Source organism: Agrobacterium sp. CNPSo 2736 (genome assembly GCF_004005385.1).
Classification (GTDB): Bacteria; Pseudomonadota; Alphaproteobacteria; order Rhizobiales; family Rhizobiaceae; genus Agrobacterium; species Agrobacterium leguminum.
In genome coordinates this window covers 283405-397601 of sequence record NZ_RZTX01000002.1, presented here as the reverse complement: position 1 = coordinate 397601, position 114197 = coordinate 283405, and the positions used below count along the sequence as shown (strand labels likewise).

Genomic DNA, 114197 nt, shown 5'->3' with positions numbered 1-114197 from the left:
GTGGATACGACCAACATCCTGTTCATCTGCGGCGGCGCCTTTGCCGGCCTCGACAAGATCATCTCGGCCCGTGGTGAAAAGACCTCGATCGGCTTCGGTGCGACGGTCAAGGCGGAAGACGATCGCCGCGTCGGCGAGGTTCTGCGCGAGCTGGAGCCCGAAGATCTGGTGAAGTTCGGTCTCATTCCGGAGTTCATCGGCCGTCTGCCGGTTCTTGCCACGCTGGAAGACCTCGACGAGGATGCGCTGATCCAGATTCTGTCCGAGCCGAAGAACGCTCTGGTCAAGCAGTATCAGCGCCTGTTCGAGATGGAAGATGTGGAACTGACCTTCCACGAGGACGCCCTTCGTGAGATCGCCCGCAAGGCGATCACCCGCAAGACCGGCGCCCGCGGCCTGCGCTCGATCATGGAAAAGATCCTTCTGGACACCATGTTCGAACTGCCGACGCTGGAAGGCGTGCGCGAAGTGGTCATTTCCGACGAGGTCGTCAGCGGCCTTGCACGTCCGCTCTACATCTATGCGGACCGTCAGGAAGAAAAGACCAACGTTTCGGCCTGATCGGCCGGTCCGGTGCTATGATGAAGTCAGAAGGCCCGCCTCCGTGCGGGCCTTTTCTGTTGTCGCCGGGTGTGAAACTTGCGCCTAACTTGGCGAAGCCCGATTTTGCGTTTGGAGCGGATTGCGCTTTGCTGATAAAGTCTTACAACTGATTTGCAGCGCGATATGACGGAAATGTGAATTCCCGTCGTCGACCCGGTTCCCATGTCCTTCGGGATAACCGGAAATGTCGGGAGTACTAGCCGGCGCTGGGTTTTGTTGAATTTCACGGTCTTGCCGCTTAGCGGGACCGTCTGTTCCGGCGACTTGAAATCGGTGTTTCGAAACTCCACTTTCAGTCTCGAGAAATGAATGTGCCGGATGCCCCAAGCTGTCCGGCAAAGTGTCCCGAAAGGGACCATGGAAAGGAAATGATATGACGAACATCACGTCTGCGGCATCTGGCGGTACCTATCCGGTACTTCCCCTGCGCGACATTGTCGTTTTCCCGCATATGATCGTTCCCCTGTTCGTCGGGCGGGAAAAATCCATCCGTGCGCTCGAGGAAGTCATGGGTTCGGACAAGCAGATCATGCTTGTCACCCAGATCAACGCCAGCGATGACGATCCGGCCCCGGAGGCCATCCACAAGGTCGGCACGGTCGCCAATGTCCTGCAGCTTCTGAAGTTGCCCGACGGCACCGTGAAGGTGCTGGTGGAAGGCAAGGGCCGCGCCCAGATCGACAGCTATACCGGCCGCGAGGATTTCTATGAAGCCACTGCGACGCCGTTGCAGGAGCCTGCCGAAGATCCGGTCGAGATCGAGGCGCTGTCGCGTTCGGTCGTGTCTGAATTCGAGAGCTATGTGAAGCTCAATAAGAAGATTTCGCCCGAGGTTGTCGGCGCTGCCGGCCAGATCGACGATTATTCGAAGCTTGCCGATACGGTCGCTTCGCACCTGTCGATCAAGATTACCGAAAAGCAGGAAATGCTGGAAACCGTCAGCGTGAAGCAGCGGCTTGAAAAGGCGCTCGGCTTCATGGAAGGTGAAATTTCCGTGCTGCAGGTGGAAAAGCGCATCCGCTCGCGCGTCAAGCGCCAGATGGAAAAGACCCAGCGCGAATATTATCTGAACGAACAGATGAAGGCGATCCAGAAGGAACTCGGCGACGGCGAAGATGGCCGTGACGAGATGGCCGAGCTGGAAGAGCGCATCGCCAAGACCAAGCTTTCCAAGGAGGCCAAGGAAAAGGCCGAGGCGGAAATGAAGAAGCTTCGCCAGATGAGCCCGATGTCCGCGGAAGCGACCGTGGTGCGCAACTATCTGGACTGGCTGCTTGGCCTGCCATGGGGCAAGAAGTCGAAGATCAAGACCGACCTCAACGCCGCCGAGACGATCCTCGATCAGGATCATTTCGGTCTGGACAAGGTCAAGGAACGCATCGTCGAGTATCTCGCCGTGCAGGCGCGCGCCTCGAAGATCCGTGGCCCGATCCTGTGCCTCGTCGGCCCTCCCGGCGTCGGCAAGACCTCACTCGCCAAGTCGATCGCCAAGGCGACCGGCCGCGAATATGTGCGCATGGCGCTTGGCGGCGTTCGTGACGAAGCGGAAATCCGCGGTCACCGCCGTACCTATATCGGCTCCATGCCGGGCAAGATCGTTCAGTCGATGAAGAAGGCCAAGAAGGCGAATCCGCTCTTCCTGCTCGACGAAATCGACAAGATGGGCATGGATTTCCGTGGCGACCCGTCATCCGCACTGCTCGAGGTGCTCGATCCGGAACAGAACTCCACCTTCATGGACCACTACCTTGAAGTGGAATACGACCTGTCCGATGTGATGTTCGTGACCACGGCCAACACGCTGAACATTCCCGGCCCGCTGATGGACCGCATGGAAGTGATCCGCATCGCCGGTTACACGGAAGACGAAAAGCGCGAAATCGCCAAGCGTCACCTGTTGCCGAAGGCGATCAAGGAACATGCCCTGCGTCCGGAAGAATTCTCGGTTACCGATGATGCCCTGATGGTCGTCATTCAGCAGTACACCCGCGAGGCGGGCGTGCGCAGCTTCGAACGCGAGCTGATGAAGCTGGCGCGCAAGGCTGTCACCGAGATCATCAAGGGCAAGGTCAAGTCCGTGGAAGTCACCGCTGCCAACGTTCCAGATTATCTGGGCGTTCCGCGGTTCCGCCATGGCGAGGCCGAGCGCGAGGATCAGGTCGGCGTCGTCACGGGTCTTGCCTGGACGGAAGTTGGCGGTGAGCTGCTCACCATCGAAGGCGTGATGATGCCGGGCAAGGGCCGCATGACGGTTACCGGCAACCTCAAGGAAGTGATGAAGGAATCCATTTCCGCGGCGGCATCCTATGTCCGCTCGCGCGCCGTGGACTTCGGCATCGAGCCGCCGCGCTTCGACAAGAGCGACATCCACGTGCACGTTCCGGAAGGTGCGACCCCGAAGGACGGACCGTCCGCCGGTGTTGCCATGGCCACCGCCATCGTCTCCATCATGACCGGCATCCCGGTCTCGAAGGATGTGGCGATGACGGGTGAGATCACGCTTCGCGGTCGCGTGTTGCCGATCGGCGGCCTGAAGGAAAAGCTGCTTGCAGCGCTTCGCGGCGGCATCAAGAAGGTGCTGATCCCGGAAGAAAACGCCAAGGACCTGGCGGAGATTCCGGACAATGTGAAGAACGAGATGGAAATCATCCCGGTATCGCGCATGGGCGAGGTCATCAAGCACGCCCTTATCCGCCAGCCGGAGCCCATCGAGTGGGACGGCAGCATCGAGACGCCGGTGATCGCAACCGTCGAAGGCGTCGACGACGGCAGTCAGACCATCGCGCATTGATGCATGCATCGTCGCGAGGGGCGGGAATCGCCTTTCGCGACGGGTGCTGCATAGATTCAATGTGTTAGGTGTCTGAAGGCGCATGTGGCGTAAAGCTGCGCACAAGTGATGCGAATTTGGCACGAATATGTGGAAGGCCGGCAGAAATGTCGGCCTTTTTTGTGAAAAAAAACGCAGACCCCTTGTTTTTCAGGCGATTCCAGCGCTTTTGGGTTGCTGCGCGCGGATGCGAACGTATTCTGCGCCGGCTTAATTTGAGTCGTTTCAAACCATTGAAAGGGGTGGAAACATGAACAAGAACGAGCTCGTCTCTGCTGTTGCCGAAAAGGCTGGTCTCACGAAGGCAGATGCTGCTTCCGCTGTTGATGCCGTATTCGAAACCGTACAGAGCGAACTGAAGAACGGTGGCGACATTCGCCTGGCCGGCTTCGGCAGCTTCTCCGTTAGCCGTCGTGAAGCCTCCAAGGGCCGTAACCCTTCCACGGGTGCTGAAGTCGATATCCCGGCTCGCAACGTACCGAAGTTTTCCGCAGGCAAGGGCCTGAAGGACGCCGTCAACTCGTAAGGTTTCCGGAAAGCCGTAACGCCCGGCGGCGGGCGGGCGGCTTTTCAGGTTCACGAGGAAACATGTTTTGACGCCCTGACGCCGTCACATCGCCGCCAAAAGCGGGTGGTGTTTCGAAAAGCTCTTTTCGGACAGGCCGGGTCTTCCCGGTTAAGATGTGAATGAAAGCAGGGAAGCGCCTGTGTAGCTTCCATCCGGACACACGGCGTTTTTCTACGCGGAATGTGGGCATAAACACGAAAGCCCGGCCTTTCAGGCCGGGCTTTTTGATTCAGCGGTCAGGAAGTGTCATGCCACTGTCATGTCTGTAACGCAGAAGCCTTGGGGTATTTCTGGACCCAAGGGGGATTAAAATGGCGTTCCGATTTTCTCAAATGGCTTTGACTGCTGCGCTGCTCACGTCCGCAGCCATCCCGGCCGCTGCCGAGCCGGTTTTCAACCGCATCGCATCTTTCCCGGTGGCGAAAAACCTTCCCGCGGACAAGGACGCCAAATCCGTCACCTCGGCTGAAATCATCACCGCCAGCGAAGACGGCAAGACGCTGATCTATTCGGACAGCCCGCTTGGCGGCATCGGTTTCATCGACATCACCGACGCCAAGGCTCCCAAGGCCGGCGGCGCGCTGTTGCTCGAAGGTGAGCCGACCTCGGTTGCCGTTGCCGGCCTCAAGGTTCTGGCCGGCGTCAACACGTCGGAAAACCGCGCCAAGCCCTCCGGCAAGCTGGTGACGGTCGATATTGCTACCAAGAAGATCGAAGCAAGCTGTGATCTCGGCGGCCAGCCCGATTCCGTCGCCGTTTCCCCGGACAAGACCTTCGCCGCCATCGCCATCGAAAACGAGCGCGATGAAGAGGTGAACGAAGGCGCCCTGCCGCAGATGCCCGCCGGTTATCTGGTAACGGTCGGTCTGAAGGACGGCGTTGCCGATTGCGCGACGCTGAAGAAGATCGAGCTCACCGGCCTTGCCGAAATTTCCCCTGAGGACCCGGAGCCGGAATTCGTGTCGATCAACGCCAATGGCGAGATCGCGCTGACGCTTCAGGAAAACAATCATATCGTCATTCTCGACGGCAAGACCGGCACGGTGAAGACGCATTTCTCTGCCGGCAAGGTTGATCTTGAAGGCATCGATACGAAGACCGACGGCCAGCTGAAGTTCACCGACAAGCAGGAAGGCCGCAAGCGCGAGCCGGACGCCGTGAAGTGGCTGGACAATGACCGCATCGTCATCGCCAATGAGGGCGACTGGCAGGGCGGTTCGCGTGGCTTCACCATCTTCGACAAGACCGGCAAGCTCGTCTACGAATCCGGCTCTTCGCTCGAACACGCGGTTGCGGCCATCGGCCACTATCCGGAAAAGCGCTCCAAGGCAAAGGGCATCGAGCCTGAAGGTCTGGAAGCGGCGACCTTCGGCGACCAGAAATATTTCTTCGTGCTGTCCGAGCGCGCCTCTGTCGTCGCTGTCTACAAGGACACCGGCAAGGAGCCGGAACTGACGCAGCTCCTGCCTTCGGGCGTGTCGCCGGAAGGCGCTGTCGCCATCCCGTCGCGCAACCTCCTTGCCACGGCCAATGAGGTCGATCTGATCGAGGACGGCGGCGTGCGCTCGCACGTCATGCTCTATGAACGCGGCGAAGGTGAAGCAGCCTATCCGCAGCTCGTTTCCGCCACCGTCGATGGCGCACCGATCGGCTGGGGCGCTCTTTCGGGCCTGGTTGGCGATGCCGAAAAGCCTGGCATTCTCTATGCCGTCTCCGACTCGGTCTATGGCAACCAGCCGTCGATCTTCACCATCGATGCGACGAAAAAGCCCGCCACCATCACCAGCGTTCTGCGCGTCAAGCGTGACGGCATCGCCGCTCAGAAGCTCGACATCGAAGGCATCACGCTGGACGGCAAGGGCGGTTTCTGGCTGGCTTCTGAAGGCGACAGCGCCAAGCTCGTTCCCCACGCGCTCTATAACGTCAACGCCAAGGGCGAGATCAAGGCGGAGATCGCATTGCCGAAGGAACTTCTCGCCGGCGACACCCGCTTCGGTTTCGAAGGCGTGACGATGATCGGCAAGGGCGACGACGCGACGCTGTGGATGGCCGTGCAGCGCGAATGGGGCGCGGACGAGAAGGGCTTCGTCAAGCTCGTCTCCTACAATCCGAAGTCCAAGGAATGGGGCGCCGTGCGTTACCCGCTCGACAAGACCGATGCAGGCTGGATCGGCCTCTCCGAAATCACCGCACAGGGCGACTATGTCTATATCGTCGAGCGCGACAATCAGATCGGCGACAAGGCCAAGATCAAGAAGCTCTACCGCGTTGCAATCGCCGACTTGAAGCCGGGCAAGATCGGCGGCGAACTGCCGCTGGTGGCCAAGCAGGAAGCCCATGACTTCCTGCCCGATCTCAAGGCCCAGACCAATGGTTATGTCGTCGACAAGCTGGAAGGATTCACCTTCGACAAGGCGGGAACGGCCTATGCCGTGACCGACAATGACGGCGTGGACGATTCTTCCGGCGAAACGCTGTTCTTCACCGTCAATATGAAGGCGATCAACTGATCGGGCCGATTGGCGCCGCAAATGAGAAAAGCCGGGCTATGCCCGGCTTTTTTGTAGGGCGATGGCCCCTTGGCCGGGTTCCCCGATCTTGCACGATGCCTGACGACGCAAGCCGTTAAAATCGGCATTGCTACTTCGATATCGGATTGTGGAGGATTTCGTCCGGAGGCCATCCGGGAAAATGCTGCGGATCGATCGTAACGGATCACCGCCCCAGGGAATTCTTGCTTTTGGGAGTATCTTGTTTTTCCGAGTCCTGCTGGACCCAGCGGAAAAAAATATAAACAGGCAGCGCAATAAGCGCGAGTGTTACAAACGCGTCGATCGACATGGTTTCATCCATCAGTTCAACCGTTCATCATGAAACGGTGCGCAAATAATGCCTGAAATCTCTTTAGAAAGTCTGAATCTTCCTTATTTTCCGGTATGTTGCAGGGTGATACAGGGGGCGGCCAAGCTGTCGGAATATGGAACAGCAGTGCCGATTTGGCATGGCGCAACTGGCGAAAAGCGATTCCAGCGGTTGGGAATCACGACGACGCTTCATCGGCCGTAGTGAGGGCAGGGGCGATAGTTCCGAATACTCGAGAGCTCATCGCATGGCGAAAGCAAACACGAACAATCTCGGTATCACAGGTGATATTTAAATTTTCTGGGAAAATGGTGGGCGATGAGAGACTCGAACTCCCGACATCCTCGGTGTAAACGAGGCGCTCTACCAACTGAGCTAATCGCCCTTCGCGTGTCTCGGATCGTGTCCGCCGCGTCGGTGGCCGTGATGTATTCGGATCGGAAAAAAACCGCAAGGGCTTTTGTGAAGTTTTTTTGTTTTTTTTGCCGAGAGAATTTTCCGTCGCCGGGGTGCGGGGGCAAAAAGCCGGTAACTGCGGGCTTTTTGCCGGAAACAGGACCCGAAGACGCCTTGATGGCCGTGTGGAAATCCCGTTAGGGAAGCCTGCGGCTGTGGACAAGTTTTTTGTTTTCGTTGGGAAAAGCCCGCAAAACAGGGCGTTTGCCGCAATCGTGCTCCGAGGCCTTCCGGTTTTTCCCGATCAAAATGAAGAAGCTTATTCTTTTGTCGTGAAACCTGCTTGACACCCCCGCACGAACGCCGTAGTTAGCCGCTCATCGAACAGCCGAGGCTGGTTCGAGCGGCGGGACTGGCTCCTGTCGTCAGGAGATGCGGGTGTAGCTCAGTCGGTTAGAGTGCCGGCCTGTCACGCCGGAGGTCGCGGGTTCGAGCCCCGTCACTCGCGCCATCCTGTCCCTCGGAAAACGCAGATGAATGTCTGTGGTGCGCGGGTGTAGCTCAGTCGGTTAGAGTGCCGGCCTGTCACGCCGGAGGTCGCGGGTTCGAGCCCCGTCACTCGCGCCATTTCTTTTTCCTGAAATGTCTCCTCAAAAAACAGATCGACGCGCGATTTGCGCGCTCGTCTATTGACGATTCCGGGGCCTGATTCCGGGCTTTTTAAACGCGATTTTTCCTGCATTTTTTAGTCAAGTTTCGATTCCCGAATATCGTCACTTCACCGCCATCCGGACGTAAAATTCGTGTGACTTTTTTGCGGTTGCGTCGTTCAATCGATTATTATTGTATTTGAGGGGCTTAGGCCGGAATTGTGGCCCAAATTTGCGTCAATTCCGGCAATATTGTTGCCAATCAATGCGGCAGGTGTCTTGAAATGGTGCCTAAACTCTTGCAGAGAGAGCGCGGCTGCGCTAACGACTTTGGCGTTGCAACATATTTGTGCGCTCTTTGAGACTTCGGGTCACAAAGGCAGGTCCGGCACCCGGCCGGGCAGGGAAGAGACCATGACTGAACTCCTCAGTTCCTACATTCCGATCGCAATCTTCATCGGTATCGCTCTCGTCATCGGCCTGGCGCTTCTCATTGCGCCGTTTGCTGTCGCCTACAAGGCGCCGGACCCGGAAAAGCTCTCTGCTTTCGAGTGCGGTTTCAACGCCTTCGACGACGCCCGCATGAAGTTCGATATCCGCTTTTATCTGGTATCGATTCTGTTCATTATCTTCGATCTGGAAGTCGCCTTCCTGTTCCCATGGGCGGTGTCTTTCGGCGAGATGGGCTGGTTCGGTTTCTGGTCGATGATGGTGTTCCTCATCGTTCTCACCATCGGCTTTATCTATGAGTGGAAGAAGGGAGCGCTGGAATGGGCATGAGCCAGAACAACACCACGCTCGTTGCGCCGCAGCCGAAGGGGATCATCGATCCCTCGACTGGCAAGCCGGTTGGCAGCAACGACGCCTACTTCACGGAAATCAATGACGAGCTGGCCGACAAGGGTTTTCTCGTCACCTCGACCGACGAGCTGATCACCTGGGCGCGCACCGGCTCCCTGATGTGGATGCAGTTCGGTCTCGCCTGCTGCGCCGTCGAAGGCCTGATGCAGGCTTCCGGTCCGCGTTATGACATGGAGCGCTTCGGCGTTGCCCCACGCGCCTCACCACGCCAGTCGGACGTGATGATCGTCGCCGGGACGCTGACCAACAAGATGGCGCCCGCTCTGCGCAAGGTCTACGACCAGATGCCCGAGCCGCGTTACGTCATCTCCATGGGCTCCTGCGCCAATGGCGGCGGCTATTACCACTATTCCTACGCCGTGGTGCGCGGCTGCGACCGCGTCGTGCCGGTGGATATCTACGTCCCGGGCTGTCCCCCCACGGCGGAGGCGCTGCTTTACGGCGTGCTTCTGCTGCAGAAGAAGATTCGTCGTACCGGTACGATCGAGCGCTAAGGGCAAAGGACGGATTAAGAATGAGCGAAGCTCTCAACGATCTTGCTGCTTACGTTAAGGAAGCGCGCGGTTCCCTCGTGGTGTCGGCTGATATCGCCTATGGCGAGCTGACGCTGAACACGACGCCTGAAAGCGTGGTTGCGCTTTTGACCTTCCTGCGTGACGACGTGCAGTGCGGTTTCGTCAACATCATCGATATTTGCGGTGTCGACTGGCCGCAGCGCGAAAAGCGTTTCGATGTCGTCTATCACCTGCTGTCGCCGCGCCAGAACCTGCGCGTGCGCGTCAAGCTGCAGGTGGCGGAAGACGAGGGCGTGCCGTCTTCGACCTCCGTTTACATGGGCGCGGAATGGTTCGAGCGCGAAGCCTGGGACATGTATGGCATTCCGTTCGAAGGCCATAAGGATCTCCGCCGCATCCTCACGGATTACGGTTTCGAAGGCCATCCGCTGCGCAAGGATTTTCCGGTTACCGGCTTTGTGGAAGTGCGTTACGATGACGTGCTGAAACGGGTTCTTTATGAACCAGTCGAACTGAAGCAGGAATTCCGCAACTTCGATTTCCTCTCCCCGTGGGAAGGAACCGAATATGTTCTCCCGGGTGACGAAAAGGCCAAGCAATGAGCCAAGCCCCCGCGACAGAGCATGCGCAATGTCTTTGCGGCGCCGTCGGCCTCAATGCCGTCATCGGTGCCCGCGAATTCGGCGTTTGCCATTGCTCCATGTGCCGCCGCTGGTCCGGCGGTGCGTTTATGGCTGTCGAATGCGCGGATATCTCCGTTGAAAACGAAGATAGTCTCGGCGTCTATTCCTCGTCGGAATGGGGTGAGCGCTGCTTCTGCAAGAATTGCGGCAGCACGCTGATGTGGCGCTCGAAGGACGGCAAGCATGTCGCCGTTTCGCTGCAGGCTTTCGACAACCCTTCCAGTTTCACGTTCGCGTCGCAGATTTTCACGGATGAGAAGCCTTCGAGCTATTCCTTCGCGGAAACCACGCAGAACATGACCGGCCCCGAATTCATCGCCATGATCACCTCGGCGGAGCACTAGAATGACTGAGCATAACGTCCGCAATTTCACGATCAACTTCGGTCCGGAACACCCATCCGCGCACGGCGTGCTGCGTCTGGTTCTGGAACTGGACGGCGAAATCGTCGAGCGCGTCGATCCGCATATCGGTCTTCTGCATCGCGGCACCGAAAAGCTGATCGAGACCAAGACCTATCTGCAGGCCGTTCCCTATTTCGACCGTCTCGACTATGTCGCGCCGATGAACCAGGAACACGCTTTCGCGCTCGCCGTCGAAAAGTTGCTCGGCCTCGAAATCCCGATGCGCGGCCAGCTGATCCGCGTGCTTTATTCGGAAATCGGCCGCATCCTGTCGCACATCATGAACGTCACGACGCAGGCCATGGACGTTGGCGCGATGACGCCCCCGGTTTGGGGTTTCGAAGAGCGCGAAAAGCTGATGGTGTTCTATGAGCGCGCCTGTGGCGCTCGCATGCACTCGGCTTACGTTCGTCCGGGCGGCGTGCATCAGGACCTGCCGCCGGAGCTGGTGGACGATATCGGCAAGTGGTGCGATCCGTTCCTCACCGTTCTCGACAATATCGAAGGCCTGTTGACCGATAACCGCATCTACAAGCAGCGTAACGTCGATATCGGCGTCGTCTCGCTTGAAGACGCCTTTGCCTGGGGTTTCACGGGCGTGATGGTGCGTGGCTCGGGCGCTGCGTGGGATTTGCGTCGTTCGCAGCCTTACGAGTGCTATTCCGATCTGGAATTCGACATTCCCGTCGGCAAGAACGGCGACTGCTATGACCGTTATCTGATCCGCATGCAGGAAATGCGCGAATCGGTAAAGATCATGAAGCAGTGCGTTGATCTTCTCTCCGGCAAACATCGCATCGGCCCTGTCTCCTCGCTTGACGGCAAGGTAGTCCCGCCCAAGCGCGGCGAGATGAAGCGGTCGATGGAAGCTTTGATCCACCACTTCAAGCTTTACACCGAAGGTTACCACGTTCCCGCCGGCGAAGTTTACGCCGCCGTCGAAGCGCCGAAGGGCGAGTTCGGCGTCTATGTGGTCGCCGATGGATCCAACAAGCCTTACCGCTGCAAGATCCGCGCCCCGGGTTATGCGCATCTGCAGGCGATGGATTTCCTGTGCAAGGGCCATCAGCTTGCTGACGTTACAGCCGTGCTCGGCTCCCTCGACATCGTGTTCGGGGAGGTCGACCGCTGATGCGTCTGCCGCTGGCCATATTGGCTCTTCTTGCTGCGATGTCTGCCCCCGTTCTCGCCCAGACGGCGACGGATGAGGGCGGCGTGTCGCTGTCAAGCGGCGGCGGTTCAACCATCAAGCAGCTTCTGTCGTCGGGATACGAGATCAAGGCCTCGGTTCCCAATGGCAGCAAGTTCATTGTGTTCATGCAAAAAGACAAGGCGGCTTACGCCTGCGAATTCGTCACGGTGGCGAGATCGCGTTGTGAGACGTTAAACTGAAAAGGCGTGAGGAAGTATGTCCGTTCGTCGACTAGCCGAAGATCAGTTCCAGCCCGTGGCGTTTGCCTTTAACGCGGATAATACCGTATGGGCGGAAAAGACGATCAAGAAATATCCCGAGGGACGCCAGCAATCGGCTGTCATCCCGCTGCTCATGCGTGCGCAGGAGCAGGACGGCTGGGTTACCCGCGCCGCCATCGAAAAGATCGCCGACATGCTGGATATGGCCTATATCCGCGTCATGGAAGTGGCGACCTTCTATACCCAGTTCCAGCTGAAGCCGGTCGGCACGCGCGCCCACGTTCAGGTGTGCGGCACTACGCCCTGCATGCTGCGCGGTTCCGAAGCGCTGATGGATGTCTGCCGCAAGAAGATCCACCACGATCCGCTGCACACCAATGAGAGCGGCACGCTCTCCTGGGAAGAAGTGGAATGTCAGGGCGCCTGCGTCAACGCGCCGATGGTCATCATTTTCAAGGATGCCTATGAGGACCTGACGCCCGAGCGCCTGGAAGAAATCATCGACACGTTCGAGGCGGGCAAGGGCGACACGGTCAAGACCGGCCCGCAGATCGACCGTCACGAGTCGGTTCCAGTCGGCGGATTGACGACGCTGACGGAAGAGATCAAGCCTGACCGTTCCAATCTCGACAAGCCGGCCGAAGTGCCTGCGGATGCCGCACCGGTTCCGCCGTCCAATGCCGCCAAGCCGAAGACGGACGCGCCGGAAACCGATCCGAAGCTGAAGACGCCGGCCAATGAGCCGAAGGCTGCGGAAGCCAATGTAAAGACCGTCGAAAAGGAAGCTTCCGGAACGGCTGCGGCGGCAAAGCCGTCGCTCGATTCCAAGGATCGTCCGGCCGGCATCGAACGCCCGGCGACGCCTGACGACCTGAAGCTCATTTCCGGCGTTGGTCCGAAGATCGAAGGCACGCTGCACGAGCTCGGCATCTTCACCTTTGCGCAGGTCGCCGGCTGGAAAAAGGCCGAATGCGACTGGGTCGACGGTTATCTGAATTTCAAGGGCCGCATCGAACGCGACGAGTGGATCAAGCAGGCCGAGGCGCTCGCCAAGGGTGGCGAAGCCGAGTATATCAGGGTCTTCGGCAAGAAGCCGCGGTAAGAGGTGAAGCATGTTAAAAGATCAGGATCGCATCTTTACCAATCTCTACGGCCTCAAGGACAAGTCCCTGAAGGGCGTGAGAGCGCGCGGCCATTGGGACGGCACCAAGCAGATCATCGAAAAGGGCCGTGACTGGATCATCAACGAGATGAAGGCTTCCGGCCTTCGCGGTCGCGGTGGCGCTGGCTTCCCGACGGGTCTCAAATGGTCCTTCATGCCGAAGGAAAATGACGGCCGCCCGCATTATCTCGTCGTTAACGCCGACGAATCCGAGCCCGGCACCTGCAAGGACCGCGAAATCCTGCGCAATGATCCGCATACGCTGATCGAAGGCTGCGTGATCGCCGGTTTCGCCATGGGCGCGCATACCGCCTATATCTACGTGCGCGGCGAATATATGCGTGAGCGTGAAGCGCTTCAGGCGGCCATCGACGAGTGCTACGATGCCGGCCTGCTCGGCAAGAACAACAGGAACGGCTGGGATTTCGACATCTACGTCCATCACGGCGCGGGTGCCTATATCTGCGGCGAAGAGACGGCTCTGCTCGAAAGCCTTGAAGGCAAGAAGGGCCAGCCGCGCCTCAAGCCCCCGTTCCCGGCCAATATGGGTCTTTACGGCTGCCCGACGACGGTCAACAACGTCGAATCCATCGCCGTTGCGCCGACCATCCTGCGTCGCGGTGCGGCCTGGTTCTCGTCCATCGGCCGTCCGAACAATGTCGGCACCAAGCTGTTCATGGTCTCCGGCCATGTCGAGCGTCCGTGCACCTTCGAAGATGCGCTGGGTCTGTCCTTCCGCGAGCTGATCGAACACCATTGCGGTGGCATTCGCGGCGGCTGGGACAATCTGCTCGGCGTCATCCCCGGCGGCGCATCCTGCCCCATCGTTCGCGGTGAGGACATGAAGGACGCCATCATGGACTTTGACGGCATGCGCGAAGTGAAGTCTTCCTTCGGCACCGGCGGCATGATCGTCATGGACAAGTCCACCGACGTCATCAAGGCGATTGCCCGCATCGCGGCCTTCTTCAAGCATGAAAGCTGCGGCCAGTGCACGCCGTGCCGCGAAGGCACCGGCTGGATGTGGCGCGTGCTGGAGCGCATGGTCAAGGGTAACGCGCAGAAGCGCGAAATCGACATGCTGTTTGAAGTGACGAAGCAGATCGAAGGCCACACCATCTGTGCGCTCGGCGACGCCGCCGCATGGCCGGTACAGGCGCTGATCCGCAATTTCCGTCCGGAAATCGAAAAGCGCATCGACCAATATACCTACAGGGCCATGGATGATGGCGCTGTTCTGGAAGCCGCTGAATAAGCATTGAGGCTTCAGGCGGAGCCGGAATTTTCCGGCCTCGCGACACCATGAAGCGTCTGGCGGACTATATCAGTGCCGGGCGCGATTAAGGATTTGTTGCGGACCGTGTGAGACATGGGACGAACAGGCAACAGGACGTAAGTAGAACCATGGCAAAGCTCAAGGTTGACGGTAAAGAGATTGAGGTTCCGGATCATTTCACGCTGTTGCAGGCGTGCGAGGAGGCTGGTGCCGAAGTTCCGCGCTTTTGTTTTCATGAGCGCTTGTCGGTCGCGGGTAACTGCCGCATGTGTCTCATCGAGGTGAAGGGCGGACCGCCCAAGCCCGCCGCCTCCTGCGCCATGGGCGTTCGCGACGTTCGCGGCGGCCCGAACGGCGAATTGCCCGAGGTTTTCACCAACACGCCGATGGTCAAGAAGGCACGCGAAGGCGTGATGGAATTCCTGCTCATCAACCATCCGCTGGATTGCCCGATCTGCGACCAGGGCGGCGAATGCGACCTGCAGGACCAGGCCATGGCCTTCGGTATCGCCGGTTCGCGTTACGCTGAAAACAAGCGTGCGGTTGAAGACAAATATATCGGACCGCTCGTCAAGACGGTCATGAACCGCTGCATCCACTGCACGCGCTGCGTCCGTTTCACCACGGAAGTTGCCGGCATTGCCGAACTTGGTCTGATCGGCCGCGGCGAAGATGCCGAAATCACCACCTATCTCGAGCAGGCCATGACCTCGGAGCTGCAGGGCAACGTTGTTGACCTTTGCCCGGTCGGCGCGCTCACCTCCAAGCCTTTCGCCTTCACCGCCCGTCCGTGGGAACTGAACAAGACTGAAACCATCGACGTGATGGACGCTCTCGGTTCGGCCATCCGTGTCGATACCCGTGGCCGCGAAGTCATGCGCGTCATGCCGCGCGTCAACGAGGCGATCAACGAAGAGTGGATTTCCGACAAGAGCCGCTTCATCTGGGACGGCCTGAAGACGCAGCGCCTTGACCGGCCTTACGTTCGCAAGGACGGCCGTCTGCAGCCCGCCACCTGGGGTGAAGCCTTCGGTGCGATCAAGCAGGCTGTTGCCGCAACATCCGGCAACAAGATCGGCGCGATCGCCGGCGATCTGTCTTCCGTTGAAGAAATGTTCGCGCTGAAGTCGCTTCTCGCCTCGCTCGGTTCGGCCAATGTCGATTGCCGTCAGGATGGCGCTGCACTCGATCCGTCGCTCGGCCGCGCCAGCTACCTGTTCAACTCCACCATCGAAGGTATCGAACAGGCCGACGCCCTGCTGATCGTCGGTTCCAATCCGCGTTACGAAGCGGCTGTGCTCAACGCCCGCATCCGCAAGCGCTGGCGTCGCGGCGGTTTCCCGATCGGCGTGATCGGTGAAGCCGGTGAGCTTCGCTACAATTACGAATATCTCGGTTCCGGCGCTGAAACGCTCTCCGATCTGGCCAATGGCTCGCACAGCTTCGTTGACAAGCTGAAGTCCGCCAAGAACCCGCTGATCATCATCGGCCAGGGTGCGCTGGCGCGTGCCGATGGCGCTGCCGTTCTTGCGGCCGCTGCGAAGCTTGCGACGTCGGTTGGCGCTGTCACCGAAGAGTGGAACGGCTTCTCGGTTCTGCACACGGCCGCTGCCCGTGTCGGCGGTCTCGATATCGGCTTCGTGCCGGGCGAGGGCAGTGTTGCCGCAGCCGAAATGGTCGCCTCCATGGATGTTCTCTTCCTGCTCGGCGCCGATGAACTCGATCTGTCGAACAAGGGCGCCAAGTTCACCGTCTATATCGGCAGCCATGGCGATCAGGGCGCGATGAACGCCGACGTTATCCTTCCGGGTGCGGCCTATACCGAAAAATCCGGTATCTGGGTCAACACCGAAGGCCGCGTGCAGGTGGGCAACCGCGCCGGTTTCGCACCGGGCGAAGCCCGCGAAGATTGGGCGATCCTGCGTGCGCTTTCCGACGTGCTCGGCAAGAAGCTGCCGTTCGATTCGCTGTCGGCCCTGCGTGGCCAGCTCTTCGTCGCGCATCCGCATCTGGCGGAAACCGACGAGATCGTCGCCGGTAACGGCAAAGATATCGAAGCGTTGGCTGGCAAGACCGGCTCGCTCACCAAGTCGGCGTTTGCCTCGCCGGTAAAAGACTTTTATTTGACGAACCCGATTGCGCGCGCATCCGCCGTCATGGCCGAGTGCTCCGCATTGGCCCGCAACAATTTCCAGGCTGCGGCAGAGTAAGGGTAGGGGATTTATGGAACAGTTTTTCTGGAGCTACGTCTGGCCCGCGCTGATCATGGTCGGCCAGTCCCTGCTGCTTCTCGTTTGCCTTCTGGTGTCCATCGCGTTCCTGCTGCTTGCCGACCGCAAGGTCTGGGCGGCCGTGCAGCTGCGCCGTGGTCCGAACGTTGTTGGTCCCTTCGGTCTCTTCCAGTCCTTCGCCGACCTCTTGAAGTTCATTCTCAAGGAACCGGTCATTCCCGCCGGCGCCAACAAGGCGGTTTTCCTTCTGGCGCCGCTGGTTGCCGTGACGCTGGCGCTTGCCACCTATGCCGTCATTCCCTTCAATGAGGGCTGGGTCGTCGCCAATATCAATGTCGGCATCCTCTATATCTTCGCGATTTCCTCGCTTGAAGTTTACGGCATCATCATGGGCGGCTGGGCTTCGAACTCGAAGTACCCGTTCCTCGGCGCGCTCCGCTCCGCGGCACAGATGGTGTCCTACGAAGTGTCGATCGGTCTCGTCATCGTTACCGTTCTGCTCTGCGTCGGTTCGCTGAACCTGACGGACATCGTGCTTGCCCAGAAGACCGGCCTCGGCACCATGCTCGGCCTGCCGGCCTCGTTCCTCGACTGGCACTGGCTGTCGCTGTTCCCGATGTTCATCGTGTTCTTCATTTCGGGCCTTGCCGAAACCAACCGTCCGCCCTTCGACCTTCCGGAAGCGGAATCGGAACTGGTCGCCGGTCACATGGTCGAATACGGCTCCACGCCTTACATGATGTTCATGCTCGGCGAATATGCTGCGATCGTGCTGATCTGCTGCCTGACTACGATCCTGTTCATGGGCGGCTGGCTGCCGATCGTGGATGTGTGGTTCCTGAACTGGGTTCCTGGCATTGTCTGGTTCGCGTTGAAGGGCTGCATGGTGTTCTTCATGATCGCTCTGACCAAGGCTTTCGTTCCGCGTTACCGTTATGACCAGCTCATGCGTCTCGGCTGGAAGGTGTTCCTGCCGCTGTCGCTCGCCATGGTCGTTATTGTTGCATTCGTATTGAAGCTGACGGGGTGGGCCGGTTGATGCCTGAACTCCTCGCTCAAAGATCTGGAGACTGAGATGGCAAGCCTCTCCCAAGCCGTCAATTCACTGTTCCTCAAGGAGTTCGTCGGCGCGATCCTGCTGACGATGCGCCACTTCTTCAAGCAGAAGGCGACGGTGAACTATCCTTTCGAAAAGGGTCCGGTCTCTCCGCGTTTCCGTGGTGAGCACGCGCTGCGCCGTTATCCGAACGGTGAAGAGCGCTGCATCGCCTGCAAGCTGTGTGAAGCGATCTGTCCCGCTCAGGCGATCACCATCGAAGCCGGCCCGCGCCGCAATGACGGCACCCGCCGCACGGTGCGTTACGATATCGACATGGTGAAGTGCATCTATTGCGGTTTCTGCCAGGAAGCCTGCCCGGTGGATGCCATCGTCGAAGGCCCGAACTTCGAATTTGCGACGGAAACCCGCGAGGAGCTTTATTTCGACAAGCAGAAGCTTCTCGACAATGGCGACCGCTGGGAGCGTGAAATCGCACGCAACCTCGCACTGGATGCGCCTTACCGTTAAGGCGCAACCGTCTTTCCGGGGGAAACCCCGGAAAACGATGAAAAGTAAAATGCCTGCGCGGTTTTCGCCGGCGGGGACGAAACGGGTGAGGGGCCTTCGAGCCATCTTTGCCCGATGAGGACAAGAAGGCACCAACATGGGTCTGCACGCTGTATTCTTTTATATATTCGCTTTCGTCGCCGTGGCGTCTGCGTTCATGGTCATCGCATCGAAGAACCCTGTTCATTCGGTGCTGTTTCTGATTTTGACCTTCTTCAACGCAGCCGCGCTGTTCCTGCTGACGGGCGCCGAGTTCCTCGGCATGATCCTGCTGGTGGTTTATGTCGGCGCCGTGGCGGTGCTCTTCCTCTTCGTCGTCATGATGCTGGATGTGGATTTCGCGGAGCTGCGCTCCGGCGTGCTGCAATATGCCCCGGTCGGGGCGCTGATCGGTGTCATCCTGGCGGCGGAACTGATCGTCGTGGTCGGCGGCAGCATGCTGAACCCGATTGCGGCCAAGTCCATCACCATGCCGATCCCGCCTGTCACCGAACGCACCAATACGGCCGCACTCGGCGACGTGCTCTATACCAATTACGTCTACTTCTTCCAGCTCGCCGGCCTTGTGCTGCTGGTGGCCATGATCGGCGCCATCGTGCTGACGCTGCGTCATCGCACCGACATCAAGCGGCAGGATATCTCCACGCAGGTCGGCCGCGACCCGAAGACCGCCGTTACCACGGTCAAGGTCAAGCCGGGCCAGGGCATCTGAGGCGCGAACGGATCCAAGGAAACAGAACATGGAAATCGGTCTTTCCCACTACCTGACGGTCAGCGCGATCCTCTTCACGATCGGCGTCTTCGGCATCTTCCTCAACCGGAAGAACGTCATCGTCATCCTCATGTCGATCGAACTCATCCTGCTTGCGGTCAACATCAACATGGTGGCCTTCTCGGCCTTCCTGAACGATATCGTCGGCCAGGTCTTCGCTTTGTTCATTCTGACCGTCGCAGCCGCCGAAGCGGCCATCGGTCTTGCAATACTCGTTGTCTTCTACCGCAACCGCGGATCGATCGCCGTCGAAGACGTCAATATGATGAAGGGCTGATAAGGCTATGATCTACAAGGCTATCGTCTTTCTTCCACTGATCGGCTTCCTGATCGCCGGCCTGTTCGGCCGCTCCATCGGCGCCAAGGCTTCGGAATATGTCACCACCGGTCTGATGATCGTGGTCGCCATCCTGTCCTGGATCGTCTTCTTCACCGTCGCGCTCGCCCATGGCGAGCCGGGCGAGGTGATCAAGGTCACCGTTCTGCGCTGGATCCAGTCCGGCGGCATCGATGTCGAATGGGCGTTCCGCATCGACACGCTGACGGCCGTCATGTTCGTCGTCGTCAACACGGTTTCGACGCTGGTGCATCTCTATTCGATCGGATACATGCACCACGATCCGCATCGTCCGCGTTTCTTCGCCTATCTGTCGCTCTTCACCTTCGCCATGCTGATGCTGGTGACCTCCGACAACCTGCTGCAGATGTTCTTCGGCTGGGAAGGCGTGGGTCTGGCGTCCTATCTGCTGATCGGCTTCTGGTTCAAGAAGCCGTCCGCATCGGCTGCCGCCATGAAGGCCTTCATCGTCAACCGCGTCGGTGACTTCGGCTTCATTCTCGGCATTGGCGGCGTGTTCGTGCTGTTCGGCTCGATCAATTTCGAAACGATCTTCGCTGCCGCTGCGACCTATCTGCCGGCTGAAGGCGCTGCCTCCTCGGAAACCGTCATCAACCTGTTCGGCATGCAGCTGGACAAGGCCAATGCGATGACGGGCGTGTGCCTGCTGCTCTTCATGGGCGCGATGGGTAAATCGGCGCAGTTCCTGCTGCACACCTGGCTGCCGGACGCGATGGAAGGCCCGACCCCGGTGTCTGCCCTCATTCACGCCGCAACCATGGTCACCGCCGGCGTCTTCCTCGTCGCCCGCATGTCGCCGCTGTTCGAGCTGTCGCATGATGCGCTCACCGTCGTGACGCTGATCGGCGCGATCACCGCCTTCTTCGCGGCAACGGTCGGCCTCGTGCAGAACGACATCAAGCGCGTCATCGCCTATTCGACCTGCTCGCAGCTCGGTTACATGTTCGTGGCGCTCGGCGTCGGTGCTTATGGCGCTGCCGTGTTCCACCTCTTCACACACGCCTTCTTCAAGGCCCTGTTGTTCTTGTGCGCCGGCTCGGTCATCCATGCCGTCGATGGCGAGCAGGACATGCGTTACATGGGTGGCCTGCGCAAGCATATCCCCATTACCTTCTGGACCATGACCGTTGGCACGCTGGCGCTGACCGGCGTTGGTATTCCGGGCACGATGATCGGTTTTGCCGGCTTCTTCTCGAAGGATGTCATCATCGAATCCGCTTACGCGTCCCATTCGGTTCTCTCGGGCGTCGCCTTCACGCTGCTGGTCATCGCGGCCCTGTTCACCAGCTTCTACTCCTGGCGTCTGGCCTTCATGACCTTCTTCGGCAAGCCGCGCGCTTCCGCTGACGTCATGCACCATGTGCATGAATCGCCGATGGTCATGCTGATCCCGCTCTTCATCCTCACTGTCGGTGCGATCTTCGCCGGTGTGGCCTTCGAAGGTTATTTCTTCGGTCATGAATATGCCGAGTTCTGGAAGGGCGCCCTGTTTACGCTTCCGGAAAATGAAATCCTCGAAGAGTTCCATCATGTTCCGCTGTGGGTGAAGTGGAGCCCGTTCTTCGCCATGGCGCTTGGTTTCGTGACCGCCTGGTACATGTATATCAAGTCGCCCGAGACGCCGAAGCGTCTGGCCGAGACTCATCGCGGCCTCTACCAGTTCCTTCTCAACAAGTGGTACTTCGACGAACTCTACGACTTCCTCTTCGTACGTTCCGCAAAGGCGCTCGGCCGCTTTCTGTGGAAGAAGGGCGACGTCGCCGTCATCGACCACTATGGACCGAACGGCATTGCAGCGCGTGTGGTTGACGTGACCAACCGCATGGTCCGCCTGCAGTCCGGTTACCTCTATCACTATGCCTTTGCGATGCTGATCGGCATCGCGGCGCTTGTCACCTGGATGATGCTCGGGAGTGCCCTCTGATGACCGATTGGCCCATTCTTTCAACGGTCACCTTTCTGCCGCTCGTCGGCGTGGTGCTCCTGCTGCTGACGAATGAGAACGGCCCCTACGGTCGCCGCAACATTCTCAATGTCTCGCTGCTGACGACCGTTTTCACCTTCCTGGTGTCGCTCTTCGTCTGGATCGGTTTCGACAATTCGAACCCCGGTTTCCAGATGGTGGAAAAACACGCCTGGTTCGGCAACATCGCCGCCTATCATCTGGGCGTCGACGGCATCTCCATGCTGTTCGTCATCCTCACCACCTTCCTCATGCCCTTCTGCGTGCTGGCAAGCTGGGATTCGATCGAGAAGCGCGTCAAGGAATACATGATCGCCTTCCTGCTCTTGGAAGTCGTCATGGTCGGCGTCTTCGTGGCGCTGGATACGGTTCTTTTCTACGTATTCTTCGAAGCGACGCTGATCCCGATGTTCATCATCATCGGTGTCTGGGGCGGCAAGGATCGCGTCTACGCATCTTACAAGTTCTTCCTCTACACGCTGCTCGGCTCGGTTCTGACCATGCTCGCCATCATGGCCATGTACTGGCAGGCCGGCACGACCGACATGACGGAACTTCTGAAATACGGCTTCCCGGCCGGCATGCAGACATGGCTGTGGCTTGCCTGTTTCGCCGCCTTCTCGGTCAAGATGCCGATGTGGCCGGTGCACACCTGGCTGCCGGATGCCCACGTTCAGGCTCCGACCGCCGGTTCCGTCATCCTTGCCGGCGTCATGCTGAAGCTCGGCGGTTACGGTTTCGTCCGCTTCTCGCTGTCGATGTTCCCCTTGGCGTCTGATTATTTCGCCCCCTTCGTCTTCACGCTGTCGGTTCTTGCCATCATCTACACCTCGCTGGTCGCGATGATGCAGGACGACATCAAGAAGCTGATCGCCTATTCCTCCGTCGCCCACATGGGTTACGTGACCATGGGCATCTTTGCCGCCAACGTTCAGGGCGTGCAGGGTGCGATCTTCCAGATGCTGTCGCACGGCATCGTCTCGGGCGCGCTCTTCCTCTGCGTCGGTGTTGTCTACGACCGCCTGCATACCCGCGAGATCGCGGCCTATGGTGGCCTCGTCAACAACATGCCGAAATATGCCGTCGCCTTCATGATCTTCACCATGGCCAATGTCGGTCTGCCCGGCACGTCAGGCTTCGTTGGTGAATTCCTGACGCTGATCGGCGTATTCCGCGCGAACACGCTGGTCGCGCTGTTTGCGGCAACCGGCGTCATCCTCTCGGCCGCTTATGCGCTGTGGCTTTACCGCCGCGTGATCTTCGGTGCGCTGGAGAAGGAAAGCCTGAAGTCGATGCTCGATCTGTCGACCCGCGAAAAGGTCATCCTTTATCCGCTGGTTGTGCTGACGATCTTCTTCGGCGTCTATCCGGCGCCGGTGTTCGATGCGACAGCCGCATCGGTCGATCTTCTGGTAAACAACTATTCGGCTGCATTGCAGGCGGCGCAAAATGTTGCGCTCTCTATGAATTGACGACAGGACCCGTTGGACATGACCGCTGAAATCCTTTTTGCCAGTCTGCACATTGCGACGCCCGAGCTGATCCTTGCGGTCGGCGCGCTGGCGCTGCTCATGATTGGCGTCTTCTCGGGCGACAAGTCGACAACGACGGTCACCGGCCTTGCCGTTGCCCTCCTGCTCGTCGTCGGTCTCTGGATCATCTTCGCCCCCGCATCGGGCGTGGCTTTCGGCGGTGTCTACATCGCCGATGCCTTCGGCAACTTCATGAAGGTACTGGCGCTGATCGGCTCCATCACCGCCATGATCCTCGCCGTCGGTCAGGGCCGTTTCGAACCCATTGGCCGTTTCGAATATCCGGTGCTGCTGGTTCTCGCGACGCTGGGCATCCTGCTGATGATCTCGGCCAACAACCTGATCTCGCTCTACATGGCGCTGGAACTGCAGTCGCTGGCGCTCTATGTCGTCTGCGCCATCAACCGTGAAAGCCTGCGCTCCACGGAAGCGGGCCTGAAGTATTTCGTGCTCGGCGCGCTGTCTTCCGGCATGCTGCTCTATGGCATGTCGCTGGTCTACGGCTTCACCGGCAATACCGGCTTCACCGAAATCGCGCAGGTTCTGGCCTCGGAAACCCGTTCGCTCGGTCTGGTCTTCGGCCTGGTCTTTGTTCTCGCCGGCCTTGCATTCAAGATTTCGGCCGTTCCGTTCCACATGTGGACGCCGGACGTTTATGAAGGCGCGCCGACCCCGGTAACGGCGTTCCTGTCGGCTGCGCCGAAGATCGGCGCCATGGCGATCCTCGTTCGCATCGTCATCGAGGCGTTCCAGCCGGTCTTTGCCGACTGGCAGCAGATCGTCGTGTTCATTTCCATCGCCTCCATGCTGCTCGGCTCCTTTGCCGCAATCGGCCAGAAGAACATCAAGCGCCTGATGGCTTATTCCTCCATCGGCCACATGGGTTATGCGCTGGTCGGTCTCGCTGCGGGCACCGAAGCCGGTGTTGCCGGCGTCATCCTCTACATGACCGTTTATATGGTCATGACGCTCGGCACCTTCGCCTGCATTCTCTCCATGCGCCGCAAGGAAATCGGCAATGTCGAGACTGTCGAGGATCTGGCCGGTCTTTCGTCCTCCAACCCCTTCATGGCGGTTGTGCTGACGATCCTGATGTTCTCGCTTGCCGGTATCCCGCCGCTCGCCGGCTTCTTCGGCAAGTATTACGTCTTCCTCGCAGCCATCGAGGCGAAGCTCTATCCGCTCGCCATTATCGGTGTCATCGGCTCGGTTGTCGGCGCCTATTATTATATCCGCGTCGTCAAGGTTATGTGGTTCGATGAAGCCAAGGACAAATTCGAGCGTCCCGCCGGCGAACTCAAGGTCGTTTACGCGCTTTCCGGCCTCTTCGTTGTCGCCTTCATCGTCTTCGGCGGTGCACTCGGCAACGCGGTGACAGTTGCGGCGAAGACCTTCTTTTGAGCAGCACGCGCAAGCATACGGGCCGGATGTCAATCGATGACTTCCGGCACGAGGCGATGGCGGAAACGCCATCGACCAATCTGGAATGTTTCGCCCAGGCAAGGGCGGGCGATGGCGGCAATCTGTGGATCACCGCCATCCGCCAGACTGGCGGACGCGGCCGTCGCGGCCGTCCATGGGTCTCCGAACCGGGCAATCTCTACGCCTCGCTTCTTCTGATCGATCCCGCTCCGATGGACCGCATAGGGTCTCTGCCGCTTGCCTTCGCGCTGGCTGTTTACCGCGCCATCCGCGCGGTGCTGCCAACGGGTGGTGAGCCGCTCGAAATCAAATGGCCGAACGACGTTCTGATCGGCCGCCGCAAGACCTGCGGCATTCTGATGGAGGCGGAGCTGCTGCCGGATGGCCGACGCGCCATCGTCATCGGCATCGGCATCAATATCGCCCATAAGCCGGAAAATCCGCTTTACCCGGTCACCATGCTCTCCGAACATGGTGCGTCCTGCTCGCCCGACGAATTGTTCGCCCATCTTTTCCGCGAGACGGCGGAGGTGCTGGGGGCTTGGGACGAGGGCAGGGGCGTTGCCGGCATCATGGCAGGCTGGCGTGCCGCCGCCTGCGGTATCGGCGAACATATCACTGTCAACTTTCCGGACCGTTCGATTGGCGGGCGTTTCGTCGGGATTGATGATAATGGTTATCTGCTGCTGGATGAGGATGAGGGCGCAAGGCGCTCGATTGCCGCCGGCGACGTGTTTTTCGGATGAGGTGAACGGCGCGGCCCGAAAGCCCGCGCCGAACCGCTTTCGACGGGTTGGAGCTTTCCTGCGGCTCATGAAAAGCAGGGTGACGAACCGGTTCCGCATCGGCCCGGTCGATCAGATGGTTCAACAGGTCCGATGCTTAAGAGCGCGGCGGGCGCGGCAGATTGCCGTCGCCTGCGTGCTTTCGTGAATGGATAAGAAAAACAATGGCTAAACAGGACGAACTGGTCTTTGTGCCGCTTGGCGGCGTGGGTGAAATCGGCATGAATCTGGCGCTTTACGGCTACGGGCCGGAAAGCAAGCGCCAATGGATCATGGTGGATTGCGGCGTGACCTTCGCCGGCCCGGACCTGCCGGGCGTCGATCTGGTGCTGCCGGACATCAGCTATATCGCCGAGCAGAAAAAGAACCTCAAGGGCATCATCATCACCCACGCCCATGAGGATCATTACGGCGCGCTGAACGATCTCTGGCCCGGCCTCAACGTGCCGGTCTATGCCTCGCCTTTCACGGCCGGCATGCTGGAAGCCAAGCGCGCCTATGAGGGCACGCGCGCCGAAATTCCGGTGACGATCTTCAAGGCGGGCGACCGCATCAATGTCGGCCCGTTCGAAATCGAGGCGGTCGGCGTCAACCACTCCATTCCGGAGCCGATGTCGCTGGTCATTCGCACGCCGCTCGGCAATGTCATCCACACCGGCGACTGGAAAATCGACGAAGCGCCGTCGCTCGGTCCGTTGACGGATGAAGCCCGTTTCCGTGCCATCGGCGAAGAGGGCGTGCTGGCGCTGATGTGCGACAGCACCAATTCGGTGCGCGATGGTGTGTCGCCCTCCGAACACGAGGTTTCCGAAGGCCTGCGGCAGATCATCGAAAACGCCGAGGGTCGTGTGGCCGTCACCACCTTCTCCTCCAATGTCGGGCGCATCCGCTCGATTGCGCAGGCCGCGGAAGCAGCCGGCCGCGAGGTGCTGCTGCTCGGCTCGTCGCTGAAGCGCGTCGTCAACGTCTCGCAGGACCTCGGCATCATGGAAGGCATCAAGCCGTTCCTCGCCGAAGACGAATATGGCTATATTCCGCGCGACCGGGTGGTGTTGATCCTGACCGGTTCGCAGGGCGAGCCGCGCGCCGCACTCGCCAAGCTCTCGCGTGACGAGATGCGCAATGTGGCGCTGGCTTCCGGCGATACGGTAGTGTTTTCCTCGCGCGCCATTCCCGGCAATGAGAAGGCGATCATCGACATCAAGAACGGCCTCATCGAGCAGGGCGTCCATATCGTCACCGACAATGAGGCGCTGGTACACGTCTCGGGCCATCCGCGCCGCAATGAACTTCTGAAGATGTACGAATGGACGAAGCCGCAGATCGTCGTGCCCGTCCACGGCGAGGCGGCGCATCTGGTGGCGCAGAAGGAACTGGCCGAGCAGGCCGGCATCTCGCAGGTGCCGAAGGTGCGCAACGGCAATGTTCTGCGCCTTGCGCCGGGTCCGGCCGAAGTGGTCGACGACGTGCCGCATGGCCGCGTCTTCAAGGATGGCAATCTCGTCGGCGATATGGACGAGATGGGCATCAGCAACCGCCGCAAGCTGTCCTTCGCCGGCCATGTGGCCGTCAATGTCGTGCTGGATAGCCGCTACGATTTCCTCGGCGATCCCGATGTTGTGCCCTTCGGCCTGCCGGAATTCGATGACGAGGACGAGGCGATGGAAGACACGCTTTATGACGCCGTGCTCGGCGCCGTCGAAAGCATTCCGCGTGCCCGCCGCAAGGATCTGGATCTGCTGCGTGAAGCGGTGCGTCGCGCCGTGCGCGCCGCCGCCAACCAGAGCTGGGGCAAGAAGCCGATCGTGACGGTTTTCGTGACCAAGGTCTGAACCGGGACCTTCCCGGCAATCGGCCGGGGCGTCTGCCTCTTTCCCGTTGATTCCAGGGCCGTGCCGCAAAGCGCGGCACTTCTGTTTTTTCTTTTAGGGTTTCTTGCGGAGAAGTGATTCCGATCTGCGGATGAATGCGTTACAAGAAGCCCATTGTGCAGGAGGATCACATGCCGCTTCTTTCGGCCTTCGCCGTTTATTTCATCGTCTGGTGGACGGTGCTTTTCATCGTGCTGCCGATTGGCCTGCGCACTCAGGATGAGGAGGGCGATGTGGCGCTGGGCACGGTCGCCAGTGCGCCATCAAGGTTCAGGGGCGGGCGGATCGTTTTGTGGACAACCCTGATCTCGGCCCTGATCTGCGGCCTGTGGTACGGCGGAACCTGGTGGTTCGGCGTCAGCCTCGATGACCTGCCGAGAATTATTCCTGTTTTCGATTGAAAAGCTGCGCGGGCGATCGCCGTTCGCGCGCATCTGCCCACTCAGACTGGCGGCGAGCCCATGGTCGCGGTAGTTTCCGGCGGATATGACCGGGATTCTGTCATATGGATGTCATATCTCTCGTGCACACAGCAGGAACGTACTGGGTGCCTGATTCACCGCCATAATTTTACCGGAATATAGCGGCGGGGCGGGGTTCTTTGCGTAGAAGCAAAAAAAAACAAGGCCTTTCAGCCTTGTTTTCCAGGTTTCGCGTGATCTGTAACCGTTGCCGGGGCTGCGACGAGCGCGCCTAAGATCTGATCCTCCCAAGACTGACCGCGAAAATGACAAGAATTTAAACTTCCTGCCTCTTTTGTAAGCTAAAGCTAGCCCAAAGCCCCATGCTTGTCATCTCATTTTTTGCATATTTGTTACAGTCGGCAAAAAATTCTCCGTGGTGCAATTTGTCGCACCGGATCAAGAATAATATTCCGATCAAAGCGTTTTGACGCGAATTAGCTATCGCGAAAATACCGTAAAATCGCGTTTAACGCTCTTTTCATGGCGGGTTTTCATCTCGGCCGGAAACGGCTATATCCGGCGCCAATATCCCTCTATTCGGGGCGATTCCCGCGCCTTTGCGCGCCGTCGTCCGCATCAATGGAAGCCGTCATGCGTCTCAGCCGTTATTTCATGCCCATCCTGAAGGAAAACCCCAAGGAAGCGGAGATCGTCTCCCACCGCCTCATGCTGCGCGCCGGCATGATCCGGCAGCAATCGGCTGGCATCTATTCCTGGCTGCCGCTCGGCAAGCGCGTGCTGGACAAGGTCAACAGGATCATCCGCCAGGAGCAGGATCGCTCGGGCGCCATCGAGCTTCTGATGCCGACGCTGCAATCGGCCGAGCTCTGGCAGGAGAGCGGCCGTTACGATGACTACGGCAAGGAAATGCTGCGCATCAAGGACCGTCAGGACCGCCAGATGCTCTATGGCCCCACCAATGAGGAGATGATCACCGACATCTTCCGTTCCTATGTGAAGTCCTACAAGAACCTGCCGTTGAACCTCTACCATATCCAGCTGAAGTTTCGCGACGAGGTGCGTCCGCGTTTCGGCACCATGCGTTCGCGTGAGTTTCTGATGAAGGACGCCTATTCCTTCGATTTGACGAAGGAAGACGCGATCCATTCCTATAACAAGATGTTCGTGGCCTATCTGCGCACCTTCGAGCGCCTTGGCCTGCGCGCCATTCCGATGCGCGCCGATACCGGCCCGATCGGCGGCAATCACAGCCATGAATTCATCATTCTGGCCGATACCGGCGAATCCGAAGTCTTCTGCCACAAGAGCTTCCTCGACCGCGCCATTCCCGCCGAAAACACCGATTTCGACGATGTCGCAGCCCTGCAGGGCGTGTTCGACGAGTGGACGGCCGATTATGCCGCCACGTCCGAAATGCATGACGAAGCCGCCTATAACGCCATTCCCGATGGCGAGCGCCTTTCCGCGCGCGGTATCGAAGTCGGCCACATCTTCTATTTCGGCACCAAATATTCAGAGCCGATGGGCGCGAAAGTGCAGGGCAAGGATGGCAAGGAACACCCTGTCCACATGGGATCCTATGGTATCGGGCCCACACGCCTTGTTCCCGCCATCATTGAAGCATCGCATGATGAGAACGGAATCATCTGGCCGGCCTCGGTCGCTCCCTTCGATGTCGTGATCATCAACATGAAGGCTGGCGATGCTGCCTGTGATGCGGCTTGCGAAAAGCTGTATTACTCGCTCTCCAACGCCGGCAAGGATGTTCTTTACGACGACACGGACGACCGTGCAGGCCAGAAATTCGCCACCGCCGACCTGATCGGCGTGCCGCTGCAGATCATCGTCGGCCCGCGTTCGGTCGCGAATGGCGAAGTCGAAGTGAAGGATCGCAAGACCGGCGAGCGGGAGACCGTGACGATCGAGGCGGCGATGAACAGGGTGCTCGGCTAAGCACGAGTGGAAGACGGAGCGGCTTCACCCGAAGTCCGCTCCGGTTTCGTAACGCAGATGCCGCAGAAATATGGGCCGGTTTTCGGAAAAGACCGGCCTTGCAGTTTGAGATCAGGGAGACGACATGGCACAAGCCGAGGCTGACAAGGGTGCGGCTGTTTCCGCCGGGGCAAAGACTGCCCGGCCGTTTTCCGCTTTTGAACGCATGGTGGCCTGGCGTTATCTGCGGTCGCGGCGCAAGGAAGCGTTCATTTCCGTCATTGCCGGGTTTTCCTTTGTCGGCATCATGCTGGGCGTGGCGACGCTCATCATCGTCATGGCGGTGATGAACGGGTTCCGCACCGAGCTCATTTCGCGCATTCTCGGCATTAACGGCCATATGATCGTGCAGCCGATCGACCAGCCCTTCAATAATTATGATGAGCTGGCGAAGAAGTTCGCCGCCGTTCCCGGGGTCACCATGGCCCTGCCGCTGGTGGAAGGCCAGACGCTCGCCTCCGGCCGCGGCGGCGCGGGCTCCGGCGCTCTGGTGCGCGGCGTGCGCCAGGAGGATATCGACAAGGTCAAGGAAGTCGCTACCAACATCAAGACCGGCGATCTGGTCGGCTTCATGGCCGGAGATGGCGTTCTCGTCGGCTCAAGGCTCGCCGCCCAGCTCGGCGTAACGGCCGGTGACGACATTACCCTCATTTCCCCGGAAGGCGACGTGACGCCGATGGGCGTCAATCCGCGCGTCAAATCCTACAAGATATCCGGCGTCTTCGAGATCGGCATGTCGGAATATGACGCCTCGATGATCTATATGCCGCTGTCCGAAGCCCAGCTTTATTTCAACGCCGAAGGCCTCGTGCAGTCCATCGAGCTTTATGTCAGCCGCCCCGACGACGTTGACGGCATCCGCCCGCTGGTGGAACAGGCCGCCGAACGGCAGATTTATATCACCGACTGGAGACAGCGGAACCAAACCTTCTTCTCCGCCCTGCAGGTGGAAAGAAACGTGATGTTCATGATCCTCACCCTCATCGTTCTGGTGGCGGCGCTGAACATCATTTCCGGCCTCATCATGCTGGTGAAGGACAAGGGCAGCGACATCGCCATTCTGCGCACCATGGGCGCAAGCTCCGGCTCCGTGATGCGCATCTTCTTCATGACCGGGGCGGCCATCGGTATGGTCGGCACCTTTGCCGGCGTGGCGCTCGGCGTCATCGTCTGCCTCAACGTGGAATCCATCCGGCAGTTCTTCTCCTGGATATCCGGCACGGTGCTGTTTGATCCGCAGCTTTATTTCCTGAGCCAGCTTCCGGCCGAAATGGATATCAGCGAGACCATTTCCGTTGTCATCATGGCGCTGACGCTCTCTTTCCTGGCAACGATCTTTCCAGCATGGCGGGCTTCCAAGCTCGATCCGGTGCAGGCCCTGCGTTACGAATAAGGACCGCTTCGCAATATGGCAAAAAAAACAGTGCTGCGGCTTACTGGCGTCGAGAGAACCTATGGTCAGGGCGAGACGTCGCTTTCCATTCTGCGCAAGGCTGATTTCGAATTGAAGAGCGGCGAGATGGTGGCGCTGGTCGCCCCTTCGGGAACCGGTAAATCCACGCTGCTGCATCTGGCGGGACTTCTCGAACACCCAGATGCCGGCGAGGTCTATATTAACGGTGCACCCTGCAATGACCTGCCGGATGAAACGCGAACCGCGATCCGCCGCAGCGATATCGGTTTTGTCTACCAGTTCCATCATCTCCTGCCGGAATTCTCGGCGGTGGAAAATGTGATGATGCCGCAGCTCATCGCCGGTCTGACACAGGCCGAAGCCCACAAGCGCGCCAGTGCGCTGCTCGATTATATGCGGGTGGGGCATCGCGGTGAGCACCGCCCGGCGGAACTCTCCGGCGGTGAACAGCAGCGTGTCGCCATCGCCCGCGCCGTCGCCAACGCACCGCTGCTGCTGCTGGCTGACGAGCCGACCGGCAATCTCGATCCGGAAACAGCGCATTATGTTTTCGACGCGCTGGAGGCGCTGGTACGCCAATCCGGCCTCGCGGCGCTGATCGCCACCCACAATCATGAACTCGCCGCCCGCATGGACCGGCGCGTGACGCTGGCCGACGGCAAGATCGTCGATTTCTGAGCTGGTAAGTCGATCCGTCCGGTGCTCTCCAGAGAACGCCGGTTCTTCTCATTTGAATTTTTTCCGAACCCAGCGGTGCTTTTACCTCCGGGTTTTTTCGTTTTGGAGTCAGTGGCTTGCCGTTCCCATGCGGGAACCGAAGGCGATTCTGCGGCATTAGCAAGGGGAATATCAGCAAAACCCTGTTGACAATCGAACAAAATGAGAACAAAGTTGGAACATAACGAGTAAGGAGAGACCAATGACTGATTTCATCCGTGACGTTGCCGCTTTCGCCTCCATCGCTGTCTTCGTAGCCAGCTTTTCGGTGATCCTCACCGCCCTGTGAAGGGCACGCCGGCGCAGAAACCTGTATGGACGCCGCAAAGCGGTGGACTTTGAGCGCCGGAAATCGGAAAATCGCCCCCTCGATTCAGAATGACAGGATGATGATATGGGCGATGCGGTTGTGCGTGGAGAGACCTCTGGCGAAACGCTGAAAACTCCCGGTTTTGTCCATTTGCGGGTTCATTCCGCCTATTCCCTGCTTGAGGGGGCCTTGCCCCTCAAGAAAATCATGTCCAAGGCCGTCGCCGACGGCCAGCCGGCCATTGCCATTACCGATACCAACAACCTCTTTGTCGCGCTGGAATTTTCCGAAAAGGCGCGCGATGAAGGTTTGCAGCCCATCATCGGCTGCCAGCTGTCGATCGACATGCAGGATGCGGCGGAGGACCGCCGCAACCATAACAGCCACCTTCAGAAACTTCCCGCCATCGTTCTGCTGGCCGCCAATGCCGAAGGTTACGAGCGGCTGGTGGATATCGTCAGTCGCGCCTATCTGGAAGGCGAGGGCAGCGGCCATTCCGTGCATATTACCCGTGCATGGCTGGAGGAAGCTTCCAACGCCGGCCTGATCGCGCTGACAGGCGCTTCCGGCGGTCCGGTGGATATGGCCTTGAAGGAGGGCCACACCGCCCAGGCGAAGGAACGGCTGCTGACACTGAAGTCACTCTTCGGTGACCGGCTTTATATCGAATTGCAGCGCCAGTCCGGTTATGACCGTTCCCATGAGCGTCGCATGATTGGCCTTGCTTATGACCATGATATTCCGCTGGTTGCTACCAACGAAGCTTTTTTCCCTTCCAAGGCCGACTATGAGGCGCATGATGCGCTGATGGCGGTGGCGCATAACGCCATCGTCTCCGATGACAGCCGGTTCCGGCTCACGCCCGATCATTACCTCAAAAGTCGACAGGAAATGAGGACGCTATTTGCCGATCTTCCCGAGGCGCTGGAAAACACCGTCGAGATCGCGCTGCGCTGTTCCTATGTGCTGAAGAAGCGCGGGCCGATCCTGCCGCGTTTCACCGGCGCCAGCGACGATCCGGAAGCAGCCGAGCGCGCCGAAACGGAGGAACTGCGCCGCCAGGCGGTGGAGGGGCTGGACCAGCGGCTCGCCGCGCTCGGTATGGCGCCCGGTTATACGGAGCAGGAGTATCGCGACAGGCTGGATTTCGAACTCGGCGTCATCTCGCGCATGAAATTCCCCGGTTACTTCCTGATCGTTGCCGACTTCATCAAATGGGCCAAGCAGCACGATATTCCTGTCGGGCCGGGCCGCGGTTCGGGTGCGGGTTCGCTTGTCGCTTATGCGCTCACGATTACCGATGTCGATCCTCTGCGCTTCTCGCTGCTGTTCGAGCGCTTCCTCAATCCCGAACGCGTTTCGATGCCCGACTTCGATATCGACTTCTGCCAGGACCGTCGCGAAGAGGTGATCCGTTACGTGCAGGCCAAATATGGCCGCGAGCAGGTGGCGCAGATCATCACCTTCGGTTCGCTACAGGCGCGCGCCGCCTTGCGCGACGTCGGCCGCGTGCTGGAAATGCCCTATGGGCAGGTGGACAAGATCTGCAAGCTGGTGCCCAACAACCCGGCCAACCCGACACCGCTGTCAAAAGCGATCGAGGAAGAACCGCGCCTGCAGGAAGAGGCGGACAAGGAGCCGGTGGTCGCTCGCCTCCTGGATATCGCCCAGAAGATCGAGGGGCTTTACCGCCACGCCTCCACCCACGCCGCCGGTATCGTCATCGGTGACCGCCCGCTGTCGAAGCTGGTGCCGATGTATCGCGATCCGCGCTCGGATATGCCGGTCACCCAGTTCAACATGAAATGGGTGGAAAGCGCCGGCCTCGTCAAATTCGACTTCCTCGGCCTGAAGACGCTGACGGTGCTGAAGGTCGCCGTCGATTTCGTTGCCAAGCGCGGCATCAAGGTCGATCTCGCGGCGATCCCGCTGGATGACGCGAAAACCTACGAGATGCTCTCGCGCGGCGAAACCATCGGCGTGTTCCAGGTGGAAAGTGCCGGCATGCGCAAGGCGCTGATCGGCATGCGGCCGGACTGCATCGAGGATATCATCGCGCTGGTGGCGCTTTATCGCCCAGGCCCGATGGAAAACATCCCGGTCTATAATGCCCGCAAACATGGCGAGGAGGAGCTGGAATCGATCCATCCGACCATCGACCATCTGCTCAAGGAAACGCAGGGCGTTATCGTTTATCAGGAACAGGTGATGCAGATCGCCCAGGTCCTGTCCGGTTATTCGCTCGGCGAAGCCGATCTTCTGCGCCGCGCCATGGGCAAGAAGATCAAGGAGGAGATGGACAAGCAGCGCGAGCGTTTCGTCGACGGCGCCATCGAGAACGGCGTCTCGAAGCCGCAGGCCAACACCATCTTCGACCTTCTGGCGAAATTCGCCAATTACGGCTTCAACAAGAGCCACGCCGCTGCCTACGCCATCGTGTCCTACCAGACTGCCTATATGAAGGCGCACTATCCGGTGGAGTTCCTGGCGGCCTCCATGACGCTCGATATGGCGAACACGGAAAAGCTCAACGATTTCCGTCAGGATGCCGGCCGCCTTGGCATCGAGGTCGTCGCACCTTCGGTGCAGACTTCGTTCCGGCAATTCGAGACGGGCGAGAACCGCATCTATTATTCGCTCGCCGCCATCAAGGGCGTGGGCGAGGGCGCGGTAGAGCACATCGTTCAGGTACGCGACGGAAAGCCGTTCACGAGCCTTGAGGATTTCTGCCTGCGCATCGATCCCAAGCAGATCAACCGGCGTGTGCTGGAAAGCCTGATCAATGCGGGCGCTTTCGATTGTTTCGGCCGCGATCGCGCCGAACTGATCGGCGGGCTGGACCGCATCATCGGTTATGCACAGATGGCGCAGAACAACCGCACCATTGGACAATCGGACATGTTCGGCTCCGGTGGTGGAAGCGGCCCGGAAAAGCTCATCCTTCCCGCCTTCCAGCCGTGGCTTGCCTCCGAAAAGCTGCTGCGCGAATATCAGGTGCTCGGTTTTTACCTCACCGCCCATCCGCTCGATACCTATCGCCCCGTGCTGGAAAAGCTGCGGGTGCAGAATTTCGCCGATTTTTCAGCCGCGGTGAAACAGGGCGCGACTGCCGGGCGTCTGGCTGGCACCGTGACCGGCAAGCAGGAACGCAAGACCCGCACCGGCAACAAGATGGGCATCGTCACCTTCTCGGACGCATCGGGCCAATATGAGGCGGTGCTGTTTTCCGAAGGGCTCGGCCAGTTCCGCGATCTGCTCGAGGTCGGCAAATCGCTGGTCATCACCGTGCAGGCGGAAGAGCGTCCGGAAGGTATCGGCCTGCGTATCCAGACGGCGCAGTCGCTGGAAGAGAAATCCGTGCAGATGCAGAAGGCGTTGCGTGTTTATGTGCGCGATTCCGGCCCGCTGAAAACGGTGGCCCGCCACCTCAATACGAAAGGCGATGGCTCGGTCTATTTCATCGTCATCAAGGATGAGGGCAGCCGCGAGATCGAGGTGGAGCTGACGGAGAAATACCGCATCTCGCCGGAAATCGCCGCTGCGCTGCGGTCCGCACCCGGTGTCGTCGATGTGGAACTGGTGTGAGGCTTGAGGCCTCACCCGTCGCTCATACCGGCCCTTCTTTGGTCACGGTGATGAAGTCCGTTCCGGTGCCTGTCTCCAGCTGGTGACTGATATCGGAAACGGTGATCGAGCTGCCGCTTGAAAGCTCCTGCTCGATCCGCGTGCGTATTTCCGTCGGAATTTCGAGGCGGCCGAGCACGGCGCTCAATTGATCGAAGCCGCCCGGCGCTTCGGTAACGGAGACGCCGAACCGCTTGCGGGCCGCCGCCGGCAGATGGTTTTCAAGCGTCACGCCGTTCCATTCGGCGGTTCCGGCGGCGCGATCCACGGACACGGCTTCGAAGAAATGGGTTCCGAGCGCCACTTGCGGGTCCTTGATGTCGATGGCGGCCTCGAACAGCGGCTTGAAATCCTGTCGCACCATGATTTGGCCGGTCGGTGGGTGGTCTTCACCGGCGGAGGCATAAAGCGCCGTCACGAAGGCGTCGGTCAAAAGCGGGCCGGTGGTTTTCAGCCCCTTCCAGCGCTTGAAACCATTGATGGCGCTGATCGTCATCTCCCCGGCATAACCATCGGCTGAACCGGCATCGAAGCCGAGGCGGGTCAGCACGGTCTGAATATCCATCACCTTCTCCCGCTCGCCACGCCGGGTGACGAGAATGCGCAGGGGCGAGGGCTCCCTGGTCTTTGCCGCCGGCTTGAGGGCCTGGGTCTTTTCATTGACGGCAACTTCGACCGTGCCCAAGGCCGCATCGAAAGTCGCCGGGCGCAATTCCACATCCGAAAGAAGCAGCTTGCCGTCATCGGCATCGTCGCGCGGCTGAAACAGCGCCGGATGCTGCACAAAGCGCAACGAGACCGGCCGGTCGGTGATGATGACATGCACACCGGTCCGGGTGTCACCGAAAAGGGACTTGGCGAATTTGGAAGGCAGGCGCACGCAGCCATGCGAGGCCGGATAGTTCGGCACCTTGCCTTCGTGCAGCGCGATGCCGGACCATGTCAGCCGCTGCATGAAGGGCATGGGCGCAGCCGAGTAGATATTCGACTCGTGGTATTTGCGCTTTTCCAGAATCGAGAAGATGCCACTCGGTGTCTCATGTCCGGCCTTGCCGGTGGAAACTTTCGAGGTGGCGACGATTTCGCCGTTCTCATAGAGCGCGAGCGACTGGTCGCTTTTCGATACCAGTATCTGCAGGGACCTGCTGTCAGCGGCAAGCGCCGGAAAGGCAAGAATGCTGGCCGACAGCATGCCAACCATAAGACGGAGGCGGAGGGACATGACGCAATACACCACATGTACAAAACTTGCCTCACTCAATCATGCGAAGTTTAATGAAGTTTAAGGACCTCTCATTCGCAACATCACTAATTTGTGTAAAATCTAAAATATATCCGGCGCGAGGCGGTCAGGACAGGATCGCGCGACCTGTCGCACAATCCCGCAACTGTTATTTGCGCGTTCCGAACGTATAGCCCGTCTCGACGCTGCCCTTGCCGAACTTGTCGCGCAGCTTGTCCATCGCCGCTTCCGCCGCCGCCCGGCGCCCCGCCTGTTTGTCGACGAGATCGGGCGGATCGGCGAGGCCAGCATCGCGCAGATCGCTGACGCCGATGCCGATGAGGCGGAATTTGGTGCCGTCCGTTTCCTTTTCCAGCAGCGAGAGGCCGGTGCGGAAAATTCGGTCGGCAAGCTGGGTGGGGTCGTCCAGCCTGCGGTTGCGGGTGCGGCTCTTGAAGTCCGCCGTCTTCATCTTCAGCACCACCGTCTGGCCGGCAATGCCGCTCTTCTTCAGTCGCCAGGCAACCTTTTCGGAAAGCGAGCGCAGGATCGGCACCAGATCCTCATGGCGGGAAATATCGTTGAAGAAGGTGGTTTCGGAAGAGACGCTTTTGACGGGGTCGTTATTGTGCACATGCCGCTCGTCAATGCCGCGCGAGAGCCGGAAGAGGCGTTGTCCCATCACGCCATAACGGCGCATCAGCTCGCTTTCCTCCATCTCCTGCAGCTGCGCGATCATGCGGATACCGTCCGCCTCCAGCGTCGCCGCAAAGGCCTTGCCCACGCCCCAGATGGTGGTAACCGGCCGTGTCGCCAGAAAGGACAGCGCCTCCGTTTCGCCGATCACCGAAAAGCCGCGCGGCTTTTGCAGGTCGGACGCGACCTTGGCGAGAAATTTGCAATAGGAAAGCCCGGCTGAAACGGTCACGCCCACTTCCTTTTCCACGCGGCGGGCGAATTTCGCCAGCACACGGGCCGGTGGATCGTGATGCAGCTTCTCGGTGCCGGAAAGATCGAGAAACGCCTCGTCTATGGAAAGCGGCTGCACCAGTGGCGTCAATTCCTGCATCATCGCCCGGATTTCACGCCCGACACGGCTATATTTTTCCATATCCGGCTTGATGACGATTGCGTCGGGACAGGCTTCCAGCGCCTTGAACATGGGCATGGCGGAACGCACGCCGTGAATGCGGGCGATATAACAGGCGGTGGAAACCACCCCACGCTTGCCGCCGCCAACGATCACAGGCTTGTCGGCAAGCTCGGGATTGTCCCGTTTTTCAACGGAGGCATAAAAAGCGTCACAGTCGATATGGGCGATGCTCAGATCGTAGAGTTCGGCATGATAAACAAGGCGCGGGCTGCCACAGGCGCGGCAACGCCTCAGCCCCTCTGGCTGGCCGGCCAGACAGTCGCGGCAAAAACCGGGATCATAGGGTTGCGACGTGAACATGGGCCGAAAACAAAACCAGAACGTTGCCGACCATACTCCGGCCGTGACAACGGCTCAAGGGGCGTTCGCGACAAAGCCCGGATTTGAAAACCCCGGCACATGGGAAAACTTGCATATCGTAGAGAAATATTTGATCTTCACCCATATTTGTAGTTACAATTGTAGATGATTTTTTACGCATGTTCGAATGGGATGAAGAGAAAAACCGGTCAAATATCCGAAAGCATGGCGTCGGATTTCGGACGGCGATTCGAATCTTCGAGGGTGCGGTTCTTTCATGGGTCGATGAGCGCGCGGCCTATGGAGAGACGCGCTATCACAGCATAGGGCAGATCGAAGGAATAGTATTTCTGGCGGTCATCCATACCGATCGTGCCGGTCGAACCCGCATCATCTCCGCCCGGCCGGCAAACCGCCGCGAAAGGAAACGTTATGACGAAGAAATACGAAAAAGAACTGAGCCTTGAAGAACTGGCAGCCTTGCCTGACGGGAAGATAGACTACAGCGATATTCCCGAACTGGATGAACGCTTCTGGGCGAACGCAAAACTCGTGGAACCGGAAGGGACGCAGCAGATCACGCTGAGGGTCAAGAAGTCCGTCGTCGAGGCTTATAAATCCACCGGCAAGGGATACCAGACGCGTATGAATGCGGTGCTGGAATCCTATGCCCGCACATTGCTGAAACGCTGACCGCCTCCGGCTGGCGACCCGTCAATAGACGCCTGAATCCAGCCCCGGCCCGGAAAAGTGATGCCAGGCGGCCGCCACTGTTTCGGGGGAAGTATTGGTCGCGGCGCAAAACGCCATGAGATCCGGTTCATGGCTCATCAGAAAATCGGTGAGGCCCGCAAGAAAGCCGGGATCGTTGATGGCCTGGCGCAGCATATTGGCCTGCAATCCGCTCAGCGCCAGAAAACGCGCCAGCATGTCCGGCTCGTTTGCCAGCCAGCCAAGTATGGCGGCCGCCGTTTCTTGCGGATCTTTGCCGGCATTGCCTTTGTTTTTCGTATCGCGCAGCATTTCTTCCCCGAAGTTACCTATTTTGAAACCAAATCCCTCTAGCCTTGCGCAACAAATGGACGATGGAATCGGTTCTCTGGCAACTTATATGTCTGGATGAAGGTTTCAAAGCGAAACGGGGACTGCTCACCATGCCCAAGCAGGTCATGATCGTCGAAGACAACGAGCTGAACATGAAGCTCTTTCGCGACCTGATCGAGGCGTCCGGTTATACGACGATCCAGACGCGCAACGGCATGGAAGCGCTCGATCTCGCCCGCAAGCACCGCCCGGACCTCATCCTCATGGATATCCAGCTTCCGGAAGTTTCGGGGCTGGAGGTGACGAAGTGGCTGAAGGAAGATGACGAGCTGCATGTCATTCCGGTCATCGCAGTCACGGCTTTCGCCATGAAGGGCGACGAGGAACGCATTCGTCAGGGCGGATGCGAGGCCTATGTGTCGAAGCCGATTTCCGTTCCGAAGTTCATCGAAGTCATCAAGACTTATCTGGGCGATGCGTGAGGCGACTGGGGAACGGTTATGACGGCGAGAGTTCTGGTTGTTGACGATATTCCGGCCAATGTGAAGCTTCTCGAAGCCCGCCTTCTGGCGGAATATTTCGATGTCGTCACCGCCGAGGATGGTTTCAAGGCGCTGGCGATCTGCGACGAAGAGCAGGTCGATATCATCCTGCTCGATATCATGATGCCGGGCATGGATGGCTTCGAGGTCTGCGAAAGGCTGAAGGCCAATCCGAATACCGCACATATTCCGGTGGTGATGGTCACGGCACTCGACCAGCCGTCAGACCGCGTGCGCGGCCTCAAGGCCGGCGCTGACGATTTTCTTACCAAGCCGGTCAACGACCTTCAACTCATCGCCCGTGTCAAAAGCCTGGTGCGCCTCAAGGCCGTCAGCGACGAATTGCGACTGCGTGCCGAAACCGCACGGCAGATCGGCATCGAGGAAATGCTGCGCAGCGATGGCCTGATGCAGACGCCCGGCCGCGTGCTGGTTGCAGATGGCCGCGCCAGCTCGCAGGAACGTATCGTGCGGGCGCTGAAGCCCGTTGCCGAGGTCGATGCCGTCACCGAGCCGCAGGCGGCCTTGCTCAAGGCCGCGGGCAATCCTTTCGAGCTCGTCATCGTCAATTCCAATTTCGAGAATTACGATCCGCTGCGGCTCTGCTCGCAGCTTCGCTCGCTGGAACGCACCCGTTTCCTGCCGCTGCTTCTGGTGGCGGAGCAGGGGGCGGACGATATGGTGGCGCGGGCGCTCGATCTCGGCGTGAATGATTACATTCTCCGCCCGATCGATCCGAACGAACTCGTCGCGCGCTCGCTGACGCAGATCAGGCGCAAGCGCTACAACGAGCATCTGCGGCTCAATCTCCAGCACACGATGGAACTCGCCATTGTCGACGGGCTGACCGGCCTCAACAATCGCCGTTACCTCGACAACCACCTGAAGATACTCTTCGACCGTGCTGCCGTTCGCGGCCGACCGATCTCCATCTGCATGACCGATATAGACCGCTTCAAGCTGGTCAACGATACCTATGGCCACGATGTTGGCGATGAGGTGCTGCGGGAATTTGCAGCGCGCATTCGCAGCACGGTGCGCGGCGCGGATCTCGCCTGCCGTTATGGCGGGGAGGAGTTCGTTGTCGTCATGCCCGATACGCCGATGGAGCTCGCGGCAAGCGTCGCCGAGCGCCTGCGGGCGATCGTGGAGGACAAGCCTTTTTATGTTCGTTCCATCGACCGGGAATTGAGCATTACCGCCTCCCTCGGCATTGCCACCAGCAGCGGCGCCTTCGGCGCACCGGACGAAATCCTGAAGCAGGCGGACAAGGCGCTCTACGAGGCGAAACACGCCGGTCGCAACCGCGTCGTTGCTGCCGCTGCCTGAAGCGTCAGTGGCGGATTAACTAAAAATATTGCGCAATCTCTCCCTCATATCCCGACGAAATAGTTATTCGGGAATACGGGGCGGGCGTCGCGAGACTGCAAGCCATTGACCTTGGATGTATTTTATCCCTTTGCAATGAAAAGATGCAGATTGGCGATATAAATAGAGTTCAAGTTGAAAAATACGTTGAATTCAATCTCTCCGGCAACTATAGTGTGCCAGCTTTGTATACTTAACCATGTTTCCCAGGTGATGTATCTCTGGCTTAAGAATTTGTTGATTTTTATTTTACTTCTGCGCACACTCCCTATTGAGAGTAACAGTTCTTCCGGCGGTTTATCCGTCTTGTGATGATGAATGATAGCGGCTTTAGCCGTCGCGATTTCGCTCGTCAGGGGCTGGTATTGCGTAGTTTGAATGCCCCATGATGCTCAGGTCCGCCGCATCTCCTGAATCGTGGGGTCGGTCGGCTGACGATGTCCGAATCGGTTCCTCGTGCCGTAATCGCATCGTTGGCCGACCGCCTTCTTCCCGAAAATTGCCTGTTCGTGGTGCGCGTGTCGCAGCGTAGCGGCTTGTGCGGTCGTCTTCGTTCACGTCATGTGCGAGGTTGTGATACGAGGCAGGGGCGGATGCGTAGCCCTTGGGATACTTCTTCCAAGCATCTGAATGATTGCGGCGGCGGATGGGGCGTCAGGCCATATGGGCGGCTTACCAATGGCTGCTTGCGCGCTTGCCAGTAAGGGCGGCAATTTCCGAGCCAGCGGGGAGGCGGGGCCTTATTGGCCGCCTGCACAGCCTCTGGGCGCGACAAGGCTGGTGGCAGCCTCTTCCTTCGGCACAAACAAAAAACGCGCCCGTTGGGCGCGCTTTTGCCGGAGACCGATCAAGAAATTACTTGATCTTGGTTTCCTTGAATTCAACGTGCTTGCGTACAACCGGGTCGTACTTCGTCTTCGTCATCTTGTCCGTGAACGTACGGCTGTTCTTGGTGGTGACGTAGAAGGTACCGGTGTCGGCTGTCGACAGCAGCTTGATCTTGATTGTTGTAGCTTTCGCCATGGTCGTCCTGCCTTTAAACAAAAGAGAAGCCGCAGGCGCTTCTCACCTCGGCTAAATCTGGCGCGAAACTACGTATCGCGCCTGAAAAGTCAAGCCTGTTTTGCCCGGAAAACAAAACGGACGATATAAAGCACCACGTAAAGCCCGAAAAATACCGCCAGCGACCAGGCAAAGCCGTCGGTTCCGGCAAGGTCCATGGAAATGCCCACGGCCTGGGGCCCCGCAATCGTGCCCATGGCGTAACAGAAGATGAAGGCGGCATTGGCGGCGACCAGATCGGCGCCCTTCAAGCGCGATCCGAGATGGGTAAGGCCGACAGTATACATGCCCGAGACCAGCCCGCCCCAGAACAGCAGCAGGGCCGCCACCAGAAGCCAGCTCTCCACCAGGAAAGGCAGCGCCAGCGTGCCGCAGACGCCGGCAAAGGCCATCAGCCCCAGCATCGTCCGCCGGTCCTTCATCCGGTCAGAAAGCAGGCCGATCGGTATCTGGAAGACCATGTTGCCGATGCCCATCACGGTGAGGAGAAGTGCCGCCTGCGATTCGTTGAAGCCTTCCCGCGTCGCATAGATCGGAAACAGCGAAAGGCCGCCGGCCTGCACCGAACCGAAGACGAAGGCCGCCGCGGACGCCATGGGCACCAGCCAGACATAACGGACGAAATGGTGGTTGGGCCGCTCGTCCAGTTCCGGGCTTTCGCCGCGCGCCATGAAGATCGGGATCGCGGCGAGCAGGATGATCGCCGCGCCGACCAGAAACGGCAATATGCCTTCGCTTCCGACCACGGAAAACAGCAGCGGACCGACCGCGAAGCCGACCGCAAGGCCGGTGGCGTAGATGCCGAGAACCATGCCGCGCTTCCTGGGCGGCGCGGTCATGTTGATCCAGTATTCGGAAAGAATGAAAAGCGTGGTGGTGGCGCCGTGGAAAACGATTCGCAGCGGAAACCACATCCAGAAGGCCTCGGCGAAATAAAAACCGAGCGCGCTCAGCGCCGAAACGACGACTGCGAACAGCATGGTTCGCGCCACGCCGAAATCATGGGCGATCTTGGTGGTCACGGGGGCCGCCATCATCGCCGCGACGCCGGCCATGGCCGAATTCACCCCGATCATGGTGGAAGATATGCCGCGCTTCTCAAGGATGATCGACAGGAGCGGAAGGCCAAGGCCGATGGCGACACCGACCGCACTGATGGCGGAAATGGCGGCGATCAGTGAGGGCCAGTGAATGGCGTCCGCTTCTTCGCATTTCATTTGTGACATGACGGCCTTTATACAAAGTCTCGAATGAACCGGCCGTGGCGCGTGACATAGAGCCGCGCGGGGCTTTCAAAGGGCAATGAGGGATCACCTATCATGAGTTTTGTGACATCTTCGAGAACCGTGCGCGTGATTTTCGGCATGTTCAGACCGGAAAGGTCTGTCATGTCAAGCCATTGCACATTGTGCAACTCCTCGGAATCACGGGTTAGCCGGGTATCCAGCCGCAATTCGTCGGCATAACAGCAGAAGAATCGCGTGTCGTAGCGCCGCACATTGCCGGGTGGGGTGATGGCGCGCGCCACATATCGGAAGCGGGAAAGATCGGGACCCCTGGTGCTCAAGCCGAGATCCACCCCGGTTTCCTCGAAAAGCTCGCGCGCGGCGGCGAGCGCCAGTGCCCTTGCGCCGGCAGCGCTGAGCCGCCGCGCTGCGGAAGCGGTGAGGCTGTGGAGGACGGCGGGATGCAGATCGCCCGAAAAGGGCAGCGCGTGGTCGCGCGGATCGCGTTTGCCGCCGGGAAACACATAGGCGCCCGGCATGAAGACATGGGCGCTGCTGCGCTGGCCCATCAGCACCCTGAGCTGCGAGCCGGAACGGTCGAACAGAATGATGGAGGCGGCGTCCCGCGGCCGCATGGGCGCGCTCGCCGTTTCGGCACGCCGGGGAAGCTGAGGCATGTGCAAAGTCCCGCCCGCCGTCAGTGAGACGAGCCGTCGATCTGCGCTTTTTGCTGTTTTCGGTCGAAGCCGTGCATCTTCAGCGCCCATTGCAGGCCGATAACACCGCCCTTGATGGGTTGCAGCGTCAAAAGTGCGGCGAGAATGGTGATCGGTACCCAGATGGCGAAATGCACCCACATGGGAACGGAAAACACCATATCGGTCATCATGAAACCGCCGACGGCGATATGGCCGATGATGACGATGGAAATATAGGGCGGCAGGTCATCCGACCGGTGGTGGTGCATTTCTTCGCCGCAGGCGGCACAGGCGTCCACCGGCTTCAGAAAGGCCCGGAACAGGCGTCCGCTGCCGCACGCGGGACAGCGATTGGCCATTCCCCGCATGATCGAGCGGCCAAGCGGCCGTTCCGCGCTATCGTCTCCGAAGGTGACTGTTTCCGAGCCCTGATGTGCACTCATCCTTAAGTCCTTCTCCCGTTTTTCAACCGCCTGAAGCGGCCTTGTTATCGTCGCCTTCTGGGCGGCCGCGTTCCGGGCTTTGCGGCAGGACGCGATGTCCGCCGGCCTGCCTTGTGGAACGAGCGCGTGCCGACCGGCATCTTGCGCCCCGGGCTCAGCATATCGAAACGAAGCGCGCCTGCCAAAGGCACTGCTTCCGCAAGCCGCACCTGAACCGTGTCGCCAAGCTGGTATCCGAGGCCCGTCTTTTCTCCTGTCAGGGCCTGATGGGCCTCATCGTAAAGGAAATAGTCGGTTCCGAGTGTAGATATAGGAACAAAACCGTCGGCGCCAAATTGCGGAAGCGCGACAAAAAGTCCCGCCTTGGTGACACCGGAGACGCGGCCCTCGAATTCTTCACCCACCCGCTCGGAGAGATGATGCGCGATCAGCCGGTTGATGGTGTCGCGTTCGGCAGCCATGGCGCGGCGCTCGAAGGTCGAGATTTCGGCGGCGATATCGTCCAGCGTCGCCTCTTCCTGCGGTGTGATGCCGCCCTCGCCGAGGCCAAGCGACCCCACCAGCGCGCGATGCACGATGAGGTCGGCATAACGGCGGATCGGCGAGGTGAAATGCGCGTATTTCATCAGGTTGAGGCCGAAATGGCCGATGTTTTCCGGGCTGTAGATCGCCTGACTCTGGCTGCGCAGCACCATTTCGTTGACCATGATCTGGTGCGGCGTATCGAGCGCGCGGGCGAGAATGCCGTTGAAGGAATTGGCGCGCATCGCCGCACCCTTGGCCATGGAAATGCCGATGGTACCGAGGAATTCGCGCAGCACTTCCTGCTTGGAAAGCGTGGGCGCATCATGGACGCGATAGACCAGCGGCTGCTTCTTCTTCTCCAGCGTCTCTGCGGCGGCGACATTCGCCTGGATCATCATTTCCTCGATCAGCTTATGCGCGTCGAGGCGTTCGGGAATGACGACCTTGTCCACCGTACCGTCGGGCCTGAGCTGAATCTTACGCTCCGGCATGTCGAGTTCCAGCGGCTGGCGGCGGTCGCGGCCGCGCTTCATTACCGCATAGGCGTGCCATAGCGGCTTCAGGATGGGTTCCAGCAGCGGGCCGGTCTTGTCGTCCGGCCGTCCATCGATGGCGGCCTGTGCCTGTTGATAGGAGAGCTTGGCAGCACTCTTCATCATGATGCGGTGAAAGGTGTGGCCGGCCTTGCGGCCTTCCTTCGAAAAGATCATCCGCACCGCAAGGGCAGGGCGGTCGACGCCTTCCTTCAGCGAGCAGAGATCGTTGGAAATGCGCTCCGGCAGCATCGGCACGACGCGGTCGGGGAAATAGACGGAGTTGCCGCGCTTCAGCGCTTCGCGGTCCAGCGGCGAACCGGAACGCACATACCAGGAGACATCGGCAATGGCGACGGTGACGATGACACCGTCAGGATTGTCGGGCGACGTGTCGGGCTCGGCATAGACCGCGTCGTCATGGTCCTTGGCGTCGGCCGGATCGATGGTGATGAGCGGCAGGTCGCGCCAGTCCTCGCGGTGCGACATGCTGGCCGCCCTGGCGGCATCCGCCTCGGCCAGAACGTTCGAGGGGAAGATGTGCGGAATGCCGTGGGAATGGATCGCGATCATCGAGATCGCCTTTTCCGAGGCCACCGAGCCGATGACCGATAGCACCTTGGCGCGCGTCAGCCCGTAACGGCCGCTGTTGCGCGAGGTTTCCACCTCGATCAGATCTCCGTCTTTTGCATCGCCGACGCCGTCGGGGTCGATGACCATTTCCTCGCCGCGCCGGTCGATCGGCATCAGGCGTCCACCGCCGCCCGCCGTCTCCTTGAACACGCCGAGCAGCGCGTTCTGGCGGCGGTCGATCAGCTTGACGACGCGGGCCGTATAGGCCGGGCCGGAGCTTTCCTTGGAGGGGAAGATTTTCGCCAGAATGCGGTCGCCGAGACCAGCGGCCGGTGCCTTCTTGCCGCGATCCTGCGATGACTGGCGGATGAGCACGGCCGGCGCCGCACCCATATCCTCCGGCCATTCGGCCGGGCGACCGATCAATTCGCCGTCCTTGTCGCGGGTGGTGATATCGAGAACCGTGACCGGCGGCAGGCCGCCCGGCCGCGTCAGCGACTTGCGGCTCTTCTGCACCATGCCGTCGGTTTCAAGCTCTTTCAGCAGCGCTTTGAGAACGACGCGGTTTTCACCCTTCAGCCCGAAAGCCTTGGCGATTTCCCGCTTGGAGGCCTGTTGCGGATGGTCGGCGATGAATTTCAGCAGCACCTCGCGGGAAGGCACCTCGCCATGGATGATGCCTTCACCTTCACTGACCCGCTTGCCGCGCCCGGTGCGTCCGAAACCGTCGCTGGCTGAACCCTGTCTCTGACGCGGCGCTTTGCTCACTCTGCTGCCTTCTTGGGTTTGGCCGCTGCCTTCGGCTTGGCGGCCGTCTTGCTCTTCGTTGCCGCCTTGGCCTTTGTCGCCTTCGGCTTTGCTGCGGCGTCACCATCGGCCTTCTTGGCAGCCGTCTTCCTGCCCTTGGCAGGCTTGCCGCCGGTGCCGGTCTTGGCGATGCGCTCGGCGATCAGCACCAGCGCCTCGTCCAGCGTCACCGAAGCCGGGTCCTGACCCTTCGGAATGGTGGCATTGACCTTGCCCCAGTTGACGTAAGCGCCATAACGCCCGTCGCGAACGGTGATCGCGCCGCCATCTGGATGGTCGCCAAGTTCCTTCAGCGCAGCCGGCGTGCCGCTGCGGCCGCGGCCCGGTCCCTTGCTCTGCTTTTCGGCAATCACGGTCACGGCGCGGTTGAGGCCGATAGAGAACACGTCCTCGATGCTTTCGAGGTTCGCATAGGAACCGTCATGCAGCAGGAACGGCCCGTAGCGGCCGAGGCCGGCGGAAATCATCTTGCCGGTTTCCGGGTGCTTGCCGATATCGCGCGGCAGGTTGATGAGCGCCAACGCCTTTTCGTGGTCGATATCCTCAGGCTTCCAGCCCTTGGGCAGCGAGGAGCGCTTGGCCTCCTTGCCGTCACCGCGCTGGATATAGGGCCCGAAACGGCCCGAGCGCAGCGTCAGCTCCTCGCCGGTCATGGGATCGGCGCCCAGCGCCTTCGGCTCGTTCGAAGCCGCAGCTTCGGCTTCCGAACCGTCCGAGGTCAGCTGGCGGGTGTAGTTGCATTCCGGATAGTTGGAGCAACCGACGAAAGCGCCGTATTTGCCAAGCTTCAGCGAAAGATTGCCGGTGCCGCAAACCTGACAGATACGCGGATCGGAACCGTCCTCGCGCTTGGGGAAGACCAGCGGCGCCAGAACCTCGTTCAGCGCATCCAGAACGTTGGTGACACGCAGTTCCTTGGTGTCTTCGATCTGGGCGAAGAAATCCTTCCAGAAATCGCGCAGAACCTGCTTCCAGTCAAGTTCGCCGGCGGAAATCCGGTCGAGCTTTTCTTCAAGCGCGGCGGTGAAATCATATTCGACGTACTTGGTAAAGAAGCTTTCGAGGAAAGCCGTCACCAGCCGGCCGCGCGAATGCGGCACCAGCTTGCGCTTGTCGACGACGATATATTCACGGTCGCTCAGCGTCTTAAGCGTTGCCGCATAGGTGGAAGGACGGCCGATGCCGAGTTCTTCCATCTTCTTGATCAGCGAAGCTTCTGAATAACGCGGCGGCGGTTCGGTGAAGTGCTGGCTGGCGTTGATCTTCTGCTTGGCGAGGTTCTCGCGCTCGTTGATCGGCGGCAGACGACCTTCGTCGTCACCGTCATCGCTCTGTTCGCCATCTTCCTTCTGGTCGGTATAGGCGGCGATGAAACCGTCGAAGCGGATGACAGAGCCGACGGCACGCAGGCCAGCCTTTTCGCCACCATTGCTGGCGAGGATTTCCACCGTGGTCCGCTCGATTTCCGCCGACGCCATCTGGCTCGCTATGCCGCGCTTCCAGATCAGGTCATAAAGACGCAGCTGATCGGGATCGAGGTAACGCTTCACCTGATCCGGCGTGCGGTTGAAATCGGTCGGGCGGATCGCTTCGTGCGCTTCCTGGGCGTTTTTGGCCTTGGTGGAATAGAAACGCGCCTTTTCCGGCACGTAACGGCCACCGAACTGCTCGCCAATGGCGCGGCGGGCGGCATCGATCGCTTCCGGGGCCATCTGCACGCCGTCGGTACGCATATAGGTGATCAGACCGACGGTCTCGCCGCCGATGTCGATGCCTTCGTAAAGCTTCTGCGCCACCTGCATGGTACGCGAGGCGGAAAAGCCCATGCGCGAGGAGGCCGCCTGCTGCAGCGTCGAAGTGGTGAAGGGCGGGCCGGGATTGCGCTTGACCGGTTTCGCCTCGACGCTTTCGACCACATAGCTCGCGCCTTCCAGCAGCGCCTTCAGCCGGTTCGCATCGTCTCCGGTCTTGATCGAGCGGCTTTGCAGGCGCTTGCCATCGGCCGAAACCAGCTTGGCTTCGAATTCGTCACCGCGCGGTGTCTTCAGAAGTGCGCTGATGTTCCAGTATTCTTCGGAGACGAAACGCTCGATCTCGGATTCGCGGTCGCAGACGAGGCGCAGCGCCACCGACTGAACGCGGCCGGCGGAACGCGCGCCGGGCAGCTTGCGCCACAACACGGGCGACAGGTTGAACCCGACCAGATAATCCAGCGCGCGGCGGGCGAGATAAGCGTCGACCAGCGGCACATCGATGTCGCGCGGGTTCGCCATGGCGTCCAGCACGGCCTTTTTGGTGATGGCGTTGAAGACCACGCGTTTTACCGGCTTGTCGCCGAGGACGCGCTTCTTCTTCAAAAGATCGAGAACGTGCCAGGAAATGGCCTCGCCTTCGCGATCCGGGTCGGTTGCGAGAATGAGGCCGTCGGAGGATTTTACCGCATCGGCAATATCCTTCATGCGCTTGGCGGATGCGCTGTCGACCTCCCAGGACATTTCGAAATCCTGGTCGGGCAGCACCGATCCGTCCTTGGCAGGAAGGTCTCTGACGTGGCCAAAGGATGCAAGAACCTTGTAGCCCGAGCCAAGATACTTGTTGATCGTCTTGGCTTTGGCAGGAGATTCTACGACGACGACATTCATATTGTTTTTCTCTGGAACTGGTCCGTTAACGTGGCCGGGTCACGGCGCAATGCCGCAATTCGCCTTCTTTATATTTCGACATGGACAGGTAATGCGCGCGGGTCAAGAGGCAAGGCCGATTTTATCGCTTCAAGGTGATTGCAACCTATGGATAATCTATTGTTGTATTGCAATCTTTGGTAAATTGGTTATGATGGGCAACATCATTTGAATCGACTTATTGCTCTTCGTTTCAGGCAAATTTTGCAGGATAGATATATGGTCCCCAACGCAACAAACAATAATGCCGATAATGAAGGGACCAGAGAGAACTTGGCTTACATTCGCCAGATGCTGGCGGAACTGCGGCAGGTCGCAAGCCGCGAGGGGGCCGACATGCTGTGTTATCTGATCGAGATGGCCTATGTCGAAGTCGGCGATATCCAGAGCGGACGGCGCAAGCTGTCAATCCGCGATGAAGAGCGACACACGCCCCCCGGCATGCCGGTTTAGACGTCCGGCAATATCAAGCTCCAGCAGCACCAGATGAACGGTTGCAGCGGAAAAACCTGTGTGACGGATGATATCGTCCGTTTCCACGGGCGAGGGACCGAGAGCGGCGGCGATGATGCTGCGCTCGTCGTCCCCTGGTGGTGACATCTCGGTGTCGGATCTCGGTTCCTCGATCTTGCGTTCATAGGGCAATTGCGGCTCCATCAGCGGCCGCAGCGCTTCCAGAATATCGACCGCGCCCGTGGTCAGCATCGCGCCTTCCTTGATCAGCCGGTTGGTGCCCTCGCAGCGTGCATCGAGCGGGGAGCCGGGTACGGCGAAAACGAGCCGCCCCGCTTCTCCGGCAAGCCTTGCCGTTATCAGCGAACCGGAGCGTTCCGCTGCCTCGACGATGACGACACCGAGGGAGACACCGGCGATCAATCGGTTGCGGCGAGGAAAATCGCGGGCGCGCGGTTCCCATCCAAAGGGCATTTCGCTAATCGTCGCGCCGCCTTGCTCATATATCTCCTGCAAGAGCCCGAAATTTTCCTGCGGATAAGGCCGGTCGAGGCCGCCGGCCAGCATGGCAACCGTGCCGGTTGCAAGGCTTGCCCGGTGTGCGGCCGCATCGATACCGCGCGCCAACCCCGAAGCGATCGTATAACCGGCGCGGCCGCAATCGCGCGCCAGCATGGCGGCGAATTTCGCGCCGTTGATGGAGGCGTTGCGGGAGCCGACGATGCCGATGCTTGATCTTGTCGCGGTCGCTGCCGATCCTTTCATGGCGATCAGCGGCGGCGCGCCATCCAGCTGCCGCAGGGCAGGCGGGTAATCCGGCTCGCCGATGCCGACGAAACGCGCGCCGAATTTTTCGGCCGTTTCGATCTCACCTTCCGCCTCCGCCTGCGTGGCGATGCGTGGGCTGCGCGACGAGCCGCCGCGCCTTGAAAGCTCGGGCAGGGCATCGAGCGCCTTTTCGGCGCTGCCGAAATGATTGATGAGTTCGCGGAAGGTGACGGGACCGATATTGTCGCTGCGGATGAGCCTCAGCCACGCGACCCGCTGCCGCGCGGAAAGCTCAATGCCCTGCCGTGTCGTTTCCTCATGCGGCATGGCATATCCTTAAATGGGTCTCAGCCCTTTTGCCCGATCCTGCTTTCAGTGCCCGCCAGCAGGCGCGCGATGTTTTCGCGGTGCTTCCACCATGAAATCGCACTCAGCAGCGTCACCAGCAGCGCCGTCTTTTCAGGTCCGAGCACCCAGAGAGCCACGGGAATGACCAGCATGGCCAAGAGCGCCGACAGCGACGAATAGCGGGTGATGAAGGCGGTTGCGAGCCAGATGAGCGCGAAGGCCAGCATCATCAGCGGTGCGGCCCCCAGGAGCACGCCGATATAGGTCGCCACACCCTTGCCGCCCTTGAAGCCGAGCCACACCGGAAACAGGTGGCCGAGGAAGGCGAAGAAACCGGCGACCAGCGACGCTTCGTAACCCCAGAGCGCATTGGCGACCAGAACCGCCGCCGTGCCCTTAAGCGCGTCCAGCAGCAGGGTTGCGGCGGCGAGCTTCTTGTTGCCGGTGCGCAGCACGTTGGTCGCGCCGATATTGCCGGAGCCGATCTTGCGCACGTCGCCCAGCCCCGCCATGCGGGTGAGAATGAGGCCGAAGGGAATGGAACCGAACAGATAGCCGATCAGCGCCGAAAGCGCGAGAAGGGCAGGCGCCGTCTGCCAGTCAGTCAAAGCACTCATTCAAACGTCCCCTCTGTCGCGCTGGCCGCGTGATCTCTGCTGGTGATCTTATGCCAAGGAATGAACGGCTTTGCCAGCCACATAAGTGGCAACCGCGCGGCCGCTGAAACGGGCATCCTCGAACGGGGTGTTCTTGGATTTCGAGACCAGCTGCTCCTTTGCCACGAGCCATGGCTCGTCGAGGTCGATCAGCGTGATATCGGCCTTCGCGCCCGCCTTCAGCGTTCCCGCATCCAGTCCGAAAATCTTCGCCGGGCGGGTGGAGAGCGCATCGATCAGCCGCATCAGCGGAACTTCGCCGCTATGGTGCAGGCGCAGCGCCGCCGCCAGCAGGGTTTCGAGCCCGACCGCGCCGCTCGCCGCATCCGAAAACGGCAGCCGCTTGGTGTCGACATCCTGCGGGTCGTGCGAGGAGACAATAATGTCGATGGTGCCGTCCTTCAGCGCTTCCACCATGGCCTTACGGTCGTCTTCGGCGCGCAGCGGCGGGGAGAGCTTGAAGAAGGTGCGGTATTCACCGATATCGTTCTCGTTGAGCGTCAGATGGTTGATCGAGATGCCGCAGGTGGCTTTGACGCCCCGCTGCCGCGCAACGCGGATCGCTTCTGCCGATTCGGGCACGGAAATCTTGGCGGCGTGGTAAATCGCCTGTGTCAGCCCGGCAATGCGCAGGTCGCGCTCCAGCGGAATGATCTCGGCTTCCTTCGGAACGCCCGACAGCCCGAGCCAGCTCGCGAAAAGCCCCTCATTCATGTCACCGCCGCCGATATATTTGTCGCGCGTCTCGAGCGCGATCACTGCGCCCAGTTCGCGCGCATAGGTCATGGCGCGGCGCAGCACCAGCGTATCGGAAAGCGCCTTGCGGCCATTGGTGAAGGCCACCGCGCCGGCTTCCTTCAACATGCCGAATTCGGTCATTTCCTCGCCGTTCAGACCCTTGGTGAGTGCTGCTGCGGGATGCACATTGACGAGCGCCTTGTCGCGCGCCGTCTTCTTCACATATTCGACCAGCGCGATGTCATCGATGACGGGGTCGGTATCGGGCATGACGATGATGCTGGTAACACCGCCGGCCGCTGCCGCGCGCGAGGCGGATTCGATGGTTTCGCGGTGTTCGGCACCCGGCTCACCCACGAAAACACGGGCGTCCACCAGACCGGGAACGGCCAGCAGACCCTTGCAGTCGCGAATGGTCGCCCCTTCGGGAGCGCCCTGATTATGTGCGTCCTTGCCGGCCGCCAGAATGGTGCCGTCGGCGCCGATGATCACACTGCCGGTCTCGTCGAGATTACGGGAAGGATCGACGATGCGAAGGTTCTTGAGAACGGTAACGGCACTCATACGCGCTCACCCTGATTTTGCGAGACAAGCAGGGTTTCCATGACCGCCATGCGCACGGCAACCCCCATTTCAACCTGACTTTCGATCACGCTCTGCGGACCGTCGGCCACGTCGGAGGCGATTTCCACGCCGCGGTTCATCGGGCCGGGATGCATGACCAGCGCATCTTCCTTCGCCGCCTTCAGCTTTTCTGCATCGAGGCCGTAATAATGGAAATATTCGCGCACCGAAGGCACGAAGGAGCCGGACATGCGCTCGCGCTGCAGGCGCAGCATCATCACCACATCGGCATTCTTCAGCCCTTCCTTCATGTCGTGGAAGACTTCCACACTCATGTCGCGGATACCGGAGGGCAGCAGCGTGGCGGGGGCCACGACGCGAACGCGCGCACCCATCTGGTTGAGCAGGATGATGTTGGAGCGGGCAACGCGCGAATGCAGCACGTCGCCGCAGATCGCCACCGTGATGCCGGACAGTTCGCCCTTGGCGCGGCGGATGGTCAGCGCGTCGAGCAGCGCCTGCGTCGGGTGCTCATGCTGGCCGTCGCCGGCATTGACGACGGAGCAGGCGACCTTTTGCGCGAGCAGCGCGGCCGCACCGGCGGAGGAGTGGCGAACCACCAGCACATCCGGGCGCATGGCGTTCAGCGTCATCGCCGTATCGATCAGCGTCTCGCCCTTCTTCACCGAGGAATTGCCGACCGACATGTTCATCACGTCTGCGCCGAGACGCTTTCCGGCAAGCTCGAAGGAGGACTGCGTGCGCGTCGAGGCTTCGAAGAACAGGTTGATTTGCGTCAGGCCCCGAAGCGTCGAGGTCTTTTTCTCGCGCTGGCGGCTGATTTTCACCGCCTCGTCGGCTTTGTCGAGAAGCAGGGTAATATCCTGATGGGAAAGCCCCTTGATGCCGAGGAGATGGCGATGGGGGAAGAAGACCATGCGGTTTGCCTCCTGACGGGCGCCGCATTTTCCCGTGAAAATGCCCGGAACGCCCGAATGCTGATCCGTGCGCTCCCATTCGCTGTGAACACGCCTCAGGAGTGCGGCGGAATTCGGTCCTGCGCTCTATAGAGACTGCATGGTCGCGGGGCAAGCGCCCGCAACTGCTGAAATGAAAACATGGCGATGTTTCCCCAACCCTCGAGGGCAAACGGCCTGACGATGGAAGGCGCAGGTATCAGACGATGCCATGCTCCTTCAAAAGCGCCTGTTCGTCGCCTGACGCCCAGCCGAAAACTTTCGGCGCTCCATCCAGCCTCTGGACGAAGTAATGAACATCGAAATCGATTGCGGCATCCGGTTGCCGTTTGCGGGCAAAGGTCGCCGTCCAGGCAACATGGGCAAGGCAATGGTGTTCATCGATGGGTGAGATACGGATGTCGCGTATCCGCATCTCCTTCGTTCCGATCGTCCGGTAGCGCTCGTAACCCTTCATCATGACCTGCTTCAAGTGGTCATCGTTCTTTCCGGTCATCACCCCGGCGGGGGAGGCGGCGATGAAGTCTGAGGCGTAGAGGGAGGCGACCTCCTCCATATCCATGTCACCCTTGAGGGACTTGTTGAAAAATCGTTCATATCGCTCGAAGAGCTTTCTTACGCTGGCCTCCATGGTCTCCTCCCTGTGCAGCCGTTCCGCAAAGTCGCCAACCGAAAAAGCCTGCCGCAGGTTCCACATCAGGCCGCAGATTATGGAGAATGCGTTTATCCGCATGCCCGCCGGTCGTGGCCGCAACTTCTGCGCGGCTTTTTTGGGGGGATTGTCGCCGGTCTTGCCGGAAACGTGTTTGGTGTTCTCCGGGCCGGATACCTAAATCAGGATCACTCCCGAAAAATGCTGAAAGCGGCGGTTTAATCGTCTCAATCGCTTCCTGCGGGTGGAATTATGCAATATCACCCCACTATGCAACGCCAGTACAAAACAGCTAGAAGCAGCGGATGACCCAGAATTCCCGGACAGAAGAAACGCTCGCCGAACTGAACCAGCCAAGCCTCTGGTCCGGTATCAACGCCTATCGTTCCGATCCGCTGATCGTCGATCTCACCTCCGGCCTGTCGCGCAATCTGAGGGACGAGTTCGACCAGCTCGGCCGTTACGTCACGTCGCATGAGGCGCAGGAACTGGCGCGCATGGCCAATCAGGGCGTGCCGCAACTGCATACCCACGGCCCGCGCGGCGAGCGTCTGGATCAGGTGGAGTTCCATCCGGCCTGGCACGCGCTGATGCGCCGTTCCATGTCGTCAGGCCTGCATTCCAGCGTCTGGGAAAATTCTCCCGATACGCGCGGCAATGAGCACAAGGCCCGCGCCACGAAGTTCTACCTGACCTCGCAACTCGAGGCCGGGCATCTTTGCCCGCTGACCATGACCAGCGCCTCCGTCGCGGCCATCATGGCTTCGCCGCGTGTGCAGAAGGAATGGGCGCCGAAGATTCTCTCGCGCAAATATGATTCCTCGCAGAAACCGGCCCTGCAGAAAACCGCCGTCACCATTGGCATGGGCATGACGGAAAAGCAGGGCGGCACGGATGTGCGCGCCAACCGCACGACGGCCGAGCGGGTGGGAGAGGGCATCTATCGCCTGTCCGGTCACAAGTGGTTCCTGTCCGCGCCGATGAGCGACGGTTTCGTCATGCTCGCGCAGATGGGCGACGGCATGGGCTGCTTCCTCGTGCCGCGTTATCTGGAAGACGGTTCGAAGAACGGCCTGCATTTCCAGCGCCTGAAGGACAAGCTCGGCAACCGCTCCAACGCATCCGCCGAAGTCGAATTCACCGATGCCTTCGGTTATCTGCTGGGCGATCCCGGCAGCGGTATCCGTACGATCCTCGACATGGTGACGCTGACGCGGCTGGACTGCGCGCTTGCCTCCGCCGGCATGATGCGCGCCTCGCTTGCCGAAGCCGTACATTATGCCCGCGGCCGTTCTGTTTTCGGCAAGATGCTGGTCACACAGCCGATCATGACGCGCGTTCTTGCCGACATGGCGCTGGATGTGGCGGCGGCCACTGCGCTCTCCTTCCGGCTGGCGACCGCATTCGACGCCGCCCGCAACAATCCGGCCGAAGCCGCCTATGCGCGGGTGATGACGCCCATCGTCAAATACTGGTGCTGCAAGATCGCGCCGGCGCTTATCTATGAGGCCATGGAGTGCCTTGGCGGCAACGGTTACGTGGAAGAGCGGCCGATTGCCCGCCACTATCGCGAAGCGCCCGTCAACGCTATCTGGGAAGGCTCCGGCAACGTCATGGCCCTGGATGTGCTGCGGGTTCTCCAGCGCGGCAAGGATCTGTTCGATCTCGTCTTCCAGACGCTGGAGCGCGATCTGGGTGCAGCCGGCAAGAAGACCACCGATGTGCTGCGCGCCGCAATCGCCCTTGCCGAACGTGATGAGGGAGCGGCCCGCCTGCTGGTCGAGCAGTTCGCGCTTGCGGCCGCTGCCGCCGAGCTTTGCCGTCTCGGTGCCGGCAAGATCGCCGATGCCTTCCTCGAGACCCGTCTCGCAGGCGGCTGGCGGCATACTTACGGCATGCTCGATTCCCGCTTCGATCCGAATTATATAATCGATCTTCTTTATCCGCCTGCATCTTGACCGATGCATGCGGATGAAGGTTTTGCAGTCCCGGCGGGAGGGGTCTCGGATTTGAAAAACAGCAATGGCGTAAAGCGTGTTCTGATCTGTCGTGACACTTTCGTGCATCGATGCGCGACAAGGGAAGGCGGCTGCCAATGCTGACCTTCCGTTCCGCCCGCGCCGAGGATGAAGACGCGCTCTACGCCATAAGCCTTGCCACCGGCGATGCCGGGCAGGACGCCACCGCCCTTTACAATGATGGCCGCATGGTCGGGCATATCTATTCCGTGCCCTATCTGCATCTCTGGCCCGATGCCGTTTTCGTGGCGGAAGATGAGGAAGGTGTGTGCGGTTATATCGTCGGCGCTCTCGATACGGCGGTGCACGAAGAGCGGCTGGAGCGGGAATGGTGGCCGCATCTGCGCAGCCTTTATCCCGATCCCGGCGGCGACCAGCAGACATGGGACGCCGACCAGCGCCGCGCCCAGTTCATCCACCATCCGCGCCGCACGCCCGCCTGGCTCATCGATCCGTTTCCGGCGCATATCCACATGAACCTCTTGCCGCGCACGCAGGGCAAGGGCGGCGGCACCCGGCTTCTGTCGCGCTGGCTCGATATGGCAAGACAGAACAACGTCTACGGCATCCACCTCGGCGCCAGCGAACGCAACCATGCGGGCATGCGCTTCTGGGAAACCCGCGGTTTCAAACGCCTCGAGAGCCACGAAACGCCGGGCAGCGTCTGGTTCGGCATGGCGCTGGAATGATTCAGGTTCTAATGACCCGCGCTGCCCCCGCCGCTAGAAACGGTGCAAAGGCAGTGCGAATGTCTTCAAGAAATGTCTCGCTGAAACGCCCGATGGGCTGTTGAAGAGCGTTGAAATGGTAGGACCGTTCGATCACGTCGTAATTGCATTCGCTGACGGTAATCCAGCCGCGATCATAGTCGGTTAGTTTTGCGCGCCGAAGCTCGAGCTTCGGTATTTCGATTGCCCGCTGCTGGCTGTCCTGCGGCGGTTTCGATGAAATGGGCAGCAGCAATATATGCGACAAGCCCTGCGCGTCCGTAATCGTCAGGATCATGCAGACGGGGCGATCTTTTTCCCCATGGTCACGCGTTGGATTAGCCGTAGACTGCCATCGCCACAAATAGGGATAGGAAACGATATCACCGCGTCTGAACTTGGACATTATCTGTCCTGCTCATCGCGGGATGTCCGATATTCTTCGGAGTCTGTCTCCAGCTGGGTGTTGAACATGGCGGCCAATTCATCGGGCATTTCGCCGGCTGCGTAAGACCTGCGCGGATCGTCGCTTCCCAGCATTTTTTCGAAAAGTTCGACCGGCACCACCACGACAGAAGGTCGCCCATGCTTCGTCAGCAAAATGGGCGATTTCTGCGCTTCGTCATGGTAGCGACCGAAATGTCGCATAAACTCCACCGTGGAAATGGATTTTCTTTTCATGAGGAATCCTCAAATCTGTATTTCCTGAATAATACAGAAAATACAGAAAATTTAAAGCCGTCGATTTTGGTCTGGCGGCCCGCTCATCCACAAGAACCTTCTCTTCATCCGCCCCGCCACGTTGTTCTTCCCTTCATGCTTTGTTAACCCGTTGAGGAAGGCCTTTCAGAAAACGGGTAGGGAATCATGCTGGCGACCGCAGAGGCGATTTCAGCCGACAGACCGGAAAAGCGCATCAAGGATCGCGCTCAGACCGAGAAGGCGATTTTTAATGCGGCGCGGTCGCTGCTTGCCGAAGAGGGATTTCAGGGTTTTGGCATCAATGCCGTTGCCCGCCGCGCCGGCTGCGACAAACAGCTCATCTACCGTTATTTCGGCGGCCTCGATGGCCTGATCGAGGCGATCGGCGAGGACCTTGGGTCCTGGGTGAAGGATCGCATTCCGGAGGATACCGGCGGCATGTTCCTTTTGACCTATGGCGACCTCATGGAAAAGCTGGCGCTTTATTTCATGGATGCGCTGCGCAGCGATCCTCTCGTCTGCAAGATCATCGCCTGGGAAGTGTCTGACGGTTCACCGCAGGTGCGTCAGTTGGCCGAAGCCCGCGCCAAATCGCTCGGCAAATGGCTGGAGCGGATGCGCGGTTCGCTGGCGGCGCCGAAGGGTGTGGATACAGCGGCGGTCAATGCCGTACTGTTCGCCGCCATTCAGCACCTCGTCATTTCCGCTGCCACCAGCGGTCAGTTCGCCGGTGTACCGCTGAAATCAGACCGGGACTGGGACAAGATCGCCACTGCCGTCAAAAGGCTGGTGCGCGGCGTTTACGGCTGAACCGGTTTCCGCAGGCGCAAGGCAGTTGCGCCTGGACCTGCGCATTAAAGAAAAATCAGTCATGTTTTCACCGGGCCGGCAACCGCCCGGTGCATCCGGCCGTTCACGCGATCACGTTCTTTTCCACATGTCGGCCGCCCGTCGTTAACCATAATGACAGCTTTCATTTGCCTCGCCATGGCTGCCGGTCCAGTGTGGGTTAACGAAATGTTAACCGTGCGCAATGACTGCGCATAAGGGAGCCGCAAGTGAGCCGCTGGACAGCTTTAGGCGTCATGATGACGTTTTTTGTGATGCTGCCGTTGGATATCGACGCGCCGGCGCTGAACCTCTGCCTTATGGCCGTGGTGCGCTGGGCGGTGCTTGCCGGCGTTCCCGATATGATGTTTGTGCGGGGGCAGGCGGCATGAAGTGGTTTCTGATCCTCTGGGCCGGTCCCGTCGCGCTGCTGGGCAGCTGGTACTGGCTTTCCTATTACGACATGAGCTTCGGTTTCTACATGCTCACACGCCAGACCCATGATCTGGTGTTCGAGATTTACGGCAATATTCTCGGCCTGCCGCCGGAAAGCCTGCCGCCGCTGGTGGCGCGCGCCATCGCCGTCGACAGCCTGATCGTTTTTGCGATTCTCGCCTTCCGCAAGAGAAAGCAGATTGCGGCCTGGTGGCAGGGCCGTCAGTCGGCCGCGCTGGTGAGTGCGGAAAGCCTGTCCAGCGCGCCCTGAAGAATGAAGCTTGCCGCGGCCGAATCGATGCGTTCGGCGCGCTTTGCGCGTGAGACGTCCATTTCCAGCAATGCGCGCTCGGCCGCGACCGTCGAAAGCCGCTCATCCCAGAAAATGAAGGGCAGGGCGGTTTTTTCGCCCATGGTGCGCACGAAGGCGCGCGTCGCCTGCACGCGGGGACCGGCCGAACCATCCATGTTCATCGGCAGGCCGATGATGAATGCGAAAACTTTTTCCTTTTCGGCGAAGGCCAGCAGTACTTCCGCATCCTGCGTGAATTTCACCCGTTTGATGACGGGGCGCGGCGTTGCGAAACGCCGCGACAGGTCCGACATGGCAAGCCCGATCGTCTTCGTGCCAAGGTCGAGGCCGGCAATCGCCTGTCCCGGCTGGAGCGTCTGCGCCAGTTCCTCAATGGTGAGTGTTCCCATGTCGCGTGTTGCCCTTATCGTTTGCGGACGAATTCGGTGCGCAGCACCAGACCCTTCACCGCATCATGTCTGCAATCGATCTCTTCCGGATTATCGGTCAGGCGGATCGACTTGATGACGGTGCCCTGCTTGATGACCGTGCTCGTGCCCTTGACCTTCAAATCCTTGATCAGGGTGACGGAATCGCCATCCGCCAGCACATTGCCCGCCGCATCGCGCACTTCATTCGCACGCGCCGCTTCTGCAGCCAGTTCGGAGGCCGGTCGCCATTCACCGGTCGCCTCATCATACACGTACTCGTCATCATTTGCGGCCATGGTCGCCTCTCTTAAATATTGGTAGTGCGGTTGTTCAGGCCGTCCTATGTCATAATATACCGGCAATACAAAGGAGAACTTCCCATGAAAATCACCTGGCTCGGCCATTCCGCCTTCCGCCTCGAAAACGGCAGCGCGAAGATCCTCATCGATCCGTTCTTCACCGGCAACCCCGGTTTTGCAGGGCAGGATGGAAAGTCGGCAGCCGAAGGCGTCACCCATATTCTCCTGACCCACGGCCATGGCGACCATGTCGGCGATACAGTCCAGCTTGCCCGCGAAACCGGCGCGACCGTGCTGGCGAATGCCGATCTTGCCGCCTGGCTTTCCGCCAAGGGCGTCGCGAAGGTTGATATGGGCAATACCGGCGGCACGGTGCATTTCGACGGTTTTTCCGTCACCTTCACCAATGCGCTGCATTCCTCTGCCCAGATCACCGAAGACGGCGTCTCCCATTCGCTCGGCAATGCCAATGGCCTGATGCTGCATTTCGAGGATGGCCCGGCCGTCTATCACATGGGCGACACCGATATCTTCTCCGACATGAAACTCATCAATGAACTGCATCAGCCGGATATCGGCCTTGTGCCGATCGGTGACCGCTTCACCATGGGCGGAGCCGTCGCCGCGCTCGCCTGCCAGCGCTTCTTCAAGTTTGAGCATGTGCTTCCCTGCCACTACGGTTCCTTCCCGATCATCGACCAGACGCCGGAGAAGTTCGTGGCCGGCATGGAAGGGGCGGAAGCGCGCGTCCACACGCCGAAGGCCGGCGATACGCTGTCCTTCTGACATTTTGCCCGTGCATGTTGCGACCGCAAACCGCCATACAGTTTGGCGCGACATGCTTTCTACCGTTGCGAATGACGGACATGGTGATTATAGCGAATGGGAAATATCCCATCGGAGTAGAACCATGTCCGTCGATCTCGCCACCGTGAAGCGCGTTGCGCGCCTTGCCCGTATCGCTGTCAGCGAAGAAGAAGCACAGAATATGCTCGGCCAGCTGAACGGCATACTCGGTTTCGTGGAGCAGCTTTCGGAAGTGAATGTCGACGGCGTCGAGCCGATGACGTCAGTCACCCCGGTGGACATGAAAAAACGCGCCGATGTGGTGACAGACGGCAACAAGGCGGAAGACATTGTCGCCAATGCGCCTGCGACCGACCGGGACTTCTTCATGGTCCCGAAAGTGGTCGAATAAGCGACCGCCTCTGCCGCCCGATTTTTCCAAGATTTCGAAAGCCGTTGCCGACCATGACCGACCTGACGAGCCTGACCATTGCCGAAGCCCGCGAAAAGCTGAAGGCCAAAGAGTTTTCCGCCCTCGAGCTGACCGACGCCTATCTCTCCGCCATCGATGCGGCCAACGGCGCGCTGAACGCCTATGTGGCGACAACGCCTGAAAAGGCGCGCGACATGGCGAAAGCCTCCGACGAACGCATCGCTGCCGGCAAGGCTGGCGAGCTGGAAGGCGTTCCGCTTGGCGTGAAGGACCTTTTCGCCACCCGTGACGTGCACACGCAGGCATGTTCGCATGTTCTCGATGGCTTCAAGCCGAAATATGAATCCACCGTCACCCAGAACCTCTGGGATCAGGGCGCCGTCATGCTCGGCAAGCTCAACATGGACGAATTCGCCATGGGCTCGTCCAATGAAAGCTCCTGGTACGGCCCGGCCATCAACCCGTGGCGCGCCAATGGCTCCGACCAGAAGCTGGTCCCCGGCGGCTCCTCCGGCGGTTCCGCCGCAGCCGTGGCCGCGCATCTGTGCGCCGGCGCCACCGCGACCGACACCGGCGGCTCCATCCGCCAGCCGGCAGCCTTCACCGGCACCGTTGGCATCAAGCCCACCTATGGCCGCTGCTCGCGCTTCGGCATCGTCGCTTATGCCTCTTCGCTCGATCAGGCCGGCCCAATTGCCCGTGACGTGCGTGATGCCGCGATCCTGCTGAAGACCATGGCGAGCGTCGACGCCAAGGATACGACCTCCGTCGACCTGCCGGTGCCGGACTACGAAAAGGCCATCGGCCAGTCGCTCAAGGGCCTGAAGATCGGTATTCCGAAGGAATATCGCGTCGATGGCATGCCGGAAGAAATCGAAAAGCTCTGGGCCAAGGGCGTCGAGTGGCTGCGCGATGCCGGTGCCGAAGTGGTCGATATTTCGCTGCCGCACACCAAATACGCGCTGCCTGCTTACTACATCGTCGCGCCGGCGGAAGCCTCGTCCAACCTTGCCCGTTATGACGGCGTTCGTTACGGCCTGCGCGTCGACGGCAAGGACATTGCCGACATGTACGAAAAGAGCCGCGCCTCCGGCTTCGGCAAGGAAGTGCAGCGCCGCATCATGGTTGGCACCTATGTGCTGTCCGCCGGTTACTACGACGCCTATTATCTGAAGGCGCAGAAGGTCCGCACCCTCATCAAGCGCGACTTCGAAAACGTCTTCCACGAAGGCGTCGACGCCATTCTGGCGCCGATCACCCCGTCTTCCGCCTTCGCAGTCGGTGACGAGGAACTCGCCTCCGATCCGGTGAAGATGTACCTGCAGGACGTTTTCACAATCACCGTCAACATGGCGGGTCTTCCGGGCCTTTCGGTTCCCGCCGGCCTTGACGGCAAGGGCCTGCCGCTCGGCCTCCAGCTTATCGGCAAGCCTTTCGAGGAAGAAACGCTGTTCAAGACGGCGCACGCCATCGAGCAGGCGGCCGGCAAGTTCACCCCCGCCAAATGGTGGTGAAAAGCCTCACGCTACGAGACATGAATGAAGCCGACCGCGATACGGTCGGCTTCGTCGGTTTTGCCGCCTGGCGTTCCGGTGACGCCTTCGACGACAGCTATCTCGATCCCGATGTCATCGAGCGGGTGAGGGGCGAATTCGAGAGTTTCGCCAAGTCTCCGACCGGTGATATTGTCGTCGCTGAAATGGACGGCGTTGTTGCCGGCTGGGGAGCGTGCGATACGGCGCCGCATCACATTTCCGATCTCTGGGTGGACCCGAACTGGCAGGGCAAGGGGATCGGCAAAGCCCTCATCCTTCATTTTCTCGACAGAATGCGTGCGCAAGGCCTGCCGCTCGCCACCATCGACACCCATGCCAGAAACCGCGCAGCCATCGGTCTTTACGAGCGTTGCGGATTTGAGATCGTCTGGCGCGGCGTGGAATGGTCCGACATCATGAAAGTCGAACTCGAGAAGGTGAAGCTGGAGCGCAGGCTCTCGCTATAACCCGCTCTTACGGCCGCAGTTGCTTCTCGGCGAAATGCCGGGCGACAGCATTGCCGCCGCCCGGTTGATTTATCGATTGTCCAGCTCACCCCGCACGAGTTCCAACCCGCGCGTGGTGATGCGGTAAGGCTTGCCGCCCGAGGAGGCGATGGCTCTCTTCCGTTTCAGTTTGCGGAAAGTGAGGAGATCGAGGCCGCTGAAAATCCAGCCGTCACGCGTGTAGAGCGCGAGTTTTTCGATTTTGTGGGCGTCGTCTCGAACGAGTTCAATTCTGCCGCCCTGGGCGAGCAGGTGAAGAATGCGCTGTTCGGCGCGGGAAATGTCCATTTTTTGGAAGTCCGGTCGGCGTCATATAGACGCGTGAAAGCAAATCCGGGTGCCGTTAAGGCATCCGGCTCGGTTTCAGCATGGCCCGGCGCGCAATAAACTTGCGGGCAGGGCCTTTACCGGGACTCCGATTGAGCGAACATAAAAACTCCGTTCTTGCTCCTTTTGGGTAGCGGGCAAAGCCGAGGCGGTCAAGTCCCGCCAGGCGCGAGAAAAACCATGCTGGTCGAATCGCGCCGGCAATGGTTTAATTTCAACGGCCATGGAGGGCGCGGCTTGATCGTCATTCGCAATGCGCATGAGCAGGAAGCGGAGGTTCTGGCGGCCATCGGCCTCAGGGCATGGCGACAGGCAACCGCGGCTCTCGGCATCACCCCGACCCTTTACGACAATGCGGCCAGCGCCTTTTCCAATTTTACCCGCTCGTCATGGCTGGCGATCAGGGTGGCGGAGTTTGGCGGCTCGGTTGCCGGATGGGCGGCGCGAGAACATTTCGACGAGACGATTTCCGATTTCTGGATCGATCCTGATTTTCAGCGCCGGCGGGTAGGCACCCACCTGTTGGGCGATCTCGAAAGGCTGATTGAGGACAGGGGGTTCGAGACCATCCGGCTTGAAACCCATGCCCAGAATGAGCCGGCCGTCTCCTTTTTCCGCCACCATGGCTATAGCGTCCGCTGGCTCTCCGTCTCCTATGCGCCAAAGCTCGACCGCGAAGTGCAGTCGGTGGGCCTGCAGAAGCAATTGGCCGAGGTTGAGAGCGGTCTTTATGGGCCGGCTTTCTAAGATGGAGTTTGCAGAGCGTCCACCAGCCGCATCGGCCAATCCGGCATGATGGCGAGCGATGCGACAAGGCCTAGCTGCAATATCACGATCGATATCAGGATGCTGTGGAACGGTTCCTTGCGCGTTTTATGCCGCAGCAGCCGTTGTGCCGAGATTGCGCCCAGGCTGCCGCCGATGAGTGCAAGCGATAACAGCGTGCTTTCCCGGATGCGCCATGCGCCATTTCTCGCCGCTTCCTTGTCCCACCAATAGACAAGAAAGACGAAAAGATTGAAGGCGATATAGCTTATGAAACAGAGAGCGAGCGTCATCATGACGTGAATTGAAACCGGGAAGCGTAAAAAACGCGTGTCCTGTATCGGCGAAAATCCCGGGCCTGGCGTGAGAGGGTGCAAGATGTCTTGCGCCCGCGCTCCATTTGTTCTACCCACCAAGGCCAAAGAACCCGTATATCGTGAGCTTCAGATGACCCTTGTAGACGTGCGCACCCCCGACCCGAAACGCTTCATTCCCGGCGCCACCGGCGATTGGGAAATCGTGATCGGCATGGAGGTGCATGCGCAGGTTCTCTCCAATTCCAAGCTGTTTTCCGGTGCATCGACCACCTTCGGCAACGCGCCGAATTCCAACGTGTCGCTGGTGGATGCCGCCATGCCCGGCATGCTGCCCGTCATCAACGAGGAATGCGTCAAACAGGCGGTGCGCACCGGTCTTGGCCTGAAGGCGAAGATCAACCATCGCTCGATCTTCGACCGCAAGAACTACTTCTATCCGGATCTGCCGCAGGGCTACCAGATTTCGCAGTTCAAGGACCCGATCGTCGGTGAGGGCACCATTACCATTTCGCTCGGTCCGGACCGTCAGGGCAATTTCGAAGATATCGAGATCGGCATCGAGCGTCTGCATCTGGAGCAGGACGCCGGCAAGTCCATGCATGACCAGCACCCGACCATGTCCTTCGTGGATTTGAACCGTTCGGGCGTGGCGCTGATGGAAATCGTCTCCAAGCCGGACATGCGCTCGTCGGATGAGGCCAAGGCCTATCTCACCAAGCTGCGTTCCATCGTGCGTTATCTCGGTACCTGCGACGGCAACATGGACGAAGGCTCGATGCGCGCCGACGTCAACGTTTCCGTGCGCCGTCCGGGCGAAGGTTTCGGCACGCGCTGCGAAATCAAGAACGTCAATTCCATCCGCTTTGTCGGTCAGGCCATCGAATATGAGGCGCGTCGCCAGGTCGCCATTCTGGAAGATGGCGGCGTGATCGATCAGGAAACCCGCCTGTTCGATCCCGGCAAGGGCGAGACGCGGTCCATGCGCTCCAAGGAAGATGCGCATGATTACCGTTATTTCCCCGATCCGGACCTGCTGCCGCTCGAATTCGACGATGCTTTCGTCGAAGCGCTGAAGGTCGATCTGCCGGAACTACCCGATGACAAGAAGGCCCGTTTCGTGGCCGATCTTGGCCTGTCGGTCTATGACGCCTCGATCCTCGTTTCGGAAAAGGCGATTGCCGATTATTACGAGGCCGTGGCCGCCGGTCGCGATGCGAAGGCAGCCGCCAACTGGGTCATCAACGATCTGCTCGGCGCGCTGAACAAATCGGGCAAGGATATCGAGACGACGCCGGTTTCGCCGGAACAGCTCGGCGGCATCATCGATCTCATCAAGGCCGAGACCATTTCCGGCAAAATCGCCAAGGACCTGTTCGAAATCGTATGGAACGAGGGCGGCAACCCGGCTGAAATCGTGGAAGCCCGCGGCATGAAGCAGGTGACCGATACCGGCGCCATCGAAAAGGCCGTGGACGAGATCATCGCCGCCAACCCCGATCAGGTCGAGAAGGTGAAGGCAAAGCCGACGCTCGCCGGCTGGTTCGTCGGTCAGGTCATGAAAGCGACGGGCGGCAAGGCCAACCCGCAGGCGGTGCAGGCGCTGGTGAAGGCCAAGCTCGGTATCGAGGAAGAGTAAGCGGACGCTGCCTCGTGCCTGGAGGCATTGAGGCCGACAGCTCTCATCCGTCATCCTCGGGCTTGTCCCGAGGATCTAACGACCCACAAGGTCAAACGTGCTCAGATCCTCGGGACAAGCCCGAGGATGACGTCGAGTACGAACGACTGTCATCACTTTTGCCGGGATCAACGCCCGGCTTTTTCTATTCTGAGACGGAGCCAAATCATGTTCTTCATCCGCACGGCAAGCCTGCGTGACATCGAGCCGGTGCGCACCCTGCTCGCCACGACGTGGCACGCGACCTATGATGCGATCTACGGCGTGGACAAGGTGAACCAGTTGATCCTCGCATGGCATTCGCCGCAGGCCATGAAGGACCGCATCGAGAAAAAGGGTGGCGAGTTTCTGGTGGCTGACGACGGCAAGCGGATCGGCGGCATGGCCTATGGCTCCATGTCCACCAAAATGGCGAAAACGGCCCTGCTGCACCAGCTCTATGTCGCCCCCGATCTTCAGCGTCAGGGCATTGGCCGCGATCTCTTCGCCGAACTGGAAACCTGTTTTCCGGATGCGGAAATCATGCGGCTGGAAGTCGAGCCTAAAAATACTGTCGCAATCGCCTTTTATGAAGGCGTCGGATTTGTGGAGGTGGACCGAATCGAGCGCATGGCGGGCATCGAGGGGTTGCCCGGCATCGTTATGGAAAAGAGCCTGACCCGATGAATGAGACATTGCACAAGCTGATCATCCGCACGGCGCGCGAAGACGATCTTCCGGCACTCGCCGCCATTTTTGCCGCCGACGAGATCGGCGGCCACGGCGATACGGCGGAAGAATCGGCGCAGCCGGATTATCTCGCCGCTTTCCGCGCCATCGAGGCATCGCCGAGCGAAACGCTCTATGTGGCCGAACTGGACGGCGAGGTGGTCGGCACCTTCCAGACGGCGATCCTGACCAAGCTCGTCGGGCGAGGGGCGAAGTCCATGGTGATTGAGGCGGTGCAGACGCGCGCCGACATGCGCGGTCGCGGCATCGGCGCGGTGATGATCAATCATTGCCTGGAAGAAGCCCGCCGGCAGGGCCTGAACGCCGCGCAGCTGACGTCCAACATGGCCCGGCTGGACGCTCACCGCTTCTATGAGCGGCTGGGTTTCGAGAAGCGGCATTTAGGCTTCAGGATGAAGCTGAAATAGCACGGATATATCTCGAAATGCTGGACAATTGCCGTGAGGGGCGGCATAAGCATGTCTTGTGCCGTGCACGGAAAATCGCTGCGGCGCATTCAAGCCCGAGGAACGTAGAATGAAGACTCTCCTGACGCAAATCTTCACCTGGTGGAACGGCCAGACGATCGGAACGCGGTTTCATACATGGCGTTTCGGCAAGAAGGTGGGACAGGACGAGTTGGGTAACACCTATTACGAAGGCGGCACCACCTCCTGGGGCATGCCGCGCCGCTGGGTGATCTATAACGGTTATGCCGAAGCGTCGGCCATTCCGCCCGGCTGGCATGGCTGGATGCATTACCGCACCGACGTGCCGCCAAGCCAGGAAAGCTACGTTGCGCGCGATTGGCAGAAGCCGCACCAGCCGAACCTCACCGGCTCCTCCAAGGCCTATCGCCCGCAGGGATCGTTGGCCGTGGCCGGCGAGCGCCCGCGCGTGACCGGCGACTACGACGCCTGGACACCCGGCAACTAAGTATCTTGCGATGCGCGGTGTTGTGCAAAACCCCGCGCTTGCATCCGGCCTCACCGGTTTTTGCCACATTCCGCCCTTAGGCGTTGATCCGGTCGGCGGTTCGACACAGGCAAATATTTGGAGACATATCGTATGAGGAAATTCACGCGGGATCGTTCTTTGCGTGCGCTGACAGTCTCGCTGTTTGCAGCGGTCTCTGCTGTCATCCTCATTTCGCCCGTTTCTGCTGCCCGTCTGGAAAACCGCGTGGCGGTGTTTTCCGGCATCGACAAGATCACCGGCCGCATCACTTCCTTCGATGTTTACATCGATGAGACCGTGCAGTTCGGCGCGCTTCAGGTGACGCCGAAAGTCTGTTATTCCCGTGACCAGACGGAAACCCAGAAGATCGACGCTTTTGTCGAGGTTGATGAAATCACGCTCGACCGCAAGATCAAGCGGATTTTCACGGGCTGGATGTTCGCCGACAGCCCCGGCCTCAACGCTGTGGAACACCCGATCTACGACGTGTGGCTGACGGGCTGCAAGCAGGACTCGGAAGTTCCCGCTCCCTCTACGGCAAGCAAGTAATTAACCCACGACCGCGCCTTATTTCTGGCGTCTGAGCTTCTCGGCCAAATCGGCCAGGGCTTTGCTTTTGCTTTCCAGTTGTTCGATCATTTCCTCCCGCGTCAGTTCGGGCTCGATCACGATCGGAACGGTGAACTTATTAGGCTGATCGCCGGCGGGAGGTGAGGGGAATCTGATTTCTGAAAATGCCCTCTTCACGGCCGTTCTTGTCTGATAGGTGCTATCCCTTATGTTTTTGACCTGAACAGCCTGCATCTTTCCCGCCGGGTCAACGCGGAAAGTAACAAGGAGCACCTGCTTCTTGTTCGTCCGCACGACCTTGAGTTCCGGGCGGCCGGTTACGCCCGTCAAGGCTCGGGAAATTTCGCCTCGCCAGGCGGCCTGCGGGTTCGGGCGTTGTTCGGCAGCGGTGACATTCGCCGCCGGCGTCAACATCAATAACAAGGCCGCAATCCAGCGCATGACAATCCCCGGTGAACCATATATCATGATCGGATAAGTCATGTTTTTGAGGGTTGCAAGCAAAATCTCAGGTTGTTTTCAGTGTGGATTTTCTTGCGCCGACAATTTTTCGAAGGGCACATCCGGCCTGTCTACAGCCGCTTCAAGTATCGTGGCATATTCCGACTTTGGAATGTCGATTGCCCCGAATGTCTTCAGATGTTCGGTCGTAAACTGCGTGTCGAGCAGCGTAAATCCCTGCTGCCGCAAACGCTCGACCAGATGCACGAGGCAAATCTTCGATGCATTGGTGCGGCGGGAAAACATGCTCTCGCCGAAGAAGGCAGCGCCCAGCGAGACGCCGTAGAGCCCGCCGACAAGCTCCTCGCCCTCCCACGCCTCGACGCTATGGGCGTGGCCGATCTGGTGCAACTCGGTATAGAGCCTGCGGATGGTGGCGTTGATCCAGGTGCTCGGCCTGTCCGGCGCTTCCGCCGCGCATCCGGCCATCACCGCTTCGAAAGCGGTGTTGAAGCGAATCTCGAACGGCTTCCTGCGCATCGCCTTGGCGAGGCTTTTGGAAACGTGAAAACCATTGAGTGGGATGATTCCCCGAATTTCCGGCTCGACCCAAAAAAGCTCGGGATCGTCAGCCGAATCGGCCATTGGGAACAGGCCGGCGGAATAGGCGCGCAGCAGGATATCGACCGTTATGCCGTTATTTCTGCTGCGCCGCCCAACCATATCGTCTTAGTGAGACGCGTCACCGGCCAGATATTTTTCCAGCCAGTGAATGTCGTAATCGCCGTTCAGGATATCCTCGTTTTCGAGGAGGTCCTGGAAAAGCGGCAGCGTGGTCTTGATGCCGTCGACGACGAATTCGTCCAGTGCACGACGCAGGCGGCGAATGCACTCGTCACGGTCGCGGCCGTGAACGATCAGCTTGCCGATCATGCTGTCGTAATAGGGCGGGATCTTGTAGCCCTGATAGGCGCCCGAATCGACGCGCACGCCAAGGCCGCCCGGCGTATGGAAATAGGTCAGCGTGCCCGGCGAGGGAACGAAGGTGCGCGGGTCCTCGGCATTGATACGGCATTCGATGGCATGGCCATGGAATTCGATATCGTCCTGCGTGACCGACAGGCCCTGGCCGGAAGCGACCCGGATCTGTTCCTGCACGAGATCCATGCCGGTGATGGCTTCCGTCACCGGATGCTCCACCTGCAGACGGGTGTTCATTTCGATGAAATAGAACTCGCCGTTTTCATAGAGGAACTCGATGGTGCCGGCGCCGCGATATTTCAGCTTGCGCATGGCGCTCGCGCAAATCTCGCCGATCTTCATGCGCTGTTCGACGGTCAGAGCCGGCGAATTGGCTTCTTCCAGCACCTTCTGGTGACGGCGCTGCAGCGAGCAATCGCGTTCGCCGAGGTGAACGGCATTGCCTTCGCCATCGCCGAAAACCTGCACTTCGATATGGCGCGGCTTGCCGAGGTATTTTTCCATGTAAACGGCGTCGTTGCCGAAGGCTGCTGCCGCTTCGGAGCGGGCCGTCGCAACGGCTTCTTCCAGATCGGCTTCGGTCTTCGCCACCTTCATGCCGCGGCCGCCGCCGCCCGCCGTCGCCTTGATGAGGACCGGGAAGCCGATCGTCCGGGCGATTTCGAGCGCGTTTTCAGGCTTCACTTCGCCATCGGAACCGGGAACCACGGGAATGCCGAGTTCCTGCGCCGTCTGCTTGGCGGTGATCTTGTCGCCCATTATGCGGATATGTTCGGCGGTCGGTCCAATGAAGGTGATGCCGTGCGCGTCGAGAATATCGGCGAACTTGGCATTTTCCGAAAGGAAGCCGTAACCGGGGTGAACGGCGTCCGCACCGGTGATTTCGCAGGCCGCAACGATCTGGTGGATGTTGAGGTAGCTGTCACGCGAGGGCGGCGGGCCGATGCAGACGCTTTCGTCGGCAAGGCGCACATGCATGGCGTCCGCGTCGGCCGTGGAATGCACGGCCACCGTCGGAATGCCAAGCTCCTTGGCAGCGCGCAGGACGCGTAGCGCAATCTCGCCGCGGTTGGCTATGAGGATCTTCGAAACCATGCTGAACCGCCTTTATTCGATGACCACGAGGGCTTCGCCATACTCCACGGGCTGAGCGTCGTTGACGACGATTTCCACGACTTTGCCCGACTTGGGAGCCGGGATCTGGTTCATGGTCTTCATGGCTTCGACGATGAGGATGGTCTGGCCTTCCTTGACGGTTGCGCCCACTTCGATGAAGGGACGTGCGCCCGGGGCAGGCGAAAGATAGACCGTGCCGACCATCGGCGAGGACACGGTGTTGGCCGGGTTACGGGCGGGTGCTGCGGCGGCTGCAGGGGCGGCCGGTGCTGCGAGTGCCGGAGCGGCAGCGGGAGCTGCCGGCGCGGGCGCATAAGCGGCGGGCGCTGCAGCATAGACCGTGGCGGGAGCGGGAGCGGCGCGGGAGACGCGGATGCGCAGGTCTTCCTGCTCCACTTCGATTTCCGAAAGGTCGGTATCGTTGAGGATATTCGCGAGTTCGCGGATCAGTTCCTTGTCGATACCCTGTTTCTTTTCAGACATGACAAACCCTATTCTTTGTTTCTTTTTATGCCGTGATGTTTTTCAGCGCGTGAAGCGCCATGATGTATCCATATGGTCCGAAACCGCAGACCATGCCCTTTGCCGCGGGTGATACCATCGATTTGTGACGGAACTCTTCGCGGGCGTGGATGTTGGAAATGTGCACTTCCACGACGGGCGTGGAAATCGCGCGAATGGCGTCATGCAACGCGATGGATGTGTGGCTGTAGGCGCCGGGATTGATGACGACGCCCGCCGCCCGCTCGCCAGCCTCCTGCAACCAGTCCACCAGCACGCCTTCGTGGTTGGACTGGCGGAATTCCACTGCGAAACCGAGATCGGCACCGGCTTGAAGGCAATCATTCTCGATGTCCTTCAGCGTCTTGCCACCATAGATACCCGGTTCCCTTTTTCCCAGCATGTTGAGATTGGGGCCGTTGATGACGATGATGATGTTGCTCATTCACGTTTCCATAAGAAAATCAGCGACACCTATAGACTGCGCAGCGGTCAAGGAAAAGCCCCCGCAAGCCCTAAACCGGCCGCTTGGCAGGCATCTCACAGGGAATGCAGTGGCTTTTTTAGCAATCAGGAGCAGGTGGCTTTTCCACAGCTGCGCATATTGGCGATTTTTTCCTTCAGCGGGTCGGCGCCGACCGCACCGAAAACCGCCTCGTCGCCGACGATATAGGACGGCGTTCCGGTGATGCCGAGGCTGGTTGCCAGCTTGTAAGTTTCCTGCACCTGCTCGTCATTGGGGTTCTCCGCCATCGATTTGCGGATATCGGCTTCCTTGAGACCGAGCGAGGTCGCGACTTCCATGGCGCTGTCCTCATTCGCCCGTCCGCGGCCGCCGAGCAGCGTGCGCTGGAATTCGGGATACTTGGCCGGCGCAAGCAGCTTCACGGCATTGGAGACGCGGTGGGCCGCAACCGATTCCGGTCCGAGGATTGGGAATTCCTTGAGGACGACACGCACCTTCTTGTCGCTCTTCAGAATATTGTCCATGTCGCCCATGGCGCGTTTGCAATAACCGCAATTGTAGTCGAAGAACTCGACCAGCGTGACGTCGCCATCCGGGTTGCCGAGCGCCAGATCGAATTTCGATTCGAAGATGGCCTTCTTGTTGTCGGCGACGGCTTCCGCCGCCTTGGCGTTGCGCGCCGCATATTGCTTGCGCTCAAGCGCATCCTGAACCTCGAGCATGATTTCCGGGTTCTCGATCAGATATTGCTTGATGAACTCGCCCATCTCCTTCTTCTGCTGCTCGTCGAGCGCGTGGGCGGGCAGGGAGGCGAATACCGTCGAAAGGGCCGTCACGCTGGCGAGAAGGGTGGAACGGAGAAAATGCGCCATATCGGTCCTCATTCTGTGCGGCCGGAGCCTCTTGAAATCTTATGAAGGCAATTACCTTACTTTAAGCCAAATGCCATACGGCAAAAATACTTGTCCGCATTATGATCGCATGATTGTGAAGATTGTGATTCTGCGGCAAGTCTCTGAAATACGGTTCAGGAAAGAGCATGCCCTTGATTACGATGTCGAAGCGGAGCGCAGTCGAACCCTTTCACGCCATGGATATTCTGGCGGAAGCGAATCGGCGCAGGCAGGCGGGCCGCCCCGTCATTTCCATGGCGGTCGGCCAGCCCTCCCATCCCGCACCCAAAGCCTCGCTTGCGGCGGCTGAGGCGGCGCTAAAGCATGGGCGGATCGGTTACACCGACGCGCTGGGTCTGCGCGAGCTGCGGGAGGCGATTGCCGGCCATTACCGGCTGCGCCACCAGGTCGCCATCGATCCGGCGCGCATCGCCGTGACGACGGGTTCGTCTGCGGCCTTCAATCTCGCTTTCCTCGGCCTTTTCGATGCGGGCGATTATGTCGCCATCGCAAGGCCCGGCTATCCGGCCTATCGCAATATTCTGAAGGCTCTCGGCCTCAATGTCGTGGAAGTGCCGGTCACCGCCGAAACCGGCTATACGCTGACGCCGGCAAGTCTGGAGCGGGCAGAAACGAAAGCCGGCTGCAAGCTGAAGGGCGTGCTTCTGGCAAGCCCGGCCAATCCAACCGGCACGGTTACCGGCCGCGAGGCGCTGAAGCGGCTCGCCAGCTATTGCGAAAGCCGCGACATGGCTTTCATTTCCGACGAGATCTATCACGGCCTTACCTTTGTCGGCGAAGAGACGAGCGCGCTCGAAATCACCGACAATGCCGTGATCATCAACTCCTTCTCCAAATATTATTGCATGACCGGTTGGCGCATCGGCTGGATGGTGCTGCCCGAAAATCTGGTCCGTCCCGTCGAGTGTCTGGCCCAGAGCCTTTATATTTCCGCGCCCGAACTGTCGCAGCTTGCGGCGACCGCAGCCTTTTCGGCGGCGGAGGAGCTGGATGTCTACCGGGAAAGCTATCGCACCAACCGCGATTTCCTGATGGCGCGCCTGCCGGAGATCGGCCTGCCGCTGGCATCCCCGATGGATGGCGCTTTTTACGCTTATGTCGATACCAGCCGCTTTTCCAATGACAGCATGGATTTTGCCAAGCGCATGCTGGCGGAAATCGATGTGGCGGCGACGCCCGGCATGGATTTTGACCCCGAGGAAGGCCACAGGGCGCTGCGCATTTCCTATGCGGGTTCCGTGTCGGATATCGCCGAGGCCGTTGGACGTATCGCCGGCTGGCTGAAATAAGCCGGGATCATCCGATTAGGGAAATCAGGCGGGCGTGCAGCCGAAGGTGCTGTTGAACGCCTTTTCACCCTTTTCAGTGAAGGTGAGCACACGGCCGTTTCCGCGCCGCAGCCAGTCCCGCTGCTGCATCGCTTCAAGCAGCGATGCGCCAAGCCCGCCGCCGAGATGATGGCGACGTTCGCTCCAGTCCAGGCAATGCAGGCAGACCGGGCGACGGGCCTTTTCGAGCGGCGAAAGGTCGATGCCGAAGTTCGAGAAGAAGTCGCGTCCGCTCTCCGTAAGGGCAGGATCATCACCTAACGTCACGAGCCCTTTTGCGGTGATGGCGGCAAGCAGCGCCACGCCGCTTTCCCCGGCCAGATGATCGTAGCAGATGCGCGCTTCCCGCAACGCCTTGTCCTTCGGTCCCGTGCGGACGCGGACTGCACCCGTGCGCTGGGCAAGACCCATCAACGCTTCCAGAACATGCGCCACATCCTCATCGGAAAGACGGAAATAGCGGTGACGTCCCTGTTTTTCCGCTTTCAGGAGTTGCGCCTCGGAGAGCTTCGACAGATGCCCGCTGGCGGTCTGCAACGTCACGCCGGCGGCTTCGGCAAGCTCGCTTGCGGTCAGCGCACGTCCGTCCATCAGCGCCGTCAGGATGTTGGCGCGGGCAGGGTCGCCGATCAGCGCGGCGACATTGGCGATCAGGGGTCCATCTTTCATGCTTCGATGATAGCCGAAGCATTGATGCAAGGCAATGGCGTAGAAGGGAGAGGCAAACCACGAGGAGACAAACGATGCTGACCTGTTTCATCCGCTACGAGATCGATCCTTTCAAGGTCGACGCCTTTGAACGATATGCCCGCACATGGGGTGAGGCGATACCGCGCTGCGGGGCTGATCTGATCGGCTATTACGCGCCGAAGGAAGGATCGAGCACCATTGCTTACGGTGTCTACAACATCGAAAATCTTGCCGCCTACGAAGCCTACAGGGCACGGCTCGCCGCCGATCCTGCGGGGCGGGAAAATTATGAATTCGCCCGCCGTGAACAGTTCATTCGCCGAGAGGACCGACTTTTCCTGCGTCTCGCCTCCGCTCCGCACGCCGGAGGCGGACAATGATCGCCGTTATCTTCGAGGTCTGGCCTGCTGAAGGCGAGAAGCAGCATTATCTCGACATCGCGGCAGGCCTGCGGGCTGAACTGGAAACCATCGACGGATTCCTGTCCGTCGAGCGGTTTCAAAGCATCGGCAATCCGGACAAGATGCTGTCTCTGTCCTTTTTCCGGGACGAGGAAGCGGTGAGGGCATGGCGCAACACCATGCCGCATCGCGCCGCGCAGTCGCTGGGCCGGTCCGGTATTTTTTCCGATTACCGGCTGCGTATCGCGCAGGTGATCCGCGACTATGGCCTGGAGGAGAGGGAGGAAGCGCCGGCCGATAGCCGGAAAGCCCATTCGGCAGAGGAAAATGGCTTAGGCTGACATTTCCAGCATCAGTTTTTCTGCATGCCGCTGCAAGGCTTTCTGGTTCGAACTCGCCTTTGAAACCCGTTATAGATGGGCAATGTGGTGCGAACACTTAGGATTGGACAAGGAGAAAAGCGATGTCGACGGAAAAAGTAGCGATTGTAACGGCAGGCGGCAGCGGCATGGGGGCTGCCGTGGCGAAACGTCTGGCCGCGGATGGCTACAAACTCGCAATCCTGTCCTCTTCTGGCAAGGGAGAGGCGCTGGCGCAGGAGTTGGGCGGCATCGGCGTCACCGGCTCCAACCAGTCCAATGACGATCTCCAGCGGCTCACGGATTTGACGCTCGAAAAATTCGGCCGCATCGATGTGCTGGTCAACAGCGCCGGCCATGGCCCGCGTGCCTCCATTCTCGATATTACCGACGAGCAATGGCACACCGGCCTCGATGTCTACCTCATGAACGTCATCCGCCCGACACGGATTGTCGCCCCCGTCATGGTGAAACAGAAGGCGGGTGCCATCGTCAACATCTCTACCGCCTGGGCTTTCGAACCGAGCAGCATGTTCCCGACATCCGCCGTGTTCCGCGCCGGCCTTGCCTCCTACACCAAGATTTTCGCCGATACCTATGCGGCCGACAATGTGCGCATGAACAATGTTCTGCCCGGCTGGATCGACAGCCTGCCGGCGACGGAGGAACGCCGCGAGAGCGTGCCGATGCAGCGTTACGGCAAGAGCGAGGAAATCGCCGCCACCGTGGCATTCCTTGCCTCTGAGGGGGCCGGGTATATTACCGGTCAGAATATCCGCGTTGATGGCGGGCTGACGCGGTCTGTTTGACGGGTGGACCTTTCCCACTCCTCATCCCTCTGACAAGCACAGGGATGAGGAAATGTCAGCGGCTCAAAAAAACGCCCTGTTCTTTGCGCCTATAAAAGAAAACGCCCGCAACATCGTTGCGGGCGTCTTTTATTGAGGATGTGGCTTCTCTCAGAAGAAGCCCTTGCGCTGCCACCAGCCGCCCTTGCGGGGCTTGGGCTCGTCGCCATCGGCGGGGTTGGAGGAACCGGAAGAGGTGACCACCGGCTCCGAACTCGAGACATTGCTGCCCCGGTTCGCGCGGACCTTTTCTTCCGTTGCCGGTGCTTCCGCTTCCGAAGCCAGATCGGCCGAAGCCTCACCCGCTTCTTCAATTGCGACGTCGACGACGGTTTCTTCGACGATCACCGGCTCCACCGTTTCAACGGCCTCGGCCTTCGGCGCTTCCTCGGTTTCAGTCTTGGCTTTCGCCTTGCGGGTGCGGCGCGGCTTTTTCGGCACTTCGTCTTCCGCGACCGCGGCAACCGCACCTTCCACCACCTCGGCGGCGGTCGGCTCTTCGGTTACGGATGCTTCGGCGGAAGCCTCTTCGCCTTCACCTTCGGCTTCCGAGTCGGCAGCATCGAGCGCCTCGTCTTCCGCACGGTTGCGACGTCCGCCGCGCTTGCCGCGACGGCGGCGCTTGCGCTTGCCGTCCTCTTCGGAGGTTACCGCTTCCGCTGCACCGTTTTCGGTTTCAGCATCGGCTTCATCGGTTTCGACGCCATCGTCGTCACCTTCGGCATCATCGCCTTCCGCATCGCCGGACTGGGCGTCGAGCGCGCCGTTCTGCTCGCCCTGACCGCCCTTGCCGCGACGGCGGCGGCGACGCTTGCGCTTGCGCTTGCCTTCGTCGCCATTGTCGCCCTGCTGCTGCTGGCGCGGCTCGGCGCTCTGGGCCTTGACGATTTCTTCCTCGTCTTCGTCCTCTTCCACCTCGGCGACGAAATCGTCTTCCTCTTCCACGAAGTTCGGCAGCATCTGGATGAGGCTTTCGATCTTCACCGGATTTTCGACGGCTTCACCGCGATCGATGGCGAAATGCTGCGCACCGACGCCGGCGTCAGCAGCGATGATGATCGACACGCCGAAGCGGCCTTCATAGTCGACGATCGTGCCGCGCTTGTGGTTGAGCAGGTAGAGCGCCGTTTCCGGCGTGCAACGCACCGTGATGTTGTGGGTGGTGTTGCGCAGCAGATATTCCTCGACGCCGCGCAGAACATGCAGCGCGATGGAGGATTCCGAGCGAACATGGCCCGTGCCACCGCAGTGCTGGCAGACCTGCGTGGTCGATTCCAGCACCGAAGCGCGGATGCGCTGGCGCGACATTTCCAGGAGGCCGAAATGCGAGATGCGGCCGACCTGGATGCGGGCGCGGTCGTTCTTCAGGCAATCCTTCAGCTTCTTCTCGACAGCGCGGTTGTTGCGCTTTTCTTCCATGTCGATGAAGTCGATGACGACAAGGCCGGCAAGGTCGCGCAGGCGCAGCTGGCGCGCCACTTCTTCCGCCGCCTCGAGGTTCGTCGTCAACGCGGTTTCCTCGATGGAATGCTCGCGGGTCGAACGGCCCGAGTTGACGTCGATGGAAACCAGCGCTTCCGTCTGGTTGATGATGAGGTAACCGCCCGACTTCAGCGTCACCTGCGGCTGCAGCATCCGGTCGAGCTGGGCTTCGATACCGGAGCGCGAGAAGATCGGGTGAATGTCGCGGTAAGGCTGAACCACCTTGGCGTGGCTCGGCATCAGCATCTTCATGAAGTCTTTCGCTTCACGATAGCCGTCTTCGCCGGAAACGATGATCTCGCCGATATCCTTGTTATAGAGATCGCGGATCGAACGCTTGATCAGCGAGCCTTCCTCGTAAACGAGGCAGGGGGCCGTGGAATTCAGCGTCAGCGTACGGACGTTTTCCCACAGGCGCATCAGATATTCGAAGTCGCGCTTGATTTCGACGCGGGTGCGGTTTGCGCCGGCGGTACGCAGAATGACGCCCATGCCCTGCGGCACTTCCAGATCGCGCGCGATTTCCTTCAGGCGCTTGCGGTCGGTCGGCTGGGTGATCTTGCGGGAAATACCGCCGCCACGCGCCGTATTCGGCATCAGAACGGAATAACGGCCGGCGAGTGACAGGTAAGTGGTCAGCGCCGCGCCCTTGTTGCCGCGTTCTTCCTTGGCCACCTGGACCAGAAGGATCTGGCGGCGCTTGATGACTTCCTGGATGCGATACTGCTTGCGCGGCTTGCGGGCGACGCGGTCCGGAACCTCTTCCATGGCGTCTTCGGCGCCGACGGATTCGATCACTTCCTTTTCGTGGTGATCGTCATCGTCGTCGTCATCATCGTCATTGCCGCGGCGAAGCCCCTCGACTTCCTCGGAAATCGTGTCGGTATCGACCATGGCGGCCATTTCGCCGCCGGCGCTGCCGTCGTCTTCAGAAGACGCTTCGGCGGTCTCGGCCGCTGCGGCTTCTTCTTCCGCTGTCTTCTTCTTGGCGCGGGGGCGACGGGTGCGCTTCTTCGGCTTTTCTTCCTCTGCGGGCGCTTCTTCGGCTACGGCCTCGACGGCCGCTTCCCCGGAACCCTCTTCCGCGACAGGCGCAGTCTCTTCCACGACGACCGTTTCAGTGGTTTCGCTGGCGGAAACAATGCCGACATCCGGCTGATCCACCTGCGAAAGGTCGATCATGGGGGCGCCGGGCTCGGGTGCATCAGCGGATTCGAAATCGTCGCTGCGGCGATGATCCTCTGCTTCCGCTTTCAGGAGAGCCTGACGGTCGGCAAGCGGGATCTGATAATAATCCGGATGGATTTCCGCAAAAGCGAGAAAGCCGTGGCGGTTTCCACCGTAATCGACGAAGGCCGCCTGAAGCGAGGGTTCAACCCGCGTGACCTTGGCAAGGTAGATATTGCCGCGGATCTGTTTCTTGTGCTCCGATTCGAAATCGAATTCTTCGATCCGGTTCCCACGGACAACGACTACGCGTGTCTCCTCTTCGTGGGAGGCGTCGATAAGCATTTTGTCTGCCATGTAAGCTGTGCTCCTCGGCGCAGCCTTGTTTTATACGAGAACAGGCCCGCCACACGGACGAGCCTTTCATATGAGTGCAAGGATGTGCCGGAAATGAAGTCTCCTGCCGGGCGTCTGTAAACTGGCAGCATCCGGACCGACGGCGAGGCGCTTGGCCTGCTCCTGGTATCCGGTTCATGTGAAAACTGCTGCGACATCATTGGCCAGGCGGAACGACAATAATATATAGACCCCTTGGGATCCGATGAATTTGCTCTCCTCAGAGCGGCGGTGGCAGCGCCACCGGGTAGGTCTCCGGCCACGGCCGGAATTGATCGAGTTTCAGGATAAATGTAACGACGGCAGATGATTGCCCGATTTGCAGCGCCAGCGTCTTTTTCGATTGGCAGCCGGCGGGCATCTATCCCGTCAACACTTTTAACCCTCATCCGTGTTGTATGTTTTCTCTGTCATAATAGCAATAGGCTGGCTAAATATGCCATATTATTGGTGGAATTTCCGGGTTAACAATTGGTTCACCAAGGCCTGCGATTGTGGGGCGCAAATGCGCAAACTATCGTACGGCGTGGTTGAAACGGCACTGTTGCCGGCGTTTTTCCTCGCCGTTTATCGAAAATGACTGAAATACGGAATTTCTTGAAGACCATGAATTTCACGCGCAACGCAGCGATATTCGGTGGGAGAGGGCGGCTTGGCGCGCGAATCGCGCGGCTTGCGGCGGCTCTGGCATTTTCCGTCGCCGCCGCTGTTTCCGCCGCGCCGGCAGCCCATGCGGTGGAGCCGCTCGTCGTTCATCAGGCACGGATCATCGGCGATGAGGCGCGCACGCGCATCGTTCTCGATTTCGCTGAAGAGCCGGAATTCGACGTGCACTATCTCGATTCGCCCGCCCGCATCGTCGTGGATTTTCCGGCGGTGAATTTCAGCTTCCCCGCATCCGACCTGAAGCCGACCGGTCTTTTTTCGGATATACGTTTTGGCAGCATGGGGCAGAACAGCGCCCGCATCGTGCTGACGGCGAAAAAGCCGGTTCAGGTGGCGGTTGCCGAAACCAAAAAGACCGATAACGGCCAATCTTTCCATTTCGTGCTCGATACGGAAATCACCACCAAGGGCAAGTTCGCGGAACTGGTGAAGGATCAGCAGTGGCAGGCGCCAGCCCCGGTGACGACTGCCGCGATCACGCCGGATGACAAGACGTCGCGGCCAGCGGAATTCGTCATCGCTGTCGATGCAGGCCATGGCGGCATCGACGCCGGCGCCACCGGCGGCACCACCGGCACCGAGGAAAAGGTCATTACGCTGACTTTCGCCAAGGAGCTTGCCGAGCGGCTGAACCGCGAACCCGGTATCAAGGCTTTCCTGACGCGCGATTCAGATACGTTTCTCGCCTTGTCGGAACGGGTGACCATCGCCCGCCAGAACAATGCCAACCTCTTTATCTCCCTTCATGCGGATACGTTGAAGCAAAAGGGCATCCGGGGCGCGACCGTCTATACATTGTCGGACCGGGCATCGGACCGGCAGGCGCAGGAACTGGCGGAGCGCGAAAACAAGTCCGACCAGATCGCGGGTGTCGCTGCCTCCAGCGAGCCGCCGGAGGTCGCCGATATTCTTCTCGATTTCACCCGCCGTGAAACGCAGGCCTTTTCGGTGACGCTGGCTGAAAACATCGTCTCCTCCTTTGAGGGGCAGGTTGGGCTCATCAACAATCCGCACCGTTACGCCGGTTTCATGGTGCTGCGCGCCCATGATGTGCCGTCGGTGCTGCTGGAACTCGGTTTCCTCTCCAATCCGGAAGACGAAAAGCTGCTTCTCGATGGGGAATGGCGCAAGAAGGTGGCCGATACGCTGGCAACCGCCGTTGGGCGATACCGCGCCAAGGCCATGGCAAATGGCGGCTGAGAGGGCAGCCGGCGGAGCGGCAATGCTGTTGCCGCCCTGCCATTGACCGCCGAAAAGCTGTTCAATTCTTGGGTCTTGCGGACGATTACGAAGGCGAAGCCCTATTTTACTCACATTCGCCGCGTTACTCGGAAAGCGGATTCGGTGGCGATCCGCAAAGCGTCCGCAGCGCGATTGCGGGCCTGCCGCCCGGTAACATATCAGCGAATGCTGCCGTATCCGGCTTGTCATCGAAGGTATGGTGTGCAAAACGGCACGCGATATGCAAGGATGCGCCCGTATATCGTCGGGCGTTGATGGTTACGATTCGAATTATCGGTAGCTTGGTATGATCAGACTGATTGGATATTTTTTCGGCTTGGCCAGCGTGCTCTTCCTGTGCGCCGCCGCCGCCGGTGCGATTTATTTGCACGGCGTGACGAAGGACCTGCCGGATTACGCAGTTCTGAGCACCTATGAGCCGCCGGTAACGACCCGCGTGCATGCCGGCAACGGTGCGCTGATGGCGGAATATGCCCATGAAAAGCGCCTGTTCCTGCCGATCCAGGCCATACCCGACCGCGTGAAGGCTGCTTTCCTTTCGGCGGAAGACAAGAATTTCTACAACCATCCGGGTGTGGATGTCTTCGGCCTCGGCCGCGCCATTCTCGTCAATATCCAGAATCTCGGCTCCGGCCGCCGTCCGGTCGGCGCCTCCACCATCACCCAGCAGGTGGCGAAGAACTTCCTTCTGACCAACGACCAGACCATTGACCGCAAGCTCAAGGAAGCCATTCTGTCCTTCCGCATCGAGCAGACCTATTCCAAGGACAAGATTCTCGAGCTTTATCTCAACGAGATTTTCTTCGGCCTGAATTCCTACGGCATTGCCGGCGCGGCGCTCACCTATTTCAACAAATCGGTGACGGAACTGACGATTGCGGAAACCGCCTATCTCGCATCGCTGCCGAAGGGTCCGGCCAATTACCATCCCATCCGCCGCGAAAAGGCGGCTCTCGAGCGCCGTGACTGGGTGATCGACCGCATGGCCGAAAACGGCTACATCACGGTCGCCGACGCCACGGATGCCAAAAAGCAGCCGCTTGGCGTCAATCTGCGTCGCGGTGGCGCGCATATCTTCGCATCCGATTATTTCGCCGAGGAAGTCCGTCGTCAGATCGTCGAGAAATATGGCGAGGAAGCGCTTCTCGAAGGCGGGCTCTCGGTCCGCACCTCTTTCGATCCGCAGATCCAGATGGAAGCACGCAAGGCGCTTCAGGACGGTCTGGTGCAATATGATGAGCGTCGCGGTTTCCGCGGACCCGTCGAAAAGATCGAGACTGCGGGTGACTGGACGGCGGCGCTCGCCAAGGTCAAGGGCCTGCGCGACGTTCCGGAATGGAAAGTCGCTGTGGTGCTTGCCGTCGCTGCCGATGGCGTCGATATCGGCGTGCAGCCGGATACGGAAACGGAAGATGGCGACAAGCGCACGCGCGGCCATATCTCCGCTGAAAACATGCGCTGGGCTTTCCGCGATGCGACCGGCAAGAAGGCCACCGCCAAGTCGCCGGTTGGCGTCCTCTCGGCCGGTGACGTCGTTTATGCGCAGCCGCTTGCCAATTCGGGTAACGAATATCGTCTGCGCCAGCCGCCGAAAGTGCAGGGCGGCATGGTGGTGATGGACCCGCATACCGGCCGTGTTCTGGCCATGGTCGGCGGCTTCTCCTATGCGCAGTCGGAATTCAACCGCTCCACGCAGGCGATGCGCCAGCCGGGCTCCTCCTTCAAGCCGTTCATCTACGCGGCGGCGCTCGACAATGGTTATACCCCGGCATCGGTCATTCTCGATGCGCCGATTGAGGTCGTTTCCGGCAATCAGGTTTGGAAGCCGCAGAATTACGGCGGCGGTTCCGCCGGTCCGTCGACCCTGCGTCTCGGTATCGAAAAATCCCGTAACCTCATGACGGTGCGTCTGGCGCAGGATATGGGCATGAATCTGGTTGCGGAATATGCCGAGCGCTTCGGCATCTACGACAAGATGCCGCCGCTTCTGTCCATGTCGCTGGGTTCCGGTGAAACGACCGTGATGCGTATGGTCTCGGCCTATTCGGTCATCGCCAATGGCGGCAAGCAGATCAAGCCGACGCTGATCGACCGCATTCAGGACCGCTACGGCAAGACGATCTTCCGGCATGAGGAGCGCGCCTGCGAAGGCTGCAACGCCACAAGCTGGCAGAACCAGGACGAGCCTGTCATCGTCGACAATCGCGAGCAGGTTCTCGACCCGATGACCGCCTATCAGACGACCTCGATGCTGGAAGGCGTCGTGCAGCGCGGCACGGCGGCGGGCAAGATCAAGGTCGATCTGCCGGTTGCCGGCAAGACGGGCACCACCAACGATGAAAAGGATGCCTGGTTCGTCGGTTACACACCGGACATGGTCGCCGGCCTCTATATCGGTTTCGATTCGCCCGCACCTCTCGGCCGCGGTGGCACCGGCGGCTCGCTGTCCGCGCCGATCTTCGGCGAGTTCATCTCCGATGCGGCCAAGCACATGGAGCCGAGCAAGTTCATCGTGCCTGCCGGCATGAACTTCGTCGCCGTCAACCGCAAGACGGGCATGGCGGCGGTCGAGGGCGAGCCGGACACCATCATGGAAGCCTTCAAGCCCGGCACGGGTCCCGCTTCCACCTTCTCTGTCATCGGCGATGACGGATACATGTCGCAGGAAGACATTCTGAAGACCTCGCCGCAGGCGCAGCAGGCCATCACCGGCGGTGGCGGCGGTCTTTATTGATATCACTCCTGACGTTTGGCGGGGGCGCGGGTCTTTACATCCGCGCCCCCCGCATTTATTTGAGCAACGAGTTTCAATGAAGGTGAAGAACCAGCGAAATGCGCAATGAAATCGTGAACGTAGTCGACGAAATCAAGCAGGCCATAAGCCTGCTGAGGAGGCATCTTTGACTGGGACCAGGCGATAAGACGACTGGACTGGTTGAATAACAAGGCAGAGGATCCGACCCTCTGGAACGATGCCACTGAAGCCCAGAAGCTGATGCGTGAACGCCAGCAGCTGGATGACAGCATCAATGGCGTCAAGGCGCTCGAGCAGCAGCTCAAGGACAATATCGAGCTGATCGAACTCGGCGAGATGGAAGGCGATGACGAGATCGTCAAGGACGCCGAAGACGCATTGAAAGCGTTGAAGAGCGAGGCGAACCGCCGTCAGGTGGAAGCCATGCTGTCAGGCGAAGCCGATACCAACGACACCTATCTCGAAGTGCATTCCGGCGCCGGCGGCACCGAAAGCCAGGACTGGGCGAACATGCTTCTGCGCATGTATACCCGCTGGGCCGACCGCGAAGGTTTCAAGGTCGAGGTGCTTGAAGTTCACGACGGCGAAGAAGCCGGCATCAAGTCCGCGACGATCCTCGTCAAGGGCCACAATGCCTTCGGCTGGCTGAAGACGGAATCGGGCGTGCATCGCCTCGTTCGTATTTCGCCCTATGACAGCAATGCGCGTCGCCACACATCGTTCTCTTCCGTCTGGGTTTACCCCGTCGTCGACGATTCGATCCAGATCGACATCAATGAGAGCGATTGCCGCATCGATACCTATCGTTCGTCCGGCGCGGGCGGCCAGCACGTCAACACCACCGACTCGGCCGTGCGTATCACGCATATTCCGACCGGTATTGCCGTCGCCTGCCAGCAGGAGCGTTCCCAGCACAAGAACCGCGCCAAGGCGTGGGACATGCTGCGCGCCCGCCTCTACGAGGTGGAGCTGCAGAAGCGGGAAGAGGCGGCAAACGCCCAGGCCGCATCCAAGACCGATATCGGCTGGGGCCACCAGATCCGTTCCTACGTTCTGCAGCCTTACCAGCTGGTCAAGGATCTGCGCACCGGCGTGGAAAGCACCGCACCCGGCAACGTGCTGGACGGCGATCTGAACGAATTCATGGAAGCGGCCCTCGCGCATCGCATCAGCGGCGGCGCGGATGTGGAAGTCGCGGATATCGACTGACGCGCCAAGTGCGTCGATTGAAAAAGATTACCCCTCGCAAACCCATTGCGAGGGGTTTTTCGTTGGAGGACAAGCATGAAACAGGCACTCTATATCGTCGACGTCCAGCCAAGCTTCAATCCGCCGGCTGCGCTGGTGGCGGAAATATCCGCTCTCGCCCTGACAATGCCCAGCATTGCCACCGTCGAGCGCCATGATGAAAGCGTAACACCCTTCGAGCGGCAACTCGGCTGGAAACCGGGCAGGGACGACGAGTCGCTTGTTGCGGCAGATCGCGTTTTCATCAAACACGGTTATGCGCCACCCCGGGAGGTCATCGACCATCTTCTGTCGCTGAAACTCGACAGGGTGCTGGTCTGCGGCATTCAGGCCGATACCTGCGTGCTGGCCGCCGGTTTTTCCCTCTTCGATGCGGGGCTGCATCCCACGCTGTTGCCGTGGCTTACGGTGGGCTCCAGTCTCGACCGCAGCGGTGAACTCGGGGCGAGATTGTGGAAACATCATTTTGGTGCGGTTCTTGCCGGGCCGGAGGCGCTGCAAGCGTAACCTTGCCCGGCGCGCACCTCGGGCCGATCAGTTGGACGCTTTCTCGATCTTCATCTCGCCCAGCTCATCGATCAGGATCGTCCAGCTTTCCGCTTCCTTGGCTATCGGGTCCGTCTTCAGGTAGACGGTCACGAACAGTCCGGGCGAGGCGGGTGCGCCATTCGAGCTTTCGGGACGAATATCCGTGACATAGGATTTCATCTGGCTGAATTCTTCCAGCTCGATGTTTTCCAGGAGATTCGGCCCATCGGCGGTAAAGACGATGCGCTGAAGGTAGATTTTCGCCGTGCCGTCGCCCTGGCGGATGGCGATGACCTTGTAATAGCCGCGCGTGGGCGAGGCAGGCGGCGGCCGCAACTGCCCGTCGGGGCCTTTCACCGGCTCAAGATTGCGATCTTCCCACATGCCGCTGCTGACGACGAAGATCGCCGAAACCGGCAGCGCGTCAATCGCTTCCGTCTGCGCCCGCACGGGAAGCACGGCGGCGGCGAAAAGAAAGGCAGCGAGGATAGGTCTTGTCAGTTGCATGGCCATTGTCGATTGTGGGCGTCAATTGTTGAACTGTTCGGCGAGAACCCGGTCCGACCATGAACGATCCGGATCCGAGAGAATTCTGGCCGTCCTGTCCTGCGATTGTGCGATCCGAACGTGACGAACGGATTTCACCTCGGTGTGGTCGGCCACCGCATTCACAGGGCGCTTGTCGCGTTCGAGAACATGAATATCGACCGTTACCTTATTCGGCAAAAGCGCGCCGCGCCAGCGCCGCGGCCGGAAAGCGCTGACCGGGGTGAGCGCAAGCAGCGGCGATTCCAGCGGCAGGATGGGTCCATGGGCGGAGAAATTGTAGGCTGTCGACCCCGCCGGCGTCGCCACCATCATGCCGTCGCAGATCAATTCTTCAAGCCGCACCTTGCCGTCCACCTCCACACGAAGCTTGGCGGCCTGATGCGACTGGCGAAACAGGCTGACCTCGTTCATGGCAAGCGCCGTGAATTCGTCGCCGTCGGAATCCGTCGTCGTCATGCGCAGGGGATGGAAATCATTGCCGCTCGCCACCGCGATGCGCTCCAGCAGGCCGTCCACCCGGTAGTCATTCATCAGGAAGCCGACGGACCCGCGGTTCATGCCATAGACACGCTTGCCGGAATTCATCGTCTCGTTGAGAATCTGCAGCATGAAGCCATCGCCGCCGAGCGCGACGATCACTTCCGCCTCTTCGAACGGCGTATCGCCGTAAATGCCTTTCAGCTCTTTCAGCGCCGTCTGCGCCTCCTCGGTTGCGGAGGCGACGAAGGACAGTGAATAGGTAGAATGCGACATCCGCTTCCCTCGACAACGGCGCAGACCGGAACCCGTCCACGCAAGGCGCTGTAACCCGTTGAAGCGGCTCGAAATCTTGAAACCTCGACAGGGAGGTCGATAACAAGCCGCCAGACGCACCCTTGGTACATGAAGACAGCGGCTGGCGACAAGGCCTTTCGAAGACGCAGGCGTTCCCTGACGGCGGACCTCACCGCTCCGGTCCACAGCTTCTTGATTTGCGCCCGCTGACAAGGGTTGCGATGCGGGACGGCCTGATGCAGTTTGCCAAGGCAGTCGGAATGACGAGTGGCAGGAGACGGATGTGGCGCTGAACTACGATATCTACGATGTCTTTACCGAGACGAAAATGGCGGGAAACCCGCTGGCGGTCATGTATGACGCCGATGATCTTCCCCAGGCCACGATGCAGGCGATCGCGCGGGAAATGAACCTCTCCGAGACGGTTTTCGTCAACCGGTCCAGCAACCTGGCCCATGCGGCTTCGCTGCGCATCTTCACGCCATCGGGTGAATTGCCCTTCGCCGGCCATCCGACAGTCGGCGCGGCGGTGGCCATCGCCGAGCGAAATCGCGGCGAGGGCGATGACGATATCGATATGGTCTGCGTGCTGGAAGAGCAGGTGGGTCCGGTGCGTTGCGCGGTGAAGATGCGTGCCGGCGCGGTCAGCTTCGCGGAATTCGACCTGCCGCGCAAATCGTCCCGCGTGGAGCTGCCGCTCGATCACACCGCGCTTGCCGATGCGCTCGGCGTCAGCGAAGGACATCTCGGCTTTGAAAACCATGTGCCGTCGATCTGGACGGCCGGGGTGCCGTTCCTGCTCGTACCCCTGCACAATATCGCCGCCATCAGGGACATGGATTTCGATGCCAATCTTTGGCTGCGCACCGCACCGCTGGTCGAAGGACGTCTGACGGCGGCCTATATCTACTGTCGCGGCGGCGTCAATCACGCTGCGAAGTTCCACGCCCGCATGTTCTCTCCGGATATGGGCATTTCGGAAGACCCCGCCACCGGTTCCGCCGCCGCCGCTCTTTCCGGCGCCATCCACCATTTCGACGGCCTGACCGACGGCCATTATCCGCTGCTCATCGAGCAGGGCGTGGAGATGGAACGACGGTCCCATATCCACCTGCGCATGGACATCAAGGACGGCGAAATCGCCCGCGCCCGCATCGGCGGCCACGCGGTGCGCGTTGCCTCGGGCACCTTCGAGATTTGATTTCAGCGTTACCCGCTCGGTTCGACGCCATCAAAGAGCGATAAAAGAAAAACCCCGGTCTTGACCGGGGTTTTGTCATTTCAGCGTCCGGCTCAGTTGAACCGGCCCGCCGCATGGGCAAGCATCGTATAGACCTTGCCGGTATCGGAGGTGAGGTAGGACTGTGTCACGGTCCGGTCGCGGTCGGTGCGGGCCACGTCGGCGAGCAGCTTCTCGAAATCGGTGATGTAGCGGTCCACGGCGGTGCGGAATTCCGCTTCCCGCTCATATTTGCGCTTGATTTCGTCGAAGGTCGTCTGACCCTTCAGCGTATAGAGGCGACGGGTGAAGACGTCGCGCTCGCCGCGCTGGTAGCGCCGCCACAGCTCCACGGAGGCGTCGTGATCGATGGCGCGGGCGATATCGACCGAGAGCGAGTTCAGCGATTCCACCATGTGGCGCGGATTGCGGGTGTCGGCCGCACGGGTCGGCTGCTGTTCCGCGCCGGCGCGTGGTGCGGACGCCGCTGGCGTTTCCTGTGAGGCGCCGCGCAGCAAATCGCTGATCCAGCCGCCGCCTTCTTCGCGGCGTCCGGCCGGAGCACCCGGCTGGGCCGGGGCAGGCGCCTGACGGTTCTCGACCTGACGGTTTTCAAGCGGCAGGGTGCCGCGCAATGCGGCCGGTGCGGGAGCAGGCTGGGCCGGGCGCTGCTGCTGAACCGGAGCCGGGGCTGCCGGCTGCGGACGCGTCTCGACACGGCGCTCGGCCGCCGGCTGGGTTGCGGCGATGGCGCGGGCAACCGGTTCGGAGACTTCCATCTGGTGGGTCGAACGACCGACGAGCTGGGAAATATCCTGCAGGGCCTTGATCTGTTCGGAAACGGCGCGACGCATGGCGGCAGCGCTTTCCTTGGCTTCTTCCGGCAGGTCGAAGGCGCCGCGCTTCAGTTCCGCACGCGTCGCATCCAGTTCGCGGCGGATGTCGTGGCTGGAGCGGCGGATTTCGTCCGTCGCGCCGGCGAAGCGGCTGACGGCTTCTTCCACGGCCTGACGCAACGTCTCCTTTAGGCTGGCTGCGGCGGCATTCGATTTTTCCGAGGCGGTGCCCAGAAGATTGTCGACTTCCGAAAGCGAGGATTCGACACCGCCGCGCAGGCGGTTGACCAGCTCATCGGAATATTTCTGCGCGTCGGACAGCGTGCTTTCAATCGAGCGGCTGGCATCCTGACCTGCGGAGAGCAGGGCGCCCCGCATGGTCTGTGCCGCCGAGCGGGCGCGCTGTTCGGTCTCATCGAGCGAACGGCCGATATCGGAGAAGGAGGCCTGCAGATTGTCGCGCAGATTGCCGGCGACGTTCTGCGAACGCTCCTCGGCCTCGTTGAGCGTGGTTTCCACCACGCCGATGACGTTGCGCATGGCGCTTTCGATTTCCTCTGAACGCTTGACGAGGCCGACCGACAGGCTGCGCAGCGCGTCCTGGCGCTCCTCCAGCGTGCCGACGAGGCTCGACTGTGCGGCATTGAGGAGCTCGGAAGCCTGGCTCAGCACCTTCGAATGTTCCTCGAAACGGCCGACGATGCCGGCAACCTGCGCCAGCGTCTGGCCGGAAATATTCGACAGGCGGTCGATCTTTCCTTCGAGCAGACGGCTGGAGCTGGACACCATGTCGGCGGCCTGCGAGGCGGATTCGGAGAAGCGGGTCGCCGAGGCGTTCAATGCCTCGTCTGCCGCGCCGAAGCCCTGTGCGGCGCGCTCGACAGCGGAGTTGAAGTTGGTTGCCGACTGTTCGACGATCTCCGCCATGCTGTTATGGGTCTGCGACAGCATATCCGTGCTCTGGCGGGTGGCGGCCACCAGCTTGTTGGCCGCATCGCTGCCGGCGCGGGCATATTTGTCGATGCCCTGTTCGACGGCGTCCGCCATGGCCGTATGCGTCTCCGACAGCATGTCGGTGCTCTGGCGGGTGGCGGCGACGAGCTTGCTTGCCGCATCCGTTCCGGCAGCGGCGTAATCGCTGATCGCCTGTTCCACCATGCCGACCATGCCGCTGTTGCTCTGCGACAGAAGATCCGCGCTTTGCTGGGCTGCGGAAACGATCTTTTCGGCGGCTTCGCGGCCGATGGTGGCATATTCGTCGACGACAGGCTTGGCTTTCTCCTCGATCAGGCGCGAAAGCTCGGCGGAGCGGCTGGCCAGCATCGAGTTGAGTTCGCGGGTGCGGTTGTCCAGCGCCGAGCGGATGGATTCGCCGCGGGCGTCGAGGGCGGATTCGACGCCCGTCAGCGTTTCGGAGATGACGCCGACCTGAGAGCGAACGACGGCTTCAGCCTCGGCAACCTTGTTGACGATGATGTTGCCTGCCTCGGAGAAGGTCTGAGCCACGGCGGCGGCCTGACCGGAAAGGCGGGTCTGGGCATCCGAAATGCGGTTGACGATCTCGCCGGAGCGTTCCTCGATGGCCTTGGTGAAGGCCTCGTTCTGCGCCTGCACCTGTTCTGCGAATTCCGAACCGGACTTGGCGAGAAGGGAGGTGGAGCGCACGGCTTCTTCGCCGATGCTCTGGGTGGCGGAGGTGACCGCGCCGCGCAGGCTGACGGCGAGATCGCTCGCCTTGCCTTCAATGGTGCGGTTGACGTTTTCAAGACCGATGGTCAATGCCCGGTCCATGGTGCCGAGGCGTTCATCGATACGGGCCGTGCCGGTATCGAAGGTCTCTGCCAGACGGCTGGTACGGTTTTCGAACGTGTCCGCGACACGCGTGGTCTGTTCGTCCAGAATGCCCGTGATACGCTCGGCCGCCTCGTCGCTGGCGCGGGCGAAGACGGCCGTCTTGTCTTCCAGCGCTTCAGCGAAGCGGCGGCCGGCATCCTCAATCGAAGTGTTTACATTGGCCAGATCGCCGCCGACGCGTGCCTGCAGCGTATCGAGCGAGGTCTCGATACGGGCGCCGGTCTCGTCGAGACGGGTGGTGACATTGCCGATGGAGGTCTCGATTTTCGAGGACAGGGCATCCGTCGCGCCGCCGATTTCGCGGGCAGCCTCGCCGATCTTGACGGCGATGTCGCCGGCGCTGTTGCGCAGGCGCTCTTCCAGCGTCTGCGCGCTGCCGTCGATCGCCTTCTGCAGCGTTTCCTGCTGGGTTTCGAGAGACAGTTCGAGCATGCTGGCGCTGGAGGCGACCGTGGTGCCGATCATCATCGCCTGTTCGGAGAGCATGTCGCCCATCTGGGTCGTGGCGGAGCTGAGCGTCGCGGCAAGATCCGCCTGGCGCTGATCGAGCGCGGTGCGAATATCCTCATGCGATTGCGACAGATTGCTTTCGAGGCGGGACACTCCTTCTTCCACCGTCTGGGCAAAACGGGTGCTGCCGTCTTCAACAACGCTTTCTATGCGGTTGGCCGCACCCGAGACGCTCTGCTCGATCAGGCCGCTATTGCGCTCCAGCGATCCGGCAATACGTTCAGCCTGCGAACCGAGCATGGTTTCGAGCCGCTCATGGCCGCTGGCAAGCGCGTTTTCAAGCGTGAATGCGGTGGCTTCGAGGCGCTGGCCGACGCCGGCTGCGGCAAGCGAAAGCGACGATGCTCTGGCATCCATAGCCTCGGCAATACGGTCCTCGACGCCGGAAATCGCCATGTCGAGCGCCATGGTGCGGCTGTCGAGCGCGTCTGCGATGCGCTCCTCCGCACCGGAGACGATACCCGAGAGGGCCGCAGTACGGCTGTCGAGCGCGCCGGCAATGCGGTCTTCGACACCGGAAACGGCATTCTGCAGCGCTGTGGTGCGACCGTCGAGAATATCGGCGATCTTTTCCTCGACACCGGAGAAGCTCATATCGAGCGCCATGGTGCGGCTGTCGAGCACATCGGTGATCCGCTCTTCCGCGCCGGAAACGACGGTCTTCAGCGACTCGGTTCGGCTGTCGAGCGCCCCGGCAATACGGGTCTCGGCGCCGGCCACCAGTTCGCCAAGGGCTGCCGTGCGGGTGTCGAGCGCTTCGGTGATTTTTTCTTCCGCGCCGGAGAATGCCATGTCGAGCGCCATGGTACGGCTGTCGAGCGCATCGGCGATGCGTTCTTCAGCACCGGAGACAACGGCGTTGAGGGCTGCGGTGCGGCCGTCCAGCGTTTCCGCGATGCGGGTTTCAGCACCGGCGACCACGTCTCCGAAGGTTGCCGTGCGGCTGTCGAGCGCGCCGGCAATCTTTTCCTCAGCACTTGCGACAATGCCGGTGAGGGCAGAAGTGCGGTTGTCGAGCGTCTCGGACAGTCTTTCCTCGACATTGGCAAAGGTCATGTCGAGCGACAGCGTGCGGCTGTCCATCGTGTCGGCGATGCGTTCCTCGACGCCGGAAATGGCGCTGGAAAGCGCGGCCGTGCGGCCGTCAAGCGTATCGGCGATACGGCTCTCCGCGCCGGAGACGACGTCATGCAGGGCAGCCGTGCGGCTTTCCAGCGTGTCGGAAATGCGGTCCTCAATGCCGGAAACCGCGCCGGTGATGGCCGCCGCCCGGGTTTCGAGCGTTTCGGCAAGACGGCGCTCGACATCGGCGACGACGTTGTTGATTGCGGCGGCACGTTCGTCGAGCATGGCGGCGAGACGTTCGGCCGTGCCGGAGACGGAGCCGGTAATCGCCATCGAACGGCTGGCGAGCGCTTCGTCGAAACGGTTCTGGCTGGCCGAAAGCGCGCCGAACAGGGCATTGCTGCGTTCCGCCAGCACGGCGTCGATCTTCTCGTGCGAACTGGTGAAGGCATCGGTGATTTCGGCGGTACGCTGGCCAATTGCGTCGCTGAAGGCCTGCGTCCGGCTTTCAAGGGCGCTTTCCAGCATTTCCTGACCCGTGCCGAGCGCGGTTGCGAGCGCCAGCGATTGATCGGTCATGGTGGTGCCGATGCGCTCCAGACCGGCGCTCAGCATGGTGTCGAGCGCTTCGGAGCCGCCGGCAACGGTCTCGTTGATCCGGGCGAGGCTTTCCATCAGCTTGCTGTCGAGGCTGCCGGCGCGCTGGTCGAAGGCGCTGGCGAACTGCGCGACATGCTCGTCGAAGGCAGAGTTGACCTGGCCGACCGTCGCCTGCATCCGCTCTTCGTAGAGGCCGGAGCGAAGATCGAGATCCATGATCGCATCGTCCGCCGTGCTCTGCAGGCTCTGGCGGAAGGAGAGACCCTTTTCCTCAAGCGTCGTGGACAGCTTGTCGAGAACGGTATCCAGCGAACCGCCGATGATCTGCTGGCCGCGATCGATATTGCGGTTGAGTTCGAGCGTACGCGTGGACAGCGTTTCGTTGAGCTGGCGCGTGCGCTCCTCAAGCGCGCTGTTGAGGCTTTCCGCACCGCTATCCAGCGTCGAGGCATGGATCGCGAAACGCTCGAGCAGGACTTCACCGCGCTCATCCAGCGTCGAAGTGAGGTTGTGGAGGCGCATGTCGAATTCGTTGGACAGCGTCGCGCCGGAGGAATTCAACGCCTGAAGCAGATTTTCGGTCTTGGCGGCGATCAGGCTGCCCATAGCTTCGGTCGAGGCGCGCGATTTTTCCAAAAGCGCGGCCGAGCGGGTGTCGATCATCGAGGCGAAGGCCTCGCCGGTCGTGGCGATCCGCATCGAAAGCTCTTCGCCGACGATGGAAAGCTCTTCTTTGATCTGTTCCTGCGCGCCGACGATGGAGGAACGGATGCGCTCGGCGTGGTTGACGATGGCGTCACGCTCGGCGGTCAGTTCCTGCACGAGGCTGCGCACGCGCAGTTCATTGTCGGCATAGCTGCGCTCAAGCGCGTTGACCTCGGAATGCACGAGGGTCTCGAGTTCCGTCGCGCGGGCGATTGTGCGCTCGATACCGTCATTCATGGCCGAGACTTCACGGCGAACCGCCTGGCCGACCGACATGATGCGGTCGGATGCCACGGTTTCCGGTTCCGCAAGGCGAAGGGCGACTTCGGCCATGGAGCGGGCGGCATTCCGCAGATCGCGGGCACGCGCCATCATGATCGCAAAGGCGAAGAACAGCATGATGGGAACGAGGATGCCGACGACTATCGCCATCAGGCCGGGGATCGCGGTGAGATCGGCCAGCGAGGCGATGTTCCACAGCGCGTTGCCATAAAGAAGATGTGCGATGCCAAGACCGCCGAGCGCCCAGATGACCGACATGATCGTGGCGTTGCGCAGCGCGCCGCCGATGGAGCCGCCTTCCAGCGATTTCAGGATCATTGCCGGGCTGCGCTTGGAGCCGTCATTAGCCGCTTCGAGATTGGGCGACCTTGGCGTCTGTTCGGGGGGCGCGCGGGCGGCCTCGGGAGCAGGGGTCTGTCTGCTTGCTTCCTTCAATCTGGCCTCCGGCTGCTTCGGCGCTGCAGTTTTCCGCGTCTCCGGCTTTTCTTCGAAAGCACCAAGCTGCAGGGCGTCTTCCAACGCCTGAAATGCAGTCTCGTCGACAGAGTCGCTGATCTTGTTATTCGCCATGCGGTTACGCCTCGTTACACATACGCCCGGCTTCATGCCGTTGACCACTTGCGTTCCGCAAGCGGACTGCCGCCATCATGCCAGCGGAACATTATCCCTTGAAGAGAGAACAATTCCGCCATTTACCAAATCCCGAATTGCTGGTGGTCCAGCTTTCGGGCGAAATTACATCACTGTGCCGCAATAACAAAGCTTGAGCTTAAGCCTCGTGGGAACGGCAGTACCGTAGTGACACATTTAGGTGTTCGAAACAATTAATGCGGATTTGCGGCGGTGGCGAAGTGTCGGCTTTTTAACAGTTTTTAAACCTGAGTTTCACGCTGAACGCCTTGTTTCGCATAAGTTTAACATAAATTAACCATAGCAGAAGATTTTCGCCCGCGTCACGCCGTAATTTAAGCCGATAGCAGCGGCCCGGATGCGTGAATACGACACAGATGTGACACGAAACAGGAAACGGCGAGACAGGAATTTCAGCCATGGCAGCGGTCAGTATTGCTTTCGAAGCTCCCGACAATTGCGGCGGTGCGCCCGCCGCCGGTAAGAAACCGATCGATTTCGATCATCTCGCCCGGCAGACGATGGGCGACAAGGATCTGGAGATCGAAGTGCTGCAACTGTTCAGCCGCAACGCCCGCACCGCCCTGCATGAAATGGCAGGCGCCGACGACAAGGCGGTCATCGCGACGGCCCATCGTTTGAAGGGGTCTGCGCAGGCCGTCGGCGCCTCGGCCGTTTCTGCGGCCGCAGCCGTGGTGGAGGACAAGGGCAATGACAGCGCGGCGATCGCAAAACTCGCGGCAACCATTGTCGAGGCCGAAAATTTCATCCTCAAGCTCTGCCGCTGAGGCGTAATTCATCAAATTTGGCATTTTGCAAGGCCGGTTGCCTCTGTGCGCCCTTGAAGCGGGTTGCCAAGGCGGACCGGCCTTTCTATGTGTTTAGAACAGTTCTTAGATCACATTTTGGATTTCCGGCATGACAAAACTGACCATCGTTGCCTTTGACGGCACGCCCCATGAACTCGACGTGAGCAACGGCTCCACCGTCATGGAGAATGCGGTGCGCAACTCCATTCCCGGTATCGATGCGGAATGCGGCGGCGCCTGTGCCTGTGCGACCTGTCATGTCTATGTCGACGACGCCTGGGCGGAGCGCGTCGGCGGCCCGGAGCCGATGGAAGAGGATATGCTGGACTTCGCTTTCGACGTTCGCCCAACCTCGCGCCTTTCCTGTCAGATCAAGATGAACGACGAGCTTGATGGTCTCGTCGTCCATGTTCCCGAGCGTCAGGGCTGAAATTTCCGTATTGCCTCACGCAGAAAAAGCCCCGCTCACCTTGTAGTGGGGAGCGGGGCGAGGCGGGTACGCAGCATGCAGGCGAGGGAGGAAACACCTGCGAGCCCTCAAGTGCGCACCGGGAGAACCGGAGACGGCTGGAGCCCTCAAGCCGCTTGGCCGAATGGTCCGACACCGTACGAAGAACGTACAATGAGTCTTGGCGACGGCACCATCACGAGAATTCACGGGTGATATCGGACATGACGTAACGTCATGTCCGTGCTTGATGTTAAGGGAATGAGATGGGGGTGTAAGACCGCTCAGCGGCGGTTCTGGCCCTGCTCGAGCCGGTTTTTCAAAAGCCGTGTCATCCGGGCATCGAAATTTTTCGATTCCACGACGTCGAAGCGCATCTGATCCCGGTCGTGCTCGTCCATCACCGTCTGGGTGATCTTGCCGACCATTTCCTGCAGCGTCTCGCAGCTCTTCTGCGGGCGAAGCGACGTCAGCTGTCTTTCAAGCGAGCGGGCGTGAGTGCGGGCGATTTCCGCGTGGCGTTCCTCATGGCGCTTGATATCGGCAAGCAGCGTATCCCAGATGAAGGCCAGTTCCGCCGTGGTGCGGCGGCGGTTTTTCCATTGCGGCAGGAGAATGCGGGTATTCAGCACCACCTTGGCCGTTCCAACGCTGCAAAGGCCGTTTTTCTCGACATAGGTGAGCTCGCCGCCGAATTTGATTTCGGTGGCGCCGGGATGGCGCGCGCCGGTATTGCGCGTCAGCGGGCCGTGCCTGGAAAGCTGCTGGTCGAGGTCGGCGGCGGTTTTGCCGCTGATCGAAAAATAGGAATAGGTCTTGCGGACGATGGTTTCGGAAAAAGCCGATCCGGGTAGGGAAAGTGCCACTGCGGCCGCTAAAGCGGCGCAAAGAGCACGCGATGATTTGGTCATGACCCGGCCTTCCGGTTGAACTTGAAAAAGGTTTGCTGCATAGGCGGAGCGGAACTTATAAGAATTGGCATAACACTCCGTTATTCCCGAAAGGCGCGTGTTACGTGATAACAGCCGGCAGCAACGCGTGGCAAGCGGCCCATGGCCGCTCCCTGAAACTTGATGGGCGTGGCCGTATTATGGCCATCGTCAATGCAACGCCCGATTCATTTTCCGATGGGGGCCGTTTTCTCGCCGTCGATGCGGCTTTTTCCCATGCGCTGACCTGTGTGGAAGAAGGGGCGGATATCATCGATATCGGCGGCGAATCGACCCGTCCGGGTGCCGCAGAGGTAACGGAGGCGCAGGAACAGGACCGGGTGCTACCGGTGATCGAGAAACTGCGCCGCGAAACCGACGTACTGATTTCCGTCGATACCTATCGCGCCTCGACGGCAAGGCTGGCAATCGGGGCCGGCGCTCATATCGTCAACGACGTCTTTGGTCTGCAGAAGGATGCGGAGATGGCGGGCGTGGTCGCCGCCAGCCGCGCCGGCATCTGTATCATGCATACCGGCCGCGACCGGCAAAAACGGGCCGATGTCATCGAGGACCAGTTCGAATTCCTCAATCGCTCGCTGGAGATCGCCGGGGATGCGGGTATCGCCCGCGACGCCGTCGTGCTCGATCCCGGTTTCGGTTTTGCCAAGGACGAGAGTGAAAATGTCGAGCTGATGGCGCGCTTTCGCGAACTTGCCGCTTTCGGCCTGCCGGTTCTGGCCGGTACGTCGCGCAAGCGTTTCATCGGGTCGCTGACGGGCCGGGATGCGGCCCATGAACGCGATATCGGAACGGCGGCGACCACCGCGATCCTGAGACTTGCCGGCGCTTCGATTTTTCGCGTGCACAATGTCGCCGCAACCCGCGATGCGCTGGCAATCGCCGATGCGGTTCTTGCCAAAGCGTCGGCAAAGGCCGATGCGTAGATCAACGAGTGCCCGAATGCCGTGTCCCGAAGATGGCGCGGCTTTTGGGAGAAACAGTCCTGCCATGGAGGCGATGCGATGAGCCGCTATACCATCATCCTGAAAAACTGTTCTTTTTTCGCCCGTCATGGCCTTCTCGAGCAGGAGGAAGTGCTGGGCCAGCGCTTTTTCGTAGATGCCGAGATGGAAGTCGAGGCGGGTGATGCGCTGGAAACCGACGATATCGAAAACACCGTCGATTATGGCGTGGCTTTCGCCGTCATCGAAAAAATCGTCGTCGGCCAGCGCCGTTATCTCATCGAGGCGCTGGCGAACGACATCGCCAAGGCGCTTCGCGCCCGTTATCCGCAGATCGTCTGGCTCAGGATCACGGTACGCAAACCCTCGGCGCCGGTTCCCGGCATTCTCGATTATGCGCAGGTGAGCGTTGAACACCGTGCCTGAAAAGATGACCGTCGCCGCCTTGGGGCTCGGCGGCAATATAGGCGATCCTGCCGCCGCCATGGCAAGGGCGCTGCGCGAACTCGATGCGCGTGACGATTGCCGACTGCTGGCCGTCTCGAACCTTTACCGCACGCCGCCCTGGGGCAAGACGGATCAGGCGGATTTCTTCAATTGCTGCGCCTTGGTCGAAACCTCGCTTTCCGCGCCCGCGCTGCTGCAATTATGCCTCGACATCGAAAAGGGCATGAAGCGGGTGCGCACGGAGCGCTGGGGGCCGCGCACCATCGATATCGATGTGCTGACCTATGGGAATGAGTCTCTCGTAACGGAAAGCATCGAAGTGCCGCATCCGCGCATGACGGAGCGCGCATTCGTGCTGATGCCGCTTGCCGATATCGCGCCAGACCTTGAGGTAAAAGGCAAGCCCGTGCGGGAATGGCTTCAGCAGGCGGACAAGACCGGCATTGTCAGCGCAAACGAAAAACGGGAGTGGTGGGCACTCCCGCTTGGCGATGGCTGAGAAGAGTATGGCTTTTACGGCTTGATCGAACCGACAGCGAGCTGGTCGATATCGCGCGCCAGCGTCACGCCGATGACCGGGATCATCTGGTCGGCGACCTTGACCGAAATGGTGATGTTCATCGAATTGTCGTTCGAGACGCGGGCGACCATCGCACCGTTGAGCTTGGCGCGGTTGATGCCGACGACGACCTTGTCGCCGCTGACCTGTCCGGAGGTGATGTCCAGTCCCTTGCCTTCAGCGCCGTCGAGGAATTTGCCCTCGTAACTGTTGCCCTTCTGGCTGATGACGGCAGACATGGGCTGGCTGAAGACGCCGACGCGGCAGGTGCCGCCGAGCTTGATGCCGGTCTGCTTGTCGTCGAGCGGTTCGCCCGTCAGATCGCAGGTGAACTTCGTGCCCTTGTATTTGCCGGCGACGATTTCGCCGGGGCCTTTCCAGACACCGGCCACGGAGCGGAAGAACACGTCGTCGCGATCGCGCGATGCGGCATGGACGTCAGACATGCCGAAACCGCCGCTGACGGACAATATGGCGGCAAGCCCGCCCACAAGCGAAAAGAAGCGCGAATACATGATACTTTCCCCGGCGAAGATGCCTGTTCGATAGGCTGCAATCTACCGGCGGAATGGTTAATGCTTGGTTTATTTCGCTCTCATTTGCGGCTTCGTTCGTAACCTTTTGAACCGCCCAGGCCCGAGCAATCAGGCTTTTTCACCGGTTTTTCCACCGCTTAAATCGGGTGTGAGGTCGGACATGAAATCGCCGATCCCCGGCCGCTTCACCGCCCTGAACGGCAGCGGACGGCACAGATCCATCGCCGCAATACCGATTCGCGCCGTCATCAGGCCGTTGATGACGCCTTCGCCGAGTCGCGCCGAGAGTTTCGAGGCAAGACCGTGGCCGAGCACCTGCTGGGCGAGCCCGTCGCCAACCGCGATCGAGCCCGTGACGGCAAGATGGGCGACGACATCGCGCAGGAGCTTCAGCATGCCGAGCGTGCCGGGGCGGCCGCCATAAAGCTCCGCCATGGCGCGCACCAGCCGCGTCACTTCAAACAGCACATAAGCGAGATCGACCACCGCGCGGGGGCTGACGGCGGTGACGACGGAGACACGCTTGGACGAATTGAGAATGAGGGCGCGGGCCTGCCGGTCGAGCGGAACGAGCAACTCGCGTTCGGCAAGCTCGATCAGATGCGGGCCGTCGATCACATCGTTTTCCGTTTCCTTCAACGCCGCACGCCCCTTGGCCGTTTCGGCCCGGTGGGAGAGAACGGCATTCAGGCGGGTGACGATGCCGCGTGCGGGTTTCGGGCTCTTGTCGAGGCTCGCCGTTTCTGCATCGGCCTTCAAGGATTGCACGGCGTTTAGCCGCATGATGCCGAAGACTTCGCGGCCGACGAGGACGAGAACGGCGAAAAGCGCCACAATAAGAGCGGTAGTGGCCGTGTAACCCAGCCAGTCGGAACGGGAGAACAGGTTGCGGATGAGCTGATCCGCCCAGAGCCCGAAGGCGAGCGAGAACAAGACGCCAAGCGCGCCGAGCGCAAGCTTGCCGAAGGAGAAGCGGCTTTTCTTCGGAGACGCCACCGGCAGCGCGGCGGCATCGATCTCCTCAGGCGCCAGAAACGGATCGTCCTCGTCGGGCGTCAGCGAAATCTCGGCGTCGAAGCTGCGCGGCGCGCGTTTCTGTGCGGCGGACGGTCGTGCCGTCTCTTCGGTTTCGAGCGTGAAAGCGGCCGGGCGGCGCGCCTGCGGATCGTTTTGTGTGGGAAGCTTCATGCGAGCTTGTCTCCGAACAGGAACTGCATGGCGCGGTCGAGCCTGATATGGGGAACGGAAAGCCTGACGCCGCCGCTGCCCGGCTCATCTATGTTCGGCGGGCGGAAGCGCACGACATTGACGTCCGGCAGCGACGCCTTGTCGCCATCCCTGTCGATGCTGCGGAACAGCGGCTCGGGATCTTCAGGCAGATCGCCGGGAAAGATCGCCGTCTTGCGATTGCCGTCAAAGGTCTCGCCATTGATGGTTTCACCGGCCATGGGCGTGCCGACGATGACGGGCAGCTCGTGGCCATCCTGTCGCACGCTTGCCTCTCTGGTGGCGCGCACGGAAGCGAGCGCCATGACCTCAATGCCGGCGCCATTCATGCCGATGGTGGTAATGGCGCGGTCCACCAGACGGCGGGTCAGGCGCTCCAGCCGGTCGTGGCTTTCGTGATGCAGGTGATCGGCCTTGGTGGCGGCGATCAGCACCTTGTCGATTCGCCTGCCGATCAGCGACGACAGCAGGCTGTTGGTGCCGGGGCGGAAACAGGCGAGAACGTCGCCCAGCGCGCGCTCCAGATCCTGCACGGCTTCCGGGCCGCGATTGACCGCCTGCAGCGTGTCGATCAGAACGATCTGCCGGTCGAGGCGGGCGAAATGCTCGCGGAAGAAGGGTTTGACCACAATCGACTTGTAGGCGTCATAGCGCCGTTCCATCATGGCGCGCAGCGAGCCCTTGGGCGCTTTCTCATCCGTCAGGCCGGGAAGCGGTGCGAAGGTCAGCGCGGGCGATCCTTCCAGATCGCCGGGCATCAGGAAACGGCCGGGCGGCAGGGTCGAGAGTGATCTTTCATCGGATTTGCAGGCCTTCAGATAGGCCGCGAAACTTTCGGCCAGACGTCGAGCCGTCATCTCGTCGGCCGGTGCGTTGATATCGAGCGAAGAGGCGATCGCCAGCCATTCCTGCGCCAGTTCGGCGCGGATGCCGCTTCCGGCAAGGGCGACAGTCGCGTCGCTGAACTGTTTATAATCCTGCGACAGAAGCGGCAGGTCGAGGAGCCATTCGCCGGGATAATCGACAATATCGATGGAAAGCTTGCCGGCCGAGAACCATCGGCCCCAGCCGCTGGCGCTCTGATAATCCAGCGTTATCCTGAGTTCCGAGATCGCCCGTGTCGAATCCGGCCACAGCCGGTCGCGCACCAGCGCCTGAATATGATCCTCATATTGAAAACGCGGAATGGCGTCATCCGGCTGCGGCTCCAGCCGCACATTAGAGACACGTCCGGAGCGCATGGCCTCGAACAGCGGCAGCCGGCCGCCATTCAGAAGATTGTGGACGAGGGAAGAGATGAAAACCGTCTTGCCCGCCCGCGAAAGGCCGGTGACGCCAAGCCGCAATGTCGGGTGGGTGAGGTTGCTCGCACGGTCGGCCAGATTATCGAATGCGATAAGCGCGCTGTCTGTCAGGGACGTAAGAGAAGGCGGCAATGGCAGTTTCCTGGCTGTGTTTAACGGTCACGGCTGCAATATAGGAAGGTATGGCTGCCCAAAAAAGAAGCGCTCCAGCGGATTTTCAGCGGGGCTTCTCTCCAGAATTTTTTTGGCACGCCGCAGCGCTTACTTGCCCGGTGCGAGAAAATCGACCAGCCGCCAGCTATTTTTGCCGTTCGCGGCGCTCTCATCGTGATCAAGCACGGCAAGACCAGAGGTGGGAAAGCCCGAGGGCAGGGCGGCATGCAGCAGATCCTCGCCGATCATCGCTTCCAGCGTCGCCTCCATGGTGGGGTTGTGGCCCACCAGCATCACCGACTGCGCCTGCGCCTGCGCGGCGATGAGGGAAAGGTAGGTTTCGCTGCGCGCATTATACATCTCATCGACGTAGAAGATGTCTATGCCTTCGTTGAAGGCACGCTGCCAGGCCTGCGTGGTCTGCCGGCAACGCGCAGCCGTGGATGAGAGAAGCAGATCGGGGCGGTAATGCCGGTCGGCGGCAAGGTCGGCGATGACCTCCGCCTCGGCAAAGCCCGCTTCGTTCAATCCCCGGTCGAAATCCCGTTCTCCCGGCGCCGCCCAGGCGGCCTTGGCGTGGCGCAGAAGATAAACTCGGCTCGGGGAAGATGCTGTCAAGGGCGGGGACCGGCGTTCGAATGTCAGGGCACGGTCTGAATGCTACAGGATAGGGTTGCAGGACCGCAAGTCCTCTTTCCTGTTGGTAAGTCGCGTTGAAGTGATTGAAGAAGAGTTCGCTTCAATACGAATAAAGGATAAAAATTAGTCATTTAGATGATTTTTGTGTCAGTTTTAAAAATGCCTGAAAACTGATCTGCAGACTTGAATCGGCCACTATCATTGGAGTATACACCGCCGCATTGAGATGTTCTTCGAGGAGAATCGCGTTGAGTGAGAAGATCGATCTTAGCAAATATGTGCTCTCGGAAGACGATGAGTTCATGAATGCCAGCCAGCGGGCTTACTTCCGCGCGAAGCTGGTTGCCTGGAAAAATGACATCCTGAGAGAAGCGCGCGAGACCCTCGGACATCTCGCCGAAGAAAGCGCCAACCACCCCGATCTCGCCGATCGGGCTTCTTCCGAAACGGACCGGGCGATCGAACTTCGCGCCCGCGACCGTCAGCGCAAGCTGATTTCAAAGATCGATGCGGCTCTTCAGCGGATCGAAGACGGCACTTACGGTTACTGTGAGGAAACGGGCGAGCCTATCGGCCTCAAGCGTCTGGACGCCCGCCCGATTGCAACGCTTTCCATCGAGGCGCAGGAGCGTCACGAGCGTCGCGAAAAAGTCTATCGCGACGAATAAGGCGCTGCGGCCGAGAGGTCGGCAAATCGCATGACAAATAAAAAGGGCACGGAAATCGCTTCCGTGCCCTTTTTATATTTCAAAGTTCTGGTCGGAAGACCCGCGCGCGTCAGCGGTCGCGGGTCACGGAAAGCTCTCCGAAGATACGCGCCATTTCCTTCTGCATGTCTCCATCCGGTGAAGCGCCGGTGACAGGCGGGGAAGCTGGCTGTGTCTTGACCTGCTTTTCCGCGACAGGGGCGATAGACGGCTCATTATCCGCCTCCTTGCTTTTGGCGATCTCCGCCTCGAGGAAGCTTTCGAAATCGCTGGCGAGCTCATCGGAAAATTTCGGCTCGGCGTCGTTCGAAGCCACGGCCGGATTTTCAGGCCTGGGCGGGAAAGGTGCGGGCGGCGTTGTCTGTCCCGGCTTCAGGTCGGGAAGGACGCGCTCCCGTGCAGCGTCGAGAAAGTCGGCGGCGATGGATTGATCGATCACCGGCTCGCGCGCGGCAAAGACCGGGGGGGCGAATTCCGCAGTCCGTTCTTCCGCCTTTGCCTCTACTGGCGCCTGTGCAGGGATCGGCGGTACGACCGGTGCCGGAGCCGGAGCCGGCACGACAGGCTCGGCACGCCTCGGTTCCGTTCGGGCCGCCGCCATGTCGAGCGATGCCGCCGCCATGGGCAAGACGGCAGCGACCGGAGCCGTTGCAACCGGTATCGGCGGCGGCGTGGGGCGCGCTGTCTCCCGCTCGGGTGCCGCCTGTCTTGCCGGCGGCGCGGTTTCGCGCGCCGTTACAGGCGTGGGTACGGGTTGCGGCGGGGTCGATGGCCGTGGCGGCACCTGAGCGGCGGCTGCCGCAACGGGTGCTGGACGCGGCGAGGGCACAGGTGCCGGCGGCTCTGGCCGCTGTGCTTGCTTCACGGGTTCTTCAGGCGCGGAAACGGGAGCCGCAGCCACAACGGGCTGCTGTTGCGGCAGGGCGGGGCGACGCTCCTGCTGGATCGCCGGCTCGGCTCTCTTCGGCTCGCTTTCCTGGCGCGGCAGCGCTTTCAATTCCGGCTCCTGCACGTCCCTGACAATGGGGATCGCGCCTATACCGCTTTCGATGACGATATCCGTCGGACCGCCGATCATGACGAGATGCTCGACATTGTCACGGCGCACCAGCACCAGACGGCGGCGAGCGTCCACGGCCGTTGCATCGAGAACCTGCAGGCGCGGCTGCCGGTTGCGTCCGCCCCGGATGAAAGGGGCAGAGCCGCTGCGCCTGCGCAGAAGCCACAGCGCAATCGCCAGAACAAGCAGGGCCACACCCACACCGACGACCGCGACGATGAGACGGTTTCCATAAGCGCCGATAAAATCTTCCATCATGGAGATCATCCCTTCAGATTTTTTGGCTTTTTCATTTCTTGGGCAATTAATATTGCCGTGGTTCTTATAAAGTGAACATCAAGCAGGAAAAGACGATTTTTTTGGGCACGATACAAGGTTTATTCATTTCGCCCCACAGGATTGCCGCCTCAACCGCAACGACCCACCAAAGCGCCATACCTCGTCCTTCAATGCTGAAAGACAGTGAAAGTTGCAATTCTCTTGCCGAAGGAGCGTTCCGGAATGTCCCAGTCATTGCGCATTGACGGCTCCCTCGCACGGCATGTGATGCGTGTTGTTTTGCTGTTGCCACCGTTTTTCGCGTTTCCACATTCAATCGCGTGGGCCGAAGACAAGGTGCCGGATAACGCAGCGACCATGGCGGAATTCGTGCGCGACCATCCTTCCTGCATCGACTTCACGGACGGATGCTCGGTTTGTACCGTCGCTGACGGCAAGATCGTCTGTTCCGCGCCGCGCATTCAATGTCAGGTGAAGGAGCTGACTTGTACCAGGCCATAGTCTTTTAAGACTTTTATACGCCTTTCAGGCCGTTTTCGCTGTGCGTTTTTAAGCCTTTGTGTCCTGGCGGAGCTTTTTGCCGGTCAAGCGAGTTGCTACAAGAAATTTTACTGCCCGATTCCGTCAAGGGAATAGGGCTGACCGAATGACGACCTGCACGACTGCGAGGCCAAGATGACACGGGTGCGCGAGACAAGCGACAACGACCTTCCGCTGGTGGACAGGCGCGCCCGTTCCGGCACGGTCTTGCGCATTCTGCTTCTGGCGCTGGTTCTGATCGCCGCCGCCGCCGCCTTCGTCTATTTCAAGGATTCGCTCGAAAACGAAATCGTGCTCGGCATTCTTGGCGTGCTGGCCATGATGGGCATCTTCTTTCTGGTCTCGTCGATTATCGGTTTCATCGAGGTCATGCCGCAGTCGCAATCCGACGGGCTTGCCCGCCGCTTTCTCTCGGCCCATCCCGAAGGCACGCTGATTACCGACGCCAAGGGGCATATGGTCTATGCCAACGCCACCTATTGCCGGATGAGCGGCACCACCAGGGCGAGCGATATCCAGAGTCTCGAAACGCTCCTGTCGCGCAGCCGGGAATCGACCGAAGCGCTTTACCGGCTCATCAACGTGCTGCGCGAAGGCCGCGACGGCTACGAAGAATTCCGCTTGCTCAAACCGCTGGGTGAGGACGCTAACACCGGGCCGCACTGGTACAGGCTGAAGGGCCGGGTCCTAAAGGATGCAGGCGGCGAGGGGCTGCATGTCTTCCAGATCGCCGATATCACACCCGAGCGCGAGGATCAGGAGCGCTTTTTCCGCGAATTGCAGAATGCTATCGATTACCTCGATCACGCCCCGGCCGGTTTCTTTTCAGCCGGGCGCAAGGGCGAGATCGTTTATCTGAACGCAACCCTGTCCGAATGGCTCGGCATCGATCTCGCGCAGTTTTCGCCCGGTTCGATGACGGTTTCCGATATCGTCGCCGGCGAGGGCATGGCGCTGATCGAATCGGTGCATCCGCAGGGCACGGCGAAGCGTACCGAAATCCTCGATCTCGACATGCGACGGGTGAACGGCCAGAGCATGCCGGCCCGCCTCGTGCATCAGGTCACCTCGAAAGATGGCGCGCCCGGCGAGAGCCGCACCATCGTCCTGATGCGCCCAAAGGGGCAGGAGGATACGGAATCCTCCTCCGCCATGCGTTTCACCCGCTTTTTCAACAACACGCCGATGGCGATTGCCTCGCTTGATGGCGAAGGCCGCATCCTGCGGATCAACGCGCCCTTCCTGAAATTGTTCTCCGGCGTTGTCGGACGCGACGATATCGATCGCGGCGTGGCGCTTGAGACGGTCATCCATGACAATGAGAAGCCGCGGCTCGAGCAGGCGCTGGCTGAGGCCAAGGACCGTCAGGGCGATATCGCACCTTTCGATTCCCGCCACCCGAGCGATGAGGGCCGGCATTTCCGTTTCTACGTCAATGCCGTGATCGATCAGGACGATGAAGCGCCGGAAGAGGTGGCTATCGTTTATGCCATAGAGGTGACCGAGCAGAAGGCGCTCGAAACCCAGATGGCGCAGACCCAGAAGATGAATGCCGTTGGCACGCTCGCAGGCGGCATCGCCCACGATTTCAACAACGTTCTCACCGCCATCCTGCTGTCGTCGGACCATCTTCTGCTGCAGGCGCGGCCTGCCGATCCGAGCTTCGCCGATCTCATGGAGATCAAGCGCAACGCCAACCGCGCGGCCGTGCTGGTGCGCCAGCTTCTGGCGTTCTCGCGCAAGCAGACCATGCGTCCGGCGATCCTCAACCTGACGGATGTGATCGGCGATCTGCGCATGCTGGTGGACAGGCTTATTTCCGGCACCAATGTCAAGCTGGAGGTCGATTATGGCCGCGATCTGTGGCCGGTGAAGACGGATCTGTCGCAATTCGAGCAGGTGCTCATCAATCTCTGCGTCAATGCACGCGACGCCATGCCCGACGGCGGCAAAATCACCATCAGGACGCGCAATGTCGACGCGAAGGAAATCGCAGCGCTTGGCCGTCCTGAATTCCCGGCCGAGGACATGGTGATGGTGGAAGTTGCCGATAATGGCACGGGTATTCCGCCGGAGATCATGGACAAGATTTTCGAGCCCTTCTTCACCACCAAGGAAGTAGGCAAGGGCACCGGCCTTGGCCTGTCGATGGTCTATGGCATCGTCAAACAGTCGGGCGGTTATATCTATCCCGAATCGGAAGTGGGCAAGGGAACCGCCTTCCGCATCTACCTGCCGCGCCATGTGGTGGAGGCCGCTCAGAGCAACGGGCAGCAGCCCGGCGAGGCGGCACTTGCTCCGGTCATCGCAGCCGAGCCGGTGAAGGAAGAGCCGCTGGACCTCACCGGCAAATCCGCCGTCGTGCTTCTGGTGGAGGACGAGGAAGCGGTGCGGCGTGGCGGCAAGCGCATGCTGGAAACACGCGGCTACACCGTCCACGAAGCCGGCTCCGGCACCGAGGCGCTGGAGGTGATGGAGGAACTGGAAGGCAAGGTCGACATCGTCGTTTCCGACGTCGTGATGCCGGAAATGGACGGTCCGTCGCTGCTGAGAGAACTGCGCAAATCCTATCCGGACCTGAAATTCATCTTCGTGTCAGGTTATGCCGAGGATGCCTTCGCAAAGAACCTGCCGGCGGACGCCAAGTTCGGTTTCCTGCCGAAACCCTTCTCGCTCAAGCAGCTCGCCATCGCCGTGCGCGAAATGCTCGATGACAAGGAATAAGGCCGGCGGCGGCGAACCGGATTCGGCTGCGCCGCGACCTGTCGCATCCATTTGCATCCGGCCTGAAAAATGCGGCGCTACTGTGGGTCCGTGTCTTCCTGCACCCTGGCTGCCCCCATATCCGCACTTTTCCCGAGGTTTGCCTCTTCGCAAACGCAATAGTGATTGCACCGTTTCGCAAGGGGCTTAAAATCGCGTCTTAACGACCTAGATATGAAGAGGCGAAGTTCTCCCTCCTGGCAAAGAACTGTCGGTTTGAGAACAGTTTGGAGAATGATGAAAGATGATCGCTAAGCCGATCTACATGCAGGGCGAGGGCGAAGGGGAAGACGGCGGCGGCACCAACCGCGGGACGTCTGTTATCACCCGCGTCAAGCCAAAAACAAAAAGACCGAATTTGTACCGTGTTCTTTTACTGAATGACGACTACACTCCCATGGAGTTCGTCATCCACATTCTGGAGCGTTTTTTCCAGAAGGATCGCGAAGCGGCAACCCGCATCATGCTGCACGTGCACCAGCACGGCGTGGGCGAATGCGGGGTGTTTACATATGAGGTCGCAGAGACGAAAGTAAGCCAGGTCATGGATTTCGCCCGACAGCACCAGCATCCGCTGCAATGCGTCATGGAAAAGAAATGAGGATCGCAACGTGCCAACTTTTTCCCCAAGTCTCGAGAAGGCGCTGCACCAGGCACTGACCTTTGCAAATGAGCGTCACCACGAATATGCGACGCTGGAACATCTCCTTCTGGCGCTGATCGACGACGCGGATGCCGCAGCTGTCATGGGCGCCTGCAATGTCGATCTCGATGCACTTCGCAAGACTGTCAGCGATTACGTCGACAATGAACTGACAAACCTCGTCACGGGTTACGACGAGGATTCCAAACCCACATCCGGCTTCCAGCGGGTTATCCAGCGGGCCGTCATCCATGTTCAATCGTCCGGCCGCGAGGAAGTGACCGGCGCGAACGTGCTTGTGGCCATTTTCGCCGAGCGCGAAAGCCACGCTGCCTATTTCCTGCAGGAGCAGGAGATGACCCGTTACGACGCGGTCAACTACATCTCCCACGGCATCGGCAAGCGCCCCGGCACGTCGCAGACGCGCACGCCGCGCGGTGCCGATGAACCGGAAAGCGAAAACAAGGCGAGCCGCAGCAATCCCGAGGAAGACGGATCCTCCGCCAAGAAGCAGCAGGATGCGCTGAAGGCCTATTGCATCAACCTCAATGAAAAGGCGAAAAACGGCAAGATCGATCCGCTGATCGGCCGTCACGACGAGGTCAACCGCACGATCCAGATCCTCTGCCGCCGCTCCAAGAACAACCCGCTTTATGTGGGCGATCCGGGCGTGGGCAAGACGGCGATTGCCGAAGGTCTCGCCAAGCGCATCGTTGAAGGCAAGGTGCCGGAAGCGCTCGCCAATGACACCATCTTCTCGCTCGACATGGGCACGCTTTTGGCGGGGACCCGCTATCGCGGCGATTTCGAGGAGCGGCTGAAGCAGGTTGTCAAGGAGCTAGAGGAGTATCCGGGCGCGGTTCTGTTCATCGATGAAATCCACACCGTCATCGGTGCGGGCGCGACCTCGGGTGGCGCGATGGATGCATCGAACCTCTTGAAGCCTGCTTTGTCTTCGGGTGCGATCCGCTGCATCGGCTCGACCACCTATAAGGAATATCGGCAATTCTTCGAAAAGGATCGCGCGCTGGTGCGCCGTTTCCAGAAGATCGACGTCAACGAGCCGTCCATCGATGACGCCATCGCCATCATGAAGGGGCTGAAGCCCTATTTCGAGGATTACCACCACCTCAGATATTCCAATGAGGCGATCAAGGCTGCCGTGGAACTGTCAGCCCGCTACATTTCCGACCGCAAGCTGCCGGACAAGGCTATCGACGTGATCGACGAGACCGGTGCGGCGCAGATGCTGCTGCCGGCCTCCAAGCGCCGCAAGCTGATCACCGAACGGGAAATCGAGGCCACCATCGCGACCATGGCCCGCATTCCCCCGAAGACGGTCTCCAAGGACGACGAGATGGTTCTCGCCAATCTTGAAAAGGAACTGCGTTCCGTCGTCTACGGTCAGGATATCGCCATCGAGGCGCTTGCCACGGCCATCAAGCTGGCGCGTGCGGGCCTGCGCGAACCGAACAAGCCGATCGGCTCCTATGTCTTCTCCGGCCCGACGGGCGTCGGCAAGACGGAAGTGGCCAAGCAGCTTGCCGCCTCGCTCGGCGTCGAGATGCTGCGCTTCGACATGTCGGAATACATGGAACGCCATACCGTGTCGCGTCTGCTCGGCGCACCTCCCGGTTATGTCGGCTTCGATCAGGGCGGTCTTTTGACCGACGGCGTCGACCAGCACCCGCATTCCGTGGTGCTGCTGGACGAAATTGAAAAGGCGCATCCCGACATCTACAACATCCTGTTGCAGGTGATGGACCATGGCTCGCTGACCGACCATAACGGCAAGAAGATCGACTTCCGCAACGTCATCCTCATCATGACGACCAATGCGGGCGCATCCGAAATGGCGAAATCCGCCATCGGTTTCGGTTCTTCGCGGCGCACGGGTGAGGATGAAGAGGCGATCAACCGTCTGTTCACCCCGGAATTCCGCAACCGTCTGGATGCGATCATTCCGTTCTCGCCGCTGCCGACCGCCGTTATCCACAAGGTGGTGCAGAAGTTCGTCATGCAGCTGGAAACCCAGCTGTCCGAGCGCAACGTCACTTTCGATCTGCATGAAGATGCGATCTCCTGGCTGGCGGAGAAGGGTTACGACGAAAAGATGGGTGCCCGCCCGCTGTCGCGCGTGATCCAGGAAAACATCAAGAAGCCGCTCGCCAACGAAATCCTCTTTGGCAAGCTCAAGAAGGGCGGCGTCGTCAGCGTCACCGTCGGCAAGAAGGATGACGGATCCGACGGCCTTGTACTCGAGGTTCTGCCGGAGACCGCGCCCGTGAAGCCGCAGCCGGAGGCCGAACTGAAGGCGGCCAAATCGCCCGGCAAGGCAAAGGCCAAGACAAAAACCGCCTCCAAGGCGGCGAAGACCAATGAAGAGGCGGATGTCCTTGTTGCCGAGGCCGACAAGTCGGACGAGGACAGCAAGCCGCGGCGCAAGACCAATGCGGTGCCGAAAGTGCCGAAGAAGAAATGATCGAGGTCTTCGACAGATAAACCGATGCCGGGCGAAAGCCCGGCATTTTCATGTATGAAGCGCGTCGCGTTTTCCCTGATACCTGCGGCGCGTTTCATTTTTTGTTTTATGCATGACGTTATCCCGAAGCCGTGGCACAGTTTCGGGTGACTTGCACAAGTGGGTCAGCAATGCAGACTGCCGACAGCGATACCATCCCCCTGAGCGGCTGGTTTTTCCGGGGAATGCGGGGCATATTCTCGCTGCCCTCGCTCATTCTGATGACATCTTTCGTCGGTTTCAGCGCTTTCGCGCTGGAATCGGGTGTCGCGCGCGGTGAAGCCGTGTTCATGACGCTGATGATCTGGGCCCTGCCGGCCAAGATGATCCTGATCGGCTCGATGGTCGGCGGCGCCAATCTTGCCGCCTGCTTTCTGGCGGTGACGCTGTCGTCGGTCCGGATGATGCCGATGGTCGCCTCCATCGTTCCGGAAATGCGCGGCGCGAAGACGCCGACATGGATTTTGCTGTTCCTCTCGCATTTCGTCGCAATCACCGCCTGGGTCTTTGCCACGCAGAATCTCTCCAGGGTGCCGCGTGAAGCCCGCGCCGCCTGGTTTGCCGGTTTTGGCATGACGCTCACCGTGGTCAATGCCATCATCGTCGGCCTGTGTTACGGCGTTGTTGCTGCCTTTCCGCCGCTCGTCGCCGGCGTGCTGTTTTTTCTCACGCCGGTCTATTTCGTGGCATCGATCTGGGCTTCGGCCCGCCATTCCGTCGTCAAGGTCGCCTTCGTCATCGGCGTCATCGCCGGGCCTGCCTTCGCGGTCATCGCACCGGAATTCGATATTCTCTATGCCGGGATCGGCGGAGGCACTCTAGCATATGTGATTGACCGCCTCGTGTTCCGCCGCAGGATCAAACCCGTTTCACCGGAGAGCGAGCCATGATGACCGAAAACTGGTGGGCGCCCTATCTCTTCATCGCGATTGCCGGCTGGCTGGCGACCGATCTCTGGCGCTGGCTCGGTGTTCTTGCCGGCAACCGCCTGAAGGAGGATTCCGAAGCGCTGCACTGGGTAAGGGCAGTCGCCACCGCACTCGTCATGGCCGTCACCGCCAAGCTGATCGTCTTTCCAACCGGAACGCTGGAGGCATCCCCCCTGTGGCTGCGCATCGGCGCTGCCGCACTCGGTTTCATCGCATTTTTGATGGCAGGCCAGCGGGTCATCGTCGGCGTGGCGGTGCCAATCCTGCTTCTGGCGGGTGGATTGTTCGCGCTCGGTTTCTGAGACTGGTTTATTCCACCTCAGAGACCGCTCTCTCGGGCTTCCGCAACAAGCCAATCCGCAAGAAGTCTAGCCGGTGCGCTCATCTCTTCGGCTTCCATCAGCCAGTAATATTTCTCAGTATCGGCCGCCCGATCGAAGAGCACGGTCAGTTGGCCTTCGGCGATCTCGTCGTGAAGAAGCGCTGTCGGGCAGAGGCCGATGCCTTGACCGGCTTTGAGAGCGGTCACGAGCAGATTGAAATCCGCGAAAACCGGGCCGGCGTTATCGGGCAGGGATATTCCCCCGGCTGCGAACCAGTTCTGCCAGGCCGCCTCGGTGTCGTCATGCAGCAATTCCGCTCGTAACAGGCTGTCAACATCGTCAAAAGGACCGAATTTGGCGACATAGTCCGGCGCGCATGTCGGCCGTGTCTCCGCGCTGAAAAGCGCTACCGCATTTTCCCCTGAGGCGATGCCATGTCCTATGGTGAGATCGGCCGGTATTGCGTGATGTGCGCCGGAATAGCTGATGGATACCTGTATATTGGGGTAAAGCGCCCGAAAGCGAGGCAGACGGGGCGTCAGAAAATGCGCCACGACCGAGGGCAGGCTGGCAAGGCGGACGGTCATGCGGTCATGGCCCTGACGGATCCGGGCGGCGCCAGAAGCGATCTGGCGTAGGGCGGTCGAAACCGTCGCGCCGAATTCCTTTCCGGCCGGGGTAAGCCTCACGCCCCGCGCATGCCGCTCGAACAGGGCAACGCCAAGCCAGGCCTCGAGGTTGCGCACATGCTGGCTGACGGCGGTCGCGGTCATGCCAAGTTCCTGCGCAGCCAGAGAAAAACTCGTTCTTCTGGCTGCGGCTTCGAATGCGCGCAGGGTGGTGAGCGGTGGTAATTTCATGGTGTCTCAAGGGTAAGTAAGACTTGGGCTGAGCGCAAGAAAAACCCGTCTTGTCAGGCGGGCACACATGGCGCAATTTCGCCTCGAGATTTTGATTGCCCGAGGATTTCATGACCCCCATGCCCGCCGCCGAA

General features: G+C 60.2%; 108 protein-coding genes and 3 tRNA genes (2 of these 111 only partly in view). 71 read left to right on the top strand and 40 right to left on the bottom strand.

What is annotated here, in order from left to right:
- The 4 genes from clpX to EM858_RS05955 form a co-directional block, all read left to right on the top strand.
- Positions 1 to 561, top strand: the end of a protein-coding gene (gene clpX / locus EM858_RS05975) for an ATP-dependent Clp protease ATP-binding subunit ClpX (protein WP_059752638.1). Its footprint begins 717 nt before the window's first position; only the last 561 of its 1278 coding nucleotides appear in the window; the start codon falls outside the window, past its left edge; its stop codon occupies positions 559 to 561.
- Positions 562 to 976: 415 nt separating this feature from the next.
- Positions 977 to 3394, top strand: a complete 2418-nt coding sequence (lon, locus tag EM858_RS05965; RefSeq protein ID WP_003521527.1) for an endopeptidase La — start codon at positions 977 to 979, stop codon at positions 3392 to 3394.
- A 289-nt stretch (positions 3395 to 3683) separates the two neighbouring features.
- Complete coding sequence (hupB, locus tag EM858_RS05960; RefSeq protein ID WP_003502360.1) at positions 3684 to 3959, top strand: DNA-binding protein HupB; 276 nt, start codon at positions 3684 to 3686, stop codon at positions 3957 to 3959.
- A gap of 353 nt (positions 3960 to 4312) precedes the next feature.
- Positions 4313 to 6511, top strand: coding sequence for an esterase-like activity of phytase family protein (locus tag EM858_RS05955; RefSeq protein ID WP_127756144.1), 2199 nt, complete (start codon positions 4313 to 4315; stop codon positions 6509 to 6511).
- Between the two features lie 205 nt (positions 6512 to 6716).
- Here the strand turns inward: EM858_RS05955 and EM858_RS27080 are convergent, their stop codons facing one another.
- Both EM858_RS27080 and EM858_RS05950 read right to left on the bottom strand, forming a co-directional pair.
- Complete coding sequence (locus EM858_RS27080; protein ID WP_003521525.1) at positions 6717 to 6854, bottom strand: hypothetical protein; 138 nt, start codon at positions 6852 to 6854, stop codon at positions 6717 to 6719.
- A 318-nt stretch (positions 6855 to 7172) separates the two neighbouring features.
- A tRNA-Val gene (locus EM858_RS05950) sits at positions 7173 to 7248 on the bottom strand.
- Between the two features lie 445 nt (positions 7249 to 7693).
- Between EM858_RS05950 and EM858_RS05940 the strand changes: the two genes are divergently transcribed.
- From EM858_RS05940 to dnaE, 25 genes are all read left to right on the top strand, one after another.
- Positions 7694 to 7770 (top strand) — tRNA-Asp (locus EM858_RS05940).
- Positions 7771 to 7809: 39 nt separating this feature from the next.
- Positions 7810 to 7886, top strand: a tRNA-Asp gene (locus EM858_RS05935).
- Between the two features lie 437 nt (positions 7887 to 8323).
- Positions 8324 to 8689, top strand: coding sequence for an NADH-quinone oxidoreductase subunit A (locus EM858_RS05930; protein WP_035259670.1), 366 nt, complete (start codon positions 8324 to 8326; stop codon positions 8687 to 8689).
- Positions 8680 to 9264: an NADH-quinone oxidoreductase subunit B gene (locus tag EM858_RS05925; RefSeq protein WP_003521524.1), complete on the top strand. Its 585-nt coding sequence runs from the start codon at positions 8680 to 8682 to the stop codon at positions 9262 to 9264. The genes EM858_RS05930 and EM858_RS05925 overlap by 10 nt, the downstream gene beginning before the upstream one ends.
- A gap of 20 nt (positions 9265 to 9284) precedes the next feature.
- On the top strand, positions 9285 to 9887 hold the full coding sequence (locus tag EM858_RS05920; protein WP_127756142.1) for an NADH-quinone oxidoreductase subunit C: 603 nt from the start codon (positions 9285 to 9287) through the stop codon (positions 9885 to 9887).
- Entirely contained in the window at positions 9884 to 10312 is a 429-nt protein-coding gene (locus tag EM858_RS05915; protein ID WP_127756141.1) for a GFA family protein, read from the top strand. Before EM858_RS05920 ends, EM858_RS05915 begins: the two co-directional genes overlap by 4 nt.
- A 1-nt stretch (position 10313) precedes the next feature.
- A complete protein-coding gene (locus tag EM858_RS05910) occupies positions 10314 to 11504 on the top strand; it encodes an NADH-quinone oxidoreductase subunit D (protein ID WP_020012326.1) in 1191 nt (396 codons plus the stop codon).
- Positions 11504 to 11764, top strand: coding sequence for a hypothetical protein (locus tag EM858_RS05905; RefSeq protein WP_020012327.1), 261 nt, complete (start codon positions 11504 to 11506; stop codon positions 11762 to 11764). The genes EM858_RS05910 and EM858_RS05905 overlap by 1 nt, the downstream gene beginning before the upstream one ends.
- Before the next feature lie 16 nt (positions 11765 to 11780).
- Entirely contained in the window at positions 11781 to 12887 is a 1107-nt protein-coding gene (locus EM858_RS05900) for an NADH-quinone oxidoreductase subunit E (RefSeq protein WP_127756140.1), read from the top strand.
- Between the two features lie 10 nt (positions 12888 to 12897).
- Positions 12898 to 14202: an NADH-quinone oxidoreductase subunit NuoF gene (gene nuoF, locus EM858_RS05895; RefSeq protein WP_127756139.1), complete on the top strand. Its 1305-nt coding sequence runs from the start codon at positions 12898 to 12900 to the stop codon at positions 14200 to 14202.
- Positions 14203 to 14351: 149 nt separating this feature from the next.
- On the top strand, positions 14352 to 16433 hold the full coding sequence (gene nuoG / locus EM858_RS05890; protein WP_127756138.1) for an NADH-quinone oxidoreductase subunit NuoG: 2082 nt from the start codon (positions 14352 to 14354) through the stop codon (positions 16431 to 16433).
- 13 nt (positions 16434 to 16446) lie between these two features.
- A complete protein-coding gene (gene nuoH, locus EM858_RS05885; protein WP_003521518.1) occupies positions 16447 to 17493 on the top strand; it encodes an NADH-quinone oxidoreductase subunit NuoH in 1047 nt (348 codons plus the stop codon).
- Between the two features lie 36 nt (positions 17494 to 17529).
- A complete protein-coding gene (nuoI, locus tag EM858_RS05880) occupies positions 17530 to 18021 on the top strand; it encodes an NADH-quinone oxidoreductase subunit NuoI (protein WP_003496449.1) in 492 nt (163 codons plus the stop codon).
- Between the two features lie 136 nt (positions 18022 to 18157).
- Complete coding sequence (locus tag EM858_RS05875; RefSeq protein ID WP_003521517.1) at positions 18158 to 18772, top strand: NADH-quinone oxidoreductase subunit J; 615 nt, start codon at positions 18158 to 18160, stop codon at positions 18770 to 18772.
- A gap of 28 nt (positions 18773 to 18800) precedes the next feature.
- Complete coding sequence (gene nuoK / locus EM858_RS05870; protein ID WP_003521516.1) at positions 18801 to 19109, top strand: NADH-quinone oxidoreductase subunit NuoK; 309 nt, start codon at positions 18801 to 18803, stop codon at positions 19107 to 19109.
- A 7-nt stretch (positions 19110 to 19116) separates the two neighbouring features.
- A complete protein-coding gene (nuoL, locus tag EM858_RS05865) occupies positions 19117 to 21114 on the top strand; it encodes an NADH-quinone oxidoreductase subunit L (protein ID WP_035261474.1) in 1998 nt (665 codons plus the stop codon).
- On the top strand, positions 21114 to 22625 hold the full coding sequence (locus tag EM858_RS05860; protein WP_127756137.1) for an NADH-quinone oxidoreductase subunit M: 1512 nt from the start codon (positions 21114 to 21116) through the stop codon (positions 22623 to 22625). The genes nuoL and EM858_RS05860 overlap by 1 nt, the downstream gene beginning before the upstream one ends.
- An 18-nt stretch (positions 22626 to 22643) precedes the next feature.
- Positions 22644 to 24086 carry an NADH-quinone oxidoreductase subunit NuoN gene (nuoN, locus tag EM858_RS05855; RefSeq protein WP_003521512.1) on the top strand — a complete coding sequence of 481 codons (1443 nt, stop codon included), beginning with the start codon at positions 22644 to 22646 and terminating at the stop codon, positions 24084 to 24086.
- 26 nt (positions 24087 to 24112) lie between these two features.
- Positions 24113 to 24853 carry a biotin--[acetyl-CoA-carboxylase] ligase gene (locus tag EM858_RS05850; RefSeq protein ID WP_161987840.1) on the top strand — a complete coding sequence of 247 codons (741 nt, stop codon included), beginning with the start codon at positions 24113 to 24115 and terminating at the stop codon, positions 24851 to 24853.
- A gap of 203 nt (positions 24854 to 25056) precedes the next feature.
- The gene (locus tag EM858_RS05845) at positions 25057 to 26724 is read left to right on the top strand and encodes a ribonuclease J (protein ID WP_127756135.1); all 1668 of its coding nucleotides are present in this window, start codon (positions 25057 to 25059) and stop codon (positions 26722 to 26724) included.
- A 134-nt stretch (positions 26725 to 26858) separates the two neighbouring features.
- Positions 26859 to 27164: a DUF1467 family protein gene (locus EM858_RS05840; RefSeq protein WP_162936669.1), complete on the top strand. Its 306-nt coding sequence runs from the start codon at positions 26859 to 26861 to the stop codon at positions 27162 to 27164.
- 654 nt (positions 27165 to 27818) lie between these two features.
- Entirely contained in the window at positions 27819 to 29141 is a 1323-nt protein-coding gene (proS, locus tag EM858_RS05835) for a proline--tRNA ligase (protein ID WP_003521508.1), read from the top strand.
- A gap of 124 nt (positions 29142 to 29265) precedes the next feature.
- Entirely contained in the window at positions 29266 to 30573 is a 1308-nt protein-coding gene (locus EM858_RS05830; RefSeq protein ID WP_003521507.1) for a lipoprotein-releasing ABC transporter permease subunit, read from the top strand.
- Between the two features lie 15 nt (positions 30574 to 30588).
- Positions 30589 to 31272, top strand: a complete 684-nt coding sequence (locus EM858_RS05825) for an ABC transporter ATP-binding protein (protein ID WP_003521506.1) — start codon at positions 30589 to 30591, stop codon at positions 31270 to 31272.
- A 433-nt stretch (positions 31273 to 31705) separates the two neighbouring features.
- The gene (gene dnaE, locus EM858_RS05815; protein ID WP_127756134.1) at positions 31706 to 35206 is read left to right on the top strand and encodes a DNA polymerase III subunit alpha; all 3501 of its coding nucleotides are present in this window, start codon (positions 31706 to 31708) and stop codon (positions 35204 to 35206) included.
- Positions 35207 to 35228: 22 nt separating this feature from the next.
- On the opposite strand, the gene EM858_RS05810 is transcribed toward dnaE, so the two are convergent.
- Positions 35229 to 36467, bottom strand: coding sequence for a L,D-transpeptidase family protein (locus EM858_RS05810; RefSeq protein ID WP_127756133.1), 1239 nt, complete (start codon positions 36465 to 36467; stop codon positions 35229 to 35231).
- Positions 36468 to 36636: 169 nt separating this feature from the next.
- Positions 36637 to 37920, bottom strand: coding sequence for a DNA polymerase IV (locus EM858_RS05805; RefSeq protein ID WP_127756132.1), 1284 nt, complete (start codon positions 37918 to 37920; stop codon positions 36637 to 36639).
- 179 nt (positions 37921 to 38099) lie between these two features.
- On the opposite strand from EM858_RS05805, the gene EM858_RS05800 reads away from it, so the two are divergent.
- Both EM858_RS05800 and EM858_RS05795 read left to right on the top strand, forming a co-directional pair.
- On the top strand, positions 38100 to 38387 hold the full coding sequence (locus EM858_RS05800; protein ID WP_127756131.1) for a BrnT family toxin: 288 nt from the start codon (positions 38100 to 38102) through the stop codon (positions 38385 to 38387).
- Positions 38353 to 38613: a BrnA antitoxin family protein gene (locus EM858_RS05795; protein WP_127756130.1), complete on the top strand. Its 261-nt coding sequence runs from the start codon at positions 38353 to 38355 to the stop codon at positions 38611 to 38613. The genes EM858_RS05800 and EM858_RS05795 overlap by 35 nt, the downstream gene beginning before the upstream one ends.
- Positions 38614 to 38634: 21 nt before the next feature.
- On the opposite strand, the gene EM858_RS05790 is transcribed toward EM858_RS05795, so the two are convergent.
- The gene (locus tag EM858_RS05790) at positions 38635 to 38943 is read right to left on the bottom strand and encodes a DUF3572 domain-containing protein (protein WP_127756129.1); all 309 of its coding nucleotides are present in this window, start codon (positions 38941 to 38943) and stop codon (positions 38635 to 38637) included.
- A gap of 131 nt (positions 38944 to 39074) precedes the next feature.
- Here EM858_RS05790 and EM858_RS05785 point away from each other — a divergent pair, with 131 nt between their 5' ends.
- Both EM858_RS05785 and EM858_RS05780 read left to right on the top strand, forming a co-directional pair.
- On the top strand, positions 39075 to 39446 hold the full coding sequence (locus tag EM858_RS05785) for a response regulator (RefSeq protein ID WP_003521498.1): 372 nt from the start codon (positions 39075 to 39077) through the stop codon (positions 39444 to 39446).
- An 18-nt stretch (positions 39447 to 39464) separates the two neighbouring features.
- A complete protein-coding gene (locus tag EM858_RS05780) occupies positions 39465 to 40835 on the top strand; it encodes a PleD family two-component system response regulator (protein WP_020810655.1) in 1371 nt (456 codons plus the stop codon).
- 894 nt (positions 40836 to 41729) lie between these two features.
- On the opposite strand, the gene rpmG is transcribed toward EM858_RS05780, so the two are convergent.
- From rpmG to topA, 6 genes are all read right to left on the bottom strand, one after another.
- Positions 41730 to 41897, bottom strand: coding sequence for a 50S ribosomal protein L33 (gene rpmG, locus EM858_RS05770; RefSeq protein WP_003496403.1), 168 nt, complete (start codon positions 41895 to 41897; stop codon positions 41730 to 41732).
- An 89-nt stretch (positions 41898 to 41986) separates the two neighbouring features.
- Positions 41987 to 43153, bottom strand: coding sequence for an MFS transporter (locus tag EM858_RS05765; protein ID WP_162144073.1), 1167 nt, complete (start codon positions 43151 to 43153; stop codon positions 41987 to 41989).
- Positions 43154 to 43170: 17 nt separating this feature from the next.
- Entirely contained in the window at positions 43171 to 43839 is a 669-nt protein-coding gene (locus EM858_RS05760) for an NUDIX hydrolase (RefSeq protein WP_127756128.1), read from the bottom strand.
- Positions 43840 to 43859: 20 nt separating this feature from the next.
- Positions 43860 to 44303: a DUF983 domain-containing protein gene (locus EM858_RS05755; protein WP_059752697.1), complete on the bottom strand. Its 444-nt coding sequence runs from the start codon at positions 44301 to 44303 to the stop codon at positions 43860 to 43862.
- 44 nt (positions 44304 to 44347) lie between these two features.
- On the bottom strand, positions 44348 to 46702 hold the full coding sequence (gene rnr, locus EM858_RS05750; protein ID WP_127756127.1) for a ribonuclease R: 2355 nt from the start codon (positions 46700 to 46702) through the stop codon (positions 44348 to 44350).
- Entirely contained in the window at positions 46699 to 49383 is a 2685-nt protein-coding gene (gene topA / locus EM858_RS05745; RefSeq protein ID WP_127756126.1) for a type I DNA topoisomerase, read from the bottom strand. The genes rnr and topA overlap by 4 nt, the downstream gene beginning before the upstream one ends.
- 258 nt (positions 49384 to 49641) lie before the next feature.
- On the opposite strand from topA, the gene EM858_RS05740 reads away from it, so the two are divergent.
- On the top strand, positions 49642 to 49875 hold the full coding sequence (locus tag EM858_RS05740) for a hypothetical protein (protein WP_003521491.1): 234 nt from the start codon (positions 49642 to 49644) through the stop codon (positions 49873 to 49875).
- Here the strand turns inward: EM858_RS05740 and dprA are convergent.
- The 5 genes from dprA to EM858_RS05715 form a co-directional block, all read right to left on the bottom strand.
- A complete protein-coding gene (dprA, locus tag EM858_RS05735) occupies positions 49828 to 50970 on the bottom strand; it encodes a DNA-processing protein DprA (protein WP_127756125.1) in 1143 nt (380 codons plus the stop codon). The two genes, EM858_RS05740 and dprA, sit on opposite strands and share 48 nt — an antisense overlap.
- Before the next feature lie 20 nt (positions 50971 to 50990).
- Positions 50991 to 51608 (bottom strand): glycerol-3-phosphate 1-O-acyltransferase PlsY, encoded by a 618-nt coding sequence (gene plsY / locus EM858_RS05730; protein ID WP_020808929.1) that lies wholly within the window; start codon positions 51606 to 51608, stop codon positions 50991 to 50993.
- Positions 51609 to 51656: 48 nt separating this feature from the next.
- The gene (locus tag EM858_RS05725; RefSeq protein WP_127756124.1) at positions 51657 to 52949 is read right to left on the bottom strand and encodes a dihydroorotase; all 1293 of its coding nucleotides are present in this window, start codon (positions 52947 to 52949) and stop codon (positions 51657 to 51659) included.
- Positions 52946 to 53887 carry an aspartate carbamoyltransferase catalytic subunit gene (locus EM858_RS05720; protein ID WP_003521487.1) on the bottom strand — a complete coding sequence of 314 codons (942 nt, stop codon included), beginning with the start codon at positions 53885 to 53887 and terminating at the stop codon, positions 52946 to 52948. The genes EM858_RS05725 and EM858_RS05720 overlap by 4 nt, the downstream gene beginning before the upstream one ends.
- A gap of 238 nt (positions 53888 to 54125) precedes the next feature.
- Positions 54126 to 54557 carry a nuclear transport factor 2 family protein gene (locus EM858_RS05715; RefSeq protein WP_127756190.1) on the bottom strand — a complete coding sequence of 144 codons (432 nt, stop codon included), beginning with the start codon at positions 54555 to 54557 and terminating at the stop codon, positions 54126 to 54128.
- Positions 54558 to 54883: 326 nt separating this feature from the next.
- On the opposite strand from EM858_RS05715, the gene EM858_RS05710 reads away from it, so the two are divergent.
- On the top strand, positions 54884 to 56536 hold the full coding sequence (locus tag EM858_RS05710; RefSeq protein WP_020808932.1) for an acyl-CoA dehydrogenase family protein: 1653 nt from the start codon (positions 54884 to 54886) through the stop codon (positions 56534 to 56536).
- Positions 56537 to 56673: 137 nt separating this feature from the next.
- Entirely contained in the window at positions 56674 to 57285 is a 612-nt protein-coding gene (locus EM858_RS05705; RefSeq protein WP_127756123.1) for a GNAT family N-acetyltransferase, read from the top strand.
- Position 57286: 1 nt separating this feature from the next.
- On the opposite strand, the gene EM858_RS05700 is transcribed toward EM858_RS05705, so the two are convergent.
- Entirely contained in the window at positions 57287 to 57709 is a 423-nt protein-coding gene (locus EM858_RS05700; protein ID WP_127756122.1) for a hypothetical protein, read from the bottom strand.
- Positions 57709 to 57984 (bottom strand): type II toxin-antitoxin system prevent-host-death family antitoxin, encoded by a 276-nt coding sequence (locus tag EM858_RS05695; RefSeq protein WP_127756121.1) that lies wholly within the window; start codon positions 57982 to 57984, stop codon positions 57709 to 57711. The genes EM858_RS05700 and EM858_RS05695 overlap by 1 nt, the downstream gene beginning before the upstream one ends.
- Before the next feature lie 186 nt (positions 57985 to 58170).
- Between EM858_RS05695 and EM858_RS05690 the strand changes: the two genes are divergently transcribed.
- The 3 genes from EM858_RS05690 to EM858_RS05685 all read left to right on the top strand — a co-directional run bounded on the left by EM858_RS05690 (position 58171) and on the right by EM858_RS05685 (position 59539).
- Entirely contained in the window at positions 58171 to 58815 is a 645-nt protein-coding gene (locus EM858_RS05690; RefSeq protein WP_003521480.1) for a TetR/AcrR family transcriptional regulator, read from the top strand.
- Positions 58816 to 59090: 275 nt separating this feature from the next.
- The gene (locus tag EM858_RS27605; RefSeq protein WP_272872487.1) at positions 59091 to 59225 is read left to right on the top strand and encodes a hypothetical protein; all 135 of its coding nucleotides are present in this window, start codon (positions 59091 to 59093) and stop codon (positions 59223 to 59225) included.
- Positions 59222 to 59539, top strand: coding sequence for a DUF6105 family protein (locus EM858_RS05685; RefSeq protein WP_127756120.1), 318 nt, complete (start codon positions 59222 to 59224; stop codon positions 59537 to 59539). Before EM858_RS27605 ends, EM858_RS05685 begins: the two co-directional genes overlap by 4 nt.
- On the opposite strand, the gene ruvX is transcribed toward EM858_RS05685, so the two are convergent.
- Positions 59491 to 59970, bottom strand: a complete 480-nt coding sequence (gene ruvX / locus EM858_RS05680) for a Holliday junction resolvase RuvX (RefSeq protein WP_127756119.1) — start codon at positions 59968 to 59970, stop codon at positions 59491 to 59493. The genes EM858_RS05685 and ruvX overlap by 49 nt on opposite strands.
- A 14-nt stretch (positions 59971 to 59984) precedes the next feature.
- Positions 59985 to 60287 carry an alkylphosphonate utilization protein gene (locus EM858_RS05675; RefSeq protein ID WP_080817152.1) on the bottom strand — a complete coding sequence of 101 codons (303 nt, stop codon included), beginning with the start codon at positions 60285 to 60287 and terminating at the stop codon, positions 59985 to 59987.
- Positions 60288 to 60371: 84 nt separating this feature from the next.
- Here EM858_RS05675 and EM858_RS05670 point away from each other — a divergent pair, with 84 nt between their 5' ends.
- From EM858_RS05670 to EM858_RS05655, 4 genes are all read left to right on the top strand, one after another.
- Positions 60372 to 61076, top strand: a complete 705-nt coding sequence (locus EM858_RS05670) for a metal-dependent hydrolase (RefSeq protein WP_127756118.1) — start codon at positions 60372 to 60374, stop codon at positions 61074 to 61076.
- Positions 61077 to 61200: 124 nt separating this feature from the next.
- Positions 61201 to 61488, top strand: coding sequence for an Asp-tRNA(Asn)/Glu-tRNA(Gln) amidotransferase subunit GatC (gene gatC, locus EM858_RS05665; RefSeq protein ID WP_003521472.1), 288 nt, complete (start codon positions 61201 to 61203; stop codon positions 61486 to 61488).
- Positions 61489 to 61541: 53 nt separating this feature from the next.
- The gene (gatA, locus tag EM858_RS05660; protein ID WP_127756117.1) at positions 61542 to 63023 is read left to right on the top strand and encodes an Asp-tRNA(Asn)/Glu-tRNA(Gln) amidotransferase subunit GatA; all 1482 of its coding nucleotides are present in this window, start codon (positions 61542 to 61544) and stop codon (positions 63021 to 63023) included.
- Complete coding sequence (locus tag EM858_RS05655) at positions 63014 to 63511, top strand: GNAT family N-acetyltransferase (RefSeq protein WP_272872486.1); 498 nt, start codon at positions 63014 to 63016, stop codon at positions 63509 to 63511. The genes gatA and EM858_RS05655 overlap by 10 nt, the downstream gene beginning before the upstream one ends.
- A 69-nt stretch (positions 63512 to 63580) precedes the next feature.
- Here EM858_RS05655 and EM858_RS05650 read toward each other — a convergent pair whose 3' ends face one another.
- A complete protein-coding gene (locus EM858_RS05650) occupies positions 63581 to 63838 on the bottom strand; it encodes a YjhX family toxin (RefSeq protein WP_003521470.1) in 258 nt (85 codons plus the stop codon).
- A gap of 276 nt (positions 63839 to 64114) precedes the next feature.
- On the opposite strand from EM858_RS05650, the gene EM858_RS05645 reads away from it, so the two are divergent.
- Positions 64115 to 64624, top strand: coding sequence for a GNAT family N-acetyltransferase (locus tag EM858_RS05645; protein ID WP_127756188.1), 510 nt, complete (start codon positions 64115 to 64117; stop codon positions 64622 to 64624).
- Here EM858_RS05645 and EM858_RS05640 read toward each other — a convergent pair.
- Positions 64621 to 64938: a DUF1294 domain-containing protein gene (locus tag EM858_RS05640; RefSeq protein ID WP_164865320.1), complete on the bottom strand. Its 318-nt coding sequence runs from the start codon at positions 64936 to 64938 to the stop codon at positions 64621 to 64623. The genes EM858_RS05645 and EM858_RS05640 overlap by 4 nt on opposite strands.
- Positions 64939 to 65089: 151 nt before the next feature.
- Between EM858_RS05640 and gatB the strand changes: the two genes are divergently transcribed.
- From gatB to EM858_RS05615, 5 genes are all read left to right on the top strand, one after another.
- On the top strand, positions 65090 to 66595 hold the full coding sequence (gene gatB / locus EM858_RS05635) for an Asp-tRNA(Asn)/Glu-tRNA(Gln) amidotransferase subunit GatB (RefSeq protein ID WP_003521466.1): 1506 nt from the start codon (positions 65090 to 65092) through the stop codon (positions 66593 to 66595).
- Positions 66596 to 66802: 207 nt separating this feature from the next.
- A complete protein-coding gene (locus EM858_RS05630; RefSeq protein ID WP_003521465.1) occupies positions 66803 to 67300 on the top strand; it encodes a GNAT family N-acetyltransferase in 498 nt (165 codons plus the stop codon).
- Entirely contained in the window at positions 67297 to 67770 is a 474-nt protein-coding gene (locus EM858_RS05625; RefSeq protein WP_127756115.1) for a GNAT family N-acetyltransferase, read from the top strand. Before EM858_RS05630 ends, EM858_RS05625 begins: the two co-directional genes overlap by 4 nt.
- Positions 67771 to 67879: 109 nt before the next feature.
- Complete coding sequence (locus tag EM858_RS05620) at positions 67880 to 68278, top strand: NADH:ubiquinone oxidoreductase subunit NDUFA12 (RefSeq protein WP_003521463.1); 399 nt, start codon at positions 67880 to 67882, stop codon at positions 68276 to 68278.
- 132 nt (positions 68279 to 68410) lie between these two features.
- The gene (locus EM858_RS05615) at positions 68411 to 68848 is read left to right on the top strand and encodes a DUF2155 domain-containing protein (protein WP_003521462.1); all 438 of its coding nucleotides are present in this window, start codon (positions 68411 to 68413) and stop codon (positions 68846 to 68848) included.
- 18 nt (positions 68849 to 68866) lie between these two features.
- Here the strand turns inward: EM858_RS05615 and EM858_RS05610 are convergent, their stop codons facing one another.
- From EM858_RS05610 to EM858_RS05585, 6 genes are all read right to left on the bottom strand, one after another.
- A complete protein-coding gene (locus tag EM858_RS05610; protein WP_137452033.1) occupies positions 68867 to 69310 on the bottom strand; it encodes a hypothetical protein in 444 nt (147 codons plus the stop codon).
- Between the two features lie 78 nt (positions 69311 to 69388).
- Complete coding sequence (gene aat, locus EM858_RS05605) at positions 69389 to 70033, bottom strand: leucyl/phenylalanyl-tRNA--protein transferase (RefSeq protein ID WP_059752738.1); 645 nt, start codon at positions 70031 to 70033, stop codon at positions 69389 to 69391.
- A 6-nt stretch (positions 70034 to 70039) separates the two neighbouring features.
- Positions 70040 to 71386, bottom strand: coding sequence for an acetyl-CoA carboxylase biotin carboxylase subunit (gene accC, locus EM858_RS05600; RefSeq protein WP_127756114.1), 1347 nt, complete (start codon positions 71384 to 71386; stop codon positions 70040 to 70042).
- A gap of 12 nt (positions 71387 to 71398) precedes the next feature.
- Positions 71399 to 71890 carry an acetyl-CoA carboxylase biotin carboxyl carrier protein gene (gene accB, locus EM858_RS05595; protein ID WP_080817144.1) on the bottom strand — a complete coding sequence of 164 codons (492 nt, stop codon included), beginning with the start codon at positions 71888 to 71890 and terminating at the stop codon, positions 71399 to 71401.
- A gap of 25 nt (positions 71891 to 71915) precedes the next feature.
- Positions 71916 to 72353, bottom strand: coding sequence for a type II 3-dehydroquinate dehydratase (aroQ, locus tag EM858_RS05590; RefSeq protein ID WP_077982408.1), 438 nt, complete (start codon positions 72351 to 72353; stop codon positions 71916 to 71918).
- Positions 72354 to 72478: 125 nt separating this feature from the next.
- A complete protein-coding gene (locus tag EM858_RS05585) occupies positions 72479 to 73246 on the bottom strand; it encodes a DsbA family protein (protein WP_003521455.1) in 768 nt (255 codons plus the stop codon).
- Between the two features lie 173 nt (positions 73247 to 73419).
- Here EM858_RS05585 and EM858_RS05580 point away from each other — a divergent pair, with 173 nt between their 5' ends.
- A complete protein-coding gene (locus EM858_RS05580; protein WP_164865333.1) occupies positions 73420 to 74577 on the top strand; it encodes an aminotransferase class I/II-fold pyridoxal phosphate-dependent enzyme in 1158 nt (385 codons plus the stop codon).
- A 24-nt stretch (positions 74578 to 74601) separates the two neighbouring features.
- Here EM858_RS05580 and EM858_RS05575 read toward each other — a convergent pair whose 3' ends face one another.
- Entirely contained in the window at positions 74602 to 75285 is a 684-nt protein-coding gene (locus EM858_RS05575) for a winged helix-turn-helix domain-containing protein (protein ID WP_127756112.1), read from the bottom strand.
- Positions 75286 to 75359: 74 nt separating this feature from the next.
- Here EM858_RS05575 and EM858_RS05570 point away from each other — a divergent pair, with 74 nt between their 5' ends.
- The 3 genes from EM858_RS05570 to EM858_RS05560 all read left to right on the top strand — a co-directional run bounded on the left by EM858_RS05570 (position 75360) and on the right by EM858_RS05560 (position 76875).
- Positions 75360 to 75686, top strand: a complete 327-nt coding sequence (locus EM858_RS05570) for an NIPSNAP family protein (RefSeq protein ID WP_003521451.1) — start codon at positions 75360 to 75362, stop codon at positions 75684 to 75686.
- Positions 75683 to 76048 carry an antibiotic biosynthesis monooxygenase gene (locus EM858_RS05565; protein WP_127756111.1) on the top strand — a complete coding sequence of 122 codons (366 nt, stop codon included), beginning with the start codon at positions 75683 to 75685 and terminating at the stop codon, positions 76046 to 76048. Before EM858_RS05570 ends, EM858_RS05565 begins: the two co-directional genes overlap by 4 nt.
- A 122-nt stretch (positions 76049 to 76170) precedes the next feature.
- Positions 76171 to 76875, top strand: coding sequence for an SDR family oxidoreductase (locus tag EM858_RS05560; protein WP_080817141.1), 705 nt, complete (start codon positions 76171 to 76173; stop codon positions 76873 to 76875).
- 150 nt (positions 76876 to 77025) lie between these two features.
- Here the strand turns inward: EM858_RS05560 and EM858_RS05555 are convergent, their stop codons facing one another.
- Positions 77026 to 79920 (bottom strand): ribonuclease E/G, encoded by a 2895-nt coding sequence (locus EM858_RS05555; protein ID WP_127756110.1) that lies wholly within the window; start codon positions 79918 to 79920, stop codon positions 77026 to 77028.
- 645 nt (positions 79921 to 80565) lie between these two features.
- Between EM858_RS05555 and EM858_RS05545 the strand changes: the two genes are divergently transcribed.
- The 4 genes from EM858_RS05545 (at position 80566) to EM858_RS05530 (ending at position 86377) form a co-directional block, all read left to right on the top strand.
- On the top strand, positions 80566 to 81825 hold the full coding sequence (locus tag EM858_RS05545) for an N-acetylmuramoyl-L-alanine amidase (RefSeq protein WP_127756109.1): 1260 nt from the start codon (positions 80566 to 80568) through the stop codon (positions 81823 to 81825).
- A gap of 328 nt (positions 81826 to 82153) precedes the next feature.
- A complete protein-coding gene (locus EM858_RS05540) occupies positions 82154 to 84601 on the top strand; it encodes a penicillin-binding protein 1A (RefSeq protein ID WP_080817138.1) in 2448 nt (815 codons plus the stop codon).
- Between the two features lie 98 nt (positions 84602 to 84699).
- Positions 84700 to 85831 (top strand): peptide chain release factor 2 gene (gene prfB / locus EM858_RS05535; RefSeq protein ID WP_161987956.1). Its coding sequence is split into 2 segments (ribosomal slippage): positions 84700 to 84768 and positions 84770 to 85831, totalling 1131 coding nucleotides; the frame shifts between segments, so codons are not numbered across the junction.
- A 75-nt stretch (positions 85832 to 85906) separates the two neighbouring features.
- A complete protein-coding gene (locus tag EM858_RS05530) occupies positions 85907 to 86377 on the top strand; it encodes a cysteine hydrolase family protein (protein WP_127756108.1) in 471 nt (156 codons plus the stop codon).
- Between the two features lie 27 nt (positions 86378 to 86404).
- On the opposite strand, the gene EM858_RS05525 is transcribed toward EM858_RS05530, so the two are convergent.
- Both EM858_RS05525 and EM858_RS05520 read right to left on the bottom strand, forming a co-directional pair.
- Entirely contained in the window at positions 86405 to 86905 is a 501-nt protein-coding gene (locus tag EM858_RS05525) for a hypothetical protein (RefSeq protein ID WP_127756107.1), read from the bottom strand.
- A gap of 21 nt (positions 86906 to 86926) precedes the next feature.
- Complete coding sequence (locus EM858_RS05520) at positions 86927 to 87700, bottom strand: NAD kinase (protein ID WP_020810264.1); 774 nt, start codon at positions 87698 to 87700, stop codon at positions 86927 to 86929.
- A 304-nt stretch (positions 87701 to 88004) separates the two neighbouring features.
- Here EM858_RS05520 and EM858_RS05515 point away from each other — a divergent pair, with 304 nt between their 5' ends.
- Positions 88005 to 88922, top strand: coding sequence for a PhzF family phenazine biosynthesis protein (locus EM858_RS05515; RefSeq protein WP_127756106.1), 918 nt, complete (start codon positions 88005 to 88007; stop codon positions 88920 to 88922).
- A gap of 92 nt (positions 88923 to 89014) precedes the next feature.
- Here the strand turns inward: EM858_RS05515 and EM858_RS05510 are convergent, their stop codons facing one another.
- A complete protein-coding gene (locus EM858_RS05510; RefSeq protein ID WP_127756105.1) occupies positions 89015 to 95362 on the bottom strand; it encodes a hypothetical protein in 6348 nt (2115 codons plus the stop codon).
- Positions 95363 to 95841: 479 nt separating this feature from the next.
- On the opposite strand from EM858_RS05510, the gene EM858_RS05505 reads away from it, so the two are divergent.
- Together EM858_RS05505 and EM858_RS05500 are read left to right on the top strand one after the other, a co-directional pair.
- Complete coding sequence (locus EM858_RS05505; RefSeq protein ID WP_127756104.1) at positions 95842 to 96210, top strand: Hpt domain-containing protein; 369 nt, start codon at positions 95842 to 95844, stop codon at positions 96208 to 96210.
- A 130-nt stretch (positions 96211 to 96340) separates the two neighbouring features.
- The gene (locus EM858_RS05500) at positions 96341 to 96661 is read left to right on the top strand and encodes a 2Fe-2S iron-sulfur cluster-binding protein (RefSeq protein ID WP_003502527.1); all 321 of its coding nucleotides are present in this window, start codon (positions 96341 to 96343) and stop codon (positions 96659 to 96661) included.
- 302 nt (positions 96662 to 96963) lie between these two features.
- On the opposite strand, the gene EM858_RS05495 is transcribed toward EM858_RS05500, so the two are convergent.
- Entirely contained in the window at positions 96964 to 97590 is a 627-nt protein-coding gene (locus tag EM858_RS05495; RefSeq protein WP_080817134.1) for a DUF922 domain-containing Zn-dependent protease, read from the bottom strand.
- A 179-nt stretch (positions 97591 to 97769) separates the two neighbouring features.
- Between EM858_RS05495 and folP the strand changes: the two genes are divergently transcribed.
- The 3 genes from folP (at position 97770) to folK (ending at position 99519) form a co-directional block, all read left to right on the top strand.
- The gene (folP, locus tag EM858_RS05490) at positions 97770 to 98555 is read left to right on the top strand and encodes a dihydropteroate synthase (RefSeq protein ID WP_127756103.1); all 786 of its coding nucleotides are present in this window, start codon (positions 97770 to 97772) and stop codon (positions 98553 to 98555) included.
- A 78-nt stretch (positions 98556 to 98633) separates the two neighbouring features.
- On the top strand, positions 98634 to 98999 hold the full coding sequence (gene folB / locus EM858_RS05485; RefSeq protein ID WP_003502532.1) for a dihydroneopterin aldolase: 366 nt from the start codon (positions 98634 to 98636) through the stop codon (positions 98997 to 98999).
- Between the two features lie 4 nt (positions 99000 to 99003).
- The gene (gene folK, locus EM858_RS05480) at positions 99004 to 99519 is read left to right on the top strand and encodes a 2-amino-4-hydroxy-6-hydroxymethyldihydropteridine diphosphokinase (RefSeq protein ID WP_183232567.1); all 516 of its coding nucleotides are present in this window, start codon (positions 99004 to 99006) and stop codon (positions 99517 to 99519) included.
- 14 nt (positions 99520 to 99533) lie between these two features.
- Here folK and EM858_RS05475 read toward each other — a convergent pair whose 3' ends face one another.
- The 4 genes from EM858_RS05475 to EM858_RS05460 all read right to left on the bottom strand — a co-directional run bounded on the left by EM858_RS05475 (position 99534) and on the right by EM858_RS05460 (position 103384).
- Positions 99534 to 100094 carry a hypothetical protein gene (locus EM858_RS05475; protein ID WP_003521427.1) on the bottom strand — a complete coding sequence of 187 codons (561 nt, stop codon included), beginning with the start codon at positions 100092 to 100094 and terminating at the stop codon, positions 99534 to 99536.
- 129 nt (positions 100095 to 100223) lie between these two features.
- The gene (locus EM858_RS05470; protein ID WP_127756102.1) at positions 100224 to 101303 is read right to left on the bottom strand and encodes a YcjF family protein; all 1080 of its coding nucleotides are present in this window, start codon (positions 101301 to 101303) and stop codon (positions 100224 to 100226) included.
- Positions 101300 to 102778, bottom strand: a complete 1479-nt coding sequence (locus tag EM858_RS05465; protein ID WP_127756101.1) for a YcjX family protein — start codon at positions 102776 to 102778, stop codon at positions 101300 to 101302. Before EM858_RS05465 ends, EM858_RS05470 begins: the two co-directional genes overlap by 4 nt.
- Positions 102779 to 102907: 129 nt before the next feature.
- The gene (locus EM858_RS05460; RefSeq protein ID WP_052025757.1) at positions 102908 to 103384 is read right to left on the bottom strand and encodes a histidine phosphatase family protein; all 477 of its coding nucleotides are present in this window, start codon (positions 103382 to 103384) and stop codon (positions 102908 to 102910) included.
- A 302-nt stretch (positions 103385 to 103686) separates the two neighbouring features.
- On the opposite strand from EM858_RS05460, the gene dksA reads away from it, so the two are divergent.
- Positions 103687 to 104106: an RNA polymerase-binding protein DksA gene (gene dksA, locus EM858_RS05455; protein ID WP_003496274.1), complete on the top strand. Its 420-nt coding sequence runs from the start codon at positions 103687 to 103689 to the stop codon at positions 104104 to 104106.
- 109 nt (positions 104107 to 104215) lie between these two features.
- Here the strand turns inward: dksA and EM858_RS05450 are convergent, their stop codons facing one another.
- Positions 104216 to 105472, bottom strand: coding sequence for a flagellar biosynthetic protein FliO (locus tag EM858_RS05450; protein WP_164865317.1), 1257 nt, complete (start codon positions 105470 to 105472; stop codon positions 104216 to 104218).
- A 234-nt stretch (positions 105473 to 105706) separates the two neighbouring features.
- On the opposite strand from EM858_RS05450, the gene EM858_RS05445 reads away from it, so the two are divergent.
- From EM858_RS05445 to EM858_RS05420, 6 genes are all read left to right on the top strand, one after another.
- Positions 105707 to 105985, top strand: coding sequence for a hypothetical protein (locus EM858_RS05445; protein ID WP_127756099.1), 279 nt, complete (start codon positions 105707 to 105709; stop codon positions 105983 to 105985).
- A 174-nt stretch (positions 105986 to 106159) separates the two neighbouring features.
- Positions 106160 to 108748 carry a PAS domain-containing sensor histidine kinase gene (locus EM858_RS05440; RefSeq protein WP_127756098.1) on the top strand — a complete coding sequence of 863 codons (2589 nt, stop codon included), beginning with the start codon at positions 106160 to 106162 and terminating at the stop codon, positions 108746 to 108748.
- A gap of 283 nt (positions 108749 to 109031) precedes the next feature.
- Positions 109032 to 109388: an ATP-dependent Clp protease adapter ClpS gene (gene clpS, locus EM858_RS05435; RefSeq protein WP_003502541.1), complete on the top strand. Its 357-nt coding sequence runs from the start codon at positions 109032 to 109034 to the stop codon at positions 109386 to 109388.
- A 10-nt stretch (positions 109389 to 109398) separates the two neighbouring features.
- Positions 109399 to 111912 carry an ATP-dependent Clp protease ATP-binding subunit ClpA gene (clpA, locus tag EM858_RS05430; protein ID WP_127756097.1) on the top strand — a complete coding sequence of 838 codons (2514 nt, stop codon included), beginning with the start codon at positions 109399 to 109401 and terminating at the stop codon, positions 111910 to 111912.
- 170 nt (positions 111913 to 112082) lie between these two features.
- The gene (locus EM858_RS05425; protein WP_003521418.1) at positions 112083 to 112841 is read left to right on the top strand and encodes an AzlC family ABC transporter permease; all 759 of its coding nucleotides are present in this window, start codon (positions 112083 to 112085) and stop codon (positions 112839 to 112841) included.
- Entirely contained in the window at positions 112838 to 113182 is a 345-nt protein-coding gene (locus EM858_RS05420) for an AzlD domain-containing protein (RefSeq protein WP_164865316.1), read from the top strand. Before EM858_RS05425 ends, EM858_RS05420 begins: the two co-directional genes overlap by 4 nt.
- A gap of 17 nt (positions 113183 to 113199) precedes the next feature.
- On the opposite strand, the gene EM858_RS05415 is transcribed toward EM858_RS05420, so the two are convergent.
- Entirely contained in the window at positions 113200 to 114063 is an 864-nt protein-coding gene (locus EM858_RS05415) for a LysR substrate-binding domain-containing protein (RefSeq protein ID WP_127756096.1), read from the bottom strand.
- A gap of 110 nt (positions 114064 to 114173) precedes the next feature.
- Here EM858_RS05415 and EM858_RS05410 point away from each other — a divergent pair, with 110 nt between their 5' ends.
- A protein-coding gene (locus tag EM858_RS05410; RefSeq protein WP_127756095.1) for an urea carboxylase-associated family protein crosses the window boundary here: on the top strand, positions 114174 to 114197 show its beginning. It continues 828 nt past the right edge of the window; only the first 24 of its 852 coding nucleotides appear in the window; its start codon is at positions 114174 to 114176; its stop codon lies beyond the right edge, outside the window.

Coding starts and splice junctions, on each gene's coding strand:
- EM858_RS05470 (WP_127756102.1), bottom strand. CDS start 101,303: ATGAAGCTTCCCACACAAAACGATCCGCAGGCGCGCCGCCCGGCCGCT.
- ruvX (WP_127756119.1), bottom strand. CDS start 59,970: ATGGGAACACTCACCATTGAGGAACTGGCGCAGACGCTCCAGCCGGGA.
- EM858_RS05785 (WP_003521498.1), top strand. CDS start 39,075: ATGCCCAAGCAGGTCATGATCGTCGAAGACAACGAGCTGAACATGAAG.
- EM858_RS05570 (WP_003521451.1), top strand. CDS start 75,360: ATGCTGACCTGTTTCATCCGCTACGAGATCGATCCTTTCAAGGTCGAC.
- gatB (WP_003521466.1), top strand. CDS start 65,090: ATGACCCTTGTAGACGTGCGCACCCCCGACCCGAAACGCTTCATTCCC.
- EM858_RS05705 (WP_127756123.1), top strand. CDS start 56,674: ATGCTGACCTTCCGTTCCGCCCGCGCCGAGGATGAAGACGCGCTCTAC.
- EM858_RS05810 (WP_127756133.1), bottom strand. CDS start 36,467: ATGTCCCTCCGCCTCCGTCTTATGGTTGGCATGCTGTCGGCCAGCATT.
- EM858_RS05510 (WP_127756105.1), bottom strand. CDS start 95,362: ATGGCGAATAACAAGATCAGCGACTCTGTCGACGAGACTGCATTTCAG.
- lon (WP_003521527.1), top strand. CDS start 977: ATGACGAACATCACGTCTGCGGCATCTGGCGGTACCTATCCGGTACTT.
- proS (WP_003521508.1), top strand. CDS start 27,819: ATGCGTCTCAGCCGTTATTTCATGCCCATCCTGAAGGAAAACCCCAAG.
- EM858_RS05630 (WP_003521465.1), top strand. CDS start 66,803: ATGTTCTTCATCCGCACGGCAAGCCTGCGTGACATCGAGCCGGTGCGC.
- EM858_RS05670 (WP_127756118.1), top strand. CDS start 60,372: ATGAAAATCACCTGGCTCGGCCATTCCGCCTTCCGCCTCGAAAACGGC.
- aat (WP_059752738.1), bottom strand. CDS start 70,033: ATGGTTGGGCGGCGCAGCAGAAATAACGGCATAACGGTCGATATCCTG.
- EM858_RS05930 (WP_035259670.1), top strand. CDS start 8,324: ATGACTGAACTCCTCAGTTCCTACATTCCGATCGCAATCTTCATCGGT.
- nuoL (WP_035261474.1), top strand. CDS start 19,117: ATGATCTACAAGGCTATCGTCTTTCTTCCACTGATCGGCTTCCTGATC.
- EM858_RS05655 (WP_272872486.1), top strand. CDS start 63,014: ATGGTGGTGAAAAGCCTCACGCTACGAGACATGAATGAAGCCGACCGC.
- accC (WP_127756114.1), bottom strand. CDS start 71,386: ATGGTTTCGAAGATCCTCATAGCCAACCGCGGCGAGATTGCGCTACGC.
- EM858_RS05710 (WP_020808932.1), top strand. CDS start 54,884: ATGACCCAGAATTCCCGGACAGAAGAAACGCTCGCCGAACTGAACCAG.
- nuoH (WP_003521518.1), top strand. CDS start 16,447: ATGGAACAGTTTTTCTGGAGCTACGTCTGGCCCGCGCTGATCATGGTC.
- EM858_RS05530 (WP_127756108.1), top strand. CDS start 85,907: ATGAAACAGGCACTCTATATCGTCGACGTCCAGCCAAGCTTCAATCCG.
- clpS (WP_003502541.1), top strand. CDS start 109,032: ATGATCGCTAAGCCGATCTACATGCAGGGCGAGGGCGAAGGGGAAGAC.
- topA (WP_127756126.1), bottom strand. CDS start 49,383: ATGAATGTCGTCGTCGTAGAATCTCCTGCCAAAGCCAAGACGATCAAC.
- EM858_RS05495 (WP_080817134.1), bottom strand. CDS start 97,590: ATGACCAAATCATCGCGTGCTCTTTGCGCCGCTTTAGCGGCCGCAGTG.
- EM858_RS05780 (WP_020810655.1), top strand. CDS start 39,465: ATGACGGCGAGAGTTCTGGTTGTTGACGATATTCCGGCCAATGTGAAG.
- EM858_RS05610 (WP_137452033.1), bottom strand. CDS start 69,310: ATGCGCTGGATTGCGGCCTTGTTATTGATGTTGACGCCGGCGGCGAAT.
- gatC (WP_003521472.1), top strand. CDS start 61,201: ATGTCCGTCGATCTCGCCACCGTGAAGCGCGTTGCGCGCCTTGCCCGT.
- EM858_RS05695 (WP_127756121.1), bottom strand. CDS start 57,984: ATGAAAAGAAAATCCATTTCCACGGTGGAGTTTATGCGACATTTCGGT.
- EM858_RS05805 (WP_127756132.1), bottom strand. CDS start 37,920: ATGTTCACGTCGCAACCCTATGATCCCGGTTTTTGCCGCGACTGTCTG.
- EM858_RS05715 (WP_127756190.1), bottom strand. CDS start 54,557: ATGGAGGCCAGCGTAAGAAAGCTCTTCGAGCGATATGAACGATTTTTC.
- EM858_RS05685 (WP_127756120.1), top strand. CDS start 59,222: ATGAAGTGGTTTCTGATCCTCTGGGCCGGTCCCGTCGCGCTGCTGGGC.
- nuoG (WP_127756138.1), top strand. CDS start 14,352: ATGGCAAAGCTCAAGGTTGACGGTAAAGAGATTGAGGTTCCGGATCAT.
- EM858_RS05760 (WP_127756128.1), bottom strand. CDS start 43,839: ATGCCTCAGCTTCCCCGGCGTGCCGAAACGGCGAGCGCGCCCATGCGG.
- EM858_RS05505 (WP_127756104.1), top strand. CDS start 95,842: ATGGCAGCGGTCAGTATTGCTTTCGAAGCTCCCGACAATTGCGGCGGT.
- EM858_RS05565 (WP_127756111.1), top strand. CDS start 75,683: ATGATCGCCGTTATCTTCGAGGTCTGGCCTGCTGAAGGCGAGAAGCAG.
- EM858_RS05725 (WP_127756124.1), bottom strand. CDS start 52,949: ATGAGTGCCGTTACCGTTCTCAAGAACCTTCGCATCGTCGATCCTTCC.
- EM858_RS05620 (WP_003521463.1), top strand. CDS start 67,880: ATGAAGACTCTCCTGACGCAAATCTTCACCTGGTGGAACGGCCAGACG.
- EM858_RS05675 (WP_080817152.1), bottom strand. CDS start 60,287: ATGGCCGCAAATGATGACGAGTACGTGTATGATGAGGCGACCGGTGAA.
- folP (WP_127756103.1), top strand. CDS start 97,770: ATGGCCATCGTCAATGCAACGCCCGATTCATTTTCCGATGGGGGCCGT.
- EM858_RS05860 (WP_127756137.1), top strand. CDS start 21,114: ATGACCGATTGGCCCATTCTTTCAACGGTCACCTTTCTGCCGCTCGTC.
- rpmG (WP_003496403.1), bottom strand. CDS start 41,897: ATGGCGAAAGCTACAACAATCAAGATCAAGCTGCTGTCGACAGCCGAC.
- EM858_RS05585 (WP_003521455.1), bottom strand. CDS start 73,246: ATGGCGCATTTTCTCCGTTCCACCCTTCTCGCCAGCGTGACGGCCCTT.
- EM858_RS05520 (WP_020810264.1), bottom strand. CDS start 87,700: ATGTCGCATTCTACCTATTCACTGTCCTTCGTCGCCTCCGCAACCGAG.
- EM858_RS05545 (WP_127756109.1), top strand. CDS start 80,566: ATGAATTTCACGCGCAACGCAGCGATATTCGGTGGGAGAGGGCGGCTT.
- EM858_RS05830 (WP_003521507.1), top strand. CDS start 29,266: ATGGCACAAGCCGAGGCTGACAAGGGTGCGGCTGTTTCCGCCGGGGCA.
- EM858_RS05690 (WP_003521480.1), top strand. CDS start 58,171: ATGCTGGCGACCGCAGAGGCGATTTCAGCCGACAGACCGGAAAAGCGC.
- dnaE (WP_127756134.1), top strand. CDS start 31,706: ATGGGCGATGCGGTTGTGCGTGGAGAGACCTCTGGCGAAACGCTGAAA.
- aroQ (WP_077982408.1), bottom strand. CDS start 72,353: ATGAGCAACATCATCATCGTCATCAACGGCCCCAATCTCAACATGCTG.
- EM858_RS05790 (WP_127756129.1), bottom strand. CDS start 38,943: ATGCTGCGCGATACGAAAAACAAAGGCAATGCCGGCAAAGATCCGCAA.
- EM858_RS05910 (WP_020012326.1), top strand. CDS start 10,314: ATGACTGAGCATAACGTCCGCAATTTCACGATCAACTTCGGTCCGGAA.
- EM858_RS05920 (WP_127756142.1), top strand. CDS start 9,285: ATGAGCGAAGCTCTCAACGATCTTGCTGCTTACGTTAAGGAAGCGCGC.
- EM858_RS05925 (WP_003521524.1), top strand. CDS start 8,680: ATGGGCATGAGCCAGAACAACACCACGCTCGTTGCGCCGCAGCCGAAG.
- EM858_RS05650 (WP_003521470.1), bottom strand. CDS start 63,838: ATGGACATTTCCCGCGCCGAACAGCGCATTCTTCACCTGCTCGCCCAG.
- EM858_RS05765 (WP_162144073.1), bottom strand. CDS start 43,153: ATGAAATGCGAAGAAGCGGACGCCATTCACTGGCCCTCACTGATCGCC.
- EM858_RS05795 (WP_127756130.1), top strand. CDS start 38,353: ATGACGAAGAAATACGAAAAAGAACTGAGCCTTGAAGAACTGGCAGCC.
- EM858_RS05755 (WP_059752697.1), bottom strand. CDS start 44,303: ATGAGTGCACATCAGGGCTCGGAAACAGTCACCTTCGGAGACGATAGC.
- folB (WP_003502532.1), top strand. CDS start 98,634: ATGAGCCGCTATACCATCATCCTGAAAAACTGTTCTTTTTTCGCCCGT.
- accB (WP_080817144.1), bottom strand. CDS start 71,890: ATGTCTGAAAAGAAACAGGGTATCGACAAGGAACTGATCCGCGAACTC.
- folK (WP_183232567.1), top strand. CDS start 99,004: ATGACCGTCGCCGCCTTGGGGCTCGGCGGCAATATAGGCGATCCTGCC.
- EM858_RS05450 (WP_164865317.1), bottom strand. CDS start 105,472: ATGATCTCCATGATGGAAGATTTTATCGGCGCTTATGGAAACCGTCTC.
- EM858_RS05575 (WP_127756112.1), bottom strand. CDS start 75,285: ATGAAAGATGGACCCCTGATCGCCAATGTCGCCGCGCTGATCGGCGAC.
- EM858_RS05845 (WP_127756135.1), top strand. CDS start 25,057: ATGGCTAAACAGGACGAACTGGTCTTTGTGCCGCTTGGCGGCGTGGGT.
- plsY (WP_020808929.1), bottom strand. CDS start 51,608: ATGAGTGCTTTGACTGACTGGCAGACGGCGCCTGCCCTTCTCGCGCTT.
- EM858_RS05420 (WP_164865316.1), top strand. CDS start 112,838: ATGATGACCGAAAACTGGTGGGCGCCCTATCTCTTCATCGCGATTGCC.
- nuoN (WP_003521512.1), top strand. CDS start 22,644: ATGACCGCTGAAATCCTTTTTGCCAGTCTGCACATTGCGACGCCCGAG.
- EM858_RS27080 (WP_003521525.1), bottom strand. CDS start 6,854: ATGGATGAAACCATGTCGATCGACGCGTTTGTAACACTCGCGCTTATT.
- EM858_RS05555 (WP_127756110.1), bottom strand. CDS start 79,920: ATGGCAGACAAAATGCTTATCGACGCCTCCCACGAAGAGGAGACACGC.
- EM858_RS05640 (WP_164865320.1), bottom strand. CDS start 64,938: ATGATGACGCTCGCTCTCTGTTTCATAAGCTATATCGCCTTCAATCTT.
- EM858_RS05740 (WP_003521491.1), top strand. CDS start 49,642: ATGGTCCCCAACGCAACAAACAATAATGCCGATAATGAAGGGACCAGA.
- hupB (WP_003502360.1), top strand. CDS start 3,684: ATGAACAAGAACGAGCTCGTCTCTGCTGTTGCCGAAAAGGCTGGTCTC.
- nuoK (WP_003521516.1), top strand. CDS start 18,801: ATGGAAATCGGTCTTTCCCACTACCTGACGGTCAGCGCGATCCTCTTC.
- EM858_RS05955 (WP_127756144.1), top strand. CDS start 4,313: ATGGCGTTCCGATTTTCTCAAATGGCTTTGACTGCTGCGCTGCTCACG.
- EM858_RS05625 (WP_127756115.1), top strand. CDS start 67,297: ATGAATGAGACATTGCACAAGCTGATCATCCGCACGGCGCGCGAAGAC.
- nuoF (WP_127756139.1), top strand. CDS start 12,898: ATGTTAAAAGATCAGGATCGCATCTTTACCAATCTCTACGGCCTCAAG.
- EM858_RS05905 (WP_020012327.1), top strand. CDS start 11,504: ATGCGTCTGCCGCTGGCCATATTGGCTCTTCTTGCTGCGATGTCTGCC.
- EM858_RS05875 (WP_003521517.1), top strand. CDS start 18,158: ATGGGTCTGCACGCTGTATTCTTTTATATATTCGCTTTCGTCGCCGTG.
- EM858_RS05720 (WP_003521487.1), bottom strand. CDS start 53,887: ATGGTCTTCTTCCCCCATCGCCATCTCCTCGGCATCAAGGGGCTTTCC.
- EM858_RS05500 (WP_003502527.1), top strand. CDS start 96,341: ATGACAAAACTGACCATCGTTGCCTTTGACGGCACGCCCCATGAACTC.
- EM858_RS05560 (WP_080817141.1), top strand. CDS start 76,171: ATGTCGACGGAAAAAGTAGCGATTGTAACGGCAGGCGGCAGCGGCATG.
- EM858_RS27605 (WP_272872487.1), top strand. CDS start 59,091: ATGATGACGTTTTTTGTGATGCTGCCGTTGGATATCGACGCGCCGGCG.
- EM858_RS05525 (WP_127756107.1), bottom strand. CDS start 86,905: ATGCAACTGACAAGACCTATCCTCGCTGCCTTTCTTTTCGCCGCCGCC.
- nuoI (WP_003496449.1), top strand. CDS start 17,530: ATGGCAAGCCTCTCCCAAGCCGTCAATTCACTGTTCCTCAAGGAGTTC.
- EM858_RS05850 (WP_161987840.1), top strand. CDS start 24,113: ATGTCAATCGATGACTTCCGGCACGAGGCGATGGCGGAAACGCCATCG.
- EM858_RS05615 (WP_003521462.1), top strand. CDS start 68,411: ATGAGGAAATTCACGCGGGATCGTTCTTTGCGTGCGCTGACAGTCTCG.
- EM858_RS05415 (WP_127756096.1), bottom strand. CDS start 114,063: ATGAAATTACCACCGCTCACCACCCTGCGCGCATTCGAAGCCGCAGCC.
- EM858_RS05825 (WP_003521506.1), top strand. CDS start 30,589: ATGGCAAAAAAAACAGTGCTGCGGCTTACTGGCGTCGAGAGAACCTAT.
- EM858_RS05700 (WP_127756122.1), bottom strand. CDS start 57,709: ATGTCCAAGTTCAGACGCGGTGATATCGTTTCCTATCCCTATTTGTGG.
- EM858_RS05425 (WP_003521418.1), top strand. CDS start 112,083: ATGCAGACTGCCGACAGCGATACCATCCCCCTGAGCGGCTGGTTTTTC.
- EM858_RS05800 (WP_127756131.1), top strand. CDS start 38,100: ATGTTCGAATGGGATGAAGAGAAAAACCGGTCAAATATCCGAAAGCAT.
- EM858_RS05540 (WP_080817138.1), top strand. CDS start 82,154: ATGATCAGACTGATTGGATATTTTTTCGGCTTGGCCAGCGTGCTCTTC.
- dprA (WP_127756125.1), bottom strand. CDS start 50,970: ATGCCGCATGAGGAAACGACACGGCAGGGCATTGAGCTTTCCGCGCGG.
- EM858_RS05840 (WP_162936669.1), top strand. CDS start 26,859: ATGCGTTACAAGAAGCCCATTGTGCAGGAGGATCACATGCCGCTTCTT.
- EM858_RS05915 (WP_127756141.1), top strand. CDS start 9,884: ATGAGCCAAGCCCCCGCGACAGAGCATGCGCAATGTCTTTGCGGCGCC.
- EM858_RS05475 (WP_003521427.1), bottom strand. CDS start 100,094: ATGTATTCGCGCTTCTTTTCGCTTGTGGGCGGGCTTGCCGCCATATTG.
- EM858_RS05900 (WP_127756140.1), top strand. CDS start 11,781: ATGTCCGTTCGTCGACTAGCCGAAGATCAGTTCCAGCCCGTGGCGTTT.
- EM858_RS05440 (WP_127756098.1), top strand. CDS start 106,160: ATGACACGGGTGCGCGAGACAAGCGACAACGACCTTCCGCTGGTGGAC.
- EM858_RS05445 (WP_127756099.1), top strand. CDS start 105,707: ATGTCCCAGTCATTGCGCATTGACGGCTCCCTCGCACGGCATGTGATG.
- gatA (WP_127756117.1), top strand. CDS start 61,542: ATGACCGACCTGACGAGCCTGACCATTGCCGAAGCCCGCGAAAAGCTG.